The 90,693-nt window shown below is 35.8% G+C and carries 92 protein-coding genes, 1 tRNA gene, 1 pseudogene and 2 other annotated features; of the genes and pseudogenes, 61 read left to right on the top strand and 33 right to left on the bottom strand.

Annotation, left to right across the window (positions count from 1 at the left end; translation table 11 throughout):
- Positions 1-124: 124 nt before the first annotated feature.
- From cotY to FH036_RS18925, 5 genes are all read right to left on the bottom strand, one after another.
- Complete coding sequence (gene cotY / locus FH036_RS18905) at positions 125-592, bottom strand: spore coat protein CotY (protein ID WP_001277715.1); 468 nt, start codon at positions 590-592, stop codon at positions 125-127.
- Between the two features lie 141 nt (positions 593-733).
- Positions 734-2,800, bottom strand: a complete 2,067-nt coding sequence (locus FH036_RS18910) for an ATP-dependent helicase (RefSeq protein ID WP_000191172.1) — start codon at positions 2,798-2,800, stop codon at positions 734-736.
- A 99-nt stretch (positions 2,801-2,899) separates the two neighbouring features.
- Entirely contained in the window at positions 2,900-3,322 is a 423-nt protein-coding gene (locus tag FH036_RS18915; protein WP_000543279.1) for a GNAT family N-acetyltransferase, read from the bottom strand.
- 1 nt (position 3,323) lies between these two features.
- Positions 3,324-3,842, bottom strand: a complete 519-nt coding sequence (locus FH036_RS18920; protein WP_000765878.1) for a YjcG family protein — start codon at positions 3,840-3,842, stop codon at positions 3,324-3,326.
- A gap of 92 nt (positions 3,843-3,934) precedes the next feature.
- Positions 3,935-4,666, bottom strand: a complete 732-nt coding sequence (locus tag FH036_RS18925; RefSeq protein ID WP_001076850.1) for an alpha/beta hydrolase — start codon at positions 4,664-4,666, stop codon at positions 3,935-3,937.
- 203 nt (positions 4,667-4,869) lie between these two features.
- Here FH036_RS18925 and FH036_RS18930 point away from each other — a divergent pair, with 203 nt between their 5' ends.
- Entirely contained in the window at positions 4,870-5,781 is a 912-nt protein-coding gene (locus tag FH036_RS18930; RefSeq protein WP_139896091.1) for a DMT family transporter, read from the top strand.
- 76 nt (positions 5,782-5,857) lie between these two features.
- The gene (locus FH036_RS18935) at positions 5,858-6,253 is read left to right on the top strand and encodes a PH domain-containing protein (protein ID WP_139896092.1); all 396 of its coding nucleotides are present in this window, start codon (positions 5,858-5,860) and stop codon (positions 6,251-6,253) included.
- A gap of 24 nt (positions 6,254-6,277) precedes the next feature.
- Here FH036_RS18935 and FH036_RS18940 read toward each other — a convergent pair whose 3' ends face one another.
- Both FH036_RS18940 and putP read right to left on the bottom strand, forming a co-directional pair.
- On the bottom strand, positions 6,278-6,676 hold the full coding sequence (locus FH036_RS18940) for an Ig-like domain-containing protein (RefSeq protein ID WP_000878719.1): 399 nt from the start codon (positions 6,674-6,676) through the stop codon (positions 6,278-6,280).
- A 164-nt stretch (positions 6,677-6,840) separates the two neighbouring features.
- The gene (putP, locus tag FH036_RS18945) at positions 6,841-8,319 is read right to left on the bottom strand and encodes a sodium/proline symporter PutP (RefSeq protein WP_000107223.1); all 1,479 of its coding nucleotides are present in this window, start codon (positions 8,317-8,319) and stop codon (positions 6,841-6,843) included.
- Positions 8,320-8,625: 306 nt separating this feature from the next.
- Positions 8,626-8,863, top strand: a binding site (T-box leader).
- Positions 8,864-8,905: 42 nt separating this feature from the next.
- Positions 8,906-9,150, top strand: a binding site (T-box leader).
- 52 nt (positions 9,151-9,202) lie between these two features.
- Here putP and trpE point away from each other — a divergent pair.
- From trpE to FH036_RS19005, 11 genes are all read left to right on the top strand, one after another.
- Positions 9,203-10,621 (top strand): anthranilate synthase component I, encoded by a 1,419-nt coding sequence (trpE, locus tag FH036_RS18955; RefSeq protein ID WP_139896094.1) that lies wholly within the window; start codon positions 9,203-9,205, stop codon positions 10,619-10,621.
- The gene (locus FH036_RS18960; RefSeq protein WP_139896095.1) at positions 10,618-11,205 is read left to right on the top strand and encodes an aminodeoxychorismate/anthranilate synthase component II; all 588 of its coding nucleotides are present in this window, start codon (positions 10,618-10,620) and stop codon (positions 11,203-11,205) included. The genes trpE and FH036_RS18960 overlap by 4 nt, the downstream gene beginning before the upstream one ends.
- Positions 11,202-12,227: an anthranilate phosphoribosyltransferase gene (gene trpD, locus FH036_RS18965; protein WP_044792738.1), complete on the top strand. Its 1,026-nt coding sequence runs from the start codon at positions 11,202-11,204 to the stop codon at positions 12,225-12,227. Before FH036_RS18960 ends, trpD begins: the two co-directional genes overlap by 4 nt.
- Before the next feature lies 1 nt (position 12,228).
- Entirely contained in the window at positions 12,229-12,990 is a 762-nt protein-coding gene (gene trpC / locus FH036_RS18970) for an indole-3-glycerol phosphate synthase TrpC (RefSeq protein WP_139896096.1), read from the top strand.
- Complete coding sequence (gene trpF, locus FH036_RS18975) at positions 12,987-13,601, top strand: N-(5'phosphoribosyl)anthranilate isomerase (protein WP_070805513.1); 615 nt, start codon at positions 12,987-12,989, stop codon at positions 13,599-13,601. The genes trpC and trpF overlap by 4 nt, the downstream gene beginning before the upstream one ends.
- Positions 13,598-14,791 (top strand): tryptophan synthase subunit beta, encoded by a 1,194-nt coding sequence (gene trpB, locus FH036_RS18980; protein ID WP_139896097.1) that lies wholly within the window; start codon positions 13,598-13,600, stop codon positions 14,789-14,791. The genes trpF and trpB overlap by 4 nt, the downstream gene beginning before the upstream one ends.
- A gap of 3 nt (positions 14,792-14,794) precedes the next feature.
- Complete coding sequence (gene trpA, locus FH036_RS18985) at positions 14,795-15,571, top strand: tryptophan synthase subunit alpha (RefSeq protein ID WP_000537943.1); 777 nt, start codon at positions 14,795-14,797, stop codon at positions 15,569-15,571.
- A gap of 74 nt (positions 15,572-15,645) precedes the next feature.
- The gene (locus FH036_RS18990) at positions 15,646-16,005 is read left to right on the top strand and encodes a DUF4029 domain-containing protein (RefSeq protein WP_139896098.1); all 360 of its coding nucleotides are present in this window, start codon (positions 15,646-15,648) and stop codon (positions 16,003-16,005) included.
- A 116-nt stretch (positions 16,006-16,121) separates the two neighbouring features.
- Positions 16,122-17,621: an L-lactate permease gene (locus tag FH036_RS18995; protein WP_138322308.1), complete on the top strand. Its 1,500-nt coding sequence runs from the start codon at positions 16,122-16,124 to the stop codon at positions 17,619-17,621.
- A gap of 92 nt (positions 17,622-17,713) precedes the next feature.
- Entirely contained in the window at positions 17,714-18,397 is a 684-nt protein-coding gene (locus FH036_RS19000; RefSeq protein ID WP_139896099.1) for a DUF2278 family protein, read from the top strand.
- A 118-nt stretch (positions 18,398-18,515) separates the two neighbouring features.
- Positions 18,516-19,241 carry a DUF5694 domain-containing protein gene (locus tag FH036_RS19005; protein ID WP_044792751.1) on the top strand — a complete coding sequence of 242 codons (726 nt, stop codon included), beginning with the start codon at positions 18,516-18,518 and terminating at the stop codon, positions 19,239-19,241.
- Between the two features lie 34 nt (positions 19,242-19,275).
- Here the strand turns inward: FH036_RS19005 and FH036_RS19010 are convergent, their stop codons facing one another.
- On the bottom strand, positions 19,276-20,109 hold the full coding sequence (locus FH036_RS19010; protein WP_139896100.1) for a hypothetical protein: 834 nt from the start codon (positions 20,107-20,109) through the stop codon (positions 19,276-19,278).
- A gap of 197 nt (positions 20,110-20,306) precedes the next feature.
- Here FH036_RS19010 and FH036_RS19015 point away from each other — a divergent pair, with 197 nt between their 5' ends.
- Positions 20,307-21,092: a zinc ribbon domain-containing protein gene (locus FH036_RS19015; RefSeq protein WP_139896101.1), complete on the top strand. Its 786-nt coding sequence runs from the start codon at positions 20,307-20,309 to the stop codon at positions 21,090-21,092.
- A 131-nt stretch (positions 21,093-21,223) separates the two neighbouring features.
- Here the strand turns inward: FH036_RS19015 and FH036_RS19020 are convergent, their stop codons facing one another.
- The gene (locus FH036_RS19020) at positions 21,224-21,655 is read right to left on the bottom strand and encodes a hypothetical protein (protein ID WP_139896102.1); all 432 of its coding nucleotides are present in this window, start codon (positions 21,653-21,655) and stop codon (positions 21,224-21,226) included.
- Between the two features lie 197 nt (positions 21,656-21,852).
- Between FH036_RS19020 and FH036_RS19025 the strand changes: the two genes are divergently transcribed.
- The 3 genes and pseudogenes from FH036_RS19025 to FH036_RS19035 all read left to right on the top strand — a co-directional run bounded on the left by FH036_RS19025 (position 21,853) and on the right by FH036_RS19035 (position 24,316).
- Positions 21,853-23,187: an FAD-dependent oxidoreductase gene (locus tag FH036_RS19025; RefSeq protein ID WP_139896103.1), complete on the top strand. Its 1,335-nt coding sequence runs from the start codon at positions 21,853-21,855 to the stop codon at positions 23,185-23,187.
- Positions 23,188-23,280: 93 nt separating this feature from the next.
- Positions 23,281-23,759: pseudogene (locus FH036_RS19030) on the top strand (GNAT family N-acetyltransferase).
- Between the two features lie 146 nt (positions 23,760-23,905).
- Positions 23,906-24,316, top strand: coding sequence for a DUF3908 family protein (locus tag FH036_RS19035; protein WP_139896104.1), 411 nt, complete (start codon positions 23,906-23,908; stop codon positions 24,314-24,316).
- A 31-nt stretch (positions 24,317-24,347) separates the two neighbouring features.
- On the opposite strand, the gene FH036_RS19040 is transcribed toward FH036_RS19035, so the two are convergent.
- From FH036_RS19040 to odhA, 5 genes are all read right to left on the bottom strand, one after another.
- Positions 24,348-25,889, bottom strand: coding sequence for a SagB family peptide dehydrogenase (locus FH036_RS19040; RefSeq protein WP_139896105.1), 1,542 nt, complete (start codon positions 25,887-25,889; stop codon positions 24,348-24,350).
- Between the two features lie 15 nt (positions 25,890-25,904).
- The gene (locus FH036_RS19045; protein WP_139896106.1) at positions 25,905-27,854 is read right to left on the bottom strand and encodes a TOMM precursor leader peptide-binding protein; all 1,950 of its coding nucleotides are present in this window, start codon (positions 27,852-27,854) and stop codon (positions 25,905-25,907) included.
- Positions 27,851-29,770, bottom strand: coding sequence for a putative thiazole-containing bacteriocin maturation protein (locus FH036_RS19050; protein ID WP_139896107.1), 1,920 nt, complete (start codon positions 29,768-29,770; stop codon positions 27,851-27,853). The genes FH036_RS19045 and FH036_RS19050 overlap by 4 nt, the downstream gene beginning before the upstream one ends.
- Positions 29,771-29,894: 124 nt before the next feature.
- Positions 29,895-31,154 carry a 2-oxoglutarate dehydrogenase complex dihydrolipoyllysine-residue succinyltransferase gene (gene odhB, locus FH036_RS19055; protein ID WP_000569915.1) on the bottom strand — a complete coding sequence of 420 codons (1,260 nt, stop codon included), beginning with the start codon at positions 31,152-31,154 and terminating at the stop codon, positions 29,895-29,897.
- A 133-nt stretch (positions 31,155-31,287) separates the two neighbouring features.
- Complete coding sequence (odhA, locus tag FH036_RS19060; RefSeq protein WP_000197153.1) at positions 31,288-34,155, bottom strand: 2-oxoglutarate dehydrogenase E1 component; 2,868 nt, start codon at positions 34,153-34,155, stop codon at positions 31,288-31,290.
- A gap of 825 nt (positions 34,156-34,980) precedes the next feature.
- Between odhA and FH036_RS19065 the strand changes: the two genes are divergently transcribed.
- The 6 genes from FH036_RS19065 to FH036_RS19090 all read left to right on the top strand — a co-directional run bounded on the left by FH036_RS19065 (position 34,981) and on the right by FH036_RS19090 (position 37,343).
- Positions 34,981-35,190 carry a helix-turn-helix transcriptional regulator gene (locus FH036_RS19065; protein WP_000428510.1) on the top strand — a complete coding sequence of 70 codons (210 nt, stop codon included), beginning with the start codon at positions 34,981-34,983 and terminating at the stop codon, positions 35,188-35,190.
- Between the two features lie 2 nt (positions 35,191-35,192).
- Positions 35,193-35,570, top strand: a complete 378-nt coding sequence (locus tag FH036_RS19070) for a hypothetical protein (protein ID WP_001109888.1) — start codon at positions 35,193-35,195, stop codon at positions 35,568-35,570.
- Positions 35,571-35,598: 28 nt separating this feature from the next.
- The gene (locus FH036_RS19075; protein ID WP_001178301.1) at positions 35,599-35,781 is read left to right on the top strand and encodes a DUF3976 domain-containing protein; all 183 of its coding nucleotides are present in this window, start codon (positions 35,599-35,601) and stop codon (positions 35,779-35,781) included.
- A gap of 134 nt (positions 35,782-35,915) precedes the next feature.
- Positions 35,916-36,275 carry a hypothetical protein gene (locus tag FH036_RS19080; RefSeq protein WP_139896108.1) on the top strand — a complete coding sequence of 120 codons (360 nt, stop codon included), beginning with the start codon at positions 35,916-35,918 and terminating at the stop codon, positions 36,273-36,275.
- Positions 36,276-36,293: 18 nt separating this feature from the next.
- Complete coding sequence (locus tag FH036_RS19085; RefSeq protein WP_139896109.1) at positions 36,294-36,563, top strand: hypothetical protein; 270 nt, start codon at positions 36,294-36,296, stop codon at positions 36,561-36,563.
- Positions 36,564-36,797: 234 nt separating this feature from the next.
- On the top strand, positions 36,798-37,343 hold the full coding sequence (locus FH036_RS19090) for a hypothetical protein (protein ID WP_139896110.1): 546 nt from the start codon (positions 36,798-36,800) through the stop codon (positions 37,341-37,343).
- A 201-nt stretch (positions 37,344-37,544) separates the two neighbouring features.
- Here FH036_RS19090 and FH036_RS19095 read toward each other — a convergent pair whose 3' ends face one another.
- On the bottom strand, positions 37,545-38,066 hold the full coding sequence (locus tag FH036_RS19095) for a hypothetical protein (protein WP_241747730.1): 522 nt from the start codon (positions 38,064-38,066) through the stop codon (positions 37,545-37,547).
- 352 nt (positions 38,067-38,418) lie between these two features.
- Between FH036_RS19095 and FH036_RS19100 the strand changes: the two genes are divergently transcribed.
- Positions 38,419-39,072, top strand: coding sequence for a hypothetical protein (locus tag FH036_RS19100; protein ID WP_138322296.1), 654 nt, complete (start codon positions 38,419-38,421; stop codon positions 39,070-39,072).
- Between the two features lie 62 nt (positions 39,073-39,134).
- The gene (locus tag FH036_RS19105) at positions 39,135-39,422 is read left to right on the top strand and encodes a hypothetical protein (protein WP_138322295.1); all 288 of its coding nucleotides are present in this window, start codon (positions 39,135-39,137) and stop codon (positions 39,420-39,422) included.
- A 474-nt stretch (positions 39,423-39,896) separates the two neighbouring features.
- Here FH036_RS19105 and FH036_RS19110 read toward each other — a convergent pair whose 3' ends face one another.
- Positions 39,897-41,189 (bottom strand): hypothetical protein, encoded by a 1,293-nt coding sequence (locus tag FH036_RS19110; RefSeq protein ID WP_139896111.1) that lies wholly within the window; start codon positions 41,187-41,189, stop codon positions 39,897-39,899.
- Between the two features lie 185 nt (positions 41,190-41,374).
- Here FH036_RS19110 and FH036_RS19115 point away from each other — a divergent pair, with 185 nt between their 5' ends.
- Positions 41,375-42,127, top strand: coding sequence for a hypothetical protein (locus tag FH036_RS19115; RefSeq protein ID WP_139896112.1), 753 nt, complete (start codon positions 41,375-41,377; stop codon positions 42,125-42,127).
- A 44-nt stretch (positions 42,128-42,171) separates the two neighbouring features.
- Here the strand turns inward: FH036_RS19115 and FH036_RS19120 are convergent, their stop codons facing one another.
- From FH036_RS19120 to FH036_RS19145, 7 genes are all read right to left on the bottom strand, one after another.
- Positions 42,172-42,387 carry a hypothetical protein gene (locus tag FH036_RS19120; RefSeq protein ID WP_139896113.1) on the bottom strand — a complete coding sequence of 72 codons (216 nt, stop codon included), beginning with the start codon at positions 42,385-42,387 and terminating at the stop codon, positions 42,172-42,174.
- A gap of 240 nt (positions 42,388-42,627) precedes the next feature.
- Positions 42,628-42,804 (bottom strand): hypothetical protein, encoded by a 177-nt coding sequence (locus FH036_RS27185; RefSeq protein ID WP_180358385.1) that lies wholly within the window; start codon positions 42,802-42,804, stop codon positions 42,628-42,630.
- The gene (locus FH036_RS19125; protein WP_071715914.1) at positions 42,801-43,013 is read right to left on the bottom strand and encodes a hypothetical protein; all 213 of its coding nucleotides are present in this window, start codon (positions 43,011-43,013) and stop codon (positions 42,801-42,803) included. Before FH036_RS19125 ends, FH036_RS27185 begins: the two co-directional genes overlap by 4 nt.
- Positions 43,014-43,204: 191 nt before the next feature.
- Positions 43,205-43,450 carry a helix-turn-helix domain-containing protein gene (locus FH036_RS19130; protein WP_139896114.1) on the bottom strand — a complete coding sequence of 82 codons (246 nt, stop codon included), beginning with the start codon at positions 43,448-43,450 and terminating at the stop codon, positions 43,205-43,207.
- Between the two features lie 91 nt (positions 43,451-43,541).
- Entirely contained in the window at positions 43,542-43,811 is a 270-nt protein-coding gene (locus FH036_RS19135; RefSeq protein ID WP_139896115.1) for a hypothetical protein, read from the bottom strand.
- A 40-nt stretch (positions 43,812-43,851) separates the two neighbouring features.
- On the bottom strand, positions 43,852-44,091 hold the full coding sequence (locus tag FH036_RS19140; protein WP_139896116.1) for a hypothetical protein: 240 nt from the start codon (positions 44,089-44,091) through the stop codon (positions 43,852-43,854).
- Positions 44,092-44,230: 139 nt separating this feature from the next.
- On the bottom strand, positions 44,231-45,559 hold the full coding sequence (locus tag FH036_RS19145) for a hypothetical protein (RefSeq protein ID WP_139896117.1): 1,329 nt from the start codon (positions 45,557-45,559) through the stop codon (positions 44,231-44,233).
- A gap of 617 nt (positions 45,560-46,176) precedes the next feature.
- Between FH036_RS19145 and FH036_RS19150 the strand changes: the two genes are divergently transcribed.
- The 8 genes from FH036_RS19150 (at position 46,177) to FH036_RS19185 (ending at position 52,519) form a co-directional block, all read left to right on the top strand.
- Positions 46,177-46,554 carry a hypothetical protein gene (locus FH036_RS19150; RefSeq protein ID WP_139896118.1) on the top strand — a complete coding sequence of 126 codons (378 nt, stop codon included), beginning with the start codon at positions 46,177-46,179 and terminating at the stop codon, positions 46,552-46,554.
- Positions 46,555-46,600: 46 nt separating this feature from the next.
- Positions 46,601-46,948, top strand: coding sequence for an HNH endonuclease (locus FH036_RS19155; protein ID WP_180358386.1), 348 nt, complete (start codon positions 46,601-46,603; stop codon positions 46,946-46,948).
- Positions 46,949-47,079: 131 nt separating this feature from the next.
- The gene (locus FH036_RS19160) at positions 47,080-47,577 is read left to right on the top strand and encodes a phage terminase small subunit P27 family (RefSeq protein ID WP_139896120.1); all 498 of its coding nucleotides are present in this window, start codon (positions 47,080-47,082) and stop codon (positions 47,575-47,577) included.
- Between the two features lie 139 nt (positions 47,578-47,716).
- Positions 47,717-47,947, top strand: coding sequence for a hypothetical protein (locus FH036_RS19165; RefSeq protein ID WP_139896121.1), 231 nt, complete (start codon positions 47,717-47,719; stop codon positions 47,945-47,947).
- A gap of 267 nt (positions 47,948-48,214) precedes the next feature.
- Positions 48,215-49,654 (top strand): phage portal protein, encoded by a 1,440-nt coding sequence (locus FH036_RS19170; RefSeq protein ID WP_139896122.1) that lies wholly within the window; start codon positions 48,215-48,217, stop codon positions 49,652-49,654.
- Positions 49,623-51,338, top strand: a complete 1,716-nt coding sequence (locus FH036_RS19175) for a phage major capsid protein (protein WP_139896123.1) — start codon at positions 49,623-49,625, stop codon at positions 51,336-51,338. The genes FH036_RS19170 and FH036_RS19175 overlap by 32 nt, the downstream gene beginning before the upstream one ends.
- A 63-nt stretch (positions 51,339-51,401) precedes the next feature.
- On the top strand, positions 51,402-52,283 hold the full coding sequence (locus tag FH036_RS19180; RefSeq protein ID WP_180358387.1) for a phage major capsid protein: 882 nt from the start codon (positions 51,402-51,404) through the stop codon (positions 52,281-52,283).
- A gap of 2 nt (positions 52,284-52,285) precedes the next feature.
- Positions 52,286-52,519 carry a hypothetical protein gene (locus tag FH036_RS19185; RefSeq protein ID WP_139896125.1) on the top strand — a complete coding sequence of 78 codons (234 nt, stop codon included), beginning with the start codon at positions 52,286-52,288 and terminating at the stop codon, positions 52,517-52,519.
- A 217-nt stretch (positions 52,520-52,736) separates the two neighbouring features.
- On the opposite strand, the gene FH036_RS19190 is transcribed toward FH036_RS19185, so the two are convergent.
- The 4 genes from FH036_RS19190 to FH036_RS19205 form a co-directional block, all read right to left on the bottom strand.
- Entirely contained in the window at positions 52,737-53,231 is a 495-nt protein-coding gene (locus FH036_RS19190; RefSeq protein ID WP_139896126.1) for a DUF6998 domain-containing protein, read from the bottom strand.
- 191 nt (positions 53,232-53,422) lie between these two features.
- Positions 53,423-54,103: a hypothetical protein gene (locus FH036_RS19195; RefSeq protein ID WP_139896127.1), complete on the bottom strand. Its 681-nt coding sequence runs from the start codon at positions 54,101-54,103 to the stop codon at positions 53,423-53,425.
- A 126-nt stretch (positions 54,104-54,229) separates the two neighbouring features.
- Positions 54,230-55,315, bottom strand: a complete 1,086-nt coding sequence (locus tag FH036_RS19200) for a tyrosine-type recombinase/integrase (protein WP_257469621.1) — start codon at positions 55,313-55,315, stop codon at positions 54,230-54,232.
- Between the two features lie 120 nt (positions 55,316-55,435).
- A tRNA-Val gene (locus FH036_RS19205) sits at positions 55,436-55,508 on the bottom strand.
- Positions 55,509-56,040: 532 nt separating this feature from the next.
- On the opposite strand from FH036_RS19205, the gene FH036_RS19210 reads away from it, so the two are divergent.
- From FH036_RS19210 to calY, 7 genes are all read left to right on the top strand, one after another.
- A complete protein-coding gene (locus FH036_RS19210) occupies positions 56,041-57,423 on the top strand; it encodes an exo-alpha-sialidase (protein ID WP_138322290.1) in 1,383 nt (460 codons plus the stop codon).
- A gap of 479 nt (positions 57,424-57,902) precedes the next feature.
- On the top strand, positions 57,903-58,130 hold the full coding sequence (locus FH036_RS19215) for a hypothetical protein (RefSeq protein ID WP_000251865.1): 228 nt from the start codon (positions 57,903-57,905) through the stop codon (positions 58,128-58,130).
- A gap of 155 nt (positions 58,131-58,285) precedes the next feature.
- Positions 58,286-59,572, top strand: coding sequence for a D-alanyl-D-alanine carboxypeptidase family protein (locus FH036_RS19220; protein ID WP_139896129.1), 1,287 nt, complete (start codon positions 58,286-58,288; stop codon positions 59,570-59,572).
- A gap of 192 nt (positions 59,573-59,764) precedes the next feature.
- Positions 59,765-60,334 carry a signal peptidase I SipW gene (gene sipW, locus FH036_RS19225; RefSeq protein ID WP_000767806.1) on the top strand — a complete coding sequence of 190 codons (570 nt, stop codon included), beginning with the start codon at positions 59,765-59,767 and terminating at the stop codon, positions 60,332-60,334.
- Positions 60,335-60,396: 62 nt separating this feature from the next.
- Positions 60,397-60,987 carry a TasA family protein gene (locus FH036_RS19230; RefSeq protein WP_139896130.1) on the top strand — a complete coding sequence of 197 codons (591 nt, stop codon included), beginning with the start codon at positions 60,397-60,399 and terminating at the stop codon, positions 60,985-60,987.
- Positions 60,988-61,143: 156 nt separating this feature from the next.
- Positions 61,144-61,890 carry a DUF4047 domain-containing protein gene (locus FH036_RS19235; protein ID WP_139896131.1) on the top strand — a complete coding sequence of 249 codons (747 nt, stop codon included), beginning with the start codon at positions 61,144-61,146 and terminating at the stop codon, positions 61,888-61,890.
- A 432-nt stretch (positions 61,891-62,322) separates the two neighbouring features.
- Complete coding sequence (calY, locus tag FH036_RS19240) at positions 62,323-62,916, top strand: biofilm matrix protein CalY (RefSeq protein ID WP_000053733.1); 594 nt, start codon at positions 62,323-62,325, stop codon at positions 62,914-62,916.
- 80 nt (positions 62,917-62,996) lie between these two features.
- Here the strand turns inward: calY and FH036_RS19245 are convergent, their stop codons facing one another.
- Both FH036_RS19245 and FH036_RS19250 read right to left on the bottom strand, forming a co-directional pair.
- Positions 62,997-63,320 (bottom strand): helix-turn-helix domain-containing protein, encoded by a 324-nt coding sequence (locus FH036_RS19245; protein WP_000578882.1) that lies wholly within the window; start codon positions 63,318-63,320, stop codon positions 62,997-62,999.
- Positions 63,321-63,399: 79 nt separating this feature from the next.
- A complete protein-coding gene (locus FH036_RS19250) occupies positions 63,400-63,534 on the bottom strand; it encodes an anti-repressor SinI family protein (protein ID WP_000276215.1) in 135 nt (44 codons plus the stop codon).
- 343 nt (positions 63,535-63,877) lie between these two features.
- On the opposite strand from FH036_RS19250, the gene inhA1 reads away from it, so the two are divergent.
- The 11 genes from inhA1 to FH036_RS19305 all read left to right on the top strand — a co-directional run bounded on the left by inhA1 (position 63,878) and on the right by FH036_RS19305 (position 77,018).
- A complete protein-coding gene (inhA1, locus tag FH036_RS19255) occupies positions 63,878-66,268 on the top strand; it encodes a M6 family metalloprotease immune inhibitor InhA1 (protein ID WP_001035921.1) in 2,391 nt (796 codons plus the stop codon).
- A gap of 172 nt (positions 66,269-66,440) precedes the next feature.
- Positions 66,441-67,808 carry an aldehyde dehydrogenase gene (locus FH036_RS19260; RefSeq protein ID WP_044792788.1) on the top strand — a complete coding sequence of 456 codons (1,368 nt, stop codon included), beginning with the start codon at positions 66,441-66,443 and terminating at the stop codon, positions 67,806-67,808.
- 238 nt (positions 67,809-68,046) lie between these two features.
- Complete coding sequence (gene potA / locus FH036_RS19265) at positions 68,047-69,030, top strand: spermidine/putrescine ABC transporter ATP-binding protein PotA (protein WP_000720320.1); 984 nt, start codon at positions 68,047-68,049, stop codon at positions 69,028-69,030.
- Complete coding sequence (potB, locus tag FH036_RS19270) at positions 69,027-69,875, top strand: spermidine/putrescine ABC transporter permease PotB (protein ID WP_000715504.1); 849 nt, start codon at positions 69,027-69,029, stop codon at positions 69,873-69,875. Before potA ends, potB begins: the two co-directional genes overlap by 4 nt.
- A gap of 6 nt (positions 69,876-69,881) precedes the next feature.
- On the top strand, positions 69,882-70,682 hold the full coding sequence (gene potC / locus FH036_RS19275) for a spermidine/putrescine ABC transporter permease PotC (RefSeq protein ID WP_000714198.1): 801 nt from the start codon (positions 69,882-69,884) through the stop codon (positions 70,680-70,682).
- A gap of 39 nt (positions 70,683-70,721) precedes the next feature.
- A complete protein-coding gene (gene potD, locus FH036_RS19280) occupies positions 70,722-71,771 on the top strand; it encodes a spermidine/putrescine ABC transporter substrate-binding protein PotD (protein WP_000772507.1) in 1,050 nt (349 codons plus the stop codon).
- 59 nt (positions 71,772-71,830) lie between these two features.
- Positions 71,831-72,478, top strand: a complete 648-nt coding sequence (locus tag FH036_RS19285) for a phosphatase PAP2 family protein (protein WP_000727789.1) — start codon at positions 71,831-71,833, stop codon at positions 72,476-72,478.
- A 110-nt stretch (positions 72,479-72,588) separates the two neighbouring features.
- Positions 72,589-74,781: an MMPL family transporter gene (locus FH036_RS19290; protein ID WP_139896132.1), complete on the top strand. Its 2,193-nt coding sequence runs from the start codon at positions 72,589-72,591 to the stop codon at positions 74,779-74,781.
- Between the two features lie 101 nt (positions 74,782-74,882).
- The gene (locus FH036_RS19295; RefSeq protein WP_000490288.1) at positions 74,883-75,299 is read left to right on the top strand and encodes a hypothetical protein; all 417 of its coding nucleotides are present in this window, start codon (positions 74,883-74,885) and stop codon (positions 75,297-75,299) included.
- A 98-nt stretch (positions 75,300-75,397) separates the two neighbouring features.
- Entirely contained in the window at positions 75,398-76,321 is a 924-nt protein-coding gene (locus tag FH036_RS19300; protein ID WP_139896133.1) for an RluA family pseudouridine synthase, read from the top strand.
- Between the two features lie 91 nt (positions 76,322-76,412).
- Positions 76,413-77,018, top strand: a complete 606-nt coding sequence (locus tag FH036_RS19305) for a DUF1648 domain-containing protein (protein ID WP_000598988.1) — start codon at positions 76,413-76,415, stop codon at positions 77,016-77,018.
- A 40-nt stretch (positions 77,019-77,058) separates the two neighbouring features.
- Here FH036_RS19305 and FH036_RS19310 read toward each other — a convergent pair whose 3' ends face one another.
- The 4 genes from FH036_RS19310 to FH036_RS19325 all read right to left on the bottom strand — a co-directional run bounded on the left by FH036_RS19310 (position 77,059) and on the right by FH036_RS19325 (position 82,322).
- On the bottom strand, positions 77,059-77,886 hold the full coding sequence (locus tag FH036_RS19310) for a CAP domain-containing protein (RefSeq protein ID WP_139896134.1): 828 nt from the start codon (positions 77,884-77,886) through the stop codon (positions 77,059-77,061).
- Positions 77,887-78,351: 465 nt separating this feature from the next.
- Complete coding sequence (locus FH036_RS19315) at positions 78,352-79,680, bottom strand: (Fe-S)-binding protein (RefSeq protein ID WP_139896135.1); 1,329 nt, start codon at positions 79,678-79,680, stop codon at positions 78,352-78,354.
- Positions 79,677-81,089: a glycolate oxidase subunit GlcD gene (gene glcD, locus FH036_RS19320; protein WP_000890742.1), complete on the bottom strand. Its 1,413-nt coding sequence runs from the start codon at positions 81,087-81,089 to the stop codon at positions 79,677-79,679. Before glcD ends, FH036_RS19315 begins: the two co-directional genes overlap by 4 nt.
- Positions 81,090-81,206: 117 nt before the next feature.
- Positions 81,207-82,322, bottom strand: a complete 1,116-nt coding sequence (locus tag FH036_RS19325; protein WP_000898627.1) for a CdaR family transcriptional regulator — start codon at positions 82,320-82,322, stop codon at positions 81,207-81,209.
- A 136-nt stretch (positions 82,323-82,458) separates the two neighbouring features.
- On the opposite strand from FH036_RS19325, the gene FH036_RS19330 reads away from it, so the two are divergent.
- The 9 genes from FH036_RS19330 to FH036_RS19370 all read left to right on the top strand — a co-directional run bounded on the left by FH036_RS19330 (position 82,459) and on the right by FH036_RS19370 (position 90,614).
- Positions 82,459-83,433 (top strand): YncE family protein, encoded by a 975-nt coding sequence (locus tag FH036_RS19330; RefSeq protein ID WP_001234171.1) that lies wholly within the window; start codon positions 82,459-82,461, stop codon positions 83,431-83,433.
- Positions 83,426-84,097 carry a response regulator transcription factor gene (locus FH036_RS19335; RefSeq protein WP_001046403.1) on the top strand — a complete coding sequence of 224 codons (672 nt, stop codon included), beginning with the start codon at positions 83,426-83,428 and terminating at the stop codon, positions 84,095-84,097. The genes FH036_RS19330 and FH036_RS19335 overlap by 8 nt, the downstream gene beginning before the upstream one ends.
- A 3-nt stretch (positions 84,098-84,100) precedes the next feature.
- Entirely contained in the window at positions 84,101-85,501 is a 1,401-nt protein-coding gene (locus FH036_RS19340) for a sensor histidine kinase (protein ID WP_000494834.1), read from the top strand.
- Positions 85,502-85,727: 226 nt separating this feature from the next.
- Complete coding sequence (locus FH036_RS19345) at positions 85,728-86,417, top strand: FadR/GntR family transcriptional regulator (protein ID WP_254912616.1); 690 nt, start codon at positions 85,728-85,730, stop codon at positions 86,415-86,417.
- A 168-nt stretch (positions 86,418-86,585) separates the two neighbouring features.
- Complete coding sequence (locus tag FH036_RS19350) at positions 86,586-87,305, top strand: (Fe-S)-binding protein (RefSeq protein ID WP_000869149.1); 720 nt, start codon at positions 86,586-86,588, stop codon at positions 87,303-87,305.
- Between the two features lie 16 nt (positions 87,306-87,321).
- A complete protein-coding gene (locus FH036_RS19355; RefSeq protein ID WP_000061916.1) occupies positions 87,322-88,743 on the top strand; it encodes a LutB/LldF family L-lactate oxidation iron-sulfur protein in 1,422 nt (473 codons plus the stop codon).
- Positions 88,743-89,453, top strand: coding sequence for a LutC/YkgG family protein (locus tag FH036_RS19360; protein WP_044792797.1), 711 nt, complete (start codon positions 88,743-88,745; stop codon positions 89,451-89,453). The genes FH036_RS19355 and FH036_RS19360 overlap by 1 nt, the downstream gene beginning before the upstream one ends.
- Before the next feature lie 112 nt (positions 89,454-89,565).
- Complete coding sequence (locus tag FH036_RS19365) at positions 89,566-90,288, top strand: prepilin peptidase (RefSeq protein ID WP_044792799.1); 723 nt, start codon at positions 89,566-89,568, stop codon at positions 90,286-90,288.
- Between the two features lie 14 nt (positions 90,289-90,302).
- Positions 90,303-90,614 (top strand): cyclic-phosphate processing receiver domain-containing protein, encoded by a 312-nt coding sequence (locus FH036_RS19370; RefSeq protein ID WP_001103780.1) that lies wholly within the window; start codon positions 90,303-90,305, stop codon positions 90,612-90,614.
- Positions 90,615-90,693: the final 79 nt, after the last annotated feature.

Genomic DNA, 90,693 nt, shown 5'->3' on the forward strand with positions numbered 1-90,693 from the left:
GGACAGGTTCTATGTTCTAGACAAGTTCCCAATTTTAATAAATTTACATAATAATACTCTTTAAGCATGGATTGGGTGGCAGATAATTCTGCCACCCAATCCATGCTTAACTCATTATTTAGATTTAAATCGTAACATCACGTAAGCATTGAATAGCGCAGAAGCAACTTAAATCAACAGTAAGACAAGTGTTGGTCGATATTAATCTTGCATTTGGTACAGCCAAAAACGTACAGATTGGGTCGTCACCAGGTGGCACAGGAGAAGTATCACCTAATACTACAGTTAATACACGCAATACAGCGCAATCATCATCATCTATACTCTCGACACGGAAAATTGGAGATTGGCAGCTAGAAAGGCTTGCAGATGGCGCGAATGCTTCAAATGGTGTTCCGGCTTTTGTGTATAAAATAAAAGGACGTGTATTTGCTACTGATGCGCTATTATGTGCTCCTAAAAAGGGGACTTCACAACCAGATCCGCATGTTGTCGTTGCACATTCTTGTAGTTCATGTATAAAACGAACGACATTAGATACACAGTTGAAATCAAAATCATGTTGATGATCTTCGTTACAATTGCAGCTCATTATGTTCACTCCTTCTCATGAGTTCTGACATACACTATTACAATATGAGTGGGATATGGTTGATATTACGTTAATTCTTATGATAAAAAGAGGAATTTATATAGGAGGGATGTACATATTGCAATATAAAAAAAGACATCCTTATTTCGTGGATGTCTTTTCAGGTAAATCTTTTCGCACAGTATACAAAAAGCGAGATATATCTAATTTTTTTCCTCTAAAAAATTGCGGAGAGGAAATGTACAATTCTTCTTTCGCACGTGTAATTGCGACATAAAGTAGTCGGCGTTCTTCTTCTAAAGCTTCAGAAGTCTCTGTAACACGATCGTTTGCATCTTTTAAAGAAGAAGTATGAGGCAGAATACCATCGCTCGCCCCGAGTAAAAAGACACATGGAAATTCAAGGCCTTTGGCGTTATGAATAGACATAAGCGAAACAGCATCTTTTTGCGGCATTGTTTTTAATGCTTCCATTTCTTTTTGCCCTTGAATGGCTTCATCAATAAATTGTAAATAAGCTGGAATGTCGGTGAAACGATTTGCTGACTCCATTAATTCTTCTAACATTTCTTCTTGTATATCTTTATGCATCGTAAAGGAAGAACGATCGTTACTTTGTAAGTACTCTAAATACTTTCCTTTACCATGAATAATTTCTTTTAATGCTTTTTTCGGTTCTAATTCTTTTATAAATTTAATAAAATCGATACGCTCATTTACCTTTTTCACTTGAAAAGGTTTTAAGTTCGGATTTAATAATAAGAAATGAAGAAGAGAAGGGAAACGGCCTTCACCATATTTCCATTGTTCACGTTCAATAAATGAAATACAATCATCACGCCCGATATACATCGTTGGTAATATGTTTGAAAGTGATTCTAATCGAAATGGTTCAATTACGAGTCGTAAATGATCCAATACAGGCTTAATTAAAGAATGTTCATAAAATGACTGACTCGCACCGTGCTTAATAAACGGGATTTTATGAATGGTAAGCTGATCAAGTAACGAACGGCTTACAGAATGTGTGCGATACAGCAAACAAAAATCTTTATAATTTCGTTCACCACTATCTACTTTTTCTTGAATGAGCTGCAAAATTTGATTTGCTTCATCAAGAGTCGTAGCCGGTCTTGCATAAAAAGGTTGTACACCTTCTTCACGAACAGAATATAGCTCTTTATCAAACCTTTCTTGATTTAGTTTGATAACTTCATTTCCAAGTCCGACAATAAAAGGATTGGATCGATAATTCGTATTAAGGGCGATAATCGTAGTGTTATCAAATTCTTTTGGAAAAGATAAAATAATTTGGTGACTTGCTCCTCGCCAGCCGTATATAGCTTGATCGTCATCACCTGCGATAAATAAATTATTTCTTGGCGAAGCTAACAATTTTACAATTTCATATTGAGCATACGATGTATCTTGGAACTCATCTACTTCAATATAGTGGAAACGTTGTTGTAATTGGGTAAGCAAAGGAGCGTTATTTTCTAACATATAATATGTTTCTAATAAGATGTCATCGAAATCAATATAATTATATCGTTGTTTCACTTCTTCAAAACGCTCGTATACTTCTTTAAATTCTTGTTCAACGGGTGTTTTTGCTTTTACATCTTTCGGACGATTTAATTTGTTTTTCTCAAGTGAAATCATCGCGAGCATCGTTTCAGCATCATAATCGTCTTTTAAACGCAATTCTTTTAAAATTTTCTTTATCATAATTTGTTTATGTTTTTCGTTTGCTAAAATTTGCTGATTATATCCTTGACTACGAAGCAATTTTAAAAAGACAGAGTGGAATGTACCAGCAACAACGTAGCTACTTGCCGCATGATTCATACCCGGTAAATTCGCTACACGATTTCGGATTTCTTCAGCCGCTTTTTGTGTAAATGTAAGTAATAAAATATTTCGCGGATGAACTTGTTTTACATTTACTAAATAACCGACGCGAGTTGTTAAAACAGATGTTTTCCCGCTTCCGGCACCAGCCAGTGTAAGAACAGGGCCTTCTGTCGTTCGTACGGCTTCTAATTGTTTTTCATTTAAAAATACATTTTGCTGTTCGAGAGCGCGGAAATACGCCGCATCTGCATCTTCTTCCATAATTAAATGGGTAGATGTTTTTGGGATATGATATGTTGCACGTGGAATATCAGCGTGCGTTAATGATTTTTGTGAAAATTTTTCTTGTGTCATATATTCACCTTCAAAACTATAGCATCAACATTTAACTTTAGCGGAAGAAAAAGAAAATAGCAATGTAAAAAACAGGAGGGGATACCTCCTGTTTTCAAATTACAATTCTTTTATCATAACGATGTGAGGAATATTTGCTTCCATAAATACATCAGAATTCGTTACATATCCAAGTTTCTTATAGAAATCTTCAGCATGTGTTTGAGCATGCAGCTTCAATTTTGGTAGCGAGTTTTCCTTCGCATATGCTTCAAGTGCATTCATAACAATTTTTCCGATGCCTTTTTTTCTATGGGAAGCTAGTACGCAAATGCGTTCCATTTTTCCTATTCCATCAATGGTGCGAAAACGCCCAGCACCAACGGGAACATCATTATCATATATAACAACGTGTATGGAAGTTTCTTCAAACTCATCATACTCTTCTTCGGCAGAAACTTGCTGTTCCTTCACAAATACTTGCTTACGTACAGAGAATGCATCTCTTAGTTGTTCGTCCGTTTGTACGATCTGTGCATGCAAATTAGTTGTTCCCCTTTCCAAGGCGGAATGTTTCGTGTACAGTCCATGTTCCGTTTTCTAATTGATATAGAAGGTGGAAGCGGTCAATTGGTTGTTCGTAATAGAAATCTTTCATACGTAATCGACCTAGTACATCAGCATGCTCTGCATCAGATAAGCCTTGTCCGATTGTTAAATGAGGTACGAAAGCGTATTCGCGTTCTTGTGTAAAGAACCCGCTATGCATTTCCTCATTTAAGAAAGTAAGTTCAGGTGTTTTTTCTACTTTAAAATAAAGAACATTATTAACAGGTGCGAATGAACCAACTTTTCCAACGTGAAGGGTGAAAGGGTTCGTTTTACTTGCGATTGTATGTAACTCGTTTACAATCGATTCTAATTGTTCATCTTGCGTCTCAAAGGGTGTTTTCAATGTAATATGTGGCGGAACTAATGCGTAATGCGGATCATAACGTTTACGCAATCCGTTCGCTTTATCTTGAATCATTTTAGATGGAAAAATTACAATGCCTAATTTCATGTTCCAATTCCTCCCTTTGTAAGTCTAGTTAGATTTTGAGAAAATAACTCTCTTAATCTATTATATCAAATTATTCTGAATACTGCTCTCTATTATTTCATTGATAGCATATGAGAGAAAGCTTTCGGTAAATCAGTTTGCCAATATTTCCACGTATGATTACCTTCAAACTCCTCGTAATGCGTAATGAAATTTCTATCTATCAGAAGCGTATGAAGCTCACGGTTCGGCCCTACGAAATCAGATACTTGTCCATCCGTGCGCTTTACAGCTGTTTCTTCTGTTCCAATGACGTGGTAAAGTTCTAGCGCCTCCGGATTTTTGAATTCTTTTGCTAAGTTCATTACTGTTTCATCTACAAAAGGTGATTGCATAACGACTTTACCGAATGTATGCGGATACATAAGTGCGGTCATAAAGGAAACTGTCCCGCCAAGAGAATCTCCAATTAACACACGACCTTTTCCCATTTGGTACGTTGGATAATTTTCATCGATATATGGCGCAAGTTCATGAGCAAGGAAACGAATATACGCAGCGTTTTTTACCTCATTTGGGAAATATTTTTCTTTACGATCGTGTACATTTTTATATGGAATACCGACAATAATTGTGCGGTCAATTTCTTCAGTTTCACGAAGGCGCTCAATTACACGGTGTGCTTTACCAAGCTGAAAATAATCTCTGCCATCTTGTGCAATGACAACTGTATGTTTGTGCAGCGGTGTGTAATTTACCGGTAAGTAAACGAGAAGTGTAACATCTTCTTGAAGTGATGCACTATAAAATGAAATCTCTTCAATTCTCCCAATTGTTTGATTCATGTAGATCCCCCTAAATAAAAATTTACTGTAATAATTGTAAGAGCGACGCTTGTAGTGAAAAAGAAAGAAATATTCACTAATAGGTGCTTTCGTTTCTATTTTACCATAATGGTACGAAGAATCTAAAAAATTAGTATTTAAGTTAGGAAAGAAAACGGATATAATGAAGTGGGATTTTTGACAGGTGAGAGGGGAGACGGAATTTGAAACAAGAAAGGTCAATCGCGCTACCATTAGCTATTTCCATTATAGCCATTTCATTCGCAGCAGTTTTTGTAAAGATGTCCTCGGCACCATCTTCCATATTAAGTATGTATCGATTATGGATTATCGTACTTCTTATGCTGCCTATCGTTTGGAAAAAACGGGAAGAGTTTAGTAAGATTCAAATAAAAGATTGGGGATTTTTAATTGGATCTGGTTTCTTTTTAGCACTTCATTTTCTTTTATGGTTTGAATCTTTAAAACATACAACAGTTGCGAGTTCGACAATTATTTTAGCGCTTCAACCAATCGTATCTTTAGTTGGCGGTTTTTTCTTATTTAAAGAAAGAACAACATACTCAGCCATTGCGACAATGGGAATTGCGATACTAGGTGTAGTGTGTATCGGTTGGGGAGATTTAGGACTAAGTGAACAAGCAATTTATGGAGATATATTATCCTTTTTAAGTGTAATAGCAGTTGTCGGTTATTTATTTATCGGGCAAACGACAGTAAAGAAAGTATCACATTGGATTTATAGCTTTACTGTTTTTGCATTCGCAGGTATTTTTATGGGGATTTATAATATAGTGTTGCAAGTGCCTTTTACAGGTTATACAAAGTGGGATTGGACCGTCTTTCTTTTACTTGCGGTCGTGCCGACAGTGTCACACGTCATTAATAACTGGCTATTAAACTACGTAAATGCAACAACAATTTCGATGAGTATTTTAGGGGAACCAGTTGGAGCATCAATACTAGCGTTCTTCTTACTTGGGGAAAGATTAAATGCAATGCAAATGATCGGTAGCATGCTCGTATTGTTTGGTGTGTCTGTTTTCTTATTGCAGCAACAAAAAAGAACAGCAAAAAATGTCGTAAACGAGCCTGTTTATACACAGGAATTATAATGTTAAGAGAGAAAAGAGAAGTTGTGATACTTCTCTTTTTGTTTTATATAAATACGGGTGTGGAAGGCGGAAGGAAATGGAATTCCCATCAAAAAAAGATGTATGGCTATATCCGATTTTTTTCGTTGTCATTGGAGCGTGTTTTGCTCCCCTATTTGCAGGTAGAGAATATTTTCTTTTATTTTTTACAATTCCATTAGCGATATTATTTATTTGGAGTTGGTTTTCGACAAAATACATCGTCGGAGAAGAAACACTTACAATTAGATCAGGTTTCGTTAAAAAGCGCATATTTATACGAGATATAAAACAAATTTTAAATACAAAAAATCCAATAGCAGCCCATGCATTGTCATTTGATCGACTTGAAATTGTTTATGGTGCACATCAAACAGAAATTATTTCTCCTAAAGATAAAGAGCAATTTATCAATCTCGTTACAAGTAAAAATCCACACATTGAAATAAAGTAAAAGAGTGGCTTCATAGCCACTCTTTTATTTTGGGTTTGTCATATAAGGTTGTACATGAATGATACATAGGTCCCTGAACTTACCTTCAGCAGTTGTAACAATTACGACTGCTCTACCTGCACTTTTTCCAGTAATCGTTACTGTATCACCTTTCGGATACAGTGTGATAACATCAGCATTCATATTTGTCCAAATAAGTTCGTTATTGGTTGCTTGTACTGGCAAAACAGTGGCGGACAACTCAGTGCTTTGGCCAGTTCTTATTTTCAACTTATTTTTTTCCATATGAACACCGATGACTGAAATAACAGAAGGAGCGATTGAAATTTTAGGTGGATTAGGTTGTATGTTCAAACAAGACGCAGAAGTATTGGTGATAGGTGAAAATTTTCGTGTTTGTTGTTGCTGGAAAGCTGCTAACATGTTGGAGTCCCCTTTCTGTATAAGTGCTGATAGTACTACTATAAAGGAGTAGTGTTACGTTTAATTTAATGAAACATAAAGAAATTGTTAAATTCGAGCAGAAGATTGTCGAACTTTGAGAAAAAAGAAAGCTCTGCTGATACGATAACAGCAGAGCTTTTCCTTTATAAATTATCACTATGTTGTTTTTCGAAATTCTCAAATTGCTCTGTAGTTTCTTTTGAAGGCTGTGTTAGTAAACTAACAATTACGATTACTAGTAAACTAATAGTAAAACCAGGAATCATTTCATATAAGAATTCTTTTAAGAATTTGAATTGCGTCCATATAATAACAGTAGCGGCACCAGAAATCATACCAGCAAGTGCGCCCCACTTCGTCATACGTTTCCAATATAAGCTTAATAAAATAGCAGGTCCGAATGAAGAGCCAAATCCAGCCCAAGCGTATCCAACAAGAGCTAAAATCGTATCATTTTGTTTAAACGCTAATGCACACCCAACTAATGCAATAACAAGAACAGCCATACGGCCGACAAATACAAGCTCTTTATCAGAAGCAGAACGTTTAAAGAAAGTACGATATAAGTCTTCCGTTACAGCACTAGAAGTAACGAGTAACTGAGATGAAATTGTACTCATAATAGCTGCTAAAATAGCTGCTAATAAAAATCCAGTAATAAGTGGGTGGAATAAAATTTTCCCCAGTTCAAGGAAAATTGTCTCTGGATTGGATAGCTTTAATCCTTTGTCTGAGTAGTATGCAATACCGATAAGACCAGTAAACATAGCTCCAACAACAGAGAAAATCATCCAGCTCATACCAATTCGTCGCGCACTTTTAATTTCTTTTACAGAAGAAATTGCCATAAATCGTACGATAATATGTGGTTGTCCAACATAACCAAGGCCCCATGCGAATAATGAAATAATACCTAATACAGAAGTACCTTTAAAAATGTCTAATAATGTTGGATCAATTGATTTAATTGTGCTAAATGCTGGACCAAGTCCATTTACATTCATAATTGTAACAGTAGGAACAAGAATAAGAGCAACTACCATAATGATTCCTTGCACGAAGTCTGTCCAACTTACTGCTAAGAAACCACCAAATAACGTGTAAGCAACAACAACGCCAGCTACAATGAATAATCCAACGTGGTAGTTCATACCAAATGAATTTTCAAATAATACAGCACCTGAAACGAGTCCTGAAGCTACATAAAAAGTAAAGAAAATCATAATAACAAGTCCAGATACTAAGCGTAGCATATGGGATTTGTCTTGGAAGCGATGTTCCAAAAATTCTGGGATAGTAATAGAGTTGTTTGCAATTTCTGAGTAGGTACGTAAGCGAGGAGCGACATATAGCCAGTTTGCGTATGCGCCTAGTGTTAGGCCAATCGCAATCCAACTACTACTTAATCCAACGCTAAACATTGCACCGGGTAAGCCCATTAAAAGCCAACCACTCATATCGGATGCTCCAGCACTTAATGCTGTTACTGCGGGGCCTAGTGTACGCCCGCCAAGCATATAATCTGTTAAGTTGGACGTTCGTTTATAGGCGAAGTAGCCAATCACTAACATCCCGAGCATGTAAATAGAGATAGAAGTTAAAGTTAACATCTGCGTACTCATGTAGTTCCCCTTCCTTTTGTCATGTCTTTTGATGCGTTATGCATATTTATAATCTATCATGATTATTCTGAAAAATCCATACAGAAATATGAATTTTCAGAAATGTAAGCGTTTTTTGGCATCATTTTACTTTTTTAATATATAATATTCATACAAAAAACCTTATTTTTAATAGAGTATTTATTATATTTACATAAAAAGAGGTTGTTTTGTCAATATAATATTGAAAGGAGAGAAAAATAAAATTTTTTAAAAAGTATTGACTTGTGAAAAAAGTTAAGTCTATAATGAGTGCAACTTAAAAAAATGCGAGCGTTGATGAAGAAGAGTACACATGATGAACATGTCAGAGAGCTGATGGTTGGTGCGAATCAGTATGGAATTGATGTGGAATGGGCTTCGGAGCTTCCAAACCGAAACGAAAGAAGTAGGCTTTGGCGACATGATCTCATCGATACAAGAGACACGTATTGTTTTTGATACGGTAAAGTGCGTTACATTCGTAACGAATTAAGGTGGCACCACGGGAGTACCCGTCCTTTCTATAGGATGAGTACTCCCTTTTTGTGTATAAAAAATTAAATAAATGAAATCGTTGAAGTAAGAAGAGTACGTATATTGGAGACGTTACAGAGAGCTGGGAATAGGTGGGAGCCCGGTGCGGTGCTATATACGGAATGGGCTTACGAGAGGTATGCTGAACAATTATTTTCAGTAGGCAACCCGGGTTCCGCCGTTACAAGGATAAGGTATATATTTTGTACCTGAATAAAGCGGGATGCTTTTGCGTCCAACATGAGGTGGTACCACGGTAAATTTATCGTCCTCTACATATTTTCGATATGTAGAGGACTTTTTTATTTTTCAGGATGAGGTGAAAGGCATGATGACAAAAGAGGAATTTATGAAGCAAAAAGAACAGGGAAGAGCATTTTTAGTAATCACTGAAGAAGAAGGAGATAGCATTACGCCAATTTCTTTATATAGACGTATGAAAGGGAAGAAGAAATTTTTATTAGAAAGCTCACAGCTTCATCAAGATAAAGGGCGCTATTCTTACTTAGGTTGTAATCCATATGGTGAAGTGAAAAGTGCTGGTACAGAAGTGGAGCGAACCATTTACGGCAGGTCAGAAAAGTTGCAAAGTAACGTACTACAAGTGTTAGAAGAAGTGATCGCGTCAGCTCAAGTAGATAGTCCATTTCCATTTTGCGGTGGAGCAGTTGGTTATATTGGCTATGACGTCATTCGGCAATATGAAAACATTGGAGCAGATTTATATGATCCATTGAATATTCCAGAAGTACACCTTTTACTATATCGTGAGTTTATCGTTTACGATCATTTACGCCAAAAGTTGTTGTTTGTATATGTATGCAGGGAAGATGATTCAGCAGATTACGAAGAAGTATATGAAAGGTTGCAAATATACAAAGAAGAAGTGCTACAGGGAGAAGAAGCTGAAGTAACCGAAATAAGATCAACACTATCATTCACTTCTTCTATAACGGAAAAAGAATTTTGCGCGATGGTAGAAACGGCGAAAGAACATATCGGGGCCGGGGACATATTTCAAGTTGTATTATCTCAGCGTTTACAAAGTGAATGTATTGGTGATCCATTCGCGTTATACCGAAAACTTCGAATTGCAAATCCATCACCATATATGTTCTATATCGATTTTCAAGATTATGTTGTACTCGGTTCTTCGCCGGAAAGTTTACTATCAGTAAGGGAGGATAAAGTGATGACGAATCCAATTGCTGGTACGAGACCAAGAGGGAAAACGAAGAGGGAAGATGAGGAAATCGCAAAAGAACTGTTAGATAATGAGAAAGAGCGAGCAGAGCATATGATGCTTGTAGATCTTGGGCGAAACGATATTGGTAGAGTGAGCGAAATCGGCTCGGTTACGATAGATAAATATATGAAAGTAGAAAAATACTCTCACGTTATGCACATTGTATCTGAAGTTTACGGAACATTGCGAAAACGAATGGGCGGATTTGATGCATTAGCGTATTGCTTACCAGCGGGGACGGTATCAGGTGCTCCGAAAATTAGAGCGATGGAAATTATAAATGAGCTAGAGAATGAAAAAAGAAATGTGTACGCCGGTGCAGTTGGATACGTTAGTTTTTCAGGGAATCTTGATATGGCGCTCGCCATTCGAACAATGGTTGTAAAGGATGAAAAAGCATACGTTCAGGCAGGAGCGGGTATCGTTTACGATTCAGATCCAGTAGCTGAATATGAAGAAACGTTAAATAAAGCGAGAGCGCTATTGGAGGTAATGAAATGATTGTACTGATCGATAATTATGATTCATTCACATATAACTTGTATCAACTATTAGGTGAATACGAAGAAGATATTGTTGTCGTAAGAAATGATCAAATAACGATAGAACAATTAGAAGAAATGAAGCCGAAAGGAATTGTACTTTCACCAGGACCAGGAAAACCAGAGGATGCTGGCATTTGTATTGAAGTGATTCGTCACTTTTATCAGAACGTTCCCATATTAGGTATTTGCCTCGGGCATCAGGCGATTATAGCAGCATTTGGAGGAGATATTGTAAGAGCAGAGCGCATTAAACACGGAAAAACATCGCGTGTGAAACATAACGGAACGTCAATCTTTTCATATGTGACGCAGCCGCTAACAGCGATGCGCTATCATTCTCTTGTTGCAGCACAAACGAGCTTGCCACAGTGTTTTGACATATTAGCGACAGCGATGGACGATGGAGAAATAATGGCAGTTCGTCACAATTATTATCCGCTCTTCGGATTACAGTTTCATCCGGAATCAATCGCGACAGAAGAAGGCGGAAAGTTAATACGTGCCTTTTTAGGCGAAGTGAAAGAGGAGGAAAGAGTATGAATAACTATCTTCGTAAATTGGTGGAGGGACAACATTTAACAGAAGAGGAAATGTATAAAGCGGGGCTTCTTTTATTAAATGAAAACATATTGGAAAGTGAAATTGCAGCTTTCCTAGTCTTACTGAAAGCGAAAGGTGAAACGGCAGAAGAAATATACGGTCTCGTTCGAGCTCTTCGCGAAAAGGCATTACCGTTTTCGAATCATATACAAGGCGCGATGGACAATTGCGGGACAGGTGGTGACGGTGCCCAAACGTTTAATATTAGCACAACATCAGCATTTGTACTGGCAGGAGCTGACGTAAAGGTTGCAAAACATGGTAATCGTGCTGTTTCTAGTAAAACAGGAAGTGCAGATTTATTAGAAGAACTCGGTGTAAATATTAGTAGTACGCCAAACGAAATTGATTATTTATTAGAGCATGTCGGAATCGCATTTTTATTCGCACCAGCGATGCATCCAGCATTAAGACGCATTATGAAAATAAGAAAAGAATTAAACGTGCCGACGATCTTTAACTTAATTGGTCCTTTAACAAATCCGGTGAATTTAGAAACACAATTTGTCGGCATTTATAAACGAGATATGTTACTACCAGTTGCGCAAGTACTACAGAAACTAGGAAGAAAACAAGCACTTGTTGTAAACGGAAGTGGGTTTTTAGATGAAGCATCATTGCAAGGAGAAAATCATGTTGTCATTTTAAAAGATAATGAAATAGTAGAAACGAGTATTGAACCTGAGAAATATGGATTCTCAATAGTGAGAAACGAAGAGATTAGAGGAGGGAATTCGAAAGAAAATGCAAAGATTACGCTCGGGATATTAAGCGGAGAAAAGAGTGTTTACCGTGATACTGTTTTATTCAATGCAGGGCTTGCTCTTTTCGCAAATGGAAAAGCAAAGACGATTGAAGAAGGAATAACACTCGCAGCACATAGCATTGACTCTGGAAAAGCATTAGCGAAACTAAACTTATTAATTGCAGCAAGTAACGAAAAATTAGAAAGGGTGAATTAAAGTGGGGACGATTTTAGACAAAATTGTAGATCAAAAGAAAAAGGAAGTTGCGGCATTATATGAAACATATACACCAGTAAAAGAAAAAAGAAAAACGCGCTCACTTGTAAAGGCTCTAGAGCAATTTACTGTCATCGCAGAAGTAAAGCGAGCATCACCATCAAAAGGAGATATTAATTTATACGTTGATGTACGAAAACAAGTGAAGACATATGAAGAATGCGGCGCAGGAGCAGTTTCTGTTTTAACAGACGGTCAATTTTTTAAAGGATCTTTTTATGATTTACAAACAGCACGAGAAGAAAGTAACATTCCGCTTTTATGTAAAGATTTCATAATTGATAAGATTCAAATTGATAGAGCGTATGAAGCTGGTGCAGATATTATTTTACTAATCGTAGCGGCGTTAACGAAAGAGAAATTAAAAGAGCTGTATAGCTACGTACGAGAAAAAGGGTTAGAAGCAATTGTTGAAATTCATGATGAAGAGGAATTAGAAATTGCAATCGAATTAAATCCGCATGTTATCGGTATTAACAACCGTAATTTAAAAACATTCGAAGTCGATTTAGGCCAAACAGAAAAGCTTGGAAAACGATTAAATGAGGAGAAATTGCTTTGGATTAGTGAGAGCGGGGTTCATTCAAAAGAAGACATGATCCGCGTTAAACGAGCTGGGGCAAAAGGTGTACTAGTTGGAGAAGCGCTTATGACATCGTCTTCTATTCATACCTTTTTTGAAGATTGTAAGGTGAACATATGAAAGTGAAAATTTGCGGGATTACTGATATGGAAACAGCAAAACGTGCTTGCGAATACGGAGCTGATGCACTTGGATTTGTTTTTGCAGAAAGTAAAAGAAAAATTACCCCAGAGCGAGCGAAAGAAATTATTGCAGAACTTCCAGCCAACGTGTTAAAAATCGGTGTTTTCGTAAATGAATCAGTAGAAGGTATCCAGAAAATTACAGAGGATTGCGGGTTAACACATGTACAACTACATGGGGGTGAAGACAATCATCAAATTAGAAGATTGAATATTCCGTCTATAAAGTCGCTAGGAGTAACTTCAGAGAGTGATATGAAAAACGCTCAAGGGTATGAAACGGACTATATATTATTTGATAGCCCGAAGGAAAAGTTTCATGGAGGAAATGGAAAGACATTTTCTTGGGGGTTACTTGCGCATATGCCAAAAGAATTAAGAGAGAAAACGATATTAGCTGGTGGATTAAACACTCTTAATATAGAAGAAGCAATTCGAACTGTTCGGCCATATATGGTTGATGTGAGCAGCGGAGTAGAGACAGAAGGAAAGAAAGATGTAGAGAAAATAAAACAATTTATTATAAAAGCGAAGGAGTGTTCTAAATGAACTACGCATATCCAGATGAAAAAGGTCACTACGGTATATACGGAGGACGATACGTTCCAGAAACGTTAATGCAATCTGTATTAGAACTAGAAGAAGCATATAAAGAGGCGATGGAAGATGAAGCATTTCAAAAGGAATTAAATCATTATTTAAAAACGTATGTCGGAAGAGAAACACCGCTTTATTTCGCTGAGAATATGACGGAGTATTGCGGAGGTGCAAAGATTTATTTAAAACGTGAAGATTTGAACCATACAGGAGCTCATAAAATTAACAATACAATTGGTCAGGCACTTCTTGCGGTGCGAATGGGCAAGAAAAAAGTTGTCGCTGAAACAGGGGCTGGACAACACGGTGTTGCAACAGCTACGGTATGTGCCCTTCTCGGTTTAGAGTGCGTCATCTTTATGGGAGAAGAAGATGTGAGACGTCAAAAATTAAATGTGTTCCGAATGGAATTACTCGGAGCGAAAGTAGAAAGTGTAGCGGCAGGTAGCGGTACATTAAAAGATGCGGTAAACGAGGCGCTTCGTTACTGGGTTTCACACGTGCATGATACGCACTACATTATGGGATCTGTTCTCGGACCACATCCATTCCCGCAAATTGTCCGTGATTTCCAAAGTGTAATTGGGAATGAGACGAAAAAACAATATGAAGCGTTAGAAGGAAAGTTACCAGAAGCAGTCGTTGCTTGCATTGGTGGTGGGAGTAACGCAATGGGAATGTTTTATCCGTTTGTACATAATGGAGAAGTTGCTCTTTACGGCGTAGAAGCAGCTGGAAAAGGTGTTCATACAGAAAAGCATGCAGCAACTTTAACGAAAGGAAGCGTCGGTGTCCTGCACGGATCGATGATGTATCTTCTGCAAAATGAAGAAGGTCAAATTCAAGAAGCGCACTCTATTTCAGCAGGGCTTGATTACCCGGGAGTTGGTCCAGAACATAGCTTGCTAAAAGATATTGGCCGCGTTTCTTATCATTCCATTACTGATGATGAGGCGTTAGAAGCGTTTCAGTTATTAACGAAAAAAGAAGGGATTATCCCGGCATTAGAAAGCTCGCATGCTGTCGCATACGCATTAAAATTAGCGCCGCAAATGAAGGAAGATGAAGGACTTGTCATTTGTTTATCCGGCCGTGGTGATAAAGATGTAGAGAGTATAAAACGTTATATGGAAGAGGTGTAAAAAATGGGAGTAGAAAGAATTAAAGCAGCATTTGAAAATGGTAAGAAAGCATTTATTCCGTACGTAATGGGCGGAGATGGAGGCCTTGAGAAGTTAAAAGAAAGAATTCGTTTTCTAGACGAAGCGGGAGCAAGCATCGTTGAAATTGGTATCCCGTTTTCAGATCCAGTCGCAGATGGCCCAACGATTCAAAGAGCAGGGAAACGAGCGCTAGATAGCGGTGTAACAGTAAAAGGCATTTTTCAAGCATTAATAGAGGTAAGGAAAGAAGTGCAAATTCCGTTTGTACTCATGACATATTTAAATCCAGTACTTGCATTCGGGAAAGAACGATTTATCGAGAACTGTATGGAAGCAGGGGTAGACGGTATTATCGTTCCGGATTTACCATATGAAGAACAAGACATTATTGTTCCGTTACTTCGAGAGGCAAACATTGCGCTCATTCCACTTGTTACTGTTACGAGCCCAATTGAGCGGATCAAAAAAATTACGAGTGAATCAGAAGGATTCGTCTACGCCGTTACAGTAGCGGGCGTAACAGGCGTACGTCAAAATTTTAAAGAAGAGATTCATAGTTACTTAGAAAAAGTAAAATCACATACGCATTTACCGGTAGTGGCAGGGTTCGGTATTTCAACGAAGGAACATGTAGAAGAAATGATTACAATATGTGACGGGGTTGTCGTTGGAAGTAAGATTATTGAACTGTTAGAAAATGAAAAACGAGAAGAAATATGTGAATTCATACAGGCAACAAAACAAAAAGAAGAGGCATAAGTCTCTTCTTTTTGTTTTGTGTAATAAATGTTAAAATATACAGAAAATACATATAATTTAGAGGGTGAGAAAGCATGCTAAGACGGAAACTACTATATCTAATTCTAACTGTACCACTATACGCTTGGCTCATTAGCATGACGAAAATAGAATTGATGGCTCTATTTTTAGGATATGTATTCATCTTTTCCAACTTAAGTCGCATTCAAGAACAATCTATTTTAGAAATATGTATATTTTCGATTAGTATAGAATTATTTAGTATCGTTTCGATTGTATTGTTAAATGAATTATTCCGATGGATCCATTCATTTGAATTCATGAAATTTGGGAATGTTGTATTGCAAGTAATATGTGCTTATATTGTGTTTGTGCTGTTAGATAAAATAGTCGGACAGCAGACGGTTTTTCAGGATAATAGAAAATGGGAGTGATTAAAAAAGGAGCCGTTCGGTTCCCTTTTTTGTATCTGTTGCAAAAACAATTGAAATTTTTGGCATCTGTTATATAATAGTTAAAAATTGTATTTTAAACGAAATGAGATGATAACATGGCCATATTGTTGGCACTTATCCCAATTATGATGATTTTCATTTGTTTATTTTTATTTAAACAAACGTCATTAAGGTCCTCGTTAATTTCTTATGCTGTGTCTGTTGGAATCGTTTTACTCTCGCCAATGTTTCAATTAGGGATAAGTGAAACTGTGCACGCAACGATTAAAGGATGGTTAATTTGTTTTATTGTCGGGTACGTTTTATTTTTCGGTATTTTTTTATTTCACCTCATGAACAAAATGGGGTACATCGACCAAGTAGCGCGTTTTTTAGAAGAAGTGACGCAAGATCGTTTATTACAAATGCTTCTTATGTGTTTTGGCATTTGCCCACTAATTGAATCCGTAAGTGGATTCGGAATCGGCTTCATGGTCGCAGCACCTATCTTTCTATCATTAGGCTATAAACCGTTTCAAGCTGTACTACTTTCATTTATTGGTTTACTAGCTAGTTCATGGGGCGCAATGGCAACTGGTACGATTATCGGTTCCCAGCTCATCAATATGCCGCTTACAACACTCGGTACAAATACAGCGCTATTAAGTATCCCGATGTTCGCTTATTTCGTCATTCTTTCTCTACATGTTGTTGGTGGCTGGCAGGCGGTTATTGAAAAGTGGAAAGAAGGATTTGGTTTCTTTTTATTATTCTCTCTCGGAATCTATCTTTCTAATGCATACGTAAGTGTTGAACTAGCAGGTATATTAAGTTCTATCGTTACAATTACATTTGGCTTTCTTATCATTAAATTAAAAGGGAACAATGAACAAAGTCTAATGACAGAACATGCTGCAGCAACGGAGAGAGAAGTATCCATTATAAAAATTATTAGCCCTTATATATTCTTAACAGTTTGTATTTTACTTTCTCGCCTCGTTCCAGCATTACATGATTTGTTCCGTTCATATGCCGTTCTTGATTTAAAATCATACTCTTATAAACTGGAGCTACTATATTCACCAGGATTTTGGCTCGGTATGACTTGCTTATTTACTATTGTTTTCTTCCGTATTCCATCTCATATTATGAAACAATCAATCACGCAAACAATAAAACAATGGATTCCCTTTGCGATTACGACGACAATGTTTATCGCCATTTCAGAACTAATGGGTGCATCTGGCATGCATTCATTACTGGCAAAAACAGCTGGTGAAACGTTTGGAACATTTTTCGTTTTCGTTGCTCCGTTTATCGGAGGAATCGGTGGATTTTTAACAGGTAGTAATGCAGGCTCAAATGCGATGTTTATAAAACTACAAATGCAAACTGCGCAAAACGTAGCACTCCCGTGGCAATACGTCACAACGCTTCAAAATACAGCGTCATCAGTAGCGACAATTGCTTGCCCATCACGGATTACACTAGGTGCGTATTTATGTAACATCCCGTATCGTGAAAATGAACTATTAAAGAAGACGACGTTAATGATTTTTGGTGCGGTGTTGCTCGTAGTAGTAGAGGTGATTGTTTGGTATATGTTGAGAAATTAAAAATCCTCCTATATTTAGGAGGATTTTTTGTGTTACTGGATAATGCTTTAAATTATGAAAAGCTTCTAATAAATGAATAGGAGATGAAATGTATGCCCTTAAAAAATTATGGTGTGTTAAAAGGTACCGTTATACAATCTAAGATCGGAAAAGGGAGAACTCCTCATTATCAAGTTCATTTACAAGATGAAGCAGAAGTAGATTATCGCATTGCAATTAACGTGAAATCGCAAAGTTATCCGTCAGAAGTTTTATATTTTGCGAGCGACAATATTCGGTCAGAAGCAATTAATATTTTACCGACATTGCCATTCGGTTTTACAGAAATAAAAAACAATGAGCCGAAAGTAGCTTTAGACTACGTAAGAGGTAATGTATTTGATTCGAAGCAAATGATTCCTTTACCTGCTGAAAAAGCAGGAGTAGATAATGATTTAAATGAAAAAATAGAACGTTATATAAAACGAGCGATAGAAGAAAAAGCGATTATTTACGCGTTCGGTGAAAGATGGGGACCAGAAGAAAATACACCCGATTCTTACTTTCATTTCGAACCAGGAAACGGAATACATGATATTCACATGAATCAAGGAAATGTAGAAAAATGGAAAGGTGATAATGGTATATGGCAAGACGGAGGAATACTCATTCACTTTGAAAAGGAAGAAGAATGGGTCGGTATCTTTCTTGCCTTCCAGTCGCAATCATGGTGTACGGATGAAGAGGGACATGCTCGTGTGCCGGTTGAGCATTGTGATTATACAAGTAAGAGGTAGTTTGTTACAAATGGAAAGGCCATCGTAAGTTAGATGGCCTCTCCATTTGTAATACAATTATTTACAATTGAGTGTATCTTGATATAATTGAATAGTCAGAAAAAAAGGGAGGGTGAAAATGAAAGGAAGTAAACCGAAAGTTCTAATACTTGGATCATGCCATATGAGCGAGCATGAAGAATTATTGTCGGATAAGAGGCAAGCTGAAATTAGAGAACTTGTTTCTATCGTTCAAAAATTCGAGCCAACAAAAATTGCAGTTGAAAGTATTACAGATAAGCAGAATAAATTAAATGAAGATTTTAAACAGTATAAGTTAGGTGTATACGAATTGGCATTACATGAAATAGATCAAATTGGCTTTAGAATGGCAGCAAACTTAAAGCATAAACAAGTATATGCAATCGATTGGATGGGAGGGAATGATGTTACTGATGTTTGGGATGTACATAAATGGGGGAAAGAAAATCAACCAGATCTATTTGAAGAAATATTTACTTTGGTACCAGAAATAAATTTAGTTGATACTAAAAGTGTTCTAGAGTTTTATCAGGAAATGAATAATCAAGAAGTATTTAATAAGCTGCATAAGTTATATGTAAATATGGCACGTATCGGTGATTTCGGTCATTATGTTGGGATGGAATGGTTAACGTGGTGGTACAAGAGAAATTTAATTATGTATTCGAATATCGTTCGCTTAATTGAATCACCTGAGGAGCGTATTTTATTTATAGTTGGTGTGTCGCATTGTTCGATTGTTGCTAGATTCCTTGAAGAAGGAGAGAATTGTGAGGTCGTATTAGCAGATAAATATCTGTATGAAGAACATGTATTTAAATAAAAGGGTATCCAGTTGTAATTGGATACCCTTTTATTTAAATAGAACGCCCTCCTCTTATTTTATAAAACCCAAAACTAACAAGTGTAGAAATACAAGAGAACAGCAGTGCCACACTAGAAAACGCAATGAGGTACATATTATACTTCATCACTTTTCCAATTAGTTGGTTGCTATCGTACTGAAACAGTCCCGCTATAATATTGAATAAAAATAACACGATAAACATGACGATAACACCGTCTATTGATCCTTTAATGTCTGGTTTACTTAAAGCGATATGTGCAGAAATACAAATGGCGATAAATAAAAATAGCCAAAAGGAAGGATTCAATACATTACTTATTGTAAATAAGCTCTTTAATAATACGAACGTCGACAAGAGCATGTTTTGCACCATTTCTACATTAATAGAAGTAGTAGCGATTGTTTTTTCGAGAGTTGTATTAAATAAGAAATATGAATCTGGTACGAAATAGCGCATTAAAAGGATTAATGCCGTAATACCGGAAATAATAGGTCCTATTCCAATAAAGAAATTCCCGATTCGTTGATATACACTTTTTTGATTGTACTGATGTTGTACGTAGCCTAAAGCGCCTTGGCTTGTATCTGTTGGGAAAAACTGCGTTGCTACAATTTTATGACGAAATAGTACACACATAATGGCATGTCCAAGTTCGTGAATCGGAACACCGATCCAAGCTGTTAAAAGGAAGCCTTTTCTTCCGAAAGCTCTCGACCAATACATGCGCGTGAGAGATTCTAAATAGCCTAATAGAAATCCAATTACAATGATAACGCCAATTAAAGAAAATAATTGGATTACGCTTGTAAGGAGTATTTGAAAAATTGAGTTTACCAATTCCATTTTCAGTCATCCAATCTGTTAAAAACGTTATTCGTTCTGTTTCATAATAGCATTATTTTTCAAGATTGCTAGCACATATATTTCTTTTGAAAGAAGGATTTCAGAATCTGTTTCTTGTAGTCATGTTTTATGTACAAAGTCATATATTGAATTTGTAACACCCTATATGGTATTTGCTTAAGGGGGGGAATGCGAGAATGAAATGTCCGGCGTGTCATACGGAAAATACAGCAGAGGCAAAATTTTGCGGGAATTGTGGACATTCGTTGACGGAGGAAGTAGTAGCGAGTGGGGCACAGGAAGAAGATGAGCAACAGGCACGCATAGCACCAGCAAAGGAAACTCGACCAAATGAAACAGTAGAGCAAGCAAAGCGGTTTGCAAGTAGCTACTTTCAGTTCTTTAAACATGCTTTCGAAGCACCGACAGCGATTATGAAAAGTGGCAAGGTTGAAGTACGAAATGGAATTGTAAGTCTTGTTCTTATTTGTTTTTTAGGGGCATGTATTTTTTATAGAATGATGAGTGCTGCAGCAGCTGTTACGAGAACATTTGCACCACATATAACGACTCCTAATTTCTTTTTGGACTCTGTAACGGTCTTTTTATTTTTACTCATTTTAACTTTATTTGTCGGATTTATTATTTTTGTCAGTGGGAAGATGATGAAATCATCTTTTTCGTTTCTTGAAGTATTCGGTATATGGGGAACGATAGCGACTCCGGCAATTGCGATATTAGTTCTTTCTTTTCTGTTTAGCTTTTTATTAATCTTTTTCTTACCAATCTTATTAGGGCTGGCTACAACGTATATGTCAATTAGTATAATTGTCGCTATAGTAAAGCTAGATAACGGCGGATTAGACCTTATTTATACACTTCTTATCGCAAATGTTTTAATCGGAATTGCAACATTCATTGTACTGTGGTCTTACATTAGCACGATCATTCAAACCTTTACACAGGGATTCACTGGCTTCTAAAGAAAAGGTGGTTGAATAGATGAATATATGCACAAAGTGTGGGACTCAATTTGAAGATTGAATCTTATAATGTTATCAAGAGAATAGAACATATGAAAAAGGTACAGTGCACAGCTGTACCTTTTCTATAGTTATTTAGTCGAACCAGGATCCCTTGAGAAAAAGATGTGAAAGAGAAATGTGACTTTACTGGATCCCCCTGATGTACTAGCTTGTATATGTGATAAAGGACCAGACGTTAATGCTGCCTCGGAATGGGGTGGTACGACTATTTTGAGCGCATGATCTGATTCTGGTGAAGCAGTAACAGTAATTGTATCATCAGAGAAGTTTATAATTTTAACAGAACCGACTGGAAAGATGGACTTGCCAGCATGTGATGCTGAAGCGAATTGGGTAGCTTTCCAAATATCTTGCGCAAATGTATCATCGTTAGATAACCAAGCACGAGCGCTATATATTGTTGCATTAATGGAAAATTCTTGGTCAAGTGAGACGGCGGGTTTCGGTTCTTTTGGTTCTTGCGGTTCATCTGGAAGCTGGGCGAGAAGGCCGGCGCACATATATTTCACCTACTTTCAATAGTAACTGTTATAGCATATTAAACATGTTGTTTAGAAGGCACGACAGTTACCTATTTAGGCATAGGTTTGTGCAATAAATTTGAAGATGAAATTCTCTTTCTTTACAATAGAAGTAGGTGTTATTTCGATAAAATATGGAAAACGTAAAGAGTATGTAAAAAAGAAGGAGTGGTAAAGTGAACTATGTCATTATTGGCGGAGATGCAGCTGGTATGAGTGCAGCGATGCAAATTGTTAGAAACGATGAAAATGCAAATGTTGTGACGTTAGAAAAAGGTGAAATTTATTCGTACGCACAGTGTGGGTTACCATATGTCATTAGTGGTGCTATCGCTTCAACGGAAAAGTTAATCGCGCGTAATGTAAAGACGTTTCGTGATAAATATGGAATTGATGCGAAAGTACGACATGAAGTAACGAAAGTAGATACGGAAAAGAAAATGGTATACGCAGAGCATACGAAGACGAAAGATGTCTTTGAATTTTCGTATGACCGTTTATTAATTGCGACCGGAGTACGTCCTGTTATGCCAGAATGGGAAGGGCGAGATTTACAAGGCGTTCATCTTTTAAAAACAATCCCAGATGCTGAGCGCATATTACAAACGCTAGAAACGAATAAAGTTGAGGATGTAACTATTATTGGTGGCGGTGCGATTGGGCTGGAAATGGCAGAAACATTCGTTGAACTTGGTAAAAAAGTAAGAATGATTGAGCGAAATGATCATATTGGTACGATTTATGATGCGGATATGGCGGAGTATATACATAAAGAAGCAGATAAACATAATATTGAAATTTTAACGAATGAAAATGTAAAAGCGTTTAAAGGGAATGAACGAGTAGAAGCAGTTGAAACGGATAAAGGTACGTATAAAGCGGATCTTGTTCTAGTATCTGTCGGAGTGAAGCCGAATACTGATTTTCTTGAAGGAACGAATATACGTACAAATCATAAAGGGGCAATCGAGGTAAATGCATATATGCAAACGAATGTGCAAGACGTATATGCAGCTGGTGATTGTGCGACACATTATCACGTTATAAAAGAAATTCATGATCATATTCCAATTGGAACAACTGCAAATAAACAAGGGCGACTTGCTGGACTGAATATGCTGGATAAACGAAGAGCTTTTAAAGGAACGTTAGGTACAGGTATTATTAAATTTATGAATTTGACGCTTGCAAGAACAGGCTTAAATGAAAAAGAAGCAAAGGGACTACATATCCCGTATAAAACAGTCAAAGTAGATTCGACTAATATGGCGGGCTATTATCCAAATGCGAAACCACTTTACTTAAAATTACTATACCGTTCTGGCACGAAACAATTATTAGGCGGACAAGTAATTGGAGAAGAAGGTGTAGATAAACGAATTGATGTAATCGCAATGGCACTCTTCAATAAAATGAGCATTCACGATTTAGAAGATGTAGACTTAAGTTACGCACCACCATATAACAGCGTTTGGGATCCAATTCAGCAAGCGGCAAGGCGAGCAGAATAGCACTTTTTAAGTGCTATTTTTTTCGTTAAAGGGGAATCATCATTTTTGTCGAATGAAGAGGGTAGTTACGTACAAGGAAGGGGATCATTAAAAATGTTTATAACACTTCAAGAATCAGGAAAAGAGATATTACGTAATTTGTATGCACTATATCTACATGACCTCTCTACATTCACTCCGAATATAAAGATTGGAGCAAATGATTTTTTGAATACGAAGATTTGCACATGTTTTTGGAAAATGACGGAATCACTCCGTATTTTATAAAAGCTGAAAATAGTATTGTAGGATTTTTATTATTGTTGGAACGTCCGTTTTTGAAAAAAGAAAATGACTTTGGCATAAATGACATTTTCATATTGAATCAGTACAAGGGAAAAGGAATCGGTAAAAGAGTTATTGAGAATGTGTTAAAAGAGAAACGAGGACAGTATTTCGTTATCGAACTTGTGAAAAATGTACCAGCAGTTTCTTTTTGGAAGAAAGTATATAGGGAGTTAAACATCGAATTTGATGAGAAAATACAGTTAATCGATGAGGAAGAATGTCTCGTTCCAACGTTTGAAATATAATGAAATGGATTCTTTTAGTATATTACTTTGAAATTTAACTTTATTTTGAATATACCGTTCTCCCTTGAAAACATAGTACGTATCGCTTATATTTTCATATAGTATTTATTTTAAAATAAAGCAATGAACGAACCAGGGGGCACAGTATGGCAATTAATATGAAAACAATCGAAGAATGGATTGCTGAATCAAACGCAAGACAGGAAGAAGACTTTGGAAACGTTGTTGAAGAGATGAAAGAAGTATGCATTGGACTTGATAATGCGACATTAATTTATACGAAAAACGTATTTTGTTTCGGTAAGAAAGTAGAAGTATTGTTCTTCTTCCAAGACCATGTCGTGATCGGACAAGAAAAAGACGAATATGTTGAGATTGAAAAATTAAAGTATGATGCCATTACAAATAGTAATTTAAAAACAAATGACAAAAATACAACGTTAGAATTAAAGTTTGCTAACGGACAAACTATCAATTTAGATAGTTTAAATGATAACTACGGTACGAAAAACTGGTTATTTGCGAGACAAATTAAAAGTATTTTTAAGCTAATCTAGTAAAAAAAGCACGCCGTACACCGGCGTGCTTCTAATTACGCAAATCCCCTTTTAACCAATTCCGCGCCCGATAGGCCCCAACAGGAATTTGAATAAGTGACGTTTTATTTCCAGCATCTATCCCGTATAGCTGATCACATGAATTTGTATCAAAACTAAGTAAAGGATGCCCGCCCATCCCCATTGCGGTTGCTGCAAAAACGAGTTTGTGAACGAGTATACCTGCTTCCATTTGATGAATACGGTACCCTCTATAGCCTAATGCATTTGTATAGTAATCTTTCTTTCCGACTACATGTAAGCAAAGTGGTACTTGAAAAAGGTTTACGTTATCCATCGTCATACTAGATTGAAGGGGGTAACGAAGGTCACCATATCGAAGTGGTTGTATGGAATGCGTTTTACTATTATAAGCGTAAGCCCCGTTTTCTATATCTTTTACGTTATAGAAACATCCATATAATGAGACGCGCGCATTTTCATTTACATACTTACCATCAAGGTCGTTGTAATAAGGGAAGGAGAGGCTCGCTTCTTGTAGTAAAGCAGCGAGCTCGGCTACATCCCATTTTGTTAAAATAAAGTCAGCATCAGGGGAATACCGTTTTCGGCAAAGTTGTAAGAAATCATAAGATAAACGCTCTACTTTCGGCAGTTGTATAGCGTGCTTATGATGTTGATAGTGCTCTTCATGAACTAGTGTTTGGAAGTGTGCTGTCGATTCAATTATAGAAGCTTCATTTATTTTTGTTATCATCGGATATTCATCAACATGTTTTGACCGAATGAAATGTTCATGTGTGAGCGGCGGAATTTGCTGTAACAACTCATGGGAAGTAACTGTTTTCTTTTCACGGTAATCATTGTAAAACCAATTCGTTTGTGGTTCTGTACTGAAAGGTACAACAGCATACACGCTTTCTTCGCCTTCTGACAGTCCGAGTAAATGATTGATTGCACGGTCTAAAAACTGAAAATATACGCCATTTGTGTAACCGAACTGTTTGGCACATTCAAGTAATTGTCCGATGAGAACACCACTATCTAATCCTTGAAGTCGATATGAAAAGTTATTGTATTTAAAGTAGTTTTTCCAAAACATAGTGGATACGAATGCAGCACCAAAACAAAAATGTAAGTTACAACGATTGCCGAGTGCTTCTGTAAGGTAAGAATCGAAATTTCCTTCGCGAAGTAAGATAAGTCGGTGATGCGCGGCGTCGTAATGGTAAATGCCGTCTGGATAATCGTCAATCTTTAAATATATATACAATTCATTTGGATATAAAGCGCCGCCGGAAGGGATAGATCTTCGGAATAAAATTCTCTCGCTATTTAGCTGACATAACTGGGTTAAACCAAATGAGCACCAAAGGTAATGACCAATCTCTTTCAAAGTAGGTGTAGTAGAAGAGTTAGGTAAAGATAATGGGATTTCTAAAGAGAGAGGAATGATAGGTACATTTCGATATAGTTTATAAGGAAGCGGTGCATCTGCCCAGTCCACTTCATGATTTGGCATAATTTCGTCTATAGAAAAATGGAGATGATGTAAAAAAGAATCCAGCTGCATAGAATCCCTCCTTTACTATGGAAACGGATGCGGATGTGGATTTAATTGTTCATTCGTTAAAGGCTCAGCGGTATATCCAAGCGTCATCGGTACGGTATACACTCGATCTAGCCCTGTAAGTCGAGTGAGATGGTGACCGAACGTCATCGGTAGCATACCTGGAATAATGACTTTTACACAATGCAATCCGTTTTTTTCTATAAGAGGCACTGTTTGATCTATAACGATTACTTCAAGTCCGGTTTGGCCTAGACGGTTTAAAAGTTGATGAAGATCGGATGTTAAATCGAGATCAAATGATTGTAACCTGTTCATTTCTTGGAACGTTTGCATCGGGGCATCGTCACGTAAAAGAAAATGAAGACGTTCTTCTGCTTCTTTCAATCCATACAGCATACTATGGTCTTCCATTTTATTTACGAGATAAGCGTCTTGTAAGCAGTTTTCGTAGTACTCTCTTTTTTCCTCAAGTTCATCGTCTGTTATAAGTAACATGCCTGCTATTTCGTGAATGGCACTCTTTAAAGCGCGGACGGGGTCCAAATGAGAGCCTCCAGCGCAAACAACGTTCATTCCATTTTCACGCGTATTTTTCGCAATTACCCATAAGCTCGGGATACCGTGTTCCATCGTAGCATTAAAAGCATGCAATTCATAACCGGTAATCGTGTACAGCCGCTGGATCATTAATTGTAATTCCGTATCATTTGCTGAACTAAGATCAAGGCGGGGAAGAGGTAATGCAGCATACCAAGTGAGCAAAAAGGCGTCACGCTCTACAACTTCTAAAATACCGTGAAAAATTGCTTCTTCTAAACTACCACCAATGGCACAGCCATTTGATGTTTCATATACGTAAGCATCTCGATGACCGAGGCTATAATAAGCGATTGATTCAGGAACTAAAATTGGACGGTTTTGTGACAATGAATATCCCCATACCCAGTTTTGTTCATAGTCAGGGTCAAACGGTTTAAATGGAAAACCATCACGATTATAGTGTTCATTTGTATGTACACCGAGCGTAAGGGGATTTAGTGCATGATCCTCTACATCATGAAAACTACCATGCACATTTGTCTTTTTCCCTCGAGGTGACATACCACAATATCGCTCTAAACCTTCTAAAATAGCAGTTGCTTCACTTACTGCAAATGAAAGAGTTCGGCCTGCAACCCCTTCATTTCCAAACATTAATGGCATGTTTATAATAACGTCAGCAAATGGTAATAAAGAATGCTGCATTTTTCCGTTCAACATACCGACTCGGTAATCTAAATAGTCCTTCGTTAAAAATGTGTTTAGTTCATGAATGGAACGACAGCGATATGTTGCATCACTTGTTTTTAAGCTCGGTTGTAATGAAATCGTTGCTGCATCTGCCGTGTCATCAGGCAAATTACTACATACAGGACAGAGCGGATCTGGAAGAAAAGAATGCCGCGTACATTGCAGTGTTTGTAAGTTTAGTAAAATGAGTTCATTTTCTAAAGAAGGATGAGTATGAGTTAATATTTTCTCTGTTTCTGCGCAAATCAGATGGCACATTTGCAGAATGCCATTTTGGGTGGCACGTACATCACGCCTCGTTACGTTTCCTTCTTTTACCGCATATTTTCGCTGTAACTCCCACATTTCTTTTTGATCAAATCCAGCGATAAAGCGTCGTCCATCGGCACAATGAGTACATCCCGCTGCAAGAGGATGAATATAAGGACCGATAACCCCTTCACCAAATGAAGTAAAACCACGTAGCCACGGAATATTATTTGACCGGAAAGTTAGCTCAGCGTCATGATGAATCGTAGAAGGAGAGCCGTCATGTAATACGAGAGCGAGGTCGATATTTTCAGGGATTTCGTCTGCCATTGTGTGTTGGCGAATGATGGAATATTGTTTGCATAATTGATCATGTACATAGTCTGCAAGAAGGCCATCTCCTATAAGTAATATATTTTGAGTCATAGACTATCCTCCTTTGCAATTAATACCCCGTACACACCATCTAAGTTTTCTTTCAAAAATGATTCAATCGCTAAATCAAACACGAATGGATAAAAGTGATGTTCTTCTAAATGTTGCAAGGCAAGCTGTACAGATTGCGTACTTGGAATTTCTTCTTCTGCTTGTATTTCTAACCTAAAAGAATCCGTGTCATATAAAATAATAGATGATTCAGGCAAAATATTAGTTCTGTAAGGAGTTTCTTCATTTTGAATATGAAGAAGCGATAGTTGTAGTGCGTTTCGTAACGCTAACGTCATATTAATATTAGATGCACCATACCATCGATCATTTATACCAACCCAAACGACTGGAAAGCTGAGAATCTCTTCACCCATTGCGATTTTAGGTGTTTCATGAATGGTAGCGAGGGCATCGTAATAAAATCTACAATGTTTATCATGAATGTCCGTTAAGTCGACCGTCGTAATTTCTTCTAGCATATGTGATTGTCGTTCATACAATTTATTATTTAAATGTTGTTGTAGTGCCCGGTATACACCCTCTGTCATCGTTTCTCCAGCGCCAATACCGATATCGTTATGTTCAGGGATAAGGCGGTGCATAATTTCTGCTACGTATGTTTCGATTCCTACTAAACCAGCTTCTCGGCGCGCTTCGTTATGAGTTAAACCACTGCAAGTTATAAGAGGCAGGAGAGAAGCTGGGCCATCTGATAGAGGTGTAGCTACTTGAATATGGCATTGTGATAACGGTAATTGATGTAAATCTTGTTCATCCCATACATGGAATATACCAGTTTCTTTAGAAGTTAATGAATCGAAAAAACGGAATAAATCAGTTGAGGTATGTTGGTTAGACCGATGCTCAAGTTTTTCAGAAAGGTTTTCTATCGTATCAATTGTGAAACTTTCATCAGTGGCGATAGGATGTTTTATAAAAGGATGCCATGTTCCTTCAAGTGTTTCATAATTTAATAAAAAGAATTGTGGATTCTTTTCTCGATGTGAATCATCAGCAACATGTTTAAATAATTCAAAAACGATTATATTTGCTAGCATTGCGGATGTAATAGGAGAGAAGGTGGCTGATGAATTTTCATTTTGTAAAGTCGTTTCATGTAGCCGATGCCATGCGGATTCCCAGCATTCTTCACGATTAGCCATTACGACAGGACCAGCTATACCAAGTGTTGATAAACAAACGGCTGGTATGAAGTTCTTTCCTATTTCCTTGCAAATCGCATGAACTGCTCTTAGTCCTTCGATATCTCCATTTTGCGAGACGTATAAAATCCAGTCGAAAGGCTCGAACACTTCATGCAGGGGACGATCAATTGTTGTATCTATTTCTTGAACAAGTACAGCATCATCTACTTCATGCGCAAGTTCTACTAGCTCGTGAATACGGTCGTAATTCGTTTCTTCATAATCTGTCACAAGGTAATGAAAGGTAGGTAATCCGGATTCTAATAAAGAAGAAACTAAGGAAGTAAGCATATCTCCAGAACCGATTATAAGTACATTTGCATTTCGGTACGTTTCGAATTTTAAAGCGCCTGAATGAGAATCTGCTTCTAGAAATTCAATTTGCGAAGCATATCTATCAAGTAATGCACTGTTTAACTCATGAGGTGCATCTTGACTTACATCACGGACAAACCCATTTGTATATAAAATCTCTCCAATTTCAAATACACGATTTTGATAGGGGAGAGGGAGACCATCCGTTATTTCTGCTAAAGAATAATTACCGTTAAACATTGGCATTAATTTTTCAATCCAGTTATAAATTCCGTCACCGTCCATACGAAATGAACTGGCGTTATTTCGAAAATAGACACCCCCGTTTGAGTCGGGGAGGAAGAAAGTATCTTTATTTGCTTTTAGTTTTGCATGTGCTGGAAGGTTACTCATTTTAATCCTCCTTACGTTTTAGGCATACATTATTACCTTATGTCATGCGATTTGTCCCGTATGAATGCAATAAAAAAAGCTGTAGAATAATATATTCTACAGCCTGTAATAGATTATGAATCTATCAACCTTCTAATAATAATGATTTTGGATCTTCAAGCATATCTTTAACAGCAACAAGGAAGCTAACTGCTTCTTTACCATCAACAATACGGTGATCGTAAGATAAAGCGATGTACATCATTGGGCGGTTTTCCATACGTTCGTTATCGATTGCAACTGGACGTACTTGAATTTTGTGCATTCCTAAAATACCAACTTGTGGGCTGTTTAGGATCGGTGTTGACATTAGAGAACCGAACACACCACCGTTTGTAATTGTAAATGTACCACCTTGTAGTTCTTTTAATGAAAGTTTGTTATCACGTGCTTTTTTACCTAATTCACGAATTTCGCTTTCGATTTCAGCGAAGTTTAATTGGTTCGCATCGCGTACAACTGGAACAACTAATCCATCTGGAGCTGCTACTGCAATACCGATATCATAGAATTTTTTAATGATAAGCTCGTCGCCTTGAATTTCAGCATTTAATAATGGGAATTGTTTTAATGCTGCAACAACTGCTTTTGTGAAGAATGACATGAAACCAAGACGTACATCATGTTTTTTCTCGAAAGCATCTTTACGCTCTTTACGTAATTCCATGATTGCAGTCATATCAACTTCGTTAAATGTTGTTAACATTGCAGATGTTTGTTGAACTTCTACAAGACGTTTTGCAATTGTTTGACGGCGGCGGGACATTTTCACGCGCTCAACTGGTTTTTCGAATTCAGTTTTTGCAACTGGAGCAGGAGCTGGACTTTTTGGAGCAGCTGGTGCTTCTTTTGGTGCTGCAGCATGAGCTTGTACATCGTGTGGTCTCACACGGCCAAGTGGATCTGTGCTACGTACGTCGTTTAAGTCGATTCCTAATTCACGAGCCATTTTTCTAGCAGCTGGTGATGCGATAGGACGGTTTGTATTTGGTAAACCTTGTAGAGTTGCAGTTTGTTCAGCACTTGGTGCCGCAGCTTTTGGTGCTTCAGCTGTTTCTTGTTTCGGTTGCTCAGCCAACGGTGCAGGTGTACTTACTGCAACTGGTGCTCCGTTTGCGTCTAAAATTGCGATAGTTGCGCCAACTTCAACTGTATCCCCAGGTTCGCCTAGTAACTTCGATACAATACCTGAATCTTCTGCAATGATTTCTACATTGACTTTATCAGTTTCAAGCTCAACAACGCTGCCACCTTTCTCAACTTTGTCGCCTACGTTGATAAGCCATTGTGAGATAGTTCCTTCAGTAATAGATTCTGCAAGCTCAGGTACTTTAATTTCGATCATTTTAAATGTCCTCCCCTTATTTGCCTAACGGTGTGTTTTTTCTTCTTTTGTCTTCGGTAATCTCCATTTGTTAGCCTGACCTTGGGCAGAATATCTGCCCAAGGAACAAGCTAGAAATCTTCATTGTTACTTTTTAGTTGCTGAAAACTTCAATTTCTAGTTTATCTTGACGGAAGTTATACTTTACATCTAAAGCGTGTGAAACAATTAGTTCTTGCTCAGCTTTGTGAGCGAATGGATCGCCGCCAGATGGGCTAGAGCGATCTGGACGTCCGATGTAACCTGTTTTCACTTTATCTCCAGCTAGTTCGAACAGAATTGGAGCCATGTAATGCCATGCGCCCATATTACGAGGCTCTTCTTGAACCCAAATAATTTCTTCTAAGTTTTTAAAGCGTTTAATAATAGATTGAACTTTCTCAGCAGGGAATGGGTACAACTGTTCAATACGAACGATATGAATTTCATCTAAGTTGTACTCGTGCTTACCAGACTCGATTTCTGCTGCTAAGTCAATCGCCATTTTACCTGTACTTAAAACAAGACGTTTTACTTTGTTTGGTTTCATGCCAAGGTTTTCTTGTTCTAAAGCAGGTTGGAAACGTCCTTCGCTTAACTGACTAGCAGTTGAAAGCGTAAGTGGGTGACGTAATAAACTTTTCGGCGTCATCAATACTAATGGTCGAACAGCTTCTGTTCCTAAGATAGATGCTTGACGACGCAGGATATGGAAGTATTGTGCCGCGCTCGTTAAGTTTGCAACTGTCCAGTTGTTCTCAGCAGCTAACTGTAAGAATCGCTCTGGACGTGCACTAGAGTGCTCTGGCCCTTGACCTTCATAACCGTGTGGTAATAGAAGAACTAAACCAGATTTTTGACCCCATTTTGCTCTTCCAGCTGAAACATATTGATCAAATAATGCTTGCGCAGTATTTGAGAAGTCACCATATTGCGCTTCCCACATAACAAGCGTTTCTGGAGCGAATACGTTATAACCATACTCGTAACCAACAACAGCAGCTTCTGATAACGGACTGTTATGAACAGAGAATGAAGCGTTAATGTTTGGTAAGCGATGTAATGGTGAATATGTTTCATTTGTATCCGTATCGTGTAATACGATGTGACGATGCGCGAATGTACCACGCTGTGAATCTTGACCAGTTAAACGAATTGGTGTACCTTCTTGTAAAATAGAAGCGAATGCTAATGATTCAGCAAGTGCCCATTCAATTTTACCGTTCTCTTCAAGAGCGTCTTTACGGCGCTCAAGAATTTTCTTCACTTTCGGATATACGTTAAAGCCTTCTGGCCAAGATAGCAGACCTTCATTAATTGCACGAAGTGAATCAAGCTCAACACCAGTATCAATTGACTGAATGCCCTTTGCAACAACATCTGGCACTTTAACGTGAATTGTTGCATCGCTCGTATCAGCTGGCGGTACTTGTGCATAGTCAGATTTTAATTGCTCTTGCGTAAACTGTGTAATTGTTTCAATTTCATCTGCATTTAGAACACCAGCAGCTTGTAATTGATCTGCATAAATTGCTCTTACAGTTGGGTGATTTTTAATCTTTTTGTACACTTGTGGTTGTGTAACTGCCGGATCATCCATTTCGTTATGACCGTAGCGGCGGTAACCAATTAAATCGATTAAGAAATCTTTTTTGAACAACATGCGATATTGAATCGCAAGATTAGCAGCAGCAAGACAAGCTTCCGGATCATCAGCGTTCACGTGAACAATCGGAATATCGAAACCTTTTGCAAGGTCACTTGAATATTTCGTAGAACGAGAATCATAGCTATCAGTCGTAAAACCGACTGCATTGTTTGCGATAACATGAATTGTTCCGCCTGTTTGATATGCATTCAATCTGCTTAAGTTGAGTGTCTCAGATACAATACCTTGACCAGGGAATGCAGCATCACCGTGAACTAAAATTACGAATGATTTTGAAGTATCTTGTTCTGGAAGACCAGATTTTTTACGGTTTTCTTGAGCCGCACGTGCGAAACCTTCTACAACCGGATTCACGAACTCAAGGTGACTTGGGTTATTTGCTAATGTAACGCGAGTACTAACTTCTTCGTTACTAACGACTTGTTCTCTACCTAAATGGTATTTTACGTCGCCAGTCCAACCAGAGTTTGCTACTGCGCCCTCTATTTTTGCATGTTTGAACTCAGCAAACATGTGACTATATGGTTTTTCTAATACGTGTGCAAGTACGCTTAGGCGACCGCGGTGAGCCATACCAATCATGACATCTTCTACGCCGTTTTTAGCACCTTCTAGCACAATTTCATCTAGAACGGGTACAAGCATATCAACGCCCTCGATAGAGAAACGCTTTTGCCCAACGAATGTTTTATGCAAGAATTGCTCGAAACCTTCAACAGCTGTTAAACGTTTTAAAAGAGCAGTTCGTTTTTGATTTGATAGTGGTTGACGCAATGAATTTGATTCCACCATTTGATGCAACCACGCGCGTTCTTCACTATCTTGTATATGAGAAAATTCATAAGCTAAAGTTTGTGTATACACTTCTTTTAATCTATGAATTACATCAAGTGCAGTGTGAATACCTTCTGGTGCATCTTGCCATACTGTTTTTGCTGGAATCGCTTTCAAATCAGCGTCGCTCAGTTCGTTCATTGCTTTCTCAAGAAGAGATTGTCCATTTGCAGCATCTTCCATCGGATTGATGTGAGCTAACGTATGCCCGAAAGAACGAATCTGTTCAACAAGCTGAACGACTTTAAGAATTTTTTCAATGTTACCTGTGTTTTGAGGAGAAAAATGTGTTGCTGTGTTGTCCCCTGTTACGACATCATCTTGAAACGAAGGAGCTCCAAAAATTTCAAAAAGCTCTTGTAATTCCGGATCAACAGAACCTGCTCCAGTTACGTAAAGATCATACTGTTCAATAACATAACCAAGGTTCGGACCGTGGAACTTGGCCCAAGGGTTTGTCGTTGTATTCTTCCTCGTCATTTGTTTAAACCTCCCAATGCATATAATCCTTTTTCCATACAAAAAGGTGCATTTTGCTCTTTTCAATAATTGATGAACCAATAATCAATGTAAATGTTTTTCTTTACTCTTATGTTATTACAATAATTTACATAATACCAAACACTATTACTTATCTGTTTTGTAAAAAAACATTCACAATAACTTATCACCCAAGTTAATCTTTCATGTTATAAAGTAATTTTGCAGAAAAATAGGGTGGATATATTTGGTATACCTATACGAATAACTAAAATTGTTGCATGTAAATATAAGTATAATAGTTAGAATGTTTCGATAAAAATAAGTTCGAATTATGTATATTGAAATAATAAGCGCTTTCATTGATATTATACAACAATATAACGGAATATAGTATAAAAAATAAAAAATTATGAATTTATCGTAAACTTTATTTAGATAGTGTTAAATATTGAAAGGAAAATGAAGGATTTCTACAAAAAAAGTTGCTAAACATAAAAAATGCTTCATAAACAGTTAGTTTCTATAAATATGCCGAAAAACACCGTAAAACCAATAACACATTTCAGGGAATAAAGGGATAAATGAAATATTTTAAAAGGATAAAACAAATATGGAGATATTAAATTTAAAAAAAAGAGAGGTGGAGATATAGTAACGGTTAGTTCCATTGTTCCATGTTTCGCTTTAAAATAGACGTGCCGAAATTGAAAAAGTTTCTTCTATATAAATAGAGTGAAACAAACTAAAATACATGTAAAGGAAACTTGACGTAAAGGTTACTTTACATATATACTCAGTGTAAGGAAGGAGGGAGAAATTTCCTTGGAAAATAAAATGGTCGAATACCGAAAAAAATTTGGACTATCTCAAGAAAAATTGGCTGAGAAACTAGGCGTTTCCAGACAAACCATCATTTCAATTGAAAAGGGAAAATACGATCCATCACTTCCGTTAGCATTTGAAATAGCAAAAACATTTCAGACAACGATAGAACATGTATTTATTTATGAAGGAAAAGAAGGGGAGGAGTAAAGATGAACTATTCACAAAAGTACTTCATTATCATGGGAATTATCTTTTTATTTATGAGTGGATTTATGATACTAACAGGTATAATGACGCATTCTGCACCGCCAGAAGCAACTTATCCATTGCTTGGGATGATGATTATGAGTTTCTGCCTAAGTTACTTACACCCGCAATTTAAAGAAAAAGACGAGCGAATGAAGCTCATTCGTTATAAAGGAATGTTCGTGACCTTTTTTGCATTAACAGCATATTATCTTCTTTTCTCTATCGGCTTAAACTTAAAAATACTTACACTATCTGCTACTGAACTATTGAACATACTAATGGCACTTACGATGAGTACAGTTTTCATCTCATTTGTTGTTTTATCGAAAAGATATTAAGATGGAAGAGAGAAAGGAAGATTAACATATGCAAATGATGTATGCTTTTGGCATTGGGCTTGTATTATTTTTAGCCGTATTCTTATTTATTCGTAAAGACGTGCAAGGTGGGACGTTAACGAAAAGAGGCTTTTATAAAATGATCGGCTGTTTAGTTGTTATGTTTATAGCGATTATCGTCATGATCGTTTTAATAAATCGGTCACTATAGAATGTAAAAATGTAACCTTACTTGAGTAAGGTTTTTCTTTATAGTTTAAAATCCGAAAATTCCCACTAAATCCTTTTACCACATATGATGGATATTATATAATTTAATAAAATGATGGATAGGGAGAATAGTATATGAATAAAAAAACTATCTTCTTTTTATTAACATGTCTATTACTTGTAGCTAGTACTACTTATATAATATGTAACAAACGAGAACAAGTGCCACCTATGTTAGTATGGGAGGGGCAAGAATACTATGTAACGAATGAACCTGCTGAAGCTGAAAAAGTTGGACAAAGGCTCGGAGAAGTAACAAAGAAAATTGAAGCAAGTAAAAAAACTATTAAAAATAGTGAATCCAACATATTAAACGAAAAAACAGAAGTATTTACAATGATAGAAAAAGAAAAAAATCCTCACTCACCTTTAATCATAAAGGAGCCTTATAGTGACGAATATAGAGTAGTAAGACCGATGTTAAAGGTACTATAAAGTGAAAAGGAGATTCATATGCAGACAGTAACTTCATATCCATGGTCGTTAAGAAAAATGTTTGTTTTTTTCCTTTGCTTCATTCTTCCACCAATCGGCGCCATTTATATTTTGAGGAATAGAGAAGCATTACAAAAGAGAGACTTCATTTTATATGTATTATTTGCTGCTATTAATATATTGCTTTGGTTATCATTGATGATTTTTGAGAGGAGTATGTGGATGGTGGCGGGGCATTATGTACTTGGAGCAATTGTGATTGTTTTTTCGAATATAAATAAGAGATAACCTAGCAATCTTAAAGTTGCTGGGTTTTATTTTGCTATTTATCCCACTTTAATGGGCAGTAAGACCCCCACCTCAAAATGCAGCGAAAGCAAAGGAGTTAGGTGGGGGATCAACTGCCCATAAAAGTCCGATTGGTGAAGGCTAATAATCAGTGGGGGATGAAGAAAACCCCCACTGATTAAAGTTTCACTTTATAATGAAGAAACAAATTTTTAATAGAGAGTAGTGGGCGTTATGAGATGGAAAGAGGGTACGTTTGAAAAAATAGAAACGAATGATTCATCTGTTGAGAAACTTATAAACACGTTTAAGGAACAAAACGTAATTGGTGGCGCAATAATAAGCTGTTTTAAAGTACATAACGAAAATTTTTTCAAAGAAATACCAAATTCGAAAGAGGGACACGAGCAATTCTTTAGAAGAATCTTCAACTCTTTAGACATAATCAATAACTTAGAAGAGTTAAAAATACATACGTCAGAAAAATATAAGTTTCGTTTTAAAGAGCAGCTAGCAGTCATGCTTGATGGTAGCATTGCCGCTCAAATTTTGTGGGGCGGAGCATATGAAGGATTTAAGGAACGACCAGTTATCGCCAAGCAATTAGCAGTCAATGTATGTCAATATATGTTCCAAGATCGATACGAAGATATTAAAGTGTTCGAAAGCTATCGCCCTTGGACAGATTGGTTTTATGATGTTGCGTGGGATGTTACTTGGATGGTGTTAGATAGTAAGGAGCGTAAAATGTGGTTCATTTGTGCTACGGATACGGATTGATGGAAGGGAGAAGTTTTTTGCCAATGCGGAGTCCTTGGGGAAGAGGTTTGGTGGGAAGTGATCTAGTTCTTGTAAAAGAATGATGTTCACAACATGTTAGAGTGCGAATTTGAACGTAGTAAAAAAGATGTCAGCATGTGCTGGCATCTTTTTTTATGCAATCTATAAAAATATGGTTTTAACGAGTGATTAAGTTTCACTTTATTTGCTTGTATATACTATGTTCCAAGAAGATTCAAGCTTTTCGATGTTTGTTTCAGCTTTTTTATAATCTTCTGTAGCTGATTTTAAGAGATATTCATAATCTAGTTCACTGTTCTCAGTATTTCCGTCAAATTGCTTCATCATCTTAAGTTGCTTCTCAAGAGACGATTTTAAATTATTGATAGATTCACCGATTAATTTAAATTCTTTATCAGAAAAGGAACTTGGATATTTACTAAAGTTTGTTTCTATTCTTTGTATAGTTGGATACGTGTATGTCTCAATGCTTTTAATGCCCTCTCGAGCTTTCTTAATAATCTCGGTTTCAGATGCTGATTTATTCGTAGAAATGAGTGCCGCCAAATCATTATTGGTATGGTTTAAGTTTGTTTTATGTAGAATGTTGTGAAAATCATCCATTAATACAGCTTGATAAATAACGTTTCCGTTTGTTAGATTTTTATTCGCTACGGTTGCTTCTTCATTCGAAAAGGAAGAAACCTTCTTTTTTACATCCATAATTTTATTTCGTAAAGTTTCATTATCATTTACCAGTTTTTCATGTTCCGTTGCTCCTTATGTGTAGTTCTATGTTGTGATTATAATGGAAAGTTTTGGAATTTTATCCATTAAAATATAATAACATTACTTATTTATATTAACTATAGAATGTTAGTGGCCGGAACACAAAAAATTTGTATATAGGGAGGTGTGCTTGCAATATAGATAGTAGTAAGAGTGGTCATAAAATCCATTCGAGACGGGAGAGCAATTAGGGGAATATCATATTGAAAATCTTACATTTTTTAAGTTATAAACGTTTTGGAAATATGATATATTAATATAATAAATTTAATTGGAGGAATAAATTATGAAAATTGTAAAGTCAAAGAAGTTATGGATTACTTTAGCAGTAATCGTTGGATTAGTAATTTCATATTCAATTGGTGCTAGTGGAGCCAAGGTTGCTATTGAGAAAGAAAAGGTTACATATGAAGAGGCGAAAGCAAAAGCAGAAGAAAAAGAGAATGAATTAAGTTATACGAAGAGCAAAGTCAAAGAAGGTATTGATGCAGAGCAAAAGAAGCTTGCTGACAAAAAAGTTGAAGTAGAAGAGACTTTGGCTCTAGTAGCTAATAAGAATCAACTAACATCAGAAGTTGATAAACTAGGTAAAGATGTAGAGGCTAAAAAGGGAGAAGTAGGAAAGTTGGACGGGGACATCCAAACTAAGACAAGCGAACTACAGAAGCTTACAGATGGCGTTAAGGCTAAGCAAGAAGAACCTAGAATGCTAGGTGCAGGTGAATATATCGTAGGTAAAGATGTCCCAGCTGGTCGTTATAAGGCTACGGCAGTAGGTCGTGGTAGTAACTTTGTTGTATACGATAGCAAGAGTGGTTCAGCAGCAGTAAATACCATTCTGGGCAATAGTTCGGTAGGTCGTGGCGATTATACGTTCTTTACCGGCACTGGTGATATTATCAAGACAGCAGAGCAAGTTAAACTTATTCCAGTTGAATAAATATGGGATGAGTTCAATCATGGAATAAATAATAAAATAGGATAGTAGGAGTAAATACAATCATGAAAAAATGGATATTTTGGGCGGTAATTTTTTACGTACATTCAGCCGTACTGCTATATAAGGGAATTGATAAAATTGAAGGGTACTATATGGCTAGTGAATATAGTGAGTTAAATAAACACGTTTATGTAGGCGGAGATGCGTACAATTACATTATTAACTCGAATCTACTTACAGCGTTCTTTGTACTTAGCGCAGCATTCTTTATCGCGGGAACTCTTTTAATTGCTACCGGATCGATTATTAAGGCTATTAAGGAAAAACAAGTAACTACTAATAATATATAAAATTGATAGTACCCCTTTTAAGTGGGAAGTGTAAAAGAATTACACGATTACTTGGAGGGGATTTTTCATGTCTAATAAAAGTCTGAGATTTAATACATAATTAGAAGAATTAAAGTTATTTAACTGAAGAAAACCGTAGCAATACTGAGGTTATTATAACTAACTGCCAATTCTGTCAGTTAAATCATTGTACAAAAATAGCGTTCTATCAGTTGATAGAACGCTATTTTTCCGATATGACCCCGGAGAGGCTCGAACTCACGACCTCCACCCTGTCAAGGTTTGGCAGTGAATATGGGGTATCATTATATGTATAATTGTTGATAATTCAACTTTTCCGATAACTCTATTAACACAATTATACATATTTGATTGACACCCTACAAGGGATTTTAACAACAATATTTAAGAAGAACCTAGAACAATAATGCCCATCATCAATTAAGACAATGGACATATAAAAAGTAGAATTTTTTATTTAGAATCAAAAGAAATTTCCGTTAGACAATCAGGCATTGTTTCCCCTAATTCATCGCAAATATCTTTATGTTTTTCCCAAAGACTTTTATTTGACTGATAAAAAGACTTTAAAGCTTCTCTTAAATGTCTAGGAGGATATTGAGCGTTTATAGCGCTATTTAAAGCGTTTACTATCGTCTCATTTAGTTCAAAATTCTCAAGGTAATACAAGACTAAATCTTTATTATCATTACCCCAATTAAAATTGAGCCTTATTTCTCTTGACACAAAAGCATGTTTGTAAAAACTATCAAAGAATCCTTTTTCTTTCAAAATCAATTTTTGAACTTCATCTATTTTATCAAAAAAAGGGCTTTCGCCAAATATGTGTGATGGTACTGTATTAAACATATGCAAAAATAATTCCTCTAATTGTCCTTCTGGGATTAAATTATTTTGAATCATCATTATAAATATCTTATAATCTGCGGGAATTGAAAAATCCTTTTTCCATAAAAGCCGTAGAAATTCAGGCTCTTTGTGGAAATATTTAACGAGGGTTGGATTTTCTCTCAAGAGGAAAAAGGTAAATCTACGATTATCCTTTAAGAAATTAATAAGGATTTTGCTTCTCTCTTCAGGCAATGTAAAAAGTTCTGACCACACCAAAATCTCAGAAGTATCCATGAATGAAAGACCTTTTTTCCAACCTCTGGTCACTGTTAGTAATTCTTCTAAAAAATCCTTATATTCAATTAGTTCTACAGCAAAAGGAACTTGTTTTATAATCGGCCCAACATCTGTTCCGCTTGGAGTAATAGATGGATTTAAGTAATTTTTAATTTGTTCAACAATATGTGCTTTTCCACCATTAACTACAAATTTTGATAAATTGGATTCTATGAATAACCAAAAACTCTCTACATGTGGATAATCTATAGCGTTTCCTTTTGCATGAGCACAATCATTTCTTCGATTCTTCCAATATGTATATTGTTCACATAAATCTTCAGATAACTTAAATGCAGGTTTTTTCTTATCTCTTATAACTTTTATTATATTCTTTTCCCAGGTATCATCTTTTTGTAATTCTTTTTGGATGTGTCCCCATTGAGAATCTTCATATCCTTCTGGTGTTTTTGATGATAACATTCGATGTTTAATTACAGTTTGAAAACCCAGATATGAAAAGAGAAGAGCGGCTCGATATGCTGATGCTTTATAACATTTTACACCCTCACCGAATAAATCTTTCGCTTCATTTTCTATTTCTTGATTGTCTAACCAATCTGAAAATCTCAATCTCATTTTTAACACTCATTTCTTTTTAATATGTAAATATCCTCACGTATTATTCTATTACATATCTCATGCCATTTTCACCATAATATTTCTTTATATGTAAATTAAATACACAACAATGCGGAACGTACATTCTGTTATTTGTGATATAATGGAATAAATTAAATATTCATACATAGGAGGAATGTTATTTGAATGAAAAACAAGATATTTTTATATTATTGAAATGTGTAGAAAAGCAATTCGTAGAAAGCACTTTAGATGGTAATTTTTATTTCGCTAGAAATAGTTATTTTATAGATTTAGAAGAAAAACAGAGTGATAAGGGTATTGGTGATGAAAGGGAAGGTGTATGGAGTCGATTATTGAATCCACAAGAGGACCAGTTTTGTTTCATTACTGAAGAGGGAAAAGAATTTCCTCTGAACTTTGAAAAAGGAATTATGCGTCAAACACATAGCAATTTAAAAGATTGCCCAATATGCTGTTTTGTCATGCTTTCTTTAAAAAATGATTTTGATGTAGATGAAGAACAAAATATACTAACTTTGAAACCGGAATTAGAAAGAAAATTATCAGAGCAATTTGTTGGCAGAGATTTAATTATTTTTACAGATACGGATGGATTTATTGAGAGAATGGATGCAGCTTGTGAAAGACAGAATTTAAGCAGAATGCGTGGTAGAGTTAAGTATTATGATGATGAAACTGAATGTCATCCACTACCATTAGAAGAAGTAGAATCAAATCCAGCAAGAAAGCTTCTTTATAAGCGCAAATTCTTTGAATTTCAAAAAGAATTTCGTTATATTCTTAAAAAACCTCAAGATAAAGACATACCATTAAATATCGGAAATATTAGAGATATAGCTTATAATCTTGGAGAAATAAAAGCAGGGAAATTCCAAATTAGTATACATTATAGCAAAGAACTCATAGTATAATTTTTAAAATAAAAAAACACTCCTACGAGAGTGTTTTTTATTTGTTATCGATTGTCTTTTGATAATTCTACCATTTTATCGTACGCTTCTTTTTCTGTTGACGCTTCTAATTTTGTCCAAGAAACATACAAATTGTTTTGTACATCCATAGCAGAGCCCAAGAATTTTCCTTCTGACAATCTCACAAGTTTAATTTCCCAATGCTCGTTTATATTGTCGAGAGACAGCATATGATTATAATAACTTTTAATTTCTTTCATGTTTATCACTCCTTTTCATTTTATCTAATTCGACAAATGGTGATAATTTCCTTCAATATTCTAAAATAACAAACACCGTATTATTGTTACGGTGTTAAAATAGGTACTCGGTAAATCACCGAGTACCTTATAGGTAGGGACTGTTTTAGAGGGTACTGAACAAATCGTTCATGACCTTGAAGGTAGTAACCCAAATCCCACCTTGAAATAACAAAATGGTCTAATTTAAAATTAAACCCTTCATTTCATATCCTTCAACCATTCTTCACGTTGCAGTCGACGTTCCTCACGTTCTTGTTCAATTTTGATAGTATCACTATCTTTATGAAACAAATCGCACCACACGGTCATAGCGAACCAAGCCATCATTATTATCACTGATACGAATAGTAGTATCGTTTCAATTCGTGATTTCATTTTTTAAATAATTTGGCGTAAATTTCATCATTTCGTTTATTTATTTCTAACATATCTCGTATCAACTCAGGCGTTTCAACGAATACATATATTTGATATTTTTCATTTGAACGATTCCGCATTGTATGATGGAGCATGTGATTCATTTTTATTAATTCAATTGCTAAAGTTCGTTTATAAATATTCTTTAATTTCGGTTTCTCCTTCATTTGTATTTCTCCTTTAGAAATTGGTTATTTGAAGATGTGCCGAAAATCGGACACATCTTTGTTTCAAAAGATATCCCGAAAATTGGGGACATCTATCGAGAATCTGATACATCTCCACAAAATTGTGACGGTCTGAAACGTAAATTGTACGTGACAGATAGCAGACCGGAAAATTCGTCCGGTTAGGTCAATCATTTATTTGGTTGGAACTTAGCCCTCAAAATTTTCAATTCTTCCAATTTCTTTTCTAAATCTTCTCGTAGGAACAGGGACGTACAACCTTGTTTTTTTAAAGGAACAATCTTTCCTTTCTTAATCAGGTGTGACAATCTCGAGCGTGATATTCCAAGCAGTTCTAACGCTTCGGGTGTGGTTAAAATATTGTCGTAAGCCCATTTACGTTTGTCTATAGGTTGCATTATATATTCGTCATTCATAATATCACTCCTTATAAATAAAAAGGGTTCGGAAAGCCATTCCGACCCTCTAAAAATGTAAATCTAACATTGTTTGAAACAATGTTGGGAATTAAGCATCTAATGACCATTCAATTTGATATGGTTGTTCGTAATCAATTTCATTATATGATTCTTCCTCATTACATAATTCTTCGAGGAAATCCGCCACATCACTATAATGTTGTGAAATCAATTCTATTAGAAATGTAGCATTACGTTCTTTCAATATTTTAGCGGTCATTTCTAAATCGTCTATCAGATTGTATTGTTCGTTTGGGTCAAGATACCATTTCAAATACGCATGTATCATTGGTATATCGTTAGTCGAATAATCCGCCATTAACTTATTAATCATCGCTTTAATGGTTCGCCTGTTTATATCAAACACCACGTAGAATGTCCTCGATTTGTTCAGCAGCCAAATTATCGAACAATCGTATTATATTTAGCAAATCACAACTTCTCGTTTGTTCAAATATCTCCGCTAGTAGTTTCGTATCATTCAATAGACCCCATTCTATATACATTTCTAAAGTCCTAATCCCCATTTCCGAGTCCTTATGTACATAGAATAGTGTCGTTAGTGCTCCTATACATGAATGCACGCTTTGTCGTTTCATTTGTATCTCACCTTCCATATATTGGTAATTTAATAACTTCATTATATGACTCTAGAAACCTACTGACAAGAGGAAATAATCCTGTATGCAAAATGAGTACAGAACAAAAAAACGAACCAATAATATGGTTCGCTTTCTTTTATATTTTGTATTCCGCCCAATCTTTCAATAAGTTTCTCATTCTTTCTGATGGTATGTAACAATTCATCGGTCTTCCTTTACGAATGCAACCACGGAATAGGAATTGAATCAAATCACTTACCGCTAACAAATCTTCATCTACATGTACATTTCGTGTTGTGAAAAAATGCCTATCATTCGGATTCATAAAGCGATTAAACATATATACCATTGATTCACAATCAGCATAATCGTTTGTCGCTCTAGCATTGAATGGCAAATAATTATCCTTTGAGCGGTCATCTTTTTTATTAAATTTGCATTTTGGATTTTTTAACACTGGAGCGTATTTCTTTATGGTTGTCCAAAAGATTTTGTTATTATCGGTAGGACAAATGTTACGTAAATAATTGTTGGCATTATTTTTTAATTGCTTCAAATCTTCTTCTGGAGCATTGTCAAACCATGTGGATGATAGTTGATTACGTTTTTGTCTACTTGTCAATTTTTCTCGAGAGTCATAATTGGAGTTCATTTTGCTAATAGATTTACCATTTTGATAATCTTCATATACATTTAATAAATCATACATTTCTTTCCTTGGTTCTTTGTATTTATCATAAGGCACAATTGAATATCTATTTTCAACTTTGCTCACACTGAATTTTTCATATTTAACATTGTGCATGTCATAATAATTTCTTTGGTCTTGTCCATCGAACAAATACGTTAAAATGTATACTTCATCAAATGCTTCAAACGCTTTTATGTTCATTGTCCAATAAAACGCTTTTTCCTGTAGAATGAATAGATTTTCATTTTCCGCAATGATTTTAATATCACGGAATCTATCATCATTTTTATCTTCTCCATATTCTTCATCTAACCAAGTAACTTTTCCTAATTCACCTACTTCAATAACATTCGATTTCAATAGATACCCAATCTCTTTTTGACTGATATTGATTGCTTCAAGCACGTTCGCTACTTCATCCATAATTAACGTATAACCTTCTTGTTCAATCTCTTCTAAAGTTTCCACGTCCAATCGTTTGAACAGTTCATGAGTTGTAACGATTGATTTCCCCAGTTCCACGAGCATTTTGAAATGTTCGATTTTTGAACCTTTACCCTGTTGTGCATTCGGTTGAAAGAAATCCGCTTTAGTCGAATTGCTAACACGTTTAACTTCTTTAAGAAATGGTGTCACGTATATGTATTTTTTATCGGAAGTTTGACCGAATCCGTCCACTTTCTCCGAGTCGTTTATCATTTGAATTGCCCATGATGTTTTACCAGCACCACAGATGGCATCTATTACTTTAATTTTTGTTACATCATTATTCATTGTCTCTGATTCCTCCTTAAAATTGATAATACTATTGTATTGAAAAAGACCAAATTGTAAGGATGAATCGAGCAGAAACTTTAAATAATTAACGTTAGCACAAAATGGTGGCAAAAGTGTGAGAACGTTGACCAAAGAACCATTAATACCAATGGTTTGCTGAGTTTTCCTTATAAGTAAATATAGTATATTTGTGAGAACGTAAAACAACAACATTGCTCTGAGGTACGAAGTGCCGAAGAAAAGAACAACGCCAGTTGTTCCACAAAGTTTTGAATAACAATAATGATTTAATATGGTTACATCGTCTTGGACAGCGTGCTGTCCGCTTTCCTTTCGTGCTATCGCACTCAGGAGCAACGTTGTTTTTGTTTTTTCGATTTATATAATGAAGAGAAAAATCATTTTAACAAAATATCAAATGACACCTTACGAATACGATTCATTCAATATAATAGTATTACATTTCAAATAGCATCAAAAAAATAAAAAAGATGTCGAAATCGCCTTAATTTATAGGCGACCTACGTATATATATATTAGAAGGTTATGAAGCGTGACTTTTTGAAACGATAACAAAATTGAATATTAATATTCAAAAGAAAGGACAAATAATCATGAAAATCACACATGAAATGTATCAAAATTCAATGGAACGTTTACTGGAACTTTATGACGAATACAAAGAAATTGCACCTGATGAATTATACAATCACTTTAAAAATAGTCATTATGGTGTATTCGAAAAAGATGAAAGTTTCATTTCTTTAGAACATGGGAGTTTAATTGAAAAGAATTTGAAGTCAATTCCAAAAGTTGAAGTCATGTACATATTTAACGATTTTTACACGAGTGTCATTTATAACAAAGATGGTTCTTTATCAGTTCACGAAACTCTTGATACTACAGAAGACGGATTAAGCGTAATTGCTAACGTGTCTGATGAATCAGGTAAAATCGAATTTAAAGTCACAATTGAAACAACGTACAACTGAGTCACTTAGGTGGCTCTTTTTATTTTTATTAAAAGGAGAAGTTACCATGAATGAACAATGGAAACAGTTTGGTCAGAGTGCCAAACGAAAATATTATATATCACCACAAGGAAATGTTAAGTCAATAAGCATTGTTACTGGTATTGAACGACATTTGAAACCACTTACCGACAAAGATGGTTATCATTATGTGATTATCAAACCGATGAAAGCATATCGGATTAACAGATTGGTTGCACAAGCATATATACCAAACGTGAATAACAAACCTTTTGTTAATCATATTGATTTAAACAGAATTAATAATAATGTAGATAATCTTGAATGGGTAACACACAGTGAAAATATGAAACATTCATATAAACACAGGAAATTAAAGCAACTACAAAAATAGTTGTTTTTTATATACCCCCGTTATGTTTTAGAAAGAAAAATTAAGAAGAGCAGAGGACCAGTTGTACCTTCTCTTACACCAACTCTCCCTAAACGTCAAAGCGGTCTAAAATTATAAAAGGAGTAGATAATATGGCACGACCAAGAAAACCTGCGTCTTTAAAACAAGGACGCTCAGAATCATCTAAAGATTTGAAAGCTCGTCAGGAACAGGAAAAACGATTGATGGGAAACACGGATAAATTGCAAACTGTCCCTGACTATCTCGACCCACTCGCAAAAGCGTATTATAAATATTTAGTTACGGAATTAGAAATTAGTGGCGTATTAACGAACCTCGACATTCCTCTACTTGAACAAACAGCAGATGCTATGAGTAAAATCCGTCAATGTGACGATATTATCAATGCTGAAGGAATTAGAATCAAACAAAAAGATAAGTATGGAAAAGACGTTGTAAAAGAACATCCAACTGTCAAAACGAAAATGGCATATTTGGGGCAATTTAAATCATTGTCCACTCAACTGGGAATGTCACCATCTTCAAGAGCCCAATTAGCAGGTATGCAAATTCAGGCTAAAGAAGAAGAAGCAGACCCGTTATTACAATTGCTTAAAGCACATTCATAATGGAGTGTCGAAAATTCGGTTCTCCTAATTTTTTTAAAAAAGTTGCATTTTGCCCCTTACTTTTCTAACCACCACGTATATATATTATGAGGGCGGTTACGATATGTAACTTTCCAATTAACAACAGAGGTGATGCCCAATGGCAATGTTAGATAAATCACTGATTCAACATATCGGTGAAAAGAAATACTATGAAATCCTACGTACTTTAGAACTACAAGAAGCGAAATCATTTCGTTATTACGATAGCAAAGGCAAAGAACATAAATTAACACAAAAAGAAGCATTAAAAAGAGTCAACCGACGTATGCTCAAACACAATCAACCATCATATAAATTATCGTGGGTGAAAAAACATTGGAATAAATAGATGATAGCAAACACACCATCATCATTTTACAACCCACCCTCCATTTCAATTCATTTGATGGTGTGCTTGGTGTTATTTATAACACTCTTTTCTAACGGAATCCTTCCATTCCGTTGCTTATATCAAATACGAAATCAAGGTCAATATACTAAATTTATCGTTATTCAAAAGGCATGAATTTATCGTGTCTTTTCTAATATTGATAAACGATTACTACAGGATTAATACGCCTGTGGTTTTTTGCATTTTAAAGAAGAGGTGAAACTTATGGCAATCAGAGATTATTTAGATGGCCCAAAACGTGTAGCGGAGTTAGAAAAAGAATTAGAAACACGCACACAGAAATTAGAAAAACAAACAGAAAAATTAACAACACGTACTCAAGAATTGGAATCACATGCTCAAGAATTAGAAACACGAAATCAAGAACTGGAGACACAGTTATATACCAATTTTAATGAGGCATTCCAAGAATACAATAATTATATTAATCCAACAGTTGATAAAGTTTTACAATTACCAATCGCATCACAATGTATTGATATACTTTCAGGTTCAATCGCACAAATGCCAGTGTATTTATTCAAACGAAATAAAGATGGCAGTCGCACAGAAATTGAAGGCGATAATCGTGTGAAATTATTGAATGTAAAACCTAATGAGCACATGGGAGCATATCAATTTAAAAAACAAATCGTTCGTGACCATTTGTTACATGGTGGAGGTTATGCGTCTATTGAAAAAATAAATGAAGATGCTTTTGGGTTCGATGTCGATGAATTATATTATTTGCCCAAAAGAAATTTGAATATCCGAACAATAAAAGCGGATTACAAACCAACGGGTGCAAAGTTTGATATAACATCCGATGGAGACGGAACGCAAACCAAAAGTTCTATGAAAACTTTAGGTGAAGATAAAATTTTACGAGTGTTGAGAGATTCCGAAGATGGTTTTAAAGGAATTGGAATTTTGAAAACTGGTGAAGAAATTTTCCGACAAGCGTTACATGAAGCACAATTTGTAAATGGAATTTTTTCACGTGGTGCATTTCCATCAGGAGTACTAACAACAACTGCTCGATTATCGCAACCTACAATTGATAGATTGAGAAATGCATGGGCTGATTTGTATGGTGGCTCAAATAATTCTGCTAAAACAGTGATTTTAGAAGAAGGCATAGATTATAAACCATTACAACATTCACCTGTAGATATGCAGTTAAACGAAACGAGAAAAAGTACAAAAAGTGAAATTTGTAGTTTGTTCGGTGTGCCTGAATCCATGATTACTACCGCTGCCAATAAATACGGTTCGATTGAACAAAATAGTTTGCATTTATTAAAACACACATTGGCACCAATTATTAAAGCTTTTGAAGACGGATTGAATATTTCACTTCTCGACAAAGCGGAACGAGATGATGACTATTTCTTTGAATTTGATGTCGAGGAATTATCAAGAGCAACTGAGAAAGAACGTATTGAATCGTTTGTAACAGGTGTAAATGGTGCAATTTTAACAATTAACGAGGTACGTCAAAAACTTGGTTATGACAAAGTAACTGGTGGCGACGATTTATTAATGGGACTCGGAAAAGTTGCAATGAATACGGAAACTGGCAAAAAAACAGTTTTCAACCTCGGACAAAATATAACAACGGAGGACAAACCTAATGCAGAATCACAACAACCAAATAGAACTTAGAAATGTGAGACTCGACGGTGTTCAACAAAATGCCGATGGGTCTCTTTTTGTTTCAGGCTACGTAAATGAAACATCTACTTGGTCACAAACACTCGGTAGAAAAACAAAGTTTATTGAAAAAATCATGCCAGGTGCATTTAAACGTGCTCTTGAACGTGCCGAAAATATTGATTTTCTTTACGAGCATGACAACAACAAAATCTTAGCAGACACACGAAGCGGAAAAATGATTCTCCGTGAAGATGAGCGTGGTCTTTACATGGAAGCGACCATCAGCAAAACAACTTGGGGACAAGATGCCTTTGAACTTATCAAAGACGGAATCATTCAAAACATGTCATTCGGTTTCCGAGCGTTAAAAGACAAAGTTATCAAAGGAACAAACGGAATTTATGAACGTGTTGTACATGAACTTGAACTGTTAGAAGTGAGCGCAGTTAGAAAACCCGCTTACGTTCAATCATCAATCGCAGCCCGTTCGTTAGAAATTGTTGACGAAATAAATATTAAAGGAGATATCGGAAAAATGAATATTACGGAATTAAAAAATACACGCTTAGAAATAATCAAGCAAGGCAAACAATTAAAAGCGGAACAACGAAAACGTGACTTAGACGAATTTGAAAAAGCGGAAATGCGTGATTTATCAGAACGCCTTGAAGAAATTGAAGCACAAATTGAAAATTCTACGGAGGACGAACAACGTCATATCGTTGAAATCCCTGAAGAAATATCAAATGAACCAAGCACAGAACAACGAGCGATTCAATCGCTTATGAAAGGCGAAATTAATGATGAAGTTCGTACATTACAACAAAATTCAGATACTGGAGCATACTTAGTTCCAACTGTTGTTTCTGACCACATCGTAAAAATTGTTCATCATGAAGGAAACTTGTTTTCACGTACTAAACAATATGAAACTGTAAGCGGATTTTTAGAACTTTTACGTGAAGACAGCACTGGTAATGCTGGTTTTGTTGGCGAATGGGATGATGTTAAACCAACAGATTTAGCATTGCAAAAAATTCGCTTAGACCAAAAACGTGTTGGTTCAGCGGTTGAACTTTCAAATAAAGTTGTAAATGATGGTGGAATCAATGTTCTATCATACGCTTCAGAATTATTGGGTCGTCGACTAAGCAAAACAATTGATTATCATATTTTATTCGGTGATGAGAAAAAGAGTTTAGAAGGAATTTTAACTTTAGACGCTTTAGGGCAAGACAAAGTAACTGCCATCACATCAGCATCACAAACAACAATTGATTTTGAAGAGCTTTATGATGTCCTCTTAAGCGTTAATCCTGAATATCTCAATAATGCAGTTTGGGTGATGCACAGTGAAACATTTAAACACCTTACGAAAATGAATGACAACGAAGGTTATCCATTGATTTTACGTAAACAAGATGTTACTAAGGCATTCATTCAAGAATTGTTTAACATTCCAATTGTTTTTGACGACAACATGGAGCAAGTCGGTGCAGGTAAAACACCAATCCTACTTGGTAATTTCAAAGAAGGATATGCAACCCTTGTTAAAAAGGACTTCCACCTACAACATATTTGGAAAGACCGAATCAGCAAAACTAAACGCAGACATTTACTTATCTTGGATAAATATCTTGACGGTAAAATCATCCAGCCAGAAGCGTTTGCAAAATTAAAAATGGCAAAATAAATCAATTTGAGAGTCTCAACTATTGGGCTCTCTTTTTTTATGAAAAATATTGGAGGAATTTATATGACAACAAATTTAAATAAAACAGATGTCACGATTTCATTTGTGGCATCATCTGAAAACTTACCGCTTATCGCAAGCAAATTTGATATTTTTAAACACAAAGGAACAACTAACCGATTATTTGCAGTGGACGACAAAGAAGCAGAAATCGAGCCTGACGAATTAATCAGTAAAGATGTTGAATTTGAGTCGGTTACTTTCGACCAAAAAACAGTTTCTACATCAATTGAAATTACACAATTACTATTGAATAACACACCTATTGATTTAACAGGAATTGCTCAGGGAAAAGCGACACGTCGCATTCTTCGTACATTACAATCACAAGCATTCGGAAAAGGTAATGCTGATGGTTCAGGCAATCAAATGCAATCCATTTTCGAATATAACACATATGCAAGTAGAATCGCTGACATTAAAACGTTCTCTAAAGTTGATGAAATGTTTAATGATTTCGCTAACAGTTCTGAGAATTTACAAGGTGCTATTTTCGTTGTAGATAATGCCTTATTCGCTACAAATTTAGTTGACGTTGGTGGACAAGCATTATTAAAACCAACTATTACAAATGATGGTTCAATCGGCACAATTTATGGCATTCCTGTATTCGTTCAACCAATGAATGGTAAAGGAAAAATGGTATTAATGAATCCAAAAGCATATGCGGTTTCCGTAAACGATGAACTTTCCGCTGAAATAAATGATGGTAGCGAAGATACAGACGTTAGACGAGCAGGTTATACTTTCATTTATGCTGAAATCATGGCTAGTGGTATGGTAGCAAATCCACACGGAATCAAAATTCTAACGGATTTAACAATGTCAGCACAGTCTGTCGAAGAACCAAAAGCAAAACGCTCAAGAAAGGTAAAAGGTGAATAGTCATGGCAGTTGAATATAAAAAAGTAATAGCCATTAAATCTTTTAGTATCAATAGCGACCCTTACGCAAAACCGCCAACTCCATCTGCGGGTTTTTCTATAGGTCAAACGTATGAGATTGAATCGACAAAAGCAATCAATTTCATTTCGAGCGGACACGTAATTGATTATGATACAGCATTATCAAACGCAAAATGTCCACCAATCATTCGAACAAAAGCAATTCGTATCGGATAATCAGACGGAGTTCCTACTATGGGACTCCGTATTTTTTTTATGTGTAAAATGTGTATTTTATGAGATTTTCAAAGGTCAACTTTTTTCATATGGCTTCCTTACATTTCAAAGTAATACAATATAATAGTATTACAAGTTTGATTTTCTCATTCATTTATAATTGCATTCGCAGGATAACCACGTACTTGGAAACTACGTGGTTATTTTATTATGTATGTTATCGTTCATATATTATTTTGGATTTGCGCTTTAATGCGTTGCTAACGGTTAAATACCATGTTCTTTTAGATGTGTTCCAACGTTTAAGAGATAAAAACGAATGCCAGTCCAATTGGTATATTGCTTGTAGCGAAACATCTTCATCAAATAATACAATAATGGCGTATTCAAAAAGTTGTTCCTGTGGCATATCGGAGTCAGGGTCATTGAGACCATTAAACACTCCTGTCATTTTGGTACGCGTGGCTTTTATACTATACCGTTCATTTGTATCACTAATAGCATCTATGTGCTTCATTCCTATTTCCACCATACGCAAATTTGGTAGGTGTGGCGAATTACAGTAATGTTCAATTGCCACAGTTTCTCCCATGTCTCCCACAAAATTATTTGTCCTCGTAGCCCCACGCTTTTTAAACATCCTCATTAATTTACTATATTCTCCTAGACATTCAGCGATTGTCATACATTCATACTCTTCTTCAGATGGCATACATATCACCTCTTATATGGCATATATCATTATTACCACATTAAGGAAAAAATGTCATTCAAACGACTGTTCGTTGAATATTAATATTCAAATACATATTTTGTAAAGTGTGTTTATTATTCGCTAAAGTACCTCTAAAGTACCATCTTATATATATTATTAAGTTGGCAAGTTCTAGGTACTATACGGTTTTATTCGTGCAGCCATTCATAAAAGAATTGGTTCATTGGATTATCATATGTTTTTGTGCCATCACGGAACGATATGTGATTGATTATGTTATTAATTGTGCCACGAATGTATGCACCAATGTTATTAATGCCACGTTTATTTTTTATTTCATCAACCACTTTGAAAAACAAATTCTTATTGATTCCGTTTTTACGTGCAAATACATATTCATCATGTATTACATCATTGTTAACAATAGTATTATTTAAAGTTTTTTGTTTATCGTCTACTTCTTGAAAAGAAGTATTTTGATGTTCAGAAGGGTGTTCTATAGGTTGTTCTTGTTGTGGTTCGGTACATTGTTGTTCCACGATATAAACGTTAGCAGATTGTTGCTCGTTTTTACGTTTCGCTTCGTTGATTGATAATAGACCGATTTTCTCCATTAAAGCGAAAAAACGTCTAACAGTCGATAACGATATTTTCATATCAAAGCGTTGAGCAAACATCTTTTGAAACGTACTATATGCGACACTGAACACCCCACTTCCCTTTTTCGCTAAATCGGATATTAAATACACACATCTAATCTGTAGGTCACTATATTCCCATAGTTCATGAGCCTTTTGAATGAACAATTGAGCGTTATATTTTAATTTGGAATAACGTGTTAATTCTTCTGGTTTACCATTTAACAACATGAGTATTCTCCTTTTCATGGAGAAGAAACTTTGCTACAATGAAAAGACATAGCAAGTCCTTCTCGGATTTGTGCTGAACCGTTTATTCTCAAACTTTGGTCGGGGCGAGAATAAGCGGTTTTATTTTTATTTCCTTCTATTATTACGTTTACGATTGATTACATTTTCACTTCCAAAGAATCCATAAGTCGCATGTTTCTCTTGAACAGTAGTATCCGCTAAATGGCTATAGATGAGCACTGTTCGTAAATCAGCATGTCCAAGGATTTTCCGCAACGATTCAACGTCACCAGAAGATGATAAATAATGAGTAGCCGCTGAATGACGTATCAAATGTAAATAAAAGCGTTTTTTAATTTTTGCTTCGATGGCGTACTTTCTCATATCACGTAACACGTTGTTTTTACTTAACATACGACCACTTAATGACAAGAAAATTAAATCATCGACTTCACCTTCAAACGCTTCATTTTCCTCTAGCAATTGTATAAGTAAACGATATGTTTTATTTGATAATGGTACAGTACGAGTTTTGCGTGATTTGGCATTATTGGATTGAATAATTACCGCTCGATTTGTATGGTCAATATCTGATGGCGATAATAACAATGCTTCGGTGATACGAAACATGCCATCAACGAGAAGATGTAACAATACATAATCACGAAAGTGCTTGAAACTCTTATTAGAATACGCTTTTGCCACCTTTAATAAGTTGTTCAATTCATCAACTGAGAGAATATCAATTTGTGTGTTATCTTTACGAAATCCCTCGAATTTATTGAATGGATTTTTGTTGATGATTTCTTGTCGCAAACACCAATTGATGAATGTTTTCAAACGTTTGATTCTACTGGAAATTGTTTCATCCGCTAATCCAACAGTTTGAGCACTTTCAGGTACATAAGCATGACCATCAAAGCGTACATATTCATTTTTTAACCAGTAGACCCAGTCTGAAATGAAGTTTGTTGTAATGTCGGTCATATAAAATGTTTGAGCATTTTGTGTTTCATGAAATGCTTTAATGCTATTAAACATTAGAAGGAATTGATTCAATGATTTGGGGCGTAAATTCTGTTTCACTTTACTATCAATAAATCTTTCGAATACACGCTCAACAGAATCTTCTTTTGAAATTTTGCTAGTTTTTCGTTTGTGGGGTTGTCGTTTTTTTACGATTTCTTTTTCAGTGAAGTATGTTAAAGACATAAAAAAACCTCCTTCATTCTCATTTAGAGTTAAAGGAGGAGTTTCAATCAAAACTTGAGCGGTACTCACCGTTAGTTTTGGTCAAAATATGAAATTATCAACAGTTGATACAAAAGGATATGACCCCGGAGAGGCTCGAACTCACGACCTCCACCCTGTCAAGGTGGCGCTCTCCCTGCTGAGCTACGGGATCTTCAAAATGCGCATGTAACAGCATCTTTAAGTTAAAGTAATTATATATAAATGATTGGAAATTTTCAATATTTTTATATTAAATTTTTGATAGAAAAGTAGTTGTAATCGCGTTAATAGTGTATTAAGGAATTTATAAATAGAGAATTTAATGGAAAGTGTCGAATAAAGCGGTTGTATTATTTTTTTCAATACATGCACAAAATTTCGTCTTAGGGGTGTTATAAAATTCTTAAGTTGATGGATATGTGGTGAGCCCCCTATTACTATATAAAAAACTCTAAAATTAACTATCTATAAATGTAACAAAATACACAGAAGATAACATTTTCAAGATTAGTAGCTAATAAGCTGTTTTTTATTGGGAAAATGCTAGTGTTCATTCTAAAAATACAATTCTATTATTTCGTCTTAAGTAACTCCTTCTATCTTTAAATGTTCCTACCAAAAAAGTGAAATATATTTTAATAGTCTAAGCATTCTTTCATTTTTTTCATATTCTATTATTGAAAAAACAAAGAAAGGGTGGTCAAATGCCTCCAAAACCAAATGATAAAGGGGTTCAAGTGAATAACCCCGCTAGCGATGTAGATAATTTCCCTAGAATAACACAAAGTGAAACAAGTTTAGCTCGTTTTAAAGATTTTATTCTTTATGGATTTAATGATTCGAACAATCTAACTGGTTTTTCAGGGTTTGCTTTTTCCTCTGATTTAGGTAAACACTGGACAGATGGTGGTAGTATTCCTACAATTCCAGGACAAAGCAATGGGGGGGATCCTACTATTACTGTAGATAAAAAAGGTATATTTTATTATGGTCAAATTCATGACGGTCAAACAGGTATCACAGTTTCAACTGGAATAATTAATCCGAATAAAACTATTACAATGAATCAACCCCAATTCGTCGGTACTGTCGATGCCGATGGACTTCTTACAGATAAACCATGGATTACAGTAGGGTCTGATAAGAATAATCCAGGTAAGGAAGCTTTGTATGTCGTGTGGATTGATTTAATTGGAGATCCTGCTCGTCTTGGACAAAGGATTAAATTTTCAAAGTGGAACACGGGTGTGACAGTGACTCCTATTATTCAAAATGAGACTATACCTGCTGGTACCAATGAATTTTTTGGAGCTTTTCCAGTTGTAGATCCTCATGGGAATATATATGTCTTTTATGAGGATTTTTTACCAAACAGCTTTACAGTACCAAGAACTCCGAATCGTTCAATCCGGATGGTGAAGTCCACAGATGGTGGAGTATCGTTTCAAGCTCCTGTACAGGTTTCTAATGGTCTTTTTGCTGCAGCAGGTAACGCAAATTCCACAGCGTGTGGTAGCCGTAATGTAATTTCTGTAACACCAGAAAGAGTCATCAGAATGTTTGAAATTCCGCAAGCGACAATTGGACCAGATGGAACGATTTATGTTGTTTGGAATGCAGGTATAGTTATAAATAATAAGGTTTTCATCAATGTCTTTCTGGCACACAGCAAAGATGAAGGGAAAACTTGGACACAAGTGAATGTTACGCAGGACCATTCATCTTTTGCATTTTTTCCATCGGTAGCGGCAAACTCTAAAGGAGCACATATTCAATATAACCGTTTTAATGATCCCAAGGGAGATGGAGAAATTGGTGACGGAACATTCGGCGTATTTATGAAATCATTTTCTGTTTCTAAAGGTTTAAGTCAAGAATCAGTGGTTAGTAATCCCTCTTCCCCGGTTCCAATTACTGCACCAAGTCCAGATGCTGTTAGAAATTGCTATATGGGGGACTATAACCAAGTAATCACTGGTCCTGGAGATTCCCTGCTTCATGCCTGGAGTGATAACCGGAATACGTTGAACGGGCGAAATAATCCGGATGTATTCTTTAGAAAAACCGATTCAAAGAAGAAGCCGTAATCTAGTAATTCCTCTAATAAATCTCTTTTCGTTCGCTTCTATTATTTAGCATCATGGATCTAGACCAGTCCAACATTAGCCCCTTAATATTATCAAATCCAAATTATTAATTAAAACTAATAATTCTACATTTTGTTTTACTTTTGGATTACGAATCTCTTAATAAGAAAGTATCAAAATCAGTTCTTATATAAGGGATTACCGTACAAGCCCATCAACTTAAGAAATTAGTAGTCCCTCAAACCGAACAAAATTTTCGTTTTGAGGATACTTCAAAATATTAGCTTGATGGGTATGAGGTCTATTTAGTAATTTATGATCATTTACATATCGTTTGCTATTTTTTGCATGATAATAGATTTTCAGTTTCAATATGCAAACTGGCCAATATATCCTTTTTACAATTTACTTAAAATCATGTATAACAGAGATACAAGATTATTTTATAAATATTCAAAAGCAAAGGGAGAATTATCGTAATGGTAAGGAAGACGTTCAAGATGCGCGTATCTAGAAATAGAACGATTTCAATTAATGGCTCAATTCTTGATGTGGATGTTACACATGATGAGTTTTTGCAAGAGTTTGTTGAGTGGGTTGATTCTAAAGGTTGGTCGTTTATGGGGATGACCGATGAGATTACACCTGAGGAAGCTAGTCAAAATTTAATAGATTCATTGATTGATGAGAAGGATAAGAAAGAATAATTCTTTCTTATTTTTTATTGTATATTTATGTTCTTTATCGTAAAAGTATGATATAGTAAAAAACAGTGAATATTCTTCCAATTTAATACAAATTACATATAGATTGGTAGATTCAATTTTTAAACTGTGAGAGTATAGTGAAAAGGGAGAGTCATATGGTAAATTTAAAGAAAATTTTGGCTTTTATTACCGTTATTTGTTTATTTTTTTTGACACCTATGACGTTACGTGCTGAGACGAATGTTGGAGTGAATCCAGAACAAGTGGCACCACCACCTAAGGAAGGGCCAAATGTTTTTAGTCAGTTTGCAACTACGATCGATGCGAAAACTGGAGATATTTTGTACGATAAAAACGCACATCATCGGGCGTTTCCGGCTAGTATGACGAAAGTGTTAACGGCGATTTTACTTATGGAGCATACGAAGCCAGAGGATCAATTTACGTTTTCACAAGTAGCATTAGATCAAGAGAAGAGTAATTATCAAATTGAGTTTCAACCTGGTGAGACGATTAATAGAAATACTGCACTTATGATTTTAATGGTGCTAAGTGCGAATGATGTGTCGTATGCGATTGCGGAGCGTATTGGCGGAAGTGTTGAGAATTTCGCTAATATGATGAATGAGAGAGCGAAGCAATTAGGCGCTACCGACAGTCATTTTGTAACACCAAATGGATTGCATGATCCGAACCATTATACTACGCCATATGATATGGCTATGATTACGAGAGGTGTGCAAAAGTACCCTGAGATTTTGCAAGCGATGAATACGAAAAGGACGACAGTTACGACATCTAGGCAGACGGTGTCTATTTTTAATAAATCTACTTATTTTGAAAATCCATTTAGTATTGGCGGTAAGACAGGTTTTACAAATGAAGCGCGCAATACGCTCGTTCTATTAAATGAGAAGGATGGAAATCGTATTATAAATGTAGTAATGGCTTCTCAAAGACCTGAAATTTATGAAGATTTAAAGCAGATGGCGGACTATTCTTTTGGTCAATTTGTGAAGCAAACGGTACTAGATAAACATAGTTGGCATCAAAAGACAACGTATTTAAATAAAGACATTGATAGCGAACTTGAGCAAAGTGCAGAACTTATGCTTAAGAAAGATGAAGGAAAAAACGTAAGGACAATTTTCCGTGCGGCTTCATTAGATAAAGATTCTTTATATCATAAAGGAATTCATCGTGGTGAGGTAGTTGGGGCAGTTGATATCACAAAGAATAATCAAACAATTGCGACGGTTAATGTTCTTTCTAAAGAAGATGTTACTTTTGCGATGCCTAAAAAAGATACGATTGAGCCTGAAGTAAAGGAATCAAATGTGAAAATAATAAGCATTGGGATAGGTGCCGCTGTATTATTTGGAGCCATTTTATTTGCAGTGCTACGCCGAAATACAAAAGAAATGAAAGCAGAAGAAAAATAAATTACTAGTTAAAAGGCTGTGAAGAGACTTTGTCACAGTCTTTTTTATATATCGAAAATAACTAATAATTGTAAATTTTCTTATTGCATTTCCGGTTTGTTCGTTATATTATTTAGTTGTGTTCTTGTTAAAGAACGTAAGTGAATATTGCATACTTCAAATAATATAAAACAACGGAGAGGGAGAGATACGATGAAATTAATTTGGAAGGTGATTAGCAACGTTATCTCATTTGTTTTATTTGCATTGATGATTTGCTTAGCTTTTGTAGTTATTTCTTCAAAAGCGAGCGGCGGAGATCCAACAGTGATGGGATATCAATTTAAATCAGTGTTATCAGGATCGATGGAACCGACATTTTTAACAGGATCAATCATTGCGATAGAGCCGACGAAAGATGGTTCTAAATATAAAAAAGGTGATGTTATTACCTTTAAAGAGAAAGATGAAAAAATTATCACTCACCGTATTATCGGTGTAAAAGATACAAATGGAAAAGTAATGTATGAAACAAAAGGGGATAACAACAACGGTGCTGATTTAGAACCAGTACTTGCGGAGAATGTTATTGGGAAATATGCAGATATTACAGTTCCTTATGCAGGGTATGCATTAAATTATGCGAATTCAAAAGCGGGAGCAGCTTTGCTTCTTATTATTCCAGGAGTCTTTTTGCTAGGATATTCCGCTATTACTATTTTTAGTGCGATTCGTAGCATAGACGGAGAAAAGAAAGAGAAAAAAGTAGAACAATCCGTCTAGTTCATTTGGTTATACTTTCCGTTTAGGAAGTTGACAAATATATAAATCAAGGGGATATGGACATGACTTTAAAGAAAAAATTAGGGATGGGTATCGCATCAGCAGTATTAGGAGCAGCATTAGTTGGTGGAGGAACATTTGCGTACTTTAGCGATAAAGAAGTGTCAAACAATACATTTGCATCTGGGACACTTGATTTAGCACTAAACCCATCAACAATTGTGAAGGTGGATAATTTAAAACCAGGTGATACGATTGAAAAAGAATTTAAATTAGAGAATAAAGGTACATTAGATATTAAAAAAGTATTATTAACTACAGAGTATGATGTAGAAGATGTGAAGAAGGATAATAAGAAAGACTTTGGCGAAGACATTGAAGTAGTTTTCTTAAAAAATATTGATAAAAAAGATGAAGTAATTAAGAGAACGACATTGAAAGATTTGAAGAGTCAAACAGTGACTGCTGCAGAAAATGATTTAGTAAGTTGGTTATGGCCTGAGAAAGGTATTAAAGCAGGAACTAACGATTCATTTAAAGTGAAATTCCACTTTATTAATAAAAATGAAGCTCAAAACGAATTCCAAGGCGATAAACTTCAATTAAAATGGACATTTGAAGCACAACAAGGCGATGGAGTGGAGAAAAAATAAGTAGAAATAGAGACTATCAAAAATGATAGTCTCCTTTTCTGTTAAAAGGGAAATGTAAAAAGAAAGATAATTTCTTATATCATTTTATAATTCACTTTATTATAATAAAGATATAGTTCTTGATAAAGAACAAGTTGTTCGATAGGAGAGATTAAAATGCTGAAGCAACCGCGTAAATTCAAAAAGATGCTTATATTGCCATGTTTGTGTTCTATTACTTTTTATTTAGGCTCTCAAATGATGACTTATACAGAAGCAGCTTTCGTTCATGAAACGAAAGTAGCGGCTACTATTTCTACAGCAAGTATTTTTCCAAAAACAGTTGATCAATTAATAGAACAAGCTAAGCAGCATAAGGAAGTTATTTTGCATGAGTATAAAGAGATGAAATCAAAATTAAATGTTAGATCCACTCAGGAGATAGAACAGGCGCTTGTTATATGGAAGCAAGGTCGCGAGAAGATAGCTGCTGAGAGAGAATCGTTACAAAAAGTATATAAATCAATAGAAGAACCGTATAATCAAGTACAAGAAGAGTTAAAAGGACATACAACTGAATCGAATAAGCAAGTATTCTCGTATGTGAATGCTGGCTTCCATATAGTAAAAGAAAACTGTGAGTATATTGATAAAGAAGTTAATTTACAAGTGATTGATAAACAAATTCAAGATTTTGAGAAATTACTAGTAGATGAAACAGCAAAACAAGTGAGTGAGGCTGAGAAGCAAAAAGAACTAGAAGAGAAGAAACAAGAGGAAGCGAAAAAGCTAGAAGAGAAGAAACAAGAGGAAGCGAGAAAGCTAGAAGAGAAGAAACAAGAGGAAGCGAGAAAGCTAGAAGAGAAGAAACAAGAGGAGGCGAAAAAGCTAGAAGAGAAGAAGAAACAAGAAGAACAGAAATAAAGATAGCAAGTAAAATACAGCGACATTTCAGAGCGAATAGAGGTTCTGAAGCCGAGTAGGTGAGAGCGTATTGCGACTCACCTATTCGGCGTGTCATCTTTATTTTAACAATGCATGTTAAAATAAAGATACGAGAAAATTAATTGGCGGTATGATGGTGAAGGATAATAATTAGTATATATAAGGAAATTAATTAACGTTCTTTATTCCGCTTTATTTTTTTAGAAATTTCGGAATAATATTGAGAAATAAAAACAACTGAAAATATTAATAAATATTTGTTGTATTTATATAGGTATGTTCGTTATAATGAACATAAGGTTTTTAAAAAAGAACAAATATTAGCTAAGCTAATATAGCTTTAGTTATATCTCTTATTGTAAATAAGAGATAGCAATAAAAAATATAAAAAACAGCTAGGGGGAATTGATTGTGAGTCTGAAAAAGAAATTAGGTATGGGAGTTGCATCAGCAGCATTGGGGTTATCTTTAATTGGTGGAGGAACATTCGCATACTTTAGCGATAAAGAAGTATCGAACAATACATTTGCAGCTGGGACGTTAGATCTTACATTAGACCCTAAAACGCTTGTAGATATTAAAGATTTAAAACCAGGGGATTCTGTTAAGAAAGAATTCTTATTAAAGAACAGTGGTACGATAGCAATTAAAGATGTTCAATTAGCAACAAAGTATACTGTGACAGATGCAAAAGGTGACAATGCTGGTGTAGACTTTGGTGAGCATATTAAGGTGAAATTCATTTGGAATTGGGATAAACAAAGTGAGCCTGTATATGAAACAACATTAGCTAAGTTACAAAACGAAAAGCCAGATGTTTTAGCTAAAGCAATCTTTGCTCCTGAGTGGGGAGAAAACGGTGGCTTAGATGCTGGTACAGAGGACTATTTATGGGTACAATTTGAATTCACAGATAATCAAGAAGATCAAAATAAATTCCAAGGTGATTCATTAAACTTAGAATGGACATTCAACGCTCATCAAGCAGATGGCGAAGAAAGATAATAAATAAAAAAAGCGGATATCCCCCGCTTTTTTTTATAAAGAAAAAAGAAGTGCCGATTGTAAGCACTTCTTTCTATTTATTATTTTTGATCTTGCTTCCATTTTGTAAATTCAAGAAATTCACGAAATTGTTCTTTGGAGACACCTGAGCTCATTGCATCTTTAACGAGTTGTGTCCATTCGGAGTCTAAGTGATTTTCCTTTGTTGTTTCATCATGAAGTAAAGTATCAACTGGAATTTGTAGAACTGCTGCGATCTTTTCAAGAAATTGAATGGAAGGGTTTTTTTGTAAATTTCGTTCTATAGAACTAATGTAAGATTTAGCAACGCCAGCTTTTTCGGCAAGTTCAGTTAATGAAATACCTTTTTGTAAACGCAGGCGTTTTATACGTTCTCCAATCATATTTGCGCACCTTTCTATCAATATGTCGTCGTCTTATGATGTCATTATTATAACATAAACTTCGCTAAAAAGAACAAACCTATTGAGCCTGAGTGGCCGGCTTCATACGTTGGAAAAAATGTTCGATATCTTGTAGTGCAATACCAGCGTCTAGAGCTTCAAGTATTAAATCAATCCATTCTTGATCCAATGCGTCAGTCTTATCTTTGTACAAATGTAATTCCTCCCTAATTATCGGTCATAACTGCTGCTACAGAATACGTGATAATACAATCAGATTTTGTATTTTTATGTAGTGAATTATCAAATATTTTGTAGATAAAACAAAGATAAAATCCCCATTAAATTCCCTCTATGGCGATTATAAAGTTTCTGACAAATATTTTCAATATTTTCAGAAAACATTGTTGAATTGTGATATATTCGTATGCTAACTATGGAATTTTTACAAATATATTAAAAACATTACATAATATGACTAAATATTGAAAAAATATTGAATTTTTAATAAAATTCAATTTGTAATACATATTATTTATTAGGGGAGGAAATAAGGGATGAACAAGAAACCGTTCAAAGTTTTATCATCAATCGCTTTGACAGCTGTATTAGGTCTTTCATTCGGAGCGGGTGGCCAGTCTGCATATGCTGAAACGCCTGTTAATAAGACAGCTACGAGCCCAGTTGATGATCATTTAATTCCGGAAGAACGTTTAGCAGATGCGCTAAAAAAACGTGGGGTAATTGATTCGAAGGCTTCAGAGACAGAAACAAAGAAAGCTGTCGAAAAATACGTAGAGAACAAAAAGGGTGAAAACCCTGGGAAAGAAGTATCAAATGGGGACCCACTTACGAAAGAAGCATCTGACTTTTTAAAGAAAGTGAAAGATGCAAAAGCAGATACGAAAGAAAAGTTAGATAAACCTGCGACAGGAACACCTGCAGCGACAGGGCCAGTTAAGGGTGGTCTAAATGGTAAAGTACCAACATCTCCAGCAAAGCAAAAAGTGTACAACGGTGATGTTCGTAAAGATAAAGTACTCGTTCTACTTGTAGAGTACGCTGACTTTAAACATAACAATATCGATAAAGAACCTGGTTATATGTATTCGGAAGACTTTAACAAAGAACATTATGAAAAAATGTTATTCGGTAATGAGCCATTCACATTAGATGATGGAAGTAAAATTGAAACATTTAAACAATATTATGAAGAGCAATCTGGCGGTAGTTATACAGTAGACGGAACGGTTACAAAATGGTTAACAGTTCCTGGTAAAGCTGCTGATTACGGTGCGGATGCTGCAAGCGGCGGTCATGATAATAAAGGACCAAAAGGACCACGTGATTTAGTAAAAGATGCATTAAAAGCAGCTGTAGATAGCGGTATTGATTTATCAGAGTTCGACCAATTCGATCAATACGATGTAAATGGCGATGGAAATCAAAATCAACCGGACGGTTTAATCGATCACTTAATGATTATTCATGCAGGTGTTGGACAAGAAGCAGGCGGTGGTAAATTAGGTGACGATGCAATTTGGTCACATCGCTGGACTGTTGGACCGAAACCATTCCCAATCGAAGGCACACAAGCGAAAGTTCCGTATTGGGGAGGAAAGATGGCAGCATTTGACTACACAATTGAGCCAGAAGATGGCGCAGTTGGTGTATTCGCACATGAATATGGTCATGATTTAGGTCTTCCAGATGAGTATGATACACAATATAGCGGTCAAGGTGAGCCGATTGAATCTTGGTCTATTATGAGTGGCGGTAGCTGGGCTGGTAAAATTGCAGGAACAACGCCAACAAGTTTCTCACCGCAAAATAAAGAGTTTTTCCAAAAAACAATCGGTGGTAACTGGGCAAATATCGTAGAAGTAGATTACGAGAAATTAAATAAAGGTATCGGTTTAGCAACATATTTAGACCAAAGTGTTACGAAATCTAACCGTCCAGGTATGATTCGTGTAAACTTACCTGATAAAGATGTAAAAACAATTGCCCCAGCATTTGGTAAACAGTATTACTACAGCACAAAAGGTGACGATCTTCATACGAAGATGGAAACACCACTGTTCGATTTAACGAATGCAACGAATGCAAAATTTGATTTCAAATCATTATATGAAATTGAAGCAGAGTATGACTTCCTTGAAGTACATGCTGTAACAGAAGATGGTAAACAAACGTTAATTGAAAGACTTGGTGAGAAAGCTAATAGTGGAAATGCAGATTCGACAAATGGAAAATGGATTGACAAATCATATGACTTAAGCCAATTCAAAGGTAAGAAAGTAAAATTAACATTTGATTACATTACTGATGGTGGTTTAGCATTAAATGGATTTGCTCTTGATAATGCTTCATTAACAGTAGATGGTAAAGTAGTATTCTCTGATGATGCAGAAGGGACACCACAATTAAAATTAGACGGCTTCGTTGTATCTAACGGAACTGAGAAGAAAAAACATAACTATTATGTAGAGTGGAGAAACTATGCTGGTGCAGATAACGCATTGAAATTTGCACGCGGTCCAGTATTTAACACTGGTATGGTTGTATGGTATGCGGATTCAGCTTACACAGATAACTGGGTTGGCGTACACCCAGGACACGGTTTCCTTGGCGTAGTGGATTCTCATCCAGAAGCAATTGTAGGAACTTTAAATGGTAAACCGACAGTTAAGAGTAGTACACGATTCCAAATTGCTGATGCGGCGTTCTCATTCGACAAAACACCAGCTTGGAAAGTTGTATCTCCAACGCGTGGAACATTTACGTATGATGGCTTAGCGGGTGTACCGAAGTTTGATGATTCAAAAACGTATATTAATCAACAGATTCCAGATGCAGGGCGTATTTTACCGAATCTTGGCCTGAAGTTTGAAGTAGTAGGACAAGCTGATGATAATTCTGCAGGTGCTGTTCGTTTATATCGTTAATACAGTAAAACTACCGAGAGATTTGCTTTCGGTAGTTTTTTTTGTGAGCAATGAATTTTATATAAAAGAAGAAATTATATATAATGTAACTTTATGAATAGAAATTTATTATATATGAAGTCTATATAAATAATGAAAGAATTGGATAAAAATAGTGGGAGAAGGTGAATGAATGAATGTTTCTTCTATTGTAAATAAACAAAAAGCATATTTTTATAATGGCCATACGAGAAGTATAGAAGTGAGAAAGAATAATTTGAAGAAGCTTTATGAAGGCATTCAGCGTTTTGAAGAAGAAATATTTCAGGCGTTGAAATTAGATTTAAATAAGTCAGTTCATGAGTCGTTTACAACGGAAGTGGGATATGTATTAAAAGAAATTTCCTTTCAATTGAAGCATATTTCATCGTGGAGTAAACCGAAGCGTGTTCGAACAGCGCTGACTCATTTTGGATCAAAGGGGAAAGTAGTACCTGAACCGTACGGTGTGACACTTATTATTGCACCGTGGAACTATCCGTTTCAATTAGCAATTGCGCCACTTGTAGGAGCTCTAGCAGCTGGAAATACAATCGTTTTAAAACCGTCGGAGTTAACGCCAAACGTTTCCAAAGTGATTACAAGGATGTTAGAGGATTTATTCCAAGAAGAGCTTGTAGCGGTAGTAGAAGGCGGCGTTGAAGAGAGTACAGCTTTGCTGAAGGAACCATTTGATTATATTTTCTTCACAGGTAGTGTGGGCGTGGGGAAAGTTGTCATGGAAGCAGCAGCAAAACAGTTGACGCCGCTTACGTTAGAACTTGGCGGGAAAAGTCCATGTATTGTACATAAAGATGCGAAAATAGATGTAACGGCAAGAAGGATTGTGTGGGGAAAGTTTTTAAATTCAGGGCAAACGTGTGTAGCACCTGATTATATGTATGTGCATGCTTCCGTGAAAGAACAGTTAATTGAAGCGTTGCGACATGAAATTGCGGAGCAGTATGGGAAAGAGCCACTGCACAATGATAATTATGTACGAATTGTGAGTGAGCGTCATTTTGAACGTTTATGTACGTTTTTGAAAGATGGGAAAACTGTAATTGGTGGGAACTATAAAAAAGAGACTTTACATATAGAACCAACAGTGTTAACTAATGTTACATGGAAAAGTTCCGTTATGGAAGATGAAATTTTTGGTCCGATTTTACCAATCATAGAGTATGACAATATAGAAGATGTAATTGGCACAATCCAGCAACATCCGAAGCCGTTAGCGTTATATGTATTTTCTGAAGATAAAGAGGTACAAAAGAAAGTAACGAGTAATATTTCGTATGGCGGAGGCTGTATTAATGATGTCGTCTATCATCTTGCAACACCATATTTACCTTTTGGTGGCGTCGGAAGTAGTGGATTAGGGAGTTATCATGGGGAAGAAAGTTTTCGGACTTTTTCACATTATAAAAGCATTTTAGCCCAATCTACGGCATTCGATATGAAAATTCGCTACTCTTCTACAAAAAGTGCTTTAAAATTCATACGAAAGTTGTTAAAATGATGATGGTGTTTATCAGTAGGCGTAGCCGTATGATAAAAGCCCCTTCGCAATGGAAGGGGTTTTTCTGTTCGACATTATGTATCAGGCGAAAATGAATCAAACATACTACATAAAGAATAGAAGTGAACGCTTGCTAAATAACCATTTTTGTTTGGATCGAAACAAAAAATAGTCTATAGAACATAAATATTTATTCATGAATATAAAAATTTAAATTTGAGGTAGATAGGACGGGAAAATGAAAAAGATTATTAAAGTTGAAGCAGTAGAAAAACATTTTGGAAATCAAGTGATTATCCCACCGCTTTCTTTAGATATTAAAGAAGGGGAATTTTTAACTATTTTAGGACCGAGTGGTTGCGGGAAAACGACGTTACTTCGTATGATCGCAGGGTTTGAAACTCCAACTAAAGGGAATCTTTTATTAGATGATGAAAAGATTAACGATTTGCCACCATATAAGCGTCATATGAACCTAGTGTTCCAACATTATGCGCTATTCCCACATATGAATGTGGAGAAAAATATTTGTTTCGGTATGAAAATGCAGAAAGTACCGGCAGCAGAGCAGAAAGAGCGTGCTGAAGAGGCAATGCGTTTAACGCAGTTACTTGAGTTCCGTAATCGTAAACCTGCAAAGCTTTCTGGTGGACAGCAGCAGCGTGTAGCAATTGCGAGAGCGATTGTAAATAACCCGCGTGTATTATTACTAGACGAGCCACTTGGAGCATTAGACTTTAAGTTAAGAAAAGACTTGCAACGTGAATTGAAAAACTTACAACGTAATTTAGGAATTACGTTCATATACGTAACGCACGACCAAGAAGAAGCGATGAGCATGAGTGATCGTATCGTTGTTATGAATAAAGGCCATATTGAACAAATCGGAACGCCGAAAGAAATTTATAATAAGCCGAAAACGTTGTTCGTTGCGACATTTATCGGTGAAAATAATATTGTGAAAAACGGGGAAGGCTATGTAGCAATTCGCCCTGAAAATGTAAAAGTGCGTTCGGTTGAAGAGCAGATTTTAAAAGAATACCACCTTGGACATATTGAAGACATTGAGTTTGTTGGAAATATGGAAAAGCTTTATGTACGTGATGAGAAAACATCAGAATTACTAATGGCATATCAAACTGCTGAAGAAGCAGCGCAGTGGAGCATTGGAGATAATGTATACGTAGGCTGGGAGCAAGAGGACGAGGTGACCTTAAATTGAAAAAAGGGAAATTACTCGCACTACCTACAGTCGCGTGGCTGTTAAGCTTCTTCCTAATTCCCCTTCTGTTTGTATTGGCATTTGCCTTCATGCAGCGCGGAGCATATGGGACAGTGGAAATGCAATTTACATTAGAGAACATAGCACGTGTATTTGACCCATTATATATGGGGACGTTATGGGAAACAGTGAAAATTGCGGTTATTACGACAGTAATATGTTTACTAATTGGTTATCCATTTGCGTATACAATTACAATTGTTGATCGTAAATATCGTTCGATTCTTTTATTATTGGCAACGATCCCGTTTTGGATTAACTTCCTTGTTCGTTCATACGCATGGATTGTTATTTTACGTTCACAAGGTCTTGTAAACACATTGTTATTGAAGCTAGGCGTTATTAGTGAACCGTTAAATTTACTATACAATACACCTTCTGTAATACTTGGGATGGTATATTCTTTATTACCATTTATGATTTTACCGGTGTATGCAGCGATTGAGCAGCTTGATAAGCGTAAGCTAGAAGCAGCTTATGATTTAGGGGCAACACCAGTAAAGGCATTTTGGAATGTTACAGTACCAATGACGATGTCAGGGATTGCTACCGGTTCTATTTTAGTATTTGTTTCTTCTATCGGAATGTTTGTTGTATCAGACGTTATGGGTGGATCGAAAGTAGCATTAATCGGAAACGTAATTCAAAATCAATTCTTAGGAGCGCGTGATTGGCCGTTTGGATCTGCGTTATCTATGATTGTTGTTCTATTCTCTGTTCTGTTAATTTACTTATATTATCGTGCAACGAAAGTATATAAATATGATGGGAACGGAGGGGAATAGGCAAAAATGAAGAAGTTTTTAGTTTCTTATTCTTGGTTAATTTTATTGTTCTTGTATTTTCCAATGATGGTTTTAATGGTATATTCCTTCAATGATTCTCGCATTAATGCGGAATGGGAAGGGTTCACATTCCATTGGTATACAGATTTATTTCAAAAACAAGATGTTATTGATGCATTTGTAAATAGTATGACGATTGCGATTGTAACGACGATTGTAACGACTGTTCTTGGTGTGATTTTCGCAATTGCATTACATCGTTATAAATATCGTTATGAAGGGGCCATTAACGGTCTTGTGTATTTACCAATTTTAATTCCTGATATTTTAATGGGATTATCTTTACTTATTTTATTTAGTCAATTAGGTATGGAGCTTGGTAAAACAACAATTATTATTGCACACATTACTTTTAGCATTTCATTTGTTGTCGTTATTTTAGCAGCACGTCTTTCTGGTATGGGACGTGATTTAGAAGAGGCTGCGAATGATTTAGGAGCAACGCCGTGGCAAACATTTCGTTTTGTAACGTTCCCAGCGATTGCACCTGGAGTTATTTCGGCTGCATTATTAACATTCACATTATCAATTGATGATTTTGTAATTAGTTTCTTCGTATCAGGACCAGGATCAACAACATTGCCATTATACATTTACAGTATGGTTAAGCGCGGAGTATCACCAGAAATTAATGCACTTTCTACAATTTTAATTGTGGCTATCGTAGGATTAATGGTTCTATCTGAAATCTTCCGTAACAAAGGTGCAGATGGTGAAGAAAACTCTGGAGGACACCTTCCTTTATAATACGAACGATATAGAAAGTACGAGGAGGTAATAAAACCGATGAAATTAATGAAAAGATTAGCCGGCGCAGTAATTAGCTTTAGCCTTGTTGCTGGTGTACTTGCTGGTTGTGGTGAAAAAAAAGAAGAGTTAAACATTTATAGCTGGGCTGACAATTTTGATGAGCAAGTGCTAAGAGATTTTGAAAAGAAATATAACGTGAAAATTAACTATGATAAGTATGCAAGTAATGAAGAAATGTTTGCGAAATTACAAGCAGGTGGCGCGAAGTATGATTTAATTCAGCCGTCGGATTATATGGTTAAAACGATGGCGAAAATGGATTTATTAGCGCCGTTAGATAAAAAGAATATCCCAAATATCGAAAACATGATTTCTAATTTTAAAACACCTGCGTTTGATCCAGAGAATAAATATTCTTTAGTATATACTTGGGGCGTAACAGGTATTGCATACAATAAAAAGTATGTGAAGGAAGCACCTACAAGCTGGGCTGACTTATGGAATGAGAAATATAAAGGGCATGTAACTTTATTAAATGATTCTCGTGAAGTGTTAGGAATGGGTCTTAAGAAGCATGGATTCTCAAACAGCACGAAAGACGATGCACAGTTAAAGACAGCAGCAACTGATTTACAGAAGCTACTTCCAAACTTATTAGCATTTGATACAGATAATATTAAACAAAAATTCATTACAGAAGATGCTTGGATCGGAACAGTTTGGTCTGGGGATGCAGCATTTATCGCAAAAGATAATAAAGATGTAGAGTACGTTGTACCAAAAGAAGGCGGCACAATTTGGGCTGATACGTTAGCAATTCCAAAAGGTGCGAAAAACAAAGAGCTTGCAGAGAAGTTTATGAACTACTTATTAGATGAAAAAGTAAGTGTGAAAAACTACGAGTCAATTGGATACAGTAATCCAAATGAAAAAGCTCATCCTCTTCATAGTAAAGAATATCGTGAAAACCACATGATCTTCTTAACGAAAGAAGAATTAGATCGTACAGAATGGCTTGTTGATGTAGACGATAAGCTAAAAGACTACGACCGTTACTGGACAGAGTTAAAAACAAAAGGTAAATAAGTGAGAAAATGCGGTTTCTAAAGTAGAAATCGCATTTTTTCATAGTAGGAGGAAATCGTTTGAAGAAGAAGTTGCATCAATATGAGGTAATGTGTATCGGTTTATTATTTGCTGTATTTGGCATTGTTGCTTGGAGAGTACATGCTGGTGGCGTTACAGTGATGGATACATATGTCCGAGGATTAGTAAAAGGAGTACAAACAGAAGAGTCGTTTGCATTTTTCTCACATTATACAAAATTAGGGTCTGCCATTGGAATCGTAACTACGCTCATTATAAGTTTACTTGTTTTTTGGAGAAAACGTTATTTTGCTGCGATGATTGTATATCCTATGGGCATTTTAGTAACACATCTTGTGAATAAAGGAATAAAAGAAATTGTGAAAAGAGATCGTCCTTCGTTAAACGAAGCGTTGGATGCACTTGGGTATAGCTTCCCTAGTGGGCATGCGATGTTATCTATTATGACATTCGGGTTTCTTGCTTATATCATTGCAGCAAATTTGAAGAGTGTGACCGGAAAATATGTGATAACGCTTTTCATGGGAATAGTAATCGTATCGATTGGATTAAGTAGAGTCATTTTAAATGTACATTATCCAACTGATATTTTAGCAGGCTACTGCGTAGGTGGTATTTTATTAATTATGGCGATTTATTACCATCGTTTACTTACTGAGAGGTTTGCTCTTAATAAAGAGAGATAGAAAAACGTCTAGAAAAACTATTATTATAGTTTTTCTAGACGTTTTTTGTTTGTATGAAGATGTGATACATTATAAGTAACAATTGAATGATGTAAAGTAGGTGAAAATGTGTGAAAACAAATGTACATAAAGTAGATAAGTGGGGGAAGTTAGGCGCTTTTTTATATCAGTTTCGTTATACAGTAATTGTAGCATTATTATTGCTTGCGATGGCACTCGGTATTTTCGCTCCAAAGTTACCGGGAGTATTAGGTGGTGACGGTTTCCAAACAGAAGGAGACTATCAAAAAACGAAAGAAATTTTAGATAAAGATTTTAAGAGGTCTCAAGATACGCTCCTACTCGTTTTTGAAAAAAATAAAGGTGTTTCACATGAGGAATTTAAAAAGCAGTTAGAGGAAATTGTAAAGAATGTTCAAGAGAAAGAGACATATGAATCTTTCCATCATCCAGTGCAAAATAAAGAAATGTTACAAGATGATATCGGCTATGCGACAATTTTATTTTCCGGGAAAACAAATAAAGAACGAATGGAAAAGACATTACAATTTGCTGATAAAATTGAAAAGGAAAGTAATACTGCATTAAAAGTAACACCTACAGGGTTTCCGAAAATTAATAAAGAGATTAATGAAAGAACGCAAAATGATTTAAAAGTGGCAGAGATGATTGGGTTACCAATTGCATTTCTCGTATTACTATTTTCATTCGGTAGCCTTTTGGCATCTATTTTACCAATTGTAAATGGGGCACTTAGTGTTATTAGTACGATGGGCATATTATATTTTATAGGTAGCGATAAGGAACTATCTATCTTTGTGCTAAATGTTGCACCGATGATCGGACTTGCGTTATCTATTGATTTTGCGCTATTATTTGTAAATCGTTTTCGAGAGGAAGTTGCAAAGCGAACGGTAAAAGAAGCAATAGCAATTACATATCAGACAGCAGGGCGGGCAATCGTATTTTCAGGATTATGTGTATTCGTTGGCCTATCCGGTTTGTTTTTCTTTAAAATCGATTATATTCAGTCTGTCGCAATTAGTGGAATGATTGTTGTGATTATGAGTATTATATTCTCGCTCACACTCCTTCCAGCGCTATTATCCTTAATTGGTAAACGAATATTAAAAAAGAATCAAGTAGCACATACGCCGGCAAAGGCGTGGCGTACATTTGCACAATTTGTAATGAAACATCCAATTGCGATGATTATTGTTGTTACAACATTTATTGTGATTTGTTTATTACCATTACGTACAGCTAATTTACAGTTCCCTGACGTAGAAGCTTTACCTAAACAAAGTGATACAAGAATTGCATATGAGAAGTACGAAGAGGCATTTAATAAAACTGCAAAAACACATGCTGATGCTACGTTAGTGGTAGAGACGAAAAAAGATATGAAAGAAAAAGAAAGTTTACAAAAGGTAGAAGAAGTCGTTCAAAAGTTAAAAGATGATAAGAAAGTATATGAAGTAAGAAGTTTATACGACAGTTTAAATGGAATGAAATCAGATCAAGTTGCGGGGATGTTACAGTCGCCAGAAGCTGCTAAAATAGCTCCGGTATTTGAATCGTATACGAAAGGAAATAAGACAACAATCGAAGTCTTTTTACATACAAAACCACGTACAGAAATTGCGAAACAGTGGGTGCGTGATTTTAAACAAAATTATAAAGAAACGAATGTTACGTATTATCTAGGCGGAATGACGACGTTCCAACAAGAGTTAGAAGATGAAATTAAAGATAAAGTTGCAATTGGTATGTCTGTTATATTTGGATCGACTTTTGTTATATTATTATTTGCATTTCGATCTATACTCATTCCAATTAAGGCGATTATTATGAATATACTTAGTTTAAGCGCAACAATTGGAATTGTTGTTTGGTTATTCGAAGGTGGTCATTTTGGTTTAGAAGCAAGTCCAGTTCTATTTGTTTTACCAATCTTCATTTTCGGCCTCGTCTTTGGGCTTAGCATGGATTATGAAGTCTTTCTTATTTCACGTATCTATGAATTATATGAAGAAACAGGAGATAACGATCAGGCGACGTTAGAAGGACTTGTTTCAACAAGTAGAATTATTACATCAGCTGCATTAATTATGATCGTTGTAACGGGCGCATTCGCCTTTACTGATATTTTACCAGTAAGACAAATGGGGCTTGGTGTTGCATTAGCAATATTCCTTGATGCAACAATTATTCGTCTTATGCTTGTACCAAGTTTAATGAAATTGTTTGGAGACTGGAATTGGTGGTTACCATTTCGAAAGAAAAGAGAAAAATCATTATAAAAAATACTCATCTATAAGATGAGTATTTTTTTATGAATAGCAAGACCTACATTTTGCAAATAGTATGTGATAAGAACATTACATATAAGTAGGTGAAGGCAATGTTTCGTTATTTTAAGTTTAAGCTAAATGATACAGTACAGTTTGCAGAAAATGATGGGCATTTGTATCGCATTGTCGGTTATCGGTTAGAAAAAGGGTTTTATCCAAAAGATGAATGGACTCATATCATTTATGAATTGCTTAGAGATTTTGATGGGTATACGATGGATGCGGAAGAAGAGGAACTTGTAAAGGTCATTCAAGTAGAGGATGAGTATTACAAAATACAAGAAGTATCGGGCTATCGTTATCCGGTAAAAATGAAGCAAAAACAACAAGTGATGAAAACAGAAAAGATGGATGACTTATTAGATACGTATAACGATTATAAGAGATTGGCGGATTTCTTTAAAGATTTATCGTATGAACAAAAAGCGGAAGAAGTGTTGCAGGAAATGAGAAGGCGTAGAGCGTGAAGGGCAGTCTATTATAAGACTGTCCTCTATTTTTGACGGTGCATCAAAGTGTATTTTCCGTTACAATGAGAGAATCAATAGAAATAAGGTGATACAGTATGGAAACGAAGAAGAAGGGCGAATGGTGCGAAATTACTGTGCCAGTGAAATGGAATGGTATAAGCATCGAGTCGCTATTAAAAATAGAATGGGAAATACCGAAAAAGTTGTTACATCAGCTTCGTATGGAAAAAGGTGTTACTGTTAACGGAGAACAGAGAAGATGGAATGAGCTTTTAAAAGAAGGCGATAAGTTACAAGTTCATATGTTTATGGAGGAAGAATACGGTGTAGAGCCTGAATATGGTGAATTACATGTAGTATATGAAGACGATCATGTACTCATTGTCAATAAGCCTGAGAAGATGGATACGCACCCTGCTGAAAAAGGTGGGATGGGAACTCTTGCAAATCTTGTTGCCTTTCATTTTCAAATGCAAGGTTTAGAGACGAAGGTTCGTCATATTCATCGGTTAGATAAAGATACGACAGGTGGTGTCGTGTTTGCCAAACATAGAATTGCTGGTGCAATTATGGATCGTTTATTAATGGAACGAAAAATTAAAAGAACATATGCAGCTCTTGTAGAAGGCAAAGTGAAAAAGAAGCAAGGAACGATTGACGCGGCTATCGGAAGAGATCGCCATCATGCGACGAGACGACGTGTTTCTCCAAAGGGAGATCAAGCAATTACATATTATAAAGTAGAGAAGTACTTTAGAAAACAAAATGTTACGCTTGTAACGTTACAATTAGAAACTGGTAGAACCCATCAAATTCGTGTTCATATGAGCTATAATGGTAATCCGTTAGTTGGGGATGTTTTATATGGTGGAGGAACGAAATATATGTCTAGGCAAGCGTTACATGCGATGAAGATAAACTTTTTACATCCAATTACGAAAGAAGAGATTGAAGTGGATGTACCATTTCCTACAAAATTAAATGACAAAATGAAAGAATTTCAAAGAGTAAATGCGTAAAGTGTAAGTTTAAATTTGAGAAAAGTAGATTTTTGCAGGAATTTCTCTAAAAGAAGCGAAGCCGTTAAGAGAAAAGAGAGGTGAGAATCACTTGATCAAATATAAATATATACTAGGAATATTTTTCGCTTGTCTTTTAGTTACTCTATGTCTCTATCCATATTTACCAGAGCATTTGGCGGTACATTGGGATGGAAATGGTCGGCCAAACGAGTTTATGAGTAAAAAAGTTGTTATAGCACTTATTCCTTGTCTTATTATTTTCTTACATGGATTGATGTATATTATTTCACATAATATATATAAGTTTAATGAAGACGAGCATGTCATTATAAGTGGATTTCTAAAGACGATTACTTTATTTATGTTGTTTATCCATATGCTCATTCTTTTTATTAATTTTGGAAGCATGATATCCTTTCAAACAGGACTAACAATTGGGATTAGTATGTTTCTCTTTATGCTTAGTAAGGCGTTTAAAAAAGTTCAGAGTACGGAAAAAGACTCAATCAAATTAAAAAAAATCCGTTTAGTGAGTAGACGGATTTTTCAAGTGATGGCATGTAGTATATTGTTTTCATTGTTTTTGAACTTGAAATGGGGATTTTATGTGTTACTTAGCGTAATAAGTGGTGGTTCTATTTTGTTTATGTTCTACGCTTTATACTCATACATAATAGAAAGTTATGAAACGTAAAAAAGAGTCTTCTCATTATGAGAAGACTCTTTTAATCTATTTACTTCGTAATAAATTGTTGTGTCCAGTAGTTGCCGCTCTCTACATAGCCAACACCGATGTGAGTGAAGCCATTATTTAAGATGTTTGCACGGTGTCCAGCACTGTTCATCCAAGCTTGTACTACTTCTTCAGGTGTACGTTGGCCTTGGGCGATGTTTTCACCTGCAGATGTATAAGAAATACCAAATTTCTTCATCATGTCAAACGGAGACCCGTATGTAGGGCTGTTATGATCAAAGTAGTTATTTTTTTGCATATCTTCAGATTTAATGCGTGCTACTTTGCTTAATTCAGTGTCGATTTTTAAAGCTGGTAAACCTTGTTTTGCACGCTCAGCGTTTGTTAATTCAACAACACGTTGTTCGAACTCGCTTAAAGATTTTGCTTCTTCAGCAGGCTTTTGCTCAGCTGGTTTTTGTTCAGCCGGTTTTTGCGTATTATTGTTTTCAGCAGGCTTTTGAGCTTCTGGTTTTTGAACTTCTTCAGCAGGCTTTTGCTCGGCAGGTTTTTGCTCAGCAGGCTTTTGAGTTTCTGGCTTAGCTGTCGGTTGCTCAATTACAACATTTTCAGTAGGTTGTTGACCAGGAATAATGCAATTTGGTTGGAAGTTTCCTTGTTGCCATTGTGCTAATGACTCAACGCCCATAGATTGTAAGAATGCTTGTAATTCTTGTTGGCTCATTTGCTTCATCATCACTTTTGAATGCTGAATATTTTGAACCTTTATGTTAGATGGTTGTACTGTTGCAGCTTGTGCATCTAGAGAAGATACTCCTAAAGTAAGAGCCGTTGCAGCAGCTACAGATAATAAAACACGCTTTTTCATGATGTGTGTCCCCCTATATAAAGTTTTAATTTGTTTTCACACGATTTGTTTTTGACAGCCTGTCTGACTGACAAATTCATCGTAGCATAGATTTTGTGAGAAAAAAGATGGAAAAAAATTCATAGACTTAAAATTTACCTAATTTATCCTAAGAGGGGAAAAGGGGAAAAATAAGAGAAACATAGAGTATAAAAGGAATTTTCAGCATTTTTATACTTGGTTATAAGACGCGGTTTTTGGATAAATGTACCTATATTGAAAATGAAGAATCCTATTGTATCAATGGTTTGAGCGTTTTTTTGAGGAATATACTGGATTGATTTTTACAAAACTGTAATGTTTCTGTTGTTCTTTTTTATAATAAAGTAACATATTTTTAATGTTGTAGCGGACAAAAAAGCGGCTATCTCTTTACATAGACGAAGGAGATAGCCGTTTTCCTATTATTACGTATGTTACGAGTTATTACGAGTTGGTTTCAATTGCTTCTAATAATAAATCAACGATGTGAATTCCTCTCATTTTATGAGAAAGACCTTCTCGTTCAATGCCTAATTTCATTTGTAATAAACAACCTGGATTTGCAGTAACAATGGTTGCTGCTTCTGTTTCATGCACACGGTCCATTTTGTAATCTAGAAATTCCATAGATAGTTCTGAATGAACAATGTTATAAATACCAGCAGAACCACAGCAGCGATCTGCATCTTTCATTTCACGGTATGTTGCGCCTTGAATTGCTTCTAGTAACATACGAGGTTCTGAAGATGTTCGCATAACATTGCGTAAGTGACAAGAGTCTTGATACGTAATAACTTGCGGCGTGACTCGTAAGTCATTACGTTTATGGAAATCTAGTTCTACTAGAATAGCAGTAATATCTTTAATTTTAGAAACGAACTGCTTTGCACGTTCAGCCCACTGTGGATCATCTTTTAAAAGATAATCATAGTCCACGAGGTAAGCTCCGCAACCACCAGCATTCGTAATAATATAGTCGATGTTTAAATCTTCGAATGCTTTTATATTGCGTTTTGCTAATTCTTTTGCTCCATTTTTCTCACCAGCATGTCCATGTAATGCCCCGCAGCAACTTTGTGTTTTTGGAATAACGATATCACAACCAGCTAACTGAAGTAGTTTCATCGTTGCGTTATTTGTTTCTAAAAACATCGTATCCATTAAACAACCTGTGAAGAATGCAACTTGTTTCTTTTTTGTAATTTCAGCAGGTAAAAATTCAGGGCGATCTTTCATTGCTTTCATTTTTGGGACTTTTGGTAAAACGAGATCCATTGTTGCAAGTGTTTCAGGGAATAACTTCATAATTCCTGTTTTGTGTGTTAGCGTTTGTAAACCGGAACGTTGGTAAAATCCGATTAATCCTGTTAATGTTCTCATTCGATTTTGATGCGGGAAAAGTCCTTCAAAAACGACTTTACGAACAGCTCTCACTGGCATTGAAAACTTTTTGTTTTGATTTATAATATCACGAGCTTCTTCTAATAAATGTCCATAATTCACACCAGATGGACAAACAGGTTCACAAGCACGGCAGCCGAGGCAAACATTTAATGTGTTTTCAACATCTTTATCTGGCTCAATTAAGCCGTCGACGACCGCTTTCATTAATGCGATACGTCCACGCGGGGAATGTGATTCTTTATATCCAGATTGAATGTAAGTAGGGCAAGTTGGTAAGCAGAAACCGCATCGCATACAGTTTAGTAGTTCATCTTCACTTAATCGTTCTTTAAATTCCTTTTGAATGTTTTCTTTATTTAATGTTGTCATCGCTCAACCACCACTCTTTTGCGAGTATCCTTCGCGAACATCTTTCCTGGATTCATAATGTTATTTGGATCGAAGGCTTGTTTAATTCCTTGCATAGCAGCAATACCTTCTTTACCTAACTTCATTTCTAAATACGGAGCCTTCATCGCACCAACACCATGTTCACCAGTAATCGTGCCACCAAGTTCAATTGCTTTCGCAAATATTTCAGCAAAAGCTTGTTCAGCTCGGTGCATTTCTTCTTCGTTGCGAGCATCTGTCATACAAGTTGGGTGTAGGTTGCCATCGCCAGCATGGCCAAACGTACAAATAGGAATATTATATTTTTTGGCAATGGCATTAATAGCTTCAACCATCGGAGCAATCTGTGAGCGTGGTACCGTTGCATCTTCTAATATTGTAGTAGGTTTTAATCTTGCCAGTGCTGACAGTGCACTACGGCGAGCTGTCCGAAGCGCATCTGCTTCCGCTTCATCTTTTGCGACGCGAACATCAACTGCATTCATGGAACGACAAACGTTAGCCATTTTTTCAATATCTCGATTAACAACTTCAGGCGGACCGTCTTGTTCAATTAATAAAATTGCTTTTACGTCAGTTGGTAAACCGATTTGAGCAAACTCTTCTACTACTTCAATTGTCGGCTGGTCTAAAAACTCAAGTGTCGCTGGAATGATTTTATTTGCAATAATAGAAGAAACAGCACGTGCAGCTTCATTAATATCTTCATAGAGTGCAAGCATCGTTTTCTTTGTTTCAGGCATAGGAACAAGTTTTAATATTGCTTCTGTTACGACGCCAAGTGTTCCTTCAGAACCGATAAATAAACGAGTTAAATCGTAACCAGCTACATCTTTTGCTAATTTACCACCAGTGCGAATCATATCACCATTTGGTAAGACAAGTTCAAGCCCCATCACATAATCACGTGTTACGCCATATTTTAATCCACGTAATCCACCCGAGTTTTCATTAATGTTACCACCAATTGTAGAAATTTTCATTGAGCTTGGATCTGGTGGATAAAATAAACCTTTTTCTTCTACTGCTTTAATAATATCAAGCGTAATCACACCAGCTTGTACAGTAATTGTTAAATTTTCTTCATCAATTTCTAAAATGTTATTCATATGGCGGAAGATAAGGACGATACCGCCTTCAAGTGGACATGTCCCTGCGCAAAGATTTGTTCCAGACCCACGAACATATACAGGGATTTTGTGAGTGTTACATACTTTTAATACTTCAGCTACTTCATTTGTATTACGAGGAGCAATGACTGCATCAGGCATTGCTTGGAAGTTTGGAGTGGCATCATAACTATACGTTAAACGCCCCATATTGGATGTATCTACATTATCTTCGCCAACAATGGATACGAATGAATCAATAATTTGTTTTTCTAACATTGGAAATCCCCCTCAAACTGTTAACGTAATGAGTCATAATAAAAAACGTTGTCACAGTGCTTTCATTATAATGATAAAAAAGTCGGGGGATTCTTTCTATGTATAATCATCTAAAGATTAATCATTTTTATCGTTCTTTTTTGTTTGATTATCTAATAAGAGGAGCGAGAAATATAAAATATTTAAGTCTTTGAATTGTTTCGGATCAAGTCCTGTATACTCCTCAATCTTTTTAAGTCTGTAATGCAATGTGTTAATGTGTATATGTAATTGCTGCGCTGTTTGTTTATAGGATTGGTTATAATCGATAAATAAACGTAAAGTGTGCATAAGCTCAGGTGATGATAGTAAGTTTTCGATGGTGCGCTTTAGAAACTGTTCCCGCGTTTCCGCAGAAATATCTTGTAAGCACATTTCTAAACGTAAATCCTCATTAAATACAATTTTTTTTGTTTCAAGTGATACGGAAAGAGCTTGTAATGCTTGTTCGTATGATAAGCTCATATTGCTTGGCGTAACGGATTTTCCAATCCCGATATATAAAGGAATAGAAAACAAAGTTTCACAGTCTTGTTTTAATCGTTTTAAAAATTGATATGTTTGCTCTTTGGAGTTCGTGGCTGTAAATAAAATGAATCGATCATTTCCCCAGCGAATAAATAGATGCTCCTTTGTTAATAGATTGCGTACATGTTGCCAAATCTTACGCTGAAGCATCGTGTCATTTCGATCGATAGAGAACAAAATAAGTTGTTTTTTCTTATATAAATCAATACCAAGTGTTTTGGCACGATCGAGAAAGTTTGGAGACCAGTCTGTATTTTGAAGCCAATCAAAGACAAATGCCTCATAAGAACGGTGTTCAAGTTCTAGTTGCTCTAAAAAGTAGTTTTCATGGATGAGTAGTTCGGTCATTTTACGTAATATTTCTCCGTATTGTGAAATATTTTCAGGTTCACCTGTAATTCCAATGACACCAATTACTTCGTCATGGAATAGTAAAGGGAGATTCATACCTGCCTTTACGCCTTGCAAACGTCGTTCATCCTCTTTTGTAATAATGACAGTTTTCTTTTGTTTTGCGCAGCGGAGTGCGCCTTCATGAAATTGGCCGATTCTTTCTATATCTGTACTTGCAATAATAACGCCTTGTATATTAATGATAATAATATTTTCTTTAATTAGCCTGCGTACTTCTCGTACAATTTTATTCGCTAAATCAGGAAAAAGCATAATTGGCACACCTCAAATTCTATTTGTTGTACATTATATATGTAAATGAAGTAAGAAAGGGAAATTTCACACTTTCCACACATTTATTTGTTATTTTACAATTATAACGAAATCATCCGAAGATGGAGGGGATCTTTTGAGAAAGTATGTTTTTCTTCTCTGTTTTTTATTTCTATTAGTAGGGTGTCAAGGAAGTTCCTATACATCGATTGCTAAAGATAAAAGCGTTATTATAACAACGAATATAAAAGAAGGTAGCCTTAGTTTTATTGATAAACATACTAAAAAGTTAATTACGACATGGGAACTTAACGAACCAATGGCAGGGATTGCACTACTTCCAAATGGTGAGGACATACTTATATATGGTAAGCAGTTAGAGTACATGTATGTATATTCACTAGCAGAAGGAAGGCAAGTGGAAAAATATAAAACAGGAAAAGGCATTGTAAATGTAGTCGTATCAGAAGATAAAAAGCAATTATTTGCTGCCGATCAAAATGCCCAAAAGATAAGGTTCTTTACGATAAAAGGTAAAGAGACAGGAAGTGTGTCAACTGGAAAAGGGCCAATAACGATGGTAGAGTACCATAACCAGTTATCTGTATTAAACTTTTATGATACGAAGCTAACGACAATTGATTCAAAGAAAAAAGAAGTGATACAAACCTTTATGATTCCCCCAGCGTCAACGGGAGCGACAATTAGTCCGGATGGGAAAGAAATATGGATTGGTGGACATGGTGATGGAAATCAAGTCAATGAGAAAGTATTAGTGTATTCTTTGCAGAGCGGAGAAATGGTACGTTCTTTACACGCTCCTTTTATGCCTGTGAATATAACGAAGGATAATAAGTACGTATATGCATTAAGTCACGGTTCAAATACGCTTAGAAAGTTTGATGTTAGCACGTATAAAGAGGTAGATTCTGTAGAAGTAGGATCGAACCCATTTGCATTTTTGAAGAGCGGAGCAGAAGGGTACGTAGCAAGTTATGATAGTGATGAAGTTTGCGTCATGGATATGAAGAACTTGAAAATAAAACAAACAATTAAAGTCGGAAAAGGGCCGTTTCAACTCATAGAGAGGGAAGGAGAGGACAATGAATAAATATAGGGTATTAGTTGTAGATGATGAAAGTGATATGAGGCAACTTGTTGGAATGTACTTAGATAATTTCGGATACGAGTGGGGAGAAGCTGAAAATGGAAAAGAAGCTCTAAAAAAATTAGAGACAAATCATTATGATTTCGTTGTACTAGATATTATGATGCCAGAGATGGATGGACTTTCAGTTTGTAAAGAAATTAGAAAAACGTCAGATGTACCAATAATATTTTTAACAGCAAAAGGTGAAGAGTGGAATAGGGTGAACGGCTTACGTATGGGAGCAGATGATTATATTGTAAAGCCATTTAGTCCTGGTGAATTAATTGCTCGTATGGAAGCTGTATTAAGGCGTTATACAAAGCAAGAGCAACAAGAGGAATTTCAGTTTGGGCCGATCCTTATTAATGAAAAAAGTAGGAAAATTGAGGTGGATGGTGAGCCAATTTCTCTTACAGTAAAAGAGTTTGATTTACTCTATTTTCTTTGCCAACATACGGGACAAGTATTTAGCCGAGAACAATTGCTGGAAAAGGTATGGGGATATGATTATGCCGGAAGTACAAGAACCGTAGATACGCACGTGAAAACGATGCGTTTGAAGCTTGGAGAAAGTGGAAACTACATTCAAACTGTTTGGGGTGTAGGCTATAAATTTGAGGTGTAACGTATGTTTACGATGGTACAGAAGCTTTGGCTGACAGTAGTATGTGCAGTATTTGTAACAGTTTCCTTTCTTTATTTTGTATCTTTATATTCGTATGAAAAACTATACGTTGATAATTTAAAAGATTCATTAGTAATGGAAGGGAAGCGTCTTTCTGCGCAATATGATAAGCGCGAAGGAATATCAATTTTTGAAGAGAAAGTAAGAGCATTTGATCAAATATCTAGTTCAGACGTTCTTTTCGTATCGAACCCACGTGATTTAAGTGCATGTTTACCATTTGATGTGCACCATCATTCTCTTATAAGTGAAGGGGACAGGCAAGCATTATTAGATGGAAAAACTGTGACAAAGATAGGATACGAGGAACATTTTGACCGTAATATTATGGGGGTTGTCATCCCTGTTTTAGAAAATAAAAAATTAGTTGGTATTGTATATTCTTATATTCCTTTAAAAAGTATAAAAGACTTAATATATGATATGGGTCTTATTTTAGCACCGTTAGCACTTGCTATAACTTTACTGACAATATGGATTGGTAGAAAAATTATTATTGCTATTACGAAACCACTTTCGCAAATGGAACGAGTTGCCAATCATTTGGCTACGGGGGATTTTTCGGAACGAATTACAATTTCTTCTGAAGATGAAATTGGGCGATTAGGAAAAGCATTTAATAAAATGGCAAATTCTTTGGAGACAGAAGACGTAAAGCGTAAGGAGTTTTTAGCCAACGTTTCGCATGAACTAAGAACACCGCTTAGTTATATAAAAGGATATAGCGAGGCTATTTTAGACGGTGTAGCGAAGGGACCACAACAGGAAAAAGTAACACAGCTTATTCATAAAGAAGCAGATCGTATGCAGCGTCTCGTTCATGATTTATTAGATTTAGCACAATTAGAAGGTGAACATTTTCCGTTAAAGAAACAACCTATCGTTTTTTCACAACTCATTGAAGATGTGTTAGATACGTATGAGATTAAGTTTATAGAAAAGAAAATTCGTATTTCAACAAATTTAAATCCAGAAATCATTGTAATGATTGATGAGGATCGTATGCAACAAGTGCTTCATAACGTGTTAGATAATGCGATACGGTATACAAATCAAAACGGGGATATTATGGTAACGCTCAGACAGATAGATGATTACTGTGAATTGAACATAAAAGATACGGGGATCGGTATTGATACAGAGCATTTGGAAAACCTTGGCGAGCGTTTTTACCGAGTTGATAAAGCGAGAAGTCGTCAACATGGTGGAACAGGTTTAGGCCTGGCAATTGTAAGACAAATTGTTCATATACATGATGGACAGTGGCGAATTGAAAGTGAAAAAGGGAACGGTACGACGGTTAGTATTAAATTGAAAGTACAGGATGAGGAGAGCATGTTCTAATTTTTAGGGCATGCTCTTTATATGGAAGACAATAATTATACGTAAGATATAAATTAATATGTAATAAATATCGGAATTTTGACGATTTTATGAACAAAACATTTGTACTTCTTACCAATTCGTTCTAAAATAGTTATGATGCAAAGTTCTTATAAATCGTTTCAATTGTTGTTTGGAAGATACTGAGGTGATTTAACTGGAGTACAAATCTATTAAACCGAAAAAGATTTACGAAGAAGTATCTGAAGCTATTTTAACAATGATTAAAAATGGTACGTTAAAACCTGGTGACAAACTACTTCCTGTACATCAATTAGCTGAGCAGTTTCAAGTTGGTAGATCTGCTGTTCGTGAAGCGCTAAGTGCGCTAAGAGCAATGGGCTTAATTGAGATGAAACAAGGAGAAGGTACATATGTGAAGAACTTCGATTCTTCTTCATTAACAAAATCATTAAACAATAGATTATTGATGAAGAAAGAAGATATTTTGAATTTATTAGAAGTACGAAAGGTGCTTGAAGTGGGGGCAGTTCGAGCAGCTGCGGCAAAACGTACGGAAGATAATTTACAAAATATGAAGCATTGGTTAGATGAAATGGCAAAGAGCGTTGGAGATGAAAAAGCTGGTGAAAAAGCAGATTTTCAGTTCCATATGGGAATTGCAGAGTCTTCGCATAACAACATTTTGCTTGAACTTATGAATCATGTTTCAGAGATGATTGCTGAAACAATTGGTGAATCAAGACGCATTATTTTATATGGTGAACAAACAACATCAGAACGACTTATAGAAGAGCATCAAGTTATATATGATGCAGTGTTAAAGCAAGATGTAGAATTAGCGCAGCAAGCAATGCTAGATCATTTAACAAATGTAGAACATATTGTCACAGGTAGAAACGATATAAATTCTTAATTTAATCTTTTAAAAATCTAATTTTCTGATAAAATAGAGAGAGATTAAGTAAGCGTTTTCTTTAGAAGAGGGAGAGGATAGGCCATGGTTGAGCCTATTTCTTCTCTCCTTAGTCATCTGATGACCATATGTTTGTTGGTGGAGTTGTAAAAAGGGGGAGTAATAATTATGAAAGTTACTTTATTTGTTACTTGTTTAGTCGATATGTTTGAAACAAATGTCGGCAAAGCAACAGTTGAGGTGTTGGAGCGTTTAGGTTGTGAAATTGAATTTCCAGAAGCACAAGTTTGTTGCGGTCAGCCTGCTTATAATAGCGGCCATGTAGAAGCTGCAAAAGAAGCGATGAAACATATGATTGAAACTTTTGAAGATGCAGAATATATCGTTACGCCATCTGGTTCTTGTGCGACAATGTTTCATGAGTATCCGCATGTTTTTAAAGATGATCCGAAGTGGGCTAAACGTGCACAAAAAGTTGCTGATAAAACATATGAATTTACACAATTTATTGTAGACGTTTTAAAGGTTACTGATGTTGGTGCAAGTTTACCAGGGATTGCTACTATTCATAAATCATGTCATATGACACGTATGCTTGGAGTAACAGAGGCACCAGGAATTTTATTATCAAATGTAAAAGGGTTAACTGTGAGAGAGTTACCAAATGTGCAAAATTGTTGCGGGTTTGGGGGAACGTTTTCAGTGAAGATGACTCCAATTTCTGAGCAAATGGTAGATGAAAAGGTAGATAGTGCAATGGAAACAGGCGCTGATTATTTAATCGGTGCAGATTGTGGGTGTTTGTTAAACATTGGCGGACGTATTGAGCGTTTAGGAAAAGAAATAAAAGTAATGCATATTGCTGAGGTACTGAATAGTCGCTCATGAAGGGGGAACATAAGCTATGTCTATGAAAATCAGTGAGAAAAAATTTAATGATCGCGTTGGCGATGGAATTCAAGATTCGTTTATGCGCGGAGCAGTATCTTCTGCACAAACACGCTTATATACGAATCGTTTAAAAGCAGCAGATGAATTAGGAAACTGGGAAGAATGGCGTGAACTCGGTGAAGAAATTCGTCAACATACGTTAGAAAATCTTGATTATTACTTAATGCAGTTAAGTGAAAATGTATCCAAAAGAGGCGGACATGTGTACTTTGCGAAAACGAAAGAGGAAGCAGCAAAGTATATTCAAGACGTTGCAAAAAAGAAGCAGGCAAAAAAGGTAGTAAAATCAAAGTCAATGGTAACAGAAGAAATTAGTATGAACCATGCGCTTGAAGAAATCGGTTGTGAAGTGTTAGAAAGTGATCTAGGAGAGTATATTCTGCAAGTAGATAACGATCCACCTTCACATATTATTGCGCCTGCTCTTCATAAAAATAGAACGCAAATTCGTGACGTATTTAAAGAAAAGCTTGGCTATGAAAATTCTGATGATCCATACGAAATGACAAAGTTTGTTCGTAAACAACTTCGTGAAAAATTTATGGGTGCTGAAATTGGTGTGACAGGTTGTAACTTCGCTGTTGCAAATACTGGCTCTCTTTGTTTAGTAACAAATGAAGGTAATGCCGACCTTGTTATGTCGATTCCAAAAACACAAATTGCGGTTATGGGTATGGAACGTATGGTTCCGACAATGGAAGAATTAGATGTTTTAGTTGGTTTACTATGTCGTAGTGCAGTAGGTCAAAAGTTAACAAGTTATGTAACGGTAGCGGGACCAATTCAAGAAGAGGAAGTAGATGGCCCAGAAGAATTCCACTTAGTTGTGGTTGATAATGGTCGTTCTCAAATTCTCGGATCTGAATTCCGTCAAGTGTTGCAATGTATTCGTTGTGCTGCTTGTGTGAACGTATGCCCTGTATATCGACATGTTGGTGGACATTCATACGGCTCTATATACTCAGGACCAATTGGGGCGGTATTAACACCACTTTTAGGTGGATATGATGATTACAAAGAGCTTCCTTATGCTTCTAGTTTATGCGGAGCGTGTACAGAAGCTTGTCCAGTAAAAATTCCATTGCATGATTTATTATTAAAACATCGTCAAGTTATCGTTGAGCAAGAAGGGCGTGCTCCACTTGCAGAAAAATTAGCAATGAAAATGTTTAGTATGGGTGCATCTTCAGCAGCTTTATATAAAATGGGATCAAAGATGGCGCCAGCAGCAATGAGTCCATTTACATCTGGTAACCGTGTATCAAAAGGTGTTGGGCCACTTAAAAACTGGACAGATATTCGTGAATTCCCGGCTCCAAGTAAAGAACGATTCCGTGATTGGTATAAAGATCATAAGAAAGGCGGGGACAAATAATGACAGGATTAATTCAAAACCGTGAGTCCTTTCTAGAAAATATTGCAAAAGAACTTGGACGCGCGCGTAAAACGGATGGTGTAAAACGTCCAGTATGGAAAAACAATGTGAATAAAGAAACGTTAAAAAATTATTCACAAGAAGAATTGTTAGAAGTATTTAAAAATCAATGTACAAACATTCATACAACTGTTGTGGAAACGACAAATGACCGTTTACGTGAGGATATTCAAAAAGTAATCGTTGAAAACGGCGGGGGACCTATTATGTTATCGGCAGATGAACGTTTTGATTCTTATGGGTTGACTTCTTTATTTAAAGAAGAACTTCCAAAGCAAAATGTTGAAGTGAACGTATGGGATCCTGAGAAAAAAGAAGAGAATATGCGTATCGCGGAAAGAGCAAATATTGGAATTGCATTTAGTGATTATACTTTAGCCGAATCTGGTACGATCGTTGTACAAAGTCATAAAGGCCAAGGCCGTTCTTTACACTTTTTACCGACTGTATACTTTGCTATTATTCCACGTGAAACACTTGTACCTCGTATTACACAAGCAGTTGAGGATATGAACAAGCGTGTAGAAAATGGTGAGACAGTGGCATCTTGTATTAACTTTATTACAGGACCTAGTAACTCGGCAGATATAGAAATGAATCTTGTTGTCGGAGTACATGGACCATTAAAAGCAGTATATTTCATCGTATAAAATAGGGGAAAGCAGGCCAGAAAATGGCCTGCTTTTTTTATAGAATAGAGATAATATGAAGTAGAAGTTCTCTCCTTTTTTTGCTATGTTCTTTTGGAAAGGAGAGGAAGGGATGTTCACTTATGTATATGCATTGTTAGCGGGGATGGTGTTTGGTTCTTTTTTTATGTTAATTGCGATGAGAGTTCCGCTAGGGGAGTCTATCATAACCCCGCGTTCATATTGTCATTATTGTAAGTATGTGCTAAAGCCAAAAGAATTGATTCCAATCATTTCTTTTTGTATGCAAAGAGGGCGTTGTACGAATTGTAAGAGGAAAATTTCAATTTTGTACGTAGTATTTGAACTTGTAACTGGAATGATATGTCTTCTTACTGTATATATGATTGGGGTGGAACGAGAGCTTATTATCGTTTTATCACTTTTTTCGTTACTTCTTATTATTTCAGTTACAGATTACATATATATGTTAATTCCAAATCGTATTTTAGCTTGGTTTGCTTGTTTACTCATTTTAGAATGTGCTTTTATACCGTTAGTCACTTGGATAGATAGTATAGTTGGTAGTTGCGTTATATTCATTTTGTTATACTGCATGCAAAAGATATATCCAGAAGGGCTTGGGGGAGGGGATATAAAATTACTTTCGTTACTTGGATTTATAGTGGGACTGAAAGGGATTTTTATCGTTTTATTTTTAGCATCTTGCTTTAGTCTTTGTTTCTTTGGAGCTGGTCTCGTATTAAAACGTATGAAAATGAGGACTCAAATACCGTTTGGTCCTTTTATTAGTCTTGGGGCAATATGTTACATGTTGGTCACGTATGCAAAATAGAGAGGGGATAGAAAATGAATGTATATATGGATGATCAAAGAAGTTGTCCGTACGGTTACGTGCTCGCAACTACAGTAGAATGTGCTTTGCAAATGGTACGAGATTATGAGGTGAATGTTCTTTCCCTTGATTTCAATATGGGATGGGGAGAAAAAAGTGGATTAGATTTTGTCGAAGCTTTTTGTAAAGAGGGTTTATATGTAAATGAAATACACTTTCATACGAATGATGTCATCGGTATGCATAAGATGAAACAGAGAATGAATAAGGGAAAGGAAGAAGGAGAGATTAATCCTAATCTTGTTGTTAAATATGTGGGGAGCTAAAAAGAGGTTGTCCCAAAAGGTCGTTAAAAACGAACTTTTGGAGACAACTTCTTTTATTTTTCCTGTATATGGATAAAAA

It is taken from the genome of Bacillus sp. CD3-5, from assembly GCF_006349665.1.
Classification (GTDB): domain Bacteria; phylum Bacillota; class Bacilli; order Bacillales; family Bacillaceae_G; genus Bacillus_A; species Bacillus_A paranthracis.

Coding starts and splice junctions, on each gene's coding strand:
- FH036_RS19135 (WP_139896115.1), bottom strand. CDS start 43,811: ATGGCGGATTATTCGACTAACGATATACCAATGATACATGCGTATTTG.
- FH036_RS18995 (WP_138322308.1), top strand. CDS start 16,122: ATGGCCATATTGTTGGCACTTATCCCAATTATGATGATTTTCATTTGT.
- FH036_RS19040 (WP_139896105.1), bottom strand. CDS start 25,889: ATGCAGCTGGATTCTTTTTTACATCATCTCCATTTTTCTATAGACGAA.
- FH036_RS19195 (WP_139896127.1), bottom strand. CDS start 54,103: ATGTTGTTAAATGGTAAACCAGAAGAATTAACACGTTATTCCAAATTA.
- FH036_RS19130 (WP_139896114.1), bottom strand. CDS start 43,450: ATGAATGACGAATATATAATGCAACCTATAGACAAACGTAAATGGGCT.
- FH036_RS19085 (WP_139896109.1), top strand. CDS start 36,294: ATGCAGACAGTAACTTCATATCCATGGTCGTTAAGAAAAATGTTTGTT.
- FH036_RS19230 (WP_139896130.1), top strand. CDS start 60,397: ATGACTTTAAAGAAAAAATTAGGGATGGGTATCGCATCAGCAGTATTA.
- FH036_RS19035 (WP_139896104.1), top strand. CDS start 23,906: ATGGCAATTAATATGAAAACAATCGAAGAATGGATTGCTGAATCAAAC.
- FH036_RS19355 (WP_000061916.1), top strand. CDS start 87,322: ATGTCTATGAAAATCAGTGAGAAAAAATTTAATGATCGCGTTGGCGAT.
- FH036_RS18940 (WP_000878719.1), bottom strand. CDS start 6,676: ATGTTAGCAGCTTTCCAGCAACAACAAACACGAAAATTTTCACCTATC.
- FH036_RS19070 (WP_001109888.1), top strand. CDS start 35,193: ATGAACTATTCACAAAAGTACTTCATTATCATGGGAATTATCTTTTTA.
- FH036_RS19340 (WP_000494834.1), top strand. CDS start 84,101: ATGTTTACGATGGTACAGAAGCTTTGGCTGACAGTAGTATGTGCAGTA.
- FH036_RS19010 (WP_139896100.1), bottom strand. CDS start 20,109: ATGGAATTGGTAAACTCAATTTTTCAAATACTCCTTACAAGCGTAATC.
- inhA1 (WP_001035921.1), top strand. CDS start 63,878: ATGAACAAGAAACCGTTCAAAGTTTTATCATCAATCGCTTTGACAGCT.
- FH036_RS19100 (WP_138322296.1), top strand. CDS start 38,419: ATGAAAATTGTAAAGTCAAAGAAGTTATGGATTACTTTAGCAGTAATC.
- FH036_RS19050 (WP_139896107.1), bottom strand. CDS start 29,770: ATGAGTAACCTTCCAGCACATGCAAAACTAAAAGCAAATAAAGATACT.
- FH036_RS19200 (WP_257469621.1), bottom strand. CDS start 55,315: ATGTCTTTAACATACTTCACTGAAAAAGAAATCGTAAAAAAACGACAA.
- FH036_RS19015 (WP_139896101.1), top strand. CDS start 20,307: ATGAAATGTCCGGCGTGTCATACGGAAAATACAGCAGAGGCAAAATTT.
- FH036_RS19370 (WP_001103780.1), top strand. CDS start 90,303: ATGAATGTATATATGGATGATCAAAGAAGTTGTCCGTACGGTTACGTG.
- FH036_RS19310 (WP_139896134.1), bottom strand. CDS start 77,886: ATGAAAAAGCGTGTTTTATTATCTGTAGCTGCTGCAACGGCTCTTACT.
- FH036_RS18960 (WP_139896095.1), top strand. CDS start 10,618: ATGATTGTACTGATCGATAATTATGATTCATTCACATATAACTTGTAT.
- FH036_RS19295 (WP_000490288.1), top strand. CDS start 74,883: ATGTTTCGTTATTTTAAGTTTAAGCTAAATGATACAGTACAGTTTGCA.
- FH036_RS19185 (WP_139896125.1), top strand. CDS start 52,286: ATGGCAGTTGAATATAAAAAAGTAATAGCCATTAAATCTTTTAGTATC.
- FH036_RS19215 (WP_000251865.1), top strand. CDS start 57,903: ATGGTAAGGAAGACGTTCAAGATGCGCGTATCTAGAAATAGAACGATT.
- FH036_RS19315 (WP_139896135.1), bottom strand. CDS start 79,680: ATGACAACATTAAATAAAGAAAACATTCAAAAGGAATTTAAAGAACGA.
- FH036_RS19080 (WP_139896108.1), top strand. CDS start 35,916: ATGAATAAAAAAACTATCTTCTTTTTATTAACATGTCTATTACTTGTA.
- FH036_RS19125 (WP_071715914.1), bottom strand. CDS start 43,013: ATGAAGGAGAAACCGAAATTAAAGAATATTTATAAACGAACTTTAGCA.
- FH036_RS18935 (WP_139896092.1), top strand. CDS start 5,858: ATGGAATTCCCATCAAAAAAAGATGTATGGCTATATCCGATTTTTTTC.
- FH036_RS19210 (WP_138322290.1), top strand. CDS start 56,041: ATGCCTCCAAAACCAAATGATAAAGGGGTTCAAGTGAATAACCCCGCT.
- trpB (WP_139896097.1), top strand. CDS start 13,598: ATGAACTACGCATATCCAGATGAAAAAGGTCACTACGGTATATACGGA.
- trpF (WP_070805513.1), top strand. CDS start 12,987: ATGAAAGTGAAAATTTGCGGGATTACTGATATGGAAACAGCAAAACGT.
- FH036_RS18925 (WP_001076850.1), bottom strand. CDS start 4,666: ATGAATCAAACAATTGGGAGAATTGAAGAGATTTCATTTTATAGTGCA.
- putP (WP_000107223.1), bottom strand. CDS start 8,319: ATGAGTACGCAGATGTTAACTTTAACTTCTATCTCTATTTACATGCTC.
- FH036_RS19150 (WP_139896118.1), top strand. CDS start 46,177: ATGAAAATCACACATGAAATGTATCAAAATTCAATGGAACGTTTACTG.
- FH036_RS19120 (WP_139896113.1), bottom strand. CDS start 42,387: ATGAAAGAAATTAAAAGTTATTATAATCATATGCTGTCTCTCGACAAT.
- FH036_RS19300 (WP_139896133.1), top strand. CDS start 75,398: ATGGAAACGAAGAAGAAGGGCGAATGGTGCGAAATTACTGTGCCAGTG.
- FH036_RS19350 (WP_000869149.1), top strand. CDS start 86,586: ATGAAAGTTACTTTATTTGTTACTTGTTTAGTCGATATGTTTGAAACA.
- potA (WP_000720320.1), top strand. CDS start 68,047: ATGAAAAAGATTATTAAAGTTGAAGCAGTAGAAAAACATTTTGGAAAT.
- odhB (WP_000569915.1), bottom strand. CDS start 31,154: ATGATCGAAATTAAAGTACCTGAGCTTGCAGAATCTATTACTGAAGGA.
- FH036_RS19155 (WP_180358386.1), top strand. CDS start 46,601: ATGAATGAACAATGGAAACAGTTTGGTCAGAGTGCCAAACGAAAATAT.
- FH036_RS19110 (WP_139896111.1), bottom strand. CDS start 41,189: ATGAGATTGAGATTTTCAGATTGGTTAGACAATCAAGAAATAGAAAAT.
- FH036_RS19160 (WP_139896120.1), top strand. CDS start 47,080: ATGGCACGACCAAGAAAACCTGCGTCTTTAAAACAAGGACGCTCAGAA.
- odhA (WP_000197153.1), bottom strand. CDS start 34,155: ATGACGAGGAAGAATACAACGACAAACCCTTGGGCCAAGTTCCACGGT.
- FH036_RS19360 (WP_044792797.1), top strand. CDS start 88,743: ATGACAGGATTAATTCAAAACCGTGAGTCCTTTCTAGAAAATATTGCA.
- trpA (WP_000537943.1), top strand. CDS start 14,795: ATGGGAGTAGAAAGAATTAAAGCAGCATTTGAAAATGGTAAGAAAGCA.
- FH036_RS19140 (WP_139896116.1), bottom strand. CDS start 44,091: ATGAAACGACAAAGCGTGCATTCATGTATAGGAGCACTAACGACACTA.
- FH036_RS19220 (WP_139896129.1), top strand. CDS start 58,286: ATGGTAAATTTAAAGAAAATTTTGGCTTTTATTACCGTTATTTGTTTA.
- FH036_RS18910 (WP_000191172.1), bottom strand. CDS start 2,800: ATGACACAAGAAAAATTTTCACAAAAATCATTAACGCACGCTGATATT.
- FH036_RS19365 (WP_044792799.1), top strand. CDS start 89,566: ATGTTCACTTATGTATATGCATTGTTAGCGGGGATGGTGTTTGGTTCT.
- FH036_RS27185 (WP_180358385.1), bottom strand. CDS start 42,804: ATGAAATCACGAATTGAAACGATACTACTATTCGTATCAGTGATAATA.
- FH036_RS19325 (WP_000898627.1), bottom strand. CDS start 82,322: ATGCTTTTTCCTGATTTAGCGAATAAAATTGTACGAGAAGTACGCAGG.
- FH036_RS19165 (WP_139896121.1), top strand. CDS start 47,717: ATGGCAATGTTAGATAAATCACTGATTCAACATATCGGTGAAAAGAAA.
- FH036_RS19180 (WP_180358387.1), top strand. CDS start 51,402: ATGACAACAAATTTAAATAAAACAGATGTCACGATTTCATTTGTGGCA.
- FH036_RS19335 (WP_001046403.1), top strand. CDS start 83,426: ATGAATAAATATAGGGTATTAGTTGTAGATGATGAAAGTGATATGAGG.
- sipW (WP_000767806.1), top strand. CDS start 59,765: ATGAAATTAATTTGGAAGGTGATTAGCAACGTTATCTCATTTGTTTTA.
- FH036_RS19095 (WP_241747730.1), bottom strand. CDS start 38,066: ATGGATGTAAAAAAGAAGGTTTCTTCCTTTTCGAATGAAGAAGCAACC.
- FH036_RS19245 (WP_000578882.1), bottom strand. CDS start 63,320: ATGATTGGAGAACGTATAAAACGCCTGCGTTTACAAAAAGGTATTTCA.
- cotY (WP_001277715.1), bottom strand. CDS start 592: ATGAGCTGCAATTGTAACGAAGATCATCAACATGATTTTGATTTCAAC.
- FH036_RS19000 (WP_139896099.1), top strand. CDS start 17,714: ATGCCCTTAAAAAATTATGGTGTGTTAAAAGGTACCGTTATACAATCT.
- FH036_RS19190 (WP_139896126.1), bottom strand. CDS start 53,231: ATGCCATCTGAAGAAGAGTATGAATGTATGACAATCGCTGAATGTCTA.
- trpD (WP_044792738.1), top strand. CDS start 11,202: ATGAATAACTATCTTCGTAAATTGGTGGAGGGACAACATTTAACAGAA.
- FH036_RS18920 (WP_000765878.1), bottom strand. CDS start 3,842: ATGAAATTAGGCATTGTAATTTTTCCATCTAAAATGATTCAAGATAAA.
- FH036_RS19170 (WP_139896122.1), top strand. CDS start 48,215: ATGGCAATCAGAGATTATTTAGATGGCCCAAAACGTGTAGCGGAGTTA.
- FH036_RS19175 (WP_139896123.1), top strand. CDS start 49,623: ATGCAGAATCACAACAACCAAATAGAACTTAGAAATGTGAGACTCGAC.
- FH036_RS19005 (WP_044792751.1), top strand. CDS start 18,516: ATGAAAGGAAGTAAACCGAAAGTTCTAATACTTGGATCATGCCATATG.
- FH036_RS19235 (WP_139896131.1), top strand. CDS start 61,144: ATGCTGAAGCAACCGCGTAAATTCAAAAAGATGCTTATATTGCCATGT.
- FH036_RS19145 (WP_139896117.1), bottom strand. CDS start 45,559: ATGAATAATGATGTAACAAAAATTAAAGTAATAGATGCCATCTGTGGT.
- FH036_RS19045 (WP_139896106.1), bottom strand. CDS start 27,854: ATGACTCAAAATATATTACTTATAGGAGATGGCCTTCTTGCAGACTAT.
- FH036_RS19260 (WP_044792788.1), top strand. CDS start 66,441: ATGAATGTTTCTTCTATTGTAAATAAACAAAAAGCATATTTTTATAAT.
- potD (WP_000772507.1), top strand. CDS start 70,722: ATGAAATTAATGAAAAGATTAGCCGGCGCAGTAATTAGCTTTAGCCTT.
- FH036_RS19090 (WP_139896110.1), top strand. CDS start 36,798: ATGAGATGGAAAGAGGGTACGTTTGAAAAAATAGAAACGAATGATTCA.
- FH036_RS19075 (WP_001178301.1), top strand. CDS start 35,599: ATGCAAATGATGTATGCTTTTGGCATTGGGCTTGTATTATTTTTAGCC.
- FH036_RS19020 (WP_139896102.1), bottom strand. CDS start 21,655: ATGTGCGCCGGCCTTCTCGCCCAGCTTCCAGATGAACCGCAAGAACCA.
- trpE (WP_139896094.1), top strand. CDS start 9,203: ATGATGACAAAAGAGGAATTTATGAAGCAAAAAGAACAGGGAAGAGCA.
- glcD (WP_000890742.1), bottom strand. CDS start 81,089: ATGTTAGAAAAACAAATTATTGATTCATTCGTATCCATTGTTGGCGAA.
- FH036_RS18990 (WP_139896098.1), top strand. CDS start 15,646: ATGCTAAGACGGAAACTACTATATCTAATTCTAACTGTACCACTATAC.
- FH036_RS19105 (WP_138322295.1), top strand. CDS start 39,135: ATGAAAAAATGGATATTTTGGGCGGTAATTTTTTACGTACATTCAGCC.
- potC (WP_000714198.1), top strand. CDS start 69,882: ATGAAGAAGTTTTTAGTTTCTTATTCTTGGTTAATTTTATTGTTCTTG.